Raw genomic sequence first — 115343 nt, 5'->3', positions numbered from 1 at the left:
TTGCTTTGAACCCATTCGCCTGCCTTGGAGGCCGTATTAATGGCTACAGCGGTAAAGCTTTTACTTCCAACCGAGAAGGAGTTATTTCCTTCATTAGACATTCCAATCAGCCCTTTTTCCAAAAAAGTTTTATAGTAGTGGTACAACTACTAGTTAGTATAGTGAATATACGCTTTAATTGCCACAAAGTTTCAACATACTTCTGAATTGCCACACTCCATACCGATAAGATAATCTATTAGTAGATTTCTAATGTTATCTTATGATGCTCACTCTTCAGTCGCTTGTACAAAAGAGCAATAAAAAAAGCTGTTGATTCCTCAACAGCTCTGCTGGTCTAACTATACTATTTACTTGTTATTTGAATTATACCCCTACGATATGGTATCCATTGTCTACATATATAACTTCTCCAGTTATGCCACGGGACAAATGACTCATCAAGAACATCGCGGTATCGCCCACTTCTGCAACTTCGGTTGTACGGCGCATCGGAGCCTTTTCCTCAACACTGCGAAGTATCGAATTGAAATCCTTGATGCCTTTGGCTGCCAATGTACGAATAGGACCTGCAGAAATGGCGTTAACACGTACATTAAATTGTCCAAGATCACTAGCCAAATAACGAACACTTGCTTCCAGGGCAGCCTTGGCAACACCCATAACATTGTAATTTTTCATTGCACGTTCGGCACCAAGATAAGTCATTGTCATGATACTGCCACCTTCGGTCATCAACGGATACATCCGTTGAGCTACAGCTACCAAGGAGTAGGCACTAATATCCTGAGCCAGCGCATAACCTTCACGTGAAGTATCTACAAACAACCCTTCGAGCTCTTCCGTTTTGGCAAATGCAATACTATGTACCAAACCATGCAGCACGCCAAACTGTTCCTTGACGATAGCAGCCAATGTGTCGATTTCTGCATCAACCGTTACATTACAAGGTAAAACCGTTGTATTGGGAAGCGTATTCGCAAGCTTGCGTACCCGTTCCTCCACACGTTCGTTCTCAAATGTAAAAGCAAGTGTAGCCCCTTGTGCAGATAAAGATTGGGCGATTGCCCACGCAATGCTGCGATCGTTTGCAACACCCATAACAAGTATATTTTTACCGGATAAAAGTCCACTCATACTAATAAATTCCCCTCTCAACATTAAAATACGTTCATTATCACTCCTTTCTCAAGGTACTTCATTTGGACAAAATATTCAAGCAATAACGAAGTTTTTCATATGAATAATCCAATACGGGTACAGTCTGATCTCAAAGCTTAAAGGACGCTTGATTTAAAACCTCCAGTTCAGGCTCCTCGCTGATTTCCTTCATCAGCTGGAATAAGGCATCATCTTTCTTTTTGGCCTCAATCATCACATCGACCCTTGGTGTTAACGGGGCAATTGACCTTAGAAATGTAAGCAGGGGTCCGGGATCAATAAAGTCGGCATGACTCCTCGCATCTTTTTCACTTTTTGGACTGGATACATGAATTTTGGGTGGAAGCTCCAATTGTGTTCCCTGCTCCGTTTGTCCTTTCCATGTCTGCAAAATACGCGGCCACAGTACCGCGCTATCTGCTATTTCCTCCTCATGATTTACTTCATGATGATGAATATCGAGTACCATGGGTGTATGCGTCACTTCACATACTTCCAGTGTTTCGGAGGCTGTGAAGGTTTTATCGTCATTTTCCAGTGTCATTCTATTGCGAATCCGCTCTGGCAATGCCTTGAAACGATCGATAAAACGCTGAGAAGCAATCTTTTTGTCACCGTACATGCCACCCATGTGGATATTGCATTTAGCTGACTCATCAAGACCCATCGCCTCCAGCATAGTGACGTGTGAATCCAGATCCTTAAGCGAGCTTGCGAGCACATCTGCACGTGGAGTGCTCAGGACGGTGAAATGATCGGGATGAAAGCTGAGTCTCATCGCATTTTTAATAGCATAACTTCCAAGCTCCGCAAAAGCTTCCGCCAGCACCTCCATTGGGTTCCAATCGTTCAGCATCTCATGACCACGCAGCGGGATCAGTTTGGAGGAACATCGGTATAATTCGATATCGTGTGCCCGGTTGTGCTTAAGGAGACGCAGCGTATTGTGTATATTTTCTATGGCTATACGCTCCAGCTTGCGGACCGCTGCGGCCCGATTATTCAATTTATCAAAGCTGGCGGCTGTCATTGTTTTGGATGGAGACGCATTAGATACCTGCATGGACATCGCAACATAACCAAGACGTACGATCATAGTGGCATATCAGCTCCAATTTTCAGATATGTCCATAGGATACCCTACAATCACAGGGTCTATAAAAATCATGACAACAATAAAAAGAACACCTTGCCGCCGCAGCGCAAGATGCTCGATGTTAAGCTATTAGTTGGAAGCAAGACTAAAATACATTTCATCAGCCAAAGCAGTCTGAATGCGTGCCTCTTCTTCCGTTAATCGGCGAACCAGTTCCATTTCAACCTGGGTAATCTCTTCGCCTTGGAAATTAATTTCGGCGATTGACACCAAAATTTTGACTATGGCAACCGCTTTGTTATCGAGACTGTACGCAATAACCATTTGGCCTGTCGGGTACACACGAAATCCGCTTTTAACCATTTTGCTTCGGCCGTACTCCAATAACTCGTAGAGCTCCTGCTCGGATTTGAACTTGCATACGGAATTGAACTCAGTCTGGAACCCCATACGAACTCCCCTTTCAAAATAATTATTGTAAAAGACTTGTCATCCAATTATACCTCAAATGAATACTGCAGCCGCTGCTTGTCTTGATGGCGCTTCAATGCAAGCCCAATCAGTTCATCCAACAATTGAGCGTAAGGCTTGCCGGTTTCCTTCCAGAGTAAAGGATACATGCTGAAAGGCGTAAATCCAGGCATCGTATTAATTTCATTAATGAATATCTGATTGTCTTCTTTACGTATGAAAAAGTCAATTCGGGACAATCCAGAGCCGTCTACTGCCTGATAAGCACGAATAGCAAGCTCTCTAATTCGTTCAGACAGCTCATCTGGAATTTCCGCCGGTATAATCATGGAGGAGGTCCCGTCTACATACTTGGCCTTGTAATCGTAAAACTCTCCTGTGGAAACCACCTCTCCCACCACAGATGCTTCAGGATCATCGTTCCCCAAAATTGCGACTTCCACCTCTCGGGCATTCACATTCTCTTCTATAATAACTTTACGGTCATATAGAAAGGCACTATGAATGGCTTCGATAAGCTCCTCACGATTTTTGGCTTTGCTGATTCCGACACTGGACCCGAGATTAGCAGGCTTAACAAAGCAAGGATATCCGATGGCCACTTCAATCTCCATTATGAAATAAGCATTGTCCTTCTCCCATTGTGTTCTTGTAAAGTGGCGGAATATACATTGCGGCAAGCCTTCCTGCTCAAATACTCTTTTCATCATGACCTTGTCCATACCGACGGACGAAGCCAGAACACCTGCGCCTACATATGCAATATTGGCCATTTCCAGCAAACCCTGGATCGTACCGTCTTCTCCAAATGTCCCATGCAATAAAGGTAGAACCACATCAATCTGTTGTATGGATGCAGCTCCATCGGTTGCACTTGATCCTGAGGGCTGCAGGGAATTGAAGATAGGCTGAATGGAAAAAGCTTCTTCAGAGCTTGCAGCCGGTTCAAATTGCAGCTCCGCAATATGACTGGGTGGTCCTTGCAGCTGTAAGCCTGAGCGCCATTCACCCTGTTTGGTTATGTAAAATGGTATAATTTCATATTTACTCATGTCAATGGCTGCAGTAACGGCAAGTGCAGTTTGAAGCGAAACTTCATGTTCTCCAGACTTTCCACCGTAAATTAAGCCAATGCGAATTTTGTCGTTCATAATAACCTCCGAAAATGAATTGTAAGATGTGAATAGTAACCTACTGAATCCCGTAAGCTAAGAGCATGTCTAACCATCAGTCTTGGTCGATCACATGCAAAAACCGATACCGCGTCTGTTCTGTCCAGGCATACGAATCTTTATAGCTCCAGTATCGATGCTTGCTGTTTGTCGTATGTGCATTGACCAAGGGCATCCCATTGGCATCCTTAGCAGTTACAATCGTGCTGTGGCGATAACGCCCGTCACCATTCCAATCGTAGCTAATGACATCTCCCAACTCAAGGTTTTCGGCCTTATGGACTTCTTTCGCCCGCAGTCCATGATCATTTGATGTCATATATCTTTGTAGACTCTGTGCTACAGCCCAACTGAAGCTCCACAGCTCCTGACTGTTATTGCGGCCTTTATACCACCAGCCAGAATCTCTTTTTCCAGTATAGTGCATAGGAGCTTCACCTGCAAAGAGGCATTGGGATATATAATTGCTGCAGTCGACTTCGAACTCCAGATAGGCCGGATTAGCTTGATCCCACCACCGATCAGCATATTGAACCGCTTTATGGCGATCGTAGTAATTTTTCCTAAGAGCCGGCTCCAGATAAGGAAGCACCTCATAATTTAAAAACGGCATAGAGGAAAGCTTCAGTAATCCTTGGTCAACGGTTTGGGGGACTGAGGCTGCAGAAGGGGACATAACCACCCGCTGGGTAGGCTGAAGCAGCTCATTGCCTGTGGATTGAATGTTTGTAATGACCCATTTTCCTTCTTGCTCTTCGAAGGTAAGCTGCTCACTTTCCAGCCGCTTCTCTTCATGCTCAGTCACTCCTATGATTCCGACCATGGACTGCCTGAGTCTGATGGATGCTGTCACATATGCGGGCTGCTCAATGGTTTGCGTGATAGTAAGTCTTGTCTCATTTTTTACTGGGGAATAATGTCGATCCTGATCGTTTTGCGAGGTCCTGGCCAGACGCCTGATTTGTGCCTGCAGGAATGGAACATCCGTGACGAATGGCAGTAAGGGCTCAACCGAATATTCCAGATTCATTTGATTTTTATGATGAACATATTCGTAGAGCATCATTTTCCATGACATGCGGTCTACCTCCATTGATATCAAATGACCGATTTTCATCCAATTTGTATCACAGTCAGGACAAGCTCATGCACATACCTTAATGATTCCAATATATGAAGGAATACGTCTGATAATGATTCAATTTAACCTTTACGTAGCCTTCCGCAGCATGTATACTTAACTTATAACAATTATGAAATCTTGTTTCATTCCATGAAACAGAAGTTGTTTTGGACAATGGCTCATCCTGAAATACAGACTTATCATTCAAAGGAGGACATTCACACATGGCTAGAAAAGATCATTACTCAGTACGTACACCGCTCGAAGTTAATGGTAAAACTTACCAATACTACAGTTTGCCTGGACTTCAAGACCAAGGACACGGCAATATTTCCGCGCTGCCTTTTTCCATTAAGGTGCTTCTCGAAGCAGCTGTTCGTCAGTTTGACGGCAGAGCTATCACATCAGAGCACGTAAGACAAATCGCAACCTGGACTGAAGGCAGAGAAGAGAAGGAAATTCCTTTTATTCCCGCTCGTATTGTTTTGCAGGATTTCACAGGGGTTCCGGTTGTAGTTGACTTGGCCGCTATGAGAGATACGGTAAAGCTTGCTGGTGGAAATCCTAAGCAAATTAATCCGCTTGTACCTGTTGATTTGGTTATTGACCACTCGGTTATGGTCGATGCTTTTGGTACCGCTGACGCTTTGGAAACCAATATGAATATTGAATTCGAGCGTAATGAAGAGCGTTATCGTTTCCTTCGTTGGGCTCAAACGGCATTTGACAATTTCCGTGCTGTTCCACCAGCTACAGGTATCGTGCATCAGGTTAACCTCGAGTATTTGGCTTCCGTAGCTGCCACCAAGGTAATCGACGGCGATACTGAAGTATATCCAGATTCACTGGTAGGTACGGATTCCCATACAACGATGATCAATGGTCTTGGTATCGTAGGCTGGGGAGTTGGCGGTATCGAAGCTGAGGCGGGTATGCTTGGACAGCCTTTGTATTTTGTCACACCTGAAGTTATTGGCTTCAAGCTGACTGGTAATCTTCCAGAAGGTTCAACGGCTACCGATTTGGCCCTAACTGTTACACAAATGCTTCGTAAAAAAGGTGTTGTCGGTAAATTTGTTGAATTCTATGGCCCTGGTCTTAGCAATATCAGTCTGGCTGACCGTGCAACAGTTGCCAATATGGCTCCCGAATATGGTGCTACAGTAGGATTTTTCCCTGTTGACTCCGAGTCACTTAATTATTTAAAAGGAACTGGCCGTGAGGATGATCAAATCGCTCTGGTTGAGGCTTACTATAAAGCACAAGGCATGTTCCGTACTGATGATACACCTGACCCTGTATTCAGTGACGTTATTGAGCTCGATATGTCAGCAGTCGTGCCAAGCTTGGCAGGTCCAAAACGTCCACAGGATCGTGTTGAATTAACTTCCATGAAGCAAGCCTTCCATGATATTGTTCGCACACCGATCGAAAAAGGCGGTTACGGCTTAAGTGACGCCAAAATCGAAGAAGTTATTGATGTACAGCATGCCAATGGCGATGTTAGCAAAATGGGTACAGGCGCTGTTGTTATCGCCGCTATTACCAGTTGCACCAACACTTCCAACCCAAGCGTTATGATCGGTGCCGGTTTAGTAGCCAAAAAGGCAGTTGCCCGCGGCTTAAGAAAACCTGCTTACGTAAAAAGCAGCTTGACTCCAGGATCGCTGGTTGTAACTGACTATTTAAAAAATGCAGGTTTGCTGGAATCTCTTGAAGCTTTGGGCTTCTACGTTGCAGGCTACGGCTGTGCCACCTGTATCGGAAACTCCGGTCCTTTGCCGGATGAAGTAAGTCAAGCAATCACTGATAACGACATGACCGTGGCTGCCGTACTATCCGGTAACCGTAACTTTGAAGGCCGTGTTCATGCTCAAGTCAAAGCTAACTATTTGGCATCCCCGCCGTTAGTTGTCGCTTATGCTCTGGCTGGAACGGTTAACATTGATCTGGCTAACGATCCAATCGGCTATGACCAAGCCAATCAACCTGTTTACTTGAAAGATATTTGGCCATCCAATGCAGAGATTCAAGAGGCTATTGCTACAGCCATGAGCCCAAGCATTTATCGTGAGAAGTACTCAAATGTGTTCCGTGCTAATGAGCGTTGGAATGCGATCGAGGTTCCTGAGGGTGATCTGTACGAGTGGGACGAAAAATCGACTTATATCGCAAATCCTCCTTTCTTCGAGCGCTTAGGCGATGGAGTTGCCGATATGGCTGATATCCATGGTGCAAAAACATTGGCACTGCTTGGCGATTCGGTAACAACCGACCATATCTCACCTGCTGGTAACATTAAGGCTGACAGTCCTGCTGGCAAGTTCTTGATGGAGCATGGCGTTAGAAAAGAAGATTTCAACTCCTACGGATCCCGCCGCGGTCACCATGAAGTCATGATGCGCGGAACATTCGCTAATATTCGTATTCGTAATCAGGTAGCACCAGGAACTGAAGGTGGCGTAACTACTTACCTTCCAACAGGTGAAGTCGAATCGATTTATGATGCTTCCATGAAGTATCAGGATCAAGACACGAATCTTGTCGTTATTGCAGGTAAAGAATACGGTACAGGCAGCTCCCGTGACTGGGCGGCAAAGGGTACATTCCTATTGGGTGTTAAAGCCGTTATTGCTGAAAGTTTTGAGCGTATTCACCGCTCGAACCTCGTAGGTATGGGCGTGCTTCCTCTTCAATTCAAATCAGGACATGGCTGGAGTGCACTTGGTATTACAGGTACTGAAACTTTTGATATTACAGGCTTGGATAACAATGTGCAGCCGGGTCAGGATGTAACAGTTACTGCTACTCGTCTGGACGGAACCAGCTTCAGCTTTGAAGTCGTTGTGCGTTTGGACAGCTCGGTTGACATTGATTACTATCGCAATGGCGGTATTCTCCAAACGGTCCTTCGCCAAATGATCGCTGAATAAATTGAGGCAAATAGCATAATGTATGAGAGGCTATTTCTGAGGTCCATAGACTTCAGGGATAGCCTCTTTATTTGTGAGTTATCATACCGATAGTGAAGAACACAAAGAGGAGGCTGTTCCGTAAGCACACAATCTGCTTAAGGAAACAGCCTCCTCTTCCAGTCGTTCTGTAATTAACCGTTACCCGTTGCTTATTTCAAGTGCAATGCTTTTACCTACCTACAACCTACAGGTTAGCTGGCAGAGCCTTCAAATATTTTTGCAGCAATCGTACAGCAACTTGTCCTGCTTCAGCCCTTGTCATATTGGCTAAAGGATAGAAGTTGACAAGCGGTTTGTTCTTGGAAGGAATTGGTGATACGACATTGCTGCCGACCATAATTCCTGCAGAGTTTAATGCATCAACTGCCGAGCGAGCGTAATTATTGATGGAGTCACTGTCAGCAAAAGCTTTTTCAATTTTCGCTTTGAGCTTATCATCATTAACGGCCAGCTTCACATTCAATGCGCGTGAGATCATCACCGCAGCATCTTGGCGTGTTAATTGTAAATCCGGTGCAAATACGAGATCGTTCAATCCTTGAACAATACCAGCCCTTGCAGCTGTTTCGATTTCTTCATAATTCCATGTGGCCGAACGGCTTCCTGGAATGATATCGAAGAATGTCTTTTTATCATCATAATTTAATCTCATACCTAATGAACGAACAAGTAAAGCAGCAAATTCACCACGTGTTACATAATCAGAAGCTCCAAAATCGTTGCTGCGAAGTGCAGGCATGTACCCTTTAGCCAGCAGTGTTTGCAAAATATTCCTTGCCCACTCATGATTGGATACATCCTCATAACCATATTTCAGCTTACCAACCATATAGTATCCGAAGTTATCAAATGGAACCTCAATCGTTTTTGCTTTAATATTGACTTCTCCGCCAATATTTCTCCAAATTCCATCGTCTCCCAAATAAAATACCGTTACTTCCGTAGCTGATTGATCCACTACAGCATCATTGTATTTAAGGGTTAACGTTCCACGGTCAGTTGGTGAAATTTTACGATTGGCATAATTGTTATAACGCGTGTAGGTTCCTTCTGTGGAATATGGAGCTAATCCACCTGTAACGTATTTATAATCAGAAGCTCCTACCTTGGATTGCTCACCAAGTCCTGCGGAGATCCAGAAATAATCTGATACTCTTGTAAAATGGTCACGACCCAAATCATTCGAGAACTGCGTGGATAACGAGCTGTCGATAGGGATGACAGTTTGTGATGTTTGCGGTGTCCGGTAGTCAATATCCGTTCCCAATTTTTGATTATAATCATTCACAAGATCGGTATTACCATTCTTAGGATCAGCAATCCCGAACAGAATATTACCTGTCGGCTCAATCTTTCCATCAATGACGCGGCGCAGCACGTTTGTCTTAGGGAAAGTCAATTGCAGATTTTTGTTGAATACATCATGCTTTGTGCCAAGCGGTTCCATGAACATGGCGCCTACACCATTACTCGTTACATAGCGAACAGTAATCGTTTCCTTGGCTTGGTTAGTACCATTCTGTACTACCAGATTGATTTTATTGTCAGTGTCACCTTTTAAACCTGTTAACGTGTAAACAAAACGATTCGCAACGTCTGTACGAGGCTTTGCAGAATTTCCGTTAATCTTCACATCAGAAGCTCCAACCGCTTCCACATCGAAAGTAATGAAATTCTTATTTACAATGATCGCTTCACCTGTATTAGCAATAGGCGCAAGCAACCGATATGGAACGCTTTGACTTATAACCGTAAGCGTCTGGTTTACCTTGGCACCAGCGGTATTCGTGAATTCAATCGTATACACATGGGTTCCGGCAGATAAGGGAACATCATTCATTCGAATTTTAAACCCGCTTGTTGTCCCATCATAGTTAACCGAGCTGTAATAAGCATTACCAGCAGTAGAGCCTGGTGTAGGAGTACCCGTATACATCAGATTCTGGCCTTCTCTGACAGTGACAAGATTCGCCCCTGCACCTTCAATGAAAAAGTCGAATTTAGCCAATGTTGTCGTATAAGTGTTATTACTTAAAATTAGCTCTGGTGAAGCCGGTAAATAAACAGTTGGGTCTGTACTGCTGATATCTCCGCGCGGCCCATTCGGAGGCGTTAGCGGACGAACGATATTGATGTTAGGTGTGTTCTCATCCACGACATAGAACGTAACTTCCTTCGTGTACTTACGTAAAACACCCGGCGTAGGAAGTGCGTTATCGCTATAGTCGACAATAATTTTGAGCACGTTCCGTCCTGTGAAGAGTGGTCCTGGTTGTACGCCCGGTGTGGCAAGATCGGAGTCACCAATGATTAAATCAGTTGGGTCGATATTGTATGAACCATCTGGCTGTACTGCAGAAATATTTGGAAATGGAACACTCGTATTATTAATAATTAATTGCTTGGCCAGCATGCTGTTACCAAAACCGATGATTTTACCTTTTAACGTGATGCTTTGAACCGTTGCTGCTGAAGAATTAATATTGAATACCTGGTCATTGTAGATATTATCCAGATCGACGTACAGCTTGGCTACGAAAGTAATTTTACCTGTATAGGAAACCGGAGCTGTTCCAGCGGAGAACGCCAATGTCTGGGTACCTTCAGGCAAACCAGTTATTTTATATATCTGCTTGCCTGCATTAACCGTACCAGTTGGAACAATCGCCGTTAGGGCTACTCCCAGAGTTACGGTTCCAAGAGGCTGAATGGCTACTTTTAATTCATTAGGAGTACCAGCCGCAGTCAAAGGTTGTGATGGATCAACCATAATATAAAAATCCGATCCGGTTACACTTGAACCATTGAAAGGAACCGCAGAAGTACTGTCGTCAACAGCACCACCTGTATATTCAGGCGATAGTAACTCAACACCTCTGATTACTGTTCCCGTAACATGCTTGAAGCTGAAAGCTTTACCAATAGCAATAGGAGCCGCTGCTAATGTCGGATACGTTAGAGACACGATAACCGGCTGTGTGGAGCTTGGATCATTGATTGTAGCCGGCAGATTAAATACAGTAGTCTTAAACTTGACCAATTTATAAGCAGGATCGCCATACGTATTGGTAATCACCGTTTCTACAGTATTTTTGGGAGCAGGGGCGGGAGGATCAGGAAGTATGCTTACAGCCTGCCCGTTTATAGTAATACCTACATTCGTATTATCAAAGGTTTCAGCCTGGAATGGATACAGCAATTCCATCGTAAGTGATGCTGTGCCAGCAGGGTCCGTTAAGGTCGGAATTGTACCCAGTATATCCTTTGTTTCCGCTCCTTCAGTTATACTGACTGCAGTGAAAGGTTGAGTCGGGTCATAGTAATACACCTGACGCTTTACATTAACGGAATCCGTGTTATTGGACAATGTGATATCGAATTTGTTCAGCCCGGGAGTTAATGTAATTGCAGGAGCGTAATAGAGCCCGTTGCTTAGAACTGAAGCGCTTTGCCCATTAACCGTTACTTTAGTTGCATTACTTGCATTCCCTTGAATGTAAGCTACACTATTCGTCAGAACCAAGCCTGTGCTCTCATTCAAATCATAGTTTTGGTTATTCGACGTAATTTGCAATGTATTAATTAACGGTGCCGTATCGTACAACACGTAAAACACATCAGTTTTCGTGGCACCGCCCTGTGACCCGTTAAAGGTCAGACGATTGTAACCGGGAAACAACTGAACGCCGCTAATCTGAAACCGATTATTGGTAGCACCGACCGACGTATTAAAGGTTCTGCCGGATTGCGCTGTCCAGGCTGTATTGTTGATCGAAACGATTTGATCGACAGTTAACGTCAAGGTACTGCCGGTCATTTGCTGAAATGAACCTGTAATAGAAAGAGTGCCTGCATTCGTAACTTTCGCTGTCGTCCGATTCAGGTTGGCGCGTGCAGCAGGCGTGGAGGAAATATCCATATTGCCTGTTACCGCCAGTGACGCGTCGTCAGGAATAAAAAAACTGGATGCTGCCTGAGCCGCAGGTAACGGAAGAATCGACACCAGCAATGCAAACATAAGCGTAAAGTTTATTAATTTCTTCATGTGTTTCAAGTATTTCAATGCAATCGCTCCTTATTTATAAATCGTAATTTGGCTCCAACTTTCCCCGAACTCGTCCTACCATCACCACCCTAATTCTAACCCCTCTAGCATTATTTACCTGAAAGCAGAATTTCCCCAATAGACTATGATACTTATATCGGCTTGAGAGCATATTTTTTTTAACAATCATTGAAAAAAGTTCCCCGCTCACAATCTTGCAATACAAATATCAACTTTCTTCTAAGTTTTACCGATATAATGGGAGAGATTGGAGGATTGGAACATGATAAACAAGTACGTTAAAAAGATGAAATCGGCTGCATGGCTGCTGGCCATTGCTTTAATTGTGCCCGGCCCGTCAGCCAAAGCCCAAGTTTCGTTCAGCGATATCGATATGCAGCAGAAGGCTTGGGCGGTAAGCTCCATTTATGTAATGGCGGAAAAACAGGTGCTGACAGGTTATACGGATGGAACTTTTCGGCCAGACAAGACAATTACCAAAGCAGAATGGACTCAAATGATTTACAAGCTATTTAATACGTATCGTCCTAATTTAACGGCAACAGGACAGCAAAAAATTAATGGATTTGCCGATGTAACTACACAGCATTGGGCTTATCAGCCTATTTCGGAAATTTTCAACTATTCGTTCCAGTGGGGCGTATATGGAGTTGCTTCGGATGGACAACTGACCTTCCAGCCAGATACAGAACTAAGCCGATTAGAGCTATCTAACATGCTGTATTCGTTTTTCGATACGCGTTTGATCGATCGGCGATTAAGCTCTAACGATGTGTGTTCCGTTACAGCAAGCCTCAGAGATGTGCCTGTGAAGTTTTTCAAAAATAAAGACGATTATGATGCGGCTGCGAAAGCAGACGGTCGATTGGATAACGCGAATGTCCAGATCACGACCAGCAACGGGGTTCTACCCTCTTTATTTATGGGAACAGACGCGGTCGATTGCAGTTTTGGAACCGATGGATTTTCCAATGCACAATCAAGTAGCCTGGCCAGTCTGCAGGCTTCCGGGATTATGACAGCAACAGCAGATGGATATTTTCGTCCACTGGATAAAGTTACGCGCGCAGAAGCCGTAACGATCCTAAACCGTATTTACAACTTTCTCAAGAAAAATTACTGGTTGCCGGATTATTCCAGCATTAGCCTTGAGCAAGCCAATACCGGAGACCAAGGAAACAGTGCTGGCGGAGGTGGTCTGACAGGCTCTATAGGCAACGGCTCAGGAGGTTACGGAGGAACAACTGGGGGCAGCGGCTCCAATCCCACAACAGTCAAGGTACGCGATTATTTCAAGCTGCAAGGCCCTAACAATGACATAGGCACTTTAGCCAAAAACGTCAAAAAAGACGGTGAGATCGAAACTGCCGTCATTCCTCTGGATTACAAGTATCTCACTATAAATCTGGTAAGCCAGGATAAAACGGAAATGGTCGACCTTTCAGTCAATATAGATGGTAAAGCCAATTTGTATAAACAGGAATCGTTTCCCTTGACGCTAGAGATTAGCGGTGCCCAATCCGTTGGACTACGTACACAGCAGAGGAACACATCCATCATCAATAAAAAGGGTGGAACCATTACACTGACTGTCAAGCTGGATAAGCAAAAGCCTTTGCCTGTTGATCCATAAGCTGTACAACATACAGCATAGTGCTCACGCCTCATACACCATGTTCAATGGTCTATGAGGTTTATTTGTATTTATGGTCAGACTTGATAAGCATGATGGGTTATACAGCAGATGTGTGGTCCAGCAAAAAAACACAGCTTTTCCGACAATCCGATAAGCTGTGTTGGGATTAATGATGGGATTCATTCATCTAAGCATCTTGCCCATTCGACGAGCAGCTTCGATCAATACAGGAGCATGCTCCTTCATCTTTGCCAGCGTTAATCGATTAGAAGGACCGCTGACCGCTAATGAAGCTACCAGCTGTTGTGCCTGATTATAGATAGGTACAGCTACGGCGGCGGTCCCAAGCTCTCGTTCTTCTACACTTGTTGCGTAGCCCAATTCCTTGGCCTCAGCCAGCTGCTGAAGAAATACAGTCCGTTCCAGGGCCGTTGGTAAATTGTGAGCCTTCATCAGGGCCTCCAACAGCTGCGGCTCGGCGAAGGCTACCAGAATCTTGCTCGATGCACCGACATACAATGGTAGCCTTGCCCCAATCGGAGCCACTCGTCTTATCGCTTGATTGCTTTCTACCGCCTGCACGCGAACCCGCTCCAAGCCGTCACATACATAAAGACTGATCGTCTCATCCAGCTGATCACGTAATCGTTCCATTTCCGGAAGCAGAATCATAGCGGGATCATGAGTATGCACCATGTTGGCAGAAAGCTCCCATATTCGAAAACCCAATCGATATTTATCCGTTGCAAAGTCGCGCAGTATAAAGCCCTTTCCCTCCAGTGAAGCCAGCAAGCGATGCACCGTGCTTTTATGAAGGGATACGCGGACGGCAATTTCCGTCAAGCTCAGGTCAGATTCATCCGTAAAACAAAGCAGTATATCCAAAGCGCGCTCAACCGCACGCACTGTTAATTTGCCGTCCTCCATCACGATTTCCTCCGATTTTCAGTTTCACTTGATGAAACCCTGTTACATATAGTATAACTCATGTCTGCGTATACCGCAAAGTGTTTATTAACTAAAATCCAGAATTTGGGTCCACTATTACATGTATATTACAACATGTTTACATTTCTCCCCGTTGATTGACGATACACGTTTCCGGTCTTACTATTATAAATAAGAAGCTGAATCAACTACAACCTATGAATGTTTTATAACGTATCATCGGGATCCTATTGTCTTAGTAAATAGCCGTCCGCTGTGCATTTTCAACACCATGTTATTTTAGTCAACTAGGAGGGATTTCGATGGAAACCAACCCCTTGCCATCCGTTCAATTAACTACTGCACAATTAGAAACCGCTCTCAATCGGCCGCTTCTAGTCAAGCGTAGAGTTAAACAGGTGCTTATTGCACTCATTTCGCTACTACTGCTTCTATTCAGCCTTGTGATGGCGTTCCATGCCTATATTGCCTGGTCCTTGGCAAGACCTCATATCGATCCACTGCGCTCCAATCCAAGCCTGTCGTTTGGAGCGGCGTACGAAGACATTACGTTTCCAAGCTTGAACGATAGTTCGATCTTATCTGGCTGGTATATCCCTGCGGCATCCTCCCCGAGTATCGGTAAAACCGTTATATTCTCACATGGCTACGGCGGCAACAGAGAAGAAATTTGGGTACCTTTGTACAGCTTGGCTCAAGAGCTTCATAAGCAAAATTACAACGTACTGATGTTCGACTATGGATATGTACAACCTGAAATCAGTGCAACCGGTGGAATTCGCGAATCACAGGAACTGCTGGGTGCCGTCAAATATGCCAAAGATAAGGGTGCGGAATCCGTATATATATGGGGCTTCTCCATGGGGGCAGGAACGGCTCTGCAAGCTGCGCTTCAGACTAAAGATATCGATGGGATGATTCTGGACAGCACCTTCATTCTGGAGCCGGAAACGATGTATCACAACATGAAGCAAATAGCCAATCTGCCCAAGTTCCCTTCACTGGCGCTCGTACATTTATTTTTCCCGCTTATTAACGGTGTTAGTCTGAATCAAATTCCGTATAACCAAGTGAAAGAAGCGCAGTACTCGATGCCGATCTTGTTCATTCACGGTAAACAGGACCAACGCGCTCCTTATGAAATGGTTCAGGAAATTTTCCGTAATCAATCTGCAGGCTCCAGCTCACAGCTGTGGCTTACGCCTAATGACACACACGAGCTTATATTTAAAGCACAAAAGAAAACCTATTTATCATTGACGATGGGATTTCTTAAGGGGATGAATACCAAGCCAGCTCTCTCAGCTAGCAGCGGGATATAAGACAAGTAGCTGAATCAAAGTCTGGCTTGATCGGAGATTCAAGGGTATGGACATAAAAAACAGGCTAGCATCCTTCCTTAGCTGGGGGACGTTAGCCTGTTTAGTTGTTGTTAATGCTTGAGTAGAGACAAAAATTCTGAGCGGAGGGCCGCATTGGTACGGAAAGTGCCGCGCACGGCTGAGGTTACCGTCTGACTGCCCGTTTTCTTCACGCCTCTGGAGCACATGCACAAGTGTTCCCCTTCGACAACAACCATGCAGCCATGAGGCGTCAATTCTTCCTCAAGAATATTGGCCAAATCCGATGTAATCCGCTCCTGTACCTGCAATTTACGAGTTACCGCGTCAACCAATCGGGCAAATTTACTAAGGCCGGCGATTTTACCGCTTGGAACGTATCCGATATGGATCTTTCCGAAAAAAGGTGCCATATGATGCTCACACTGGCTGTAATACACGATATCTTTGATGATTACAAGCTCTTCATGCTTCTCATCAAAGGTTACACCTAATATATCCTTATAGTCTGCCTCATAGCCTGCGAATATTTCTTCATACATCCGGGTTACTCTTGCCGGCGTTTCCAACAAGCCCTCCCGATCAATGTCTTCACCAACCAACCGCAAAATCTCGCGGACATGCCCCTCGATTAATGCACGGTTGTTTATTACACTCGTATTCTTATAATCTTTAGCTGGCATGACTTTGGTTCCACCTCTCTGGACTTAAGGACGAAATTTTCGATTTTTCATCATTTGCTGTGCTTTGCCGAGCTGCTTTTTGTCTAGATTATAACCCATTTTTTTGGCCATTTCCTGCAGCATCTCCGGATTGCTCTGCATCTTTTCAAGCTGTCTGCGCAAATAATACACACCTGCGAAAAATCCGCCGACTGCACCGACAAGCAAAGTTAGTATTGGAATAATATAGTCCCACATCGTTGCTTATTCACCTCACTACTATTGATCATTATTGTATCTTAACAAATAAGAGGGTCAGGTACAACTCACTTTTACCGCAAAGTGCTGCTCCGTTCTCACTGTAATACGCTATCAATGAACACGGTTGTATGCTTGGCCAGATCGACTTCTACGACCTCCAAATCCGTCCCTGATTCGGATTTAACCACTCTGACGACAGGACGTCCGGGAAGTCCTCTGTGCTGTCCAACCACTACACCCGTTTCTTTGGAAGACAGCCTTACCGAAGTGCCTGTAGGATAAACTGAGATCGTGCGCAAGAACTGAATCACAATCTCTCTGTCCAGCTCTTCCCCTGCCAATACCATCATGTGCTCACAAGCTTCATGCGGCATCATGCGCCGACCGAGCGACAAATCGAACAACAGATTATCGTAGGTGTTGGCAACGGCTACAATTCGTGCATACAGGTGGATTTGATCTCCCTGCATCTCTCTTGGCAGACCGCTGCCGTTCATCTTCTCATGATGCTGAAAAGCGACGTGGGCAATAAGCAGGCTTAGCTCACGTTTGTTCTTTAACAGCTCAAACCCACGCCAGGTATGATGCTTCTTTAAATCCTCGGATGTATCGTCCGTAATCAATTCAACCTTACCGATATCATGCAGCATCGCCCCAATAACAAGCTCCCGCAGTTGGTTCATAGGCATTTCCATTTGAATCCCGATCAGTGCAGACATCATGCTCACATTAAGCGCGTGCACATACATTTCATTGTCTTTGGTCCGAATATCGGACAGTTGGACCAGCACATCTTTGTTTTTCATAATTTCATCAAGCAAACTATCAATGCTTCCGTTAATATTACGTGTATTAAAATCTTTACCTGAACGGATGGAGTCAAACGTTTGTCCCATCCGCTGCATGACCGCGCGCTTCGTCTCCTCGGACACAATATCTATAATCTCGATATCCTCAAACAACGGATCTTTAATGTAAATCATCGTAACGCCTATGCGGTTCAGGGTGTTGATCATATAAACCGTAAGCTGCACCCCATCCGATAGTAATACAGCACCATTACCGGAAAAAATTGTCCTACCCAAATGCTCCCCTGGCTCTACATTATCAATGTGTACGTATCTCATCGGGTCTCCGTTCCGAACGTGTCAACAGCCCACAATAGCAGCTGAAATCGTGTGTATCACGTCCATATTTAATTTGACAGAGCCTATTCTGCCTATGCCACACCCACAGTCTGATAAAGAAATCAATTGTATCAGTGCTTACAGGACGTAGAGGCTTTATCCAGCTCCATAAGAACCGTTTGGTGTTGTTCTTTACCAAGTGCCTCTTCTATGGCCACTTCGGCCTGCTTGCCCCCGATTCTCCCTAATGCCCACGCGGCGGAGGCACGGATTTCCGGCCTCTCATCTGTGATAAGCAGTTCATGAAGAACAGGAACAGCGGATTGATCCTTAAAATGTCCTAGTGCATAAATCGCATTGCGTTGAATGGGCTTCCTGCCGCGCCACGCAGCGGAGCTTGTACCAAAACGCTCTTTAAATTCACGGTTGCTCATCTTGAGTAGCGGAAGCAGCAGCGGTTTGACCTGCTCCGCATCCGGCTGGAGCTCGGGATGATGCGTCCAGTTCTTTCCCTTGTTCTTCGGACATACGATCTGGCACGTATCGCAGCCATATAGACGATTTCCGATCTTTTCTTTCATTTCATCTTCTTCAACATGCCCCTTGGTTTGAGTCACATAGGAGATACAACGGGGCGCGTTCAATTGTCCGGGGCCAACCAATGCTCCTGTCGGACATGCGTCTATACAGAGCGTACAGTCACCGCAGCTTTCAGTTACTGGCATATCAGAAGGCAAAGGCAGATTCGTAATCATTTCGCCCAAATACACCCATGAACCGAATTCAGGTGTGATCACCAAACAGTTCTTTCCGATAAAACCAAGACCTGCCCGCTCCGCAACTGCTCGATCTACCAAAGCCCCTGTATCCACCATGCTTTCCATCCGGGCATCAGGAACGCGTTCACGAATCCAGGCCTCCAGCCGCTGCAGCCGGTTGCGCAGCACCTGATGGTAGTCCAAACCCCAGGCCGAGCGGGAAAAGATACCCCGATATGCACCAAGCTCTGATCGCGGCGCATTAACTAGCTTGGATGGATAAGCAACAGCAATGGAAATGATCGTTCTGGGTTCTGCCAAGCTGAGCGCAGGCTCGGTCCGTTTATCAAGATCCGGCTCCTCAAAGCCGGATTCATAGCCCTTGGCGCGATGCTGCAGCAGAATCGATTTTAATTCCACAAAAGGCTCAGCGCTGGAAATCCCTATTTTATCAATACCAAGCTCTGATGCGGCCTCACGCATGTCTTGCTTCAATTGATGCCAGTCCATGCGGTTACTTTGGTTCACAGCTTCCGTCATGTTCTGCATCACCTCGCTTGAAAATTAAAGAATCCTGATTTTGGACAGCGGCCACACAATTAACTCCGCCCGCCCTTCTATCTTATCCAGAGTCACAGCTCCAAAGCTCCTGCTATCATAGCTGGCGAGACGGTGGCGATTATCGCCCATCACAAACAACGATCCCTGTGGTATCGTATATGGCTCCAGACTCCCGTCTTCAATAGGTGAATCCGTGTAGCTCTCCATCGCAAACAATCCGTTAACATACAGCTTCCCCTGCTGAATCCAGACTTCATCTCCAGCTACGGCAACAACCCGTTTCACCAGAAAAATAGGCTGGGGCTCACTGGCCTCCGGCTCCTTGACGACCACAACATCGCCACGATTGGGACTCCCTATGAATTGAACGGTTTTATTAATAAATAACCACTCATTTTCTTCAAGAGTAGGCTGCATGGAAGCTCCTTTTACAGTTGAAAGGTGAAAGCCGTATTGATGGACCATCGCCACAATGAATAAGGCAATGAGAATGGATTTGGTCCAACTCCAGACCTCTGTCAAAAGCCCGGCTGAATGATCTGCTGCCAACATGTCTGTTGATAGTCGTTCTTCCGATTTTTTGGTAGTAAAGAAGCCCATTTTACGCCTCCATTCCTTACTTAACCTTTCCACTTTTCCCACTCTCGGTAATAATAATGCACCCACTCATCGCGAAAAGGCGCTTGATCAAGCTGAATGCGGCTTAATAAATCATTCAGCCCCTGCTTTACTTTTCCTTCTACAATGGCAGAGTAATGATACATCAGCTTGTGCTGCTCATATTCATCCTGATCGACAACATGTACAGCACCGCCTGGCATTCGGATCACATCCAGGTCGTAATCGATATACGTAATGACGTTCCCGCTCAAGTAGGGAGGTGAAGCAACATTACAGTAATATCGCACACCCGATTCTTCCAAAAGAGCGACTACATTAAACCACTGTTTGGGGATAAAAAAAGAGACACCTGGAATTCGGCTAACCCACTCTTTCCCGTCCGCCTCAATAATTTTCGTTTGACTATTGATAAGGATCATCATCGATTCCGCTTTGTGTGATTCATGATGCAGCGATTCCGGAACCAAAGCGTTCTCAACCCACATTCGGTGCAAGTGTCCGTCATGCTTAAAGCTTTTGATGATATGCGTGGAAAAAGTCGCCATGAGGTCCATACCCTTCTATATGTAACATAAGACCAACGAAGACTTCAGCAGGCTTTCCCCAAGGAGAATGATGGGAGTCCATCCTTCACTATCGCCTCATTCTATATCGGTTGGTTCTGACTTTACTTCGGTTATACATCATACGTTCCTGCGTAAATGATAACACATCTGGTTCATGGAAAACAGTTGTGCCAACACAAAAAAACACAGCCTCCGTTGTTAGCGAACAGACCGTGCCCGTTATAAACACTCCGTATTGTTAGGAAAACGGAGACTATCCGTTTACGATGCTCAAGCGGTGTGAGGAACGTGAGAAATCGGTGTCCTGGTAGCCAACGGATTCATACACCGGTAAAACCATCTCGTTATGAACATCTACTGTGATCATGATCTTGCGTACCTTACGCTGTACAAAACGTTGTCTCATCGATTCGATCAATGCCTTACCAAAACCGCGTCGCTGAAATTCCGTACTTACAGCGATACGATAATAATAGCCGTTGTGATTGTCGATCGTACCTACGATTACACCTACGATTTGTTCATTCTCGGCAGCTACTAATACAAGCTCGCTATCCCAAGAAAGCTGCCTTGCAAAAGCTTCCATTGTTTCATCATAACAGGCCTCGCTTAATACGTGCTTGAATAAATCAGTAACAGAAACATAGTCGGACAATTGAAAGGGACGAACAAGCATCAACGGAACTCTCCCCACAGCATGGTTTTGTTTATTTCTATCTGGTATAAAATACGACAAATAGAGCTAAATTCCTTCTTATTTATTTGAAAATACACAAAAAACTTTACAAATGATTTATAATCTCTTGAAAGCGCTGTTTTTTAAGCGTTTTCAAGAGTATTAGTGCTCATATTTTCTATATTTTGGATAATTCCTTGGTCCTGTGGATGGATAAGTTTATAGGTCTTTTGTAATAATAAGACTTAGAGTCTGAATCCGATTGAGCAGCGTAGTGGATACTTAATATACATACATGTTGCTTTTATATGGAATATAGGCGATAATAGGATTGAATTGGAATCTACATAACTATTAGGAGGTATTTACGAATGGCACATCAATTACCAGCTCTTCCTTATGCAAACAACGCTTTGGAACCACACATCGACGAGACTACGATGATGATCCACCACGATCGTCACCACAACGCATATGTAACTAACCTGAATGCGGCTTTGGAAGCTCATCCTGATCTTCAATCCAAGTCCATTGAAGAATTGATCTCCAACCTGGACAGCATTCCAGAAGGCATTCGTACTGCAGTTCGTAATAACGGCGGCGGACATGCCAACCACTCCTTGTTCTGGGAAATTATTGGACCTAACGGCGGCGGCGCACCATCCGGCGCATTAGCTGATGCTATCAATGCTGAGCTTGGCGGATTTGACAAGTTCAAAGAAGATCTTGCTAAAGCTGGCGCTACTCGTTTTGGCAGCGGCTGGGCTTGGCTTTCCGTAACTCCTGCAGGTAAATTGGTTGTAAGCAGCACGCCTAACCAAGACAGCCCAATCTCAGAAGGCAACACGCCAATCCTGGGTCTGGATGTATGGGAGCATGCATATTACTTGAAATACCAAAACAAACGCCCTGATTATATTTCAGCTTTCTGGAACGTTGTTAACTGGGATGAAGTTGGCAAACGTTACGCAGCTGCTGCTGGTAAATAATAAGACATACATTGTAAAACCGGGACTGGATACCCTCCATTCCCGGTTTTTTGCGTTATCTATAGATGCAGCTCCGTTGGTTTTCTAAACGGTTTTATAGGACTATTTGATCATTATGCGACAAAATTTGATAAACACTTGACTTTTGTAGCATTATACACAGAATTATGTCAATCTTTGTGGAATAATGTAGCACATAGACACATGACTAGAGAACCATTGTGGCCCGAATTTCATCATCGTTATAGTGTCTAAACTACTAGTAAGCAAAGGTGATTTGATACTATGAGATTACTCCCTCTTTCTATGATTCAGCCCGGTATGCGATTAGGTAAACCCATCATCTCTGAAGAAGGTCAGACTTTAATCGGCTACAACGTGGAACTCAGTCAATCTCTGATCAATAAGCTGATCCAATTTGGCTTCCAGCAAATCTACATTAAAGACAAGCGAACCGATGACATCTACATCGAGGACTCCATAAGAGAAGAAACACGTCTTGTCATTCGCGGCCAACTGACTCGCAGCTTTCAAATGTTGCTTTCCTCCAAATCGGTGACGCTTAGCGAACGGCAGCAGATATCCAAAACTGCGAATCATTGTATAGGTCTGCTCAAGGACGATCTGAAATCCCATATTCGTCCTTCAGACGACACGATTATGTTGATGGTGATGAATCGAAGTACTTTTTCCATGGTCGAGCACTTTTTCCAGAATGCACTCAATGTAGCTGTCTACGCAACTCGTATCGGAATGATAGAAGGCTATAGCACGACTGACTTGGAAGCTCTCGGTATGGGGGCGATGTTCCATGATATCGGCAATGCGATGGTACCCCATTCCCTGCTGACCAAAAAAACATCCTTGTCTCCATTGGAATTCGAAGAAATCAAGAAGCATACCGAGCATGGCTTCAAGCTTCTGCGTGAAATACCTGGTGTTCCCCTACTCTCTGCTCACTGTGCGCTGCAGCATCATGAGAAGGTGAATGGCACCGGCTACCCCTTAGGTCTCTCCGGTACAAGTGTACATCCTTTTGCTCAATGGGTAGGTTTATTGGATGCCTATGATGCGATGACAAATCCACGTCCTTATCGCGCTTCCTTGCCACCGGATCATGCATTAGAAAATCTTTTCACCGGAGCTGGAACGTTGTATGATAAGAGTAAGGTGGAATTTTTCCGAAATAAGGTGGCTATTTATCCAGTCGGCCTTAGTGTTCGCTTAAGTACCGGCCAAACCGGCATTGTATCCAAAATTAACCCGTCGTTCAAGCAGCGGCCTGTGGTAAGAATTTTGACCAATGAGCAGGGCGAGCAGCTAAGATATCCGGAAGAGATAGATTTATCCCGTCACCTACACATCATGATCTATCGTATCGGAGAGGATGCACTCGTTCATTAAGACTGGAAAAGAGATGAATTCTTTCATGAAAAGTTTAATTCCGTTGTTACAAAATGTACCCTTGTTTCAAGATTTGGCAGTGAGTGATCTGGAGATCATTTCTCCTTTATTTGTTGAGCGTGATTTTAAAAAAGGTACGATTTTATTTTTCGAGGCAGATTTGGGAGAGGAATTTTTTCTTATACAATCAGGAGTCGTCAAAATTTACCGAATTGATTATGCCAAGGAAATTATTCTAGCACTATTTCGTGATGGAGATTTTTTCGGAGAAATGTCGCTGATCCAAAAGGGCTTGACCCGTTCGGCTACAGCGGAAACGCTTGAAAACTGTAAAATCTACACATTAATGCGTTCAGAATTTTATCATTTTCTCGAACAAACGCCTAAGCTGAGTCTGAGACTTCTTGAAGTCACGATGGAGAGACTCCGTAAAGCGAATGAGCAAATTTATGATCTTACCTTCCTCGACGTACGGATGCGTATTATCAAAGTCGTATGCAGACTTGCTCAGGATCACGGCATCATTAAGCAGGGAAGATTGATGATCAATATGAAACTGACTCACCAGCAGATTGCCAATCTGGCTGGTACCGTCAGAGAATCCGTAACCAAGGTACTACAGGAGCTGCAGGAGGATCAGATCATCACCATCGAGAAAAAAATGATTTTCATTAACAAAATGGAAGCCATGAAAAGACTTCTCCCCCTGTAGCTTACAACTCTGTACAGGCTGCAAAATACGCATTCAATATTTTCAGAAACACGTTCGGGAATGCAAAATTGTCCATTGTCGCGCTATCCACCCATTGATAATGAGAAGGCAGCAGCATGCCTGCAGGGCTTGGAATGATACCAGGCTCTAGTCTGCATGCAATAACATCCATATCCCAGTGAATATGGCTGAACGTATGCTCAGCGTGCATAAACCATCTTTCCGGAATAATACCGATCGTTTCCTCTGCCAATTGGTCCGTCAGCAGCTTGAATGATTCTGGTATAAGTTCCGGCGAGGATGGACTGGCGGCCATATAGGTAAACGGAACCTCTGTATGAGGCAGCTCCCACATGCGGGCTAACAGCCCTTCCTGCGGTCTCTGACGAATTAGAACTTTACCTTGGTGATCACCACTGCCTGTAATTAATGCAGCTACCCGCTGCTCTGGACGTGGGGGCTTGGCCTTTTTCTTAATCGGCAGCTGCTCCTCCATCCCCGCTTCACGGGCTGAGCAATGCTCCATAACCGGACAAGTCAGACAGTTCGGGGAACGCGGCTTACATACCATAGCTCCAAGCTCCATCAAAGCCTGATTAAAATCCCCTGCAGCTCCTTCGGGAATCAATGCTTTTGCCAGCTTTTCCATTATTCCTCTTGTACTCGGCTTCATAATATCTTCTTCAATCAAAAAGTACCTCGATAATACCCGCATCACATTGCCGTCCACCGCAGGCTCAGGCTTGTTATAGGCGATACTCAGAATAGCCCCTGATGTATACGGACCCACGCCTCGGAGTGAGGAAATTTCTTCTTTATTATCGGGTACTATGCCTCCGTATCGTTCGTGAACCTCTCTAACGGCCCCTTGCAGATTACGTGCCCGTGAATAGTAACCAAGACCTTCCCACAGCTTGAGCACGTCTTCTTCCGGTGCTTCAGCTAATGCTTCCACTGTAGGGAACCTTTCGATAAAACGATGAAAATACGGAATGACCGTATCCACCCGCGTTTGCTGCAGCATGACCTCGGAAATCCAGATATAATAGGGATTGCGGCTGCGACGCCATGGCAAATCGCGGCGGTGACGAAGATACCACGCCAGCAGTTCATTTGAAAAGTATTGTTGTTTATGTGTCGTGTCCATGAGTTCTCCTTCTGGTGATACATATTGTGGTATAATAAATGGCAGCTTTTAGTGAAGGAGTGGGACCGATGCTGACTCCTGGTGAACTAGCCGCCAGACTGAATAAACTAGTAATTTCCCTGCTGCTTGTCGGCCATCAAAAATGCAGTCCCGAATGGCGACAGTTGCCCCGAACGATTCGTCATCATTCGATTTGGCTGATTATTAAAGGAAAAGGCAGCTTTACGATTAATGGAACCCATTACCCTGCGGACCCTGGCAAGTTCTTCTCCTTCAGTCCCGGTATGGAGGTTGAGCGGCAAACCGATCCTGAGCAGCCACTGGAATACTATTTCTTTCGTTTTCATTATACGGAAACTTTCGACGAGAAGGAACAGTGGATTTCCCGAAGCTCTGAAGAATCGCCATTTCCTCTGGAGGGTATGTACACCGTACACAACACACCCCAGCTTATTTATTTGTTCGAGCAATTGGACATATTATGGAAGCGTAGAGGGCATATGACCGCCATGCGTCGTAAAATATTACTGTTGGAGTTTTTCATGACGTTGATTCAGGATTTCCGCGCACAAAAGGTCGCCGGAAACACAACAGCAGCTATAGAACTAACCCAGGATTATATGGTAGGCCACTACCAGGAGCCTCTGACTCTAGAAGGGCTTGCGCAAATGGCTGGCTTGAGTATAAGCCATTACTCACGATTATTCAAAAAATACATAGGCTACAGCCCCATCGATTATTTGACGCATCTCCGCGTTGACCGTGCCAAGGAGCTGCTGATGCTGTCGGATTATCGTCTGAAATCGATAGCAAGCAGCGTAGGCTACACAGATGAGTTTTATTTCAGTCGTATTTTCAAAAAAGTAACCGGCGTATCTCCACGTGACTATGCCAAAAAGCATCGTTTTGTAATGTCGGCAGATCGCAATTGATGCACAGAAAAGGTGTGAAGATGATGAAATCAGTTGAAGCTATGAACCCGAAGCAGACTGTATTGCAAAACATTCAAAGCTCACGACCATATCTCGTATGGTTAATGATCTGGGGTATCCAAGCCGTGCTGGCGTCCACCTTGGAATTTATCGGGCAATGGCTGAATGTCGCTGCCTGGCAGTCGATTCCACTGTGGATTGCGCTTGCAGCTAGTGCTGTTGTGATAGGGAGGGATGTCCGTCTTGGCGTCTGGTCCAAATTAACGATACCGGCAGGTCCATCGGTATGGGCTCTTATTATGCTCATTGTAGCGGTCTGGACACTTGGGTATGTACACGCTGCGGATACGTCCTTTATACCCTTGATAAAATCCTTCATTGTGGCTGCTGCTCTCGCTCAGCTAGGTGTATGGCTTGGAAAACCTATTCTTTATATAGGCATATGGCAGTTTGTGCTGACACTTGTGGTTGCGACTCAATATTTGGGCTTGGCCTCAGTGGCGCTTGGTGGCGCTGGAGGACTAAGTATGATTGCTTTAGGATGGATGTTGTACATAGGAAATAAACAATCGGAGGAGGTTATCCAATGAACAGACAGACCCAATATATGCTAACCGCGATTCTTATTGTAGCCATTGGCGTCATATCAGGCTGTGGCAGCAATACGCAAAACAGCGGTAAGGAGCCTTTTGGAGCCGCTAAAAATGCCAATTCAAATGATGCGTTGGTGGGTGCGCCTGAGCAAGTCCAATCCGTATATAAGCAAAATTGCCTTTCCTGTCACGGAGGTGGACTTGAAGGACGTGTGGGACCCAAAACGAATCTGCAGCAGGTGGGCTCACGATTAACTAAGGAGCAGATTGACAAGCAGATTACTGGCGGCGGCAACGGAATGCCTGCCTTCGGGACCAAGCTGAAGCCAGAGGAAACGCAGGCGTTGGTAGATTGGCTGGCTACCAAGCGTTAAAGGCGACCTGCGCTTCTGCCTTCTGTGGAGGCTCGGGCTTCGTTGAACGGCCAACTGCTATGCGAGTTGCCCTCTGTTCTCAACCATCACATATGCCATTGCTGTCGAATCGGTATGGGTGATGCTGAGGTGAATGACTGTGCAAGCCGGATCAAGCTCCAGCCGCTGTAAGGCTGCATGATCGACCGTACAGATCGGCTTGCCGCGTTCATCCGGCAGCACCTCAATATGCTGCAGCGACACCTGCTTGCCGATACCACAGCCCAGCGCCTTGCTGACCGCCTCCTTGGCGGCAAAGCGGCCGGCAATAAATTCGGCAAGGCGACCCTGCCGCTTGAAGGCCAACTCCCGCTCTCCCGGCGTCAGCACGCGAACAGCAAACCGCTCCCCTGCGTCGCCCTTCATAATCTTATTCACTCTGGCGATGTCGACTAAGTCGATTCCAATGCCTATAATCATTGAAGCTTTAACCTTCTTCCATGCTTTCTATGTCGATGAGCTACAAATGTGGTGAGTGATGAGCATGCTTATCCAGTGTAATGCTATACTCCCGGAATAGTTACTCGCTTATGCTCGGTCTTTAGATATTGCTTCTCCAGCTTCTCCTTGGCTGCAGGAGAAATCTCTTTGCCCTCCAGATAATCGCTATTGTCTTCATAAGAGATGCCAAGCTCAGACTCATCCGTCTGTCCTTCCCATAAACCAGCCGTTGGCGCTTTATCCAGCACACTTTGCGGAACACCCAGCACTGCTGCTAGCTGTCGAACTTGTCGTTTGTTTAATGTACTCAATGGTGTAATATCAACGGCACCGTCTCCATACTTCGTGAAAAATCCGGTGATCGCCTCCGATGCATGATCGGTTCCAACCACAAGTAAATTCAAATCGAATGCCAATGCATATTGCAGCACCATCCGCGTTCTTGCCTTTACGTTGCCTTTGCCCGCACGACTTAGATGACGATGAATACCGATCGATTTAAGCCCATATTCGGCTTCAAGTGCGATTTCATTGACGGTTTCTTCGATATTCGTCTCGATTTTATAGGTTAATCCGAAGGCTTCCGCTACCGCATAGCTGTCTGTAATATCCGACTGCTCGCCGTAAGGCTGAAACACGCCTACCGTTTTGTACTCTCTTCCCTTTTCCGCCGTTAACTCATCGGTGGCCTGCTTGCACAATCCTGCTGCCACTGCGCTGTCAATACCTCCGCTAATCGCAATCAACAGCCCATCGACAGCGGCATTTTCTATGTATTGCTTCAAAAAGTCAACCCGTTTGCGAATGTCCTCATCCACCTGTATAGTCGGTTTCACACCCAGCTTAGCGATAATTTCCTGCTGCAAATTCATGATTCTCCACCTCTCCCTATCCATTTTTACAAAAAAACTCCCGCAGCAGCCCAGGGAATCCTGAGGCCGGGGGAGTCTTCGTATATCGGAAGCGTTTATTGGATAAACAGCTTCCTACTTACAGTAGTTTTCAAAAGCGCTTGTCAGGTCGTTAGCGATTAAATCAGCGGAACGATCCTCAATTTGATGACGTTGAATAAAATGAACAAGCTGTCCATCCTTAAACAAAGCGATTGATGGTGATGATGGTGGATAAGGAGCCAAATACTCACGTGCTTTGGCAGTTGCTTCTTTATCCTGACCGGCAAATACCGTGAACAAATGGTCCGGTTTCACCTCGTTTTGCAATGCTTTGGCTACACCTGGTCTGCATTGACCAGCAGCACATCCGCATACGGAATTAATGACAACAAGAGCTGTACCTTTTACGTCTGCGAGGTTCTCAACAACTTCCTCCGGCGTACGCAGCTCAGTAATTCCGATTCGGGTTAAATCATCTCTCATCGGTTGGACCATATCTTTCATGTACGATTCAAATGACATCGACATCTTAGCTCATCTCCTTTACTAACATAATGATATAAAAACTATTCTAACTCCCATTATACATCGGCAAGGTTGGAAAGCAAAGGTTCTTTGTACGCTCGCCATAATCTTCGGTTAGCTTTTTCCTGGTCGCAGAAATTGAAAGGTATAAGAATCCTTGCCCAGCACATCAAAATGATAACCAGAATGCTGCAGATAGGAAATAATTTCCGGTAGTGCTTCCACTGTCGTCGTCTTTACATCCATATCGTGCATAAGTACAATAATTTGTTTTTTGCCGCTGCTGTTGCTTTTAACCGATTCCACAATCGCTTCCTTGCTCTGAGTGACCGCTGCTGCGTCAGTAGAACTTACATTCCAGTCAAAATACTGATAGCCAAGAGATGACATCTCGCGGGTAATAGCACTCATGATATGACGGCCACCTGATCGCCAGCTTAAATGATTATTGGATCCTCCGGGATAACGAAGGATATTAGGCCTGACCCCTACGGTTTCTTCCAAGAATCGGTTCAGCCGATCAACATCAGCCTTAAAGGCCCCTACCGAAGCATAAATACGTTTATAATCGTGTGAATACGTGTGATTGCCGAGCGTATGCCCTTCATCTACAATTCGATGAAGCATCTGCTTACTGTAGTCCGAGGTTTTTCCTGTAACAAAAAATGTAGCCTTGATCCCATCTTTCTGTAAAATATCCAAAATGCGTGAAGTACTTTGCGAAGGTCCATCGTCAAAGGTTAAGTACGCAATCTTATCTGATGACGTTACAGCTGCAGCTGCTGAAGATGGCGGTAACAAGACTGCCGCTACGCCCTTCCCACCTATTTGTAAGGTGAAGACACAGATCATCATGAACAAAGCCGCAATTATCCCGTAAATAAGGTATTTCATAGCAGTCCTCCCCTGCAATTAGTATGGACATAGGTGGACGTCAGCAGGCTGGGCGATTATTGGTTCCCATGCTATGAATTCCCTTATTCAGCAGTGGCATAGCCAGGATTTTACCACTTTTGCTGTTCGAGGTTTTTATTGGTATATTTAGTTTGAGCCTAATGGAGAAATGGAGCTTGAGAATGACTTATGAAGCGCTGATAACGATGATTGGACAATATGGGTATGTGGCATTATTTTTTGCTTTATGGCTAGGAATTGTTGGGATGCCTGTTCCGGATGAAGGTATTGTCATGACTGGTGGAGCCGTGACCGCAAGCGGTCTACTCTTGCCGATTCCTGCCTTTCTACTGACTTATTTGGGGGTTGTGTCAGGACTGACGCTGGGTTATGTCATAGGACGATGGATTGGCACACCGGCGTTGAACCGAATGCGTCGCAAAAAAAAGCTTGCTTTATATGTAGACAAGTCAGAGCGGCTGGTGGCCCGTTACGGTTCATACGCACTGGCGATTAGCTACTTTCTGCCGGTAGTTCGCCATATCATTCCGTATCTTGTGGGCTTGAATAAAATGTCCTTTCGACGTTACGCCCTTATCTCATACTCAACCGGATTCGTATGGACACTGCTATTCTTCACATTAGGCTACGTTGCAGGAGATCATGTACCCCAACTGGCACTTTTGGTGCAGCGGTACGGGTTACAGCTGTTATGGTTGCCTGCGATCGCTCTGATCGTATATATCATTATTAGAATATGGAAAAAACAACGGAGGTTGTTAACCAAAGGGAGATTAGATTCATGAAGTTCGATGTAATTGTTATCGGCGGCGGTTCAGCCGGTCTTATGGCAAGTATTGCAGCAAGCGGTAACGGCGCGAAGGTATTATTGATTGACAAGGGTGACAAGCTAGGGCGAAAGCTCGGAATTTCGGGTGGCGGTCGATGCAACGTTACGAATAACAAGGATATTGATGAGCTGATCAAGAACATTCCTGGTAACGGGCGTTTTCTATATAGTGCATTTACCCATTTTGGCAGCAAAGACATTATCACTTTCTTTGAGGGGCTTGGAATTAAGCTGAAGGAAGAGGACCGAGGTCGAATGTTTCCTGTTACCGATAAGGCCAAAAATGTAGTCGACGCGTTGATCAATCAGGTGAAGCGCCAAGGCGTCCATATTCAGACGAATGCTCCTGTTGCAGAAGTCCTGTACAAGGAAGGACGAACAGCAGGTGTGCGGCTGCATTCGGGAGAGCTGATTCACGCAGCTTGCGTCATTGTCGCTACAGGAGGCAAGTCAGTGCCGCAAACAGGTTCAACTGGTGATGGTTATCCATGGGCCGAGCATGCGGGACATTCGATATCTGAGCTATTCCCTACCGAGGTGCCTATCACTTCCAAGGAACCTTTCATAAAGAGTAAAGAGCTGCAGGGACTATCCCTGCGTAACGTCACACTATCCGTATGGAATCCAAAGGGGAAAAAGCTCATCGAGCATGAAGGCGACCTGATCTTTACGCATTTTGGCATATCCGGTCCTATCGTGTTACGATGCAGCCAATTTGTTGTTAAGGCGCTCAAGCAATTTGGTACACCTACCATACCATTAACGATAGACCTTCTTCCCGAGCAGAGCCTGCAAGAGGTCCATGACTACACGCTCGGCTTAGCCCGGACAGACGCCAAAAAAGCGATCAAAAATGTACTAAAGGCGGCTTTGCCCGAACGGCTTATTCCTCTCTTACTGCACAAAGCGGAGCTAAAGGAAGACATTACCTATGATAATATCCCTAAGCAGCAATGGCTTGAATTGTGCAAGTTCATCAAAGCTTTTCCTATTGAAGCGAATGGGACGCTGTCCATCGAAGAAGCCTTTGTTACAGGTGGAGGTATTAATCTTAAGCAGGTAGATCCGAAAACTATGGAATCAAAACTAATGAGCGGACTGTATTTTTGCGGTGAGATTCTTGATATCCACGGCTATACGGGTGGTTACAACATATCGGCGGCTTTTGCTACAGGACATACTGCTGGAACCCACGCTTCACTTTCCTTGCAAAAGGTGTAGCGAGTAAGGTGAATTCATTTAGCTTAGCGGCCCAATATCCTTCTGATCTTCGATCACAAGTGCTTCTCCAGCATTATTGGGCTGCTTCACTCCATCTTCATCGCACTTCTAGCCCTCATTCACATGCTCAGACTTGCTTTTTTGTGAGACATAATTTTGAATCATCGCTATTATCATAAAGAGTACCCCTATATTTATTGCCAAATCAGCAATATTCATCACACCTCGGCCTGAACCAAATGCCAAAAAATCAGTGACAGTACCCAGTACAATGCGATCAATCGCATTGCCAACAGCACCCCCAACCATAAATCCAGTGCCTATGTCCATCAGCGTTCCGCGAAGCTCGCCTTTTTTGCGATAATACAAGATCCCTGCAACAAATAAGACGGCAACCAAAGCAAACAGGCGTGCATATCCTGGAAATAGGCCACGCGCCATTCCGTCATTTTCAATATAAGTGAATTGTAAAAGCCGGTGAACAGGTATCGACTCTCCAAGCTCCATGTATAAGCGAACCAAACGTTTCGAAGCTTGGTCAATAATCATTACAATAGCAGCAATGATATAAAAAAGCATGGCATTGATTCCTCTCTTGTTAAGACTTGCGCGTTTCAAATCGCCTATTTCGCGTTAATGATAAGTATCCAGTGTGCGAAGGGGAATAATAATGAAAAAAATGTGGCGAACGCTTCTGATTACCTCTTTATTATCTTTGATCATGTCAGGCCTTACTTCTGCACAAACCAACGGAGACTATGCCCCTGTAGCCAAAAGCAGCGATACCCACCCTGCTTACATTCAGGATATGTATACGGATAATGGAAAGACCTATATCGTTGTTGATGATATCGAATGGTATGAAGGTAAGGAAGCTGATGCTGTTTTTGCACAAAGAGAGCCTGAATTCGGGCAGATGGGTGCACCAAGCGGCTACTATATCGTTAATGATAACACTAAACTGCAAACTTTTGAAATTCAGCGCGATGCAACGGTTCTGATGCAAATTTATAACCGAAACGGTAGTCCTGAGGAAGCTCAGATTGTATGGAATGAACCGATAACATTGAACAATTTCAAAGCTATTTTTAGCAAAGACGCCGTTATCCATGAGTATCCATACCATTTGACCGTTAAGAACGGGAAGATCGTAAACATCGTGCAGCAATATCTTCCATAAAAATAAGAGCTTCAACCGGATCTGATTCGATCCTGCTGAAGCTCTTATTGTATTCACGGACAAGCTAGCTCATGTGTATCGCTAAAATCCCGAGAGCCAAAGCCCTCACGAGGAGCTAGCTCTCTTCTTTTAGGTTGGAGTACGGTTCTACATGTACATGCACATTATCGATACTATGCTGCTGATGCATGCGCTGCTCGATCTCGTCACTTATATGGTGACTTTGCTCTACGCTCAGTTCTGCACTTACCTCCACCACTACATCAAGCAGCACACTGCTGCCGTGGACTCTCGCCCGAATATCCTTGATACTCTTCACTCCAGGAGTTTCACGCACCGTTTCCTGAAACACCTTCAACCGCTTATCATCAAAGCCGTCAGTCAATGCATGTGTTGCCTCCGAAAATATGTCCCATGCCGTCTTGCATATGATCAGTCCTACGGCAAATGCAGCTATCGTATCCAATATCGGATAACCGAATCTAGAGCCGATAATACCAACCGTTGCGCCTATACTGACAAAAGCATCTGAACGGTTATCCATAGCCGCAGCCATTAACGAGTGATTGTTTATACGTTTGGCGAGTTTTCTATTATACATATATACGCCCCACATCACGACAGCCGAGAAGAGAGCAACCCATGCCGCGAGCATATCGGGAGCCTGGCGTTCAGCTGACATCAAGCTTTGCACAGATTGAATGATAACCTGAATACCAGCAGCAAACATAATAAAGGAAGCCACCAGCGAAGCAATCGTTTCTGCCCTCATATGACCATACGGATGATCGTGGTCAGGGGGTTTACGAGAAATACGCAGACCGATTAGCACAGCCAGAGACACAATAATATCAGTTGTATTATTAATACCATCAGCGGTCAACGCTTCAGAGCCCGTTATATAGCCCATACTGATTTTGAATATGGATAAAAGAATATACGCAGCAATACTGATCCATGCGCCCTTCTCACCCTGCTTCAGATTATCATATGCGTTCACTTCTGACACTCCTCCAGACCATGATGAAAACATGCTCGTTATCTATATGTCCATCATAACAAACGATTCTCGTGTGGGTCTAGAGAAACAGTGTTACCCTGGCAACGAAAATTAGGGAAGGTACAACTTTGTTTTCCGAGGTAAATCTTTTTCACCCAAGCTCACTTACCAACAACATGGTATCTGATTGATAACAGCTACTTGTCCTTTTTCCAATTGGGAAAATCCGTTATTAGCCATACCTACTATTATTTCCCTTGAAAAAAGAAGATATTCCAAATAAAATGAACATATGCTGTTTCAATTTTGCATACGATGGTTACAAAACATAAACAAACAGTATATAACATTTATAAGAAAGAGGTGGAAATATTGTCATCACCGTCTGAAGATCCTAATCGTTCATCTGAACAGCTTCCTGTTGATCCAGCCGATGCCGCTGAGAACAAAGTTATTGGTATTGTTGCCTACATTATTTTCTTCCTGCCCCTCATCGTTGCCAAGCAATCACGATTTGCCATGTACCATGCCAATCAGGGATTACTGCTGCTGCTGGTCTGTATTGCTTGCAACCTTGTATTAGGAGCTATTCCGTTCCTAAACTTGATTCTGGTACCCATTGCCAATCTGGGTGCACTCGTACTGACGATCTTGGGTATCATTAATGCGGCTAATGGACAAATAAAGCCATTACCTCTGATCGGTAAATATACCCTGATCAAAACCCCATAGCACTCATCATCGTTCATAAATATGCAACGAACAATCCGGCTTCGCGGTGAAGCCGGATTGTTTTTATTGACAAGATTGTTTATACTATGGCATATTAAATATAGGGAATTTACTTTACCGCTTAAAAGCCAAAAAGCGTTAAAGAAAAATGAAGCAGACCGCTGCGGTCTGACTAACGGCGCACTGACAGAAAAGGAGCAAATTCGGATGACAAAAGATCTTAACCACAAAATTTTGGACTGTACGATTCGTGACGGGGGACTCGTCAATAACTGGGATTTTAGCGTGAAAATGGTTCAGGACATGTATGCTGGCTTGAGCGAAGCTGGTGTGGAATATATGGAAGTTGGTTATAAAAATTCGGCTAAGCTGTTAAAGGGTGCCGATGCTGGTCCTTGGCGCTTTTTGAATGAGGATTTCCTTAAGGAAGTTATTAAAACAAAAACCGATACAAAACTGTCTGCATTAGTCGATATTGGCCGTGTTGATGAGAATGATATTTTACCTCGTGAGCAAAGCCATCTGGACATGATCCGTGTAGCTACTTATATCAAAGATGTGGACAAGGCGCTGGAACTGGTCAACAAGTTCAATAGCTATGGCTACGAGACGAGCATTAACATTATGGCTCTCTCTCACGTTATGGAAAATGAATTGACAGAAGCTTTTGAAGATATCGCAAAAAGTCCTGTCGATGTCGTTTATGTAGTCGATTCCTATGGCAGCATGGACAATCGTGATGTCGATTATATGGTATCCAAATTCCAGAATTTACTTCCTAATAAAAAGCTCGGTCTTCATATGCACAACAATATGCAGCTTGCATTCGCCAACACATTGGTTGGAGCTGCCAAAGGGGTTGAATTTCTGGATGCTTCCGTATTCGGTATGGGCCGCGCCGCTGGTAACTGCCCAACTGAGTTGTTGGTAAGCTATTTGAAAAATCCAAGATACGAAATTCGTCCCGTATTGGATTTAATCGAAAGACATTTGATCCCTATGCGCGAAAAAGTGGAGTGGGGCTACATTATTCCTTACATGGTCGCTGGTGTATTGAACGAGCATCCACGTGCAGGAATGGCTCTACGTTCAAGTTCTGATAAAGACAAATATGTTGAATTCTACGATAGGCTGACTTCTCCGGAAGCTATGCCTACCAATCATCATTCCGACTGAGTTATTCGTGAGCCCAGATACACACAAAGAGCAGATGCTTCGGCAGCCTGCTCTTTTGGCGTGTTCATTACCCTTTTATTGGGACAGGTCAGTTATTTTCCAGTAAGAGTTGCTCAAAGGCATCACAAGTATCTGCGTACAGCTGTTCAACCTCTGTAATCAGTCCTATGCATGCTTCTGTTACACAATTGGATCGTCCGATTGTCTCCAGCTTCTCAAAAGCTCTGGATAAGGTATTCATGCCAAGGCTTAAACTTGCTGATTTCAAATCGTGAGCGACAATTCTGAGATTAACAGCATCCTTGTCATCAACAGATTGCTTCAGCAGCTTCATTTTATCCGGTGTATCCTGACCATACAAATGAAACAAGGCTGCCAGCATCGAATTGTCTCCGTCATCGTTCAAATTCATAATTTCCTGAATAACACACAGATTCAGCAAGGTATCCTCAGCTTCTGTCTGTTCAGTCGAATCGGTCTCCAACGCCGGCAATTCCGGCAGCCACTTTAGCAGAACTTCCTTCAAGGTGGCCAGATTAACCGGCTTGGTAATATAATCGTCCATCCCAGCCCCAAGGCACTTTTCGCGGTCGCCCTGCATGGCGTTGGCTGTCGTCGCGATTATCGGCAATCTTGTACTCCTGGCATGAGAAGTCTCCCACTCCCGGATCTTCATGCTGGCATCAAACCCGTTCATCACGGGCATCTGATTATCCATCAAAATCAGGGAAAAGTCGCGTCGCTGGACCTCCTCGCAAGCCTCGGCTCCGTTGGAAACGGTAATAACGTGGGTGAGTCCCAACTTTTTAAGCTGCAGGAGGGCAACCTGTTGATTGATTTGATTATCCTCCGCAAGCATAATCGGCAAGCTCAAATCTTTATTCAGTAAAATAGACAGGTCTTGACTCGGCGTCACAACTTCTGGTGCTGGAGCACCCTGTAATTTGGCACAAGCTTCGATATCCAGCTCGAGTTCAAACCAGAAGGTTGAACCGACACCGTCTGTGCTCTCGACTCCAATACGACCCTTCATGATCTCAAGCAATTTTTTGGATATGGACAGGCCTAATCCGGTTGAACTGAATTTATGAGTTCGAGACTGATCAGCTTGAAAAAAAGGCTGGAACAGCTTGCTGCGATTTTCTTCGGATATTCCGATTCCGGTATCTTTAACTTCAAAAACCAATCTTTGCTTTTTGTCAGACGCTGACAGTAATCGCACCCTCACATCAATCTGACCCTGATCCGTAAATTTCAGAGCGTTCCCAATCAAATTCAATAAAATTTGGCGAATTCGATCCGGGTCACCTTTTAAAGTAGGAGCTATCCTCGGGTCTATATGTATGTGGAGCTTGTTGCCTCTCTTCTGTGAACGTGGAATCATTAATTGCAGAATCAGATCCAGCAGCTCGCGTAGATCAAACTCCACCTCCTGAATACGCATTTGACCCGCCTCGATTTTGGATAGATCCAGAATATCATTAATAATCGTCAGCAGCATGTTAGAAGAATCCAAAATGATCGAAATCGATTTTTTATGGGCAATCGATAAATTAGAATAGGAAAGCAGCTCGGCCATCGCAATAATGCCGTTCATTGGCGTCCGAATTTCATGGCTCATCGTCGCCAGAAAGGTGCTCTTGGTTTGATTCGCCTGCTCTGCATTTTCCTTGCCAGCTTAAGCTCAATGTTGCTTTTGGCCAGCTGTCTCTGAACGAGCACCAGTTCGTTGTTTAAGGCTGAAAACTCCTCATAGGCTCTCTGCTCCATCTTCAAGAGCATTTCCTGAGACAGCTTCTTGATCGTTTCCCGAAGGGCCACCAGCTGTTGATTGTTGATTTTCATCAGCTCATCGTAGAAATATGAATAAATAGAGTTATACTTCGAGCCCACGACCAATATACTTTCCTCAAACAAGCCGCCATTAAAATAAAACAGTTCTGTGCGATCTCCGATTTTCAGATTAATTTCCCAATTAAATAAAGCTTTGTTGATCTTGACCTCTTTAAGAAATTCGCGAAATTTGCCAGTATTCATCTCATCAAATATTGAATATACGCCACTACCGGCGTCCAAGGTTGAAGATATATCCAGATCATCGCGAATAATCGATACGATCCGTCCATCCGAGTCGCACAATAGTGAGATAACAACCTGGTTCTCTCCCATCTAAAGCCCCCCTAAGTGGTGAAAAGTTGAATACAATTCCCCCTAATCTGCTATCATTTTATTTTCATCAACTCACGTGCCTGAGATATCGCATCCTTAGCATTGTAGGCATGTCCATCTGCACCTACGTTTTTCCATAGCTCGGGATCAATATTAAACGGAAGCCCTCCGACAATGATCTTCGTATAACGCGATTGTTCATGGTTACGAATATCATCGATTAGCTCTTTGACCAGATAAACATGAAAGCTCATCGTTGCAGAGATCGCCATAATATCGGCTTGCCTGTCTACAATCGAGTCGATGACAGAACGCTTCGGAACATTGGCACCCAAATAATACGTATCCCACCCATCCATTTCAAAAAAATCACATACCATTCGCAGTCCGATTTCATGCAGTTCTTCTCCAACACAAGCTGCGACCATTTGTCTGCCATTGCGTGCTATCGAGAATATGTAAGGATACAACTGGGACATGATCATTTGGGTCGCCGCGGTACAATAATGCTCCTGTGCTACATTAATCTGGTTAGTCTGCCACAGTCGTCCAATCTCGTGTTGTGATTTTTGAAATATGTGCAGATAGATATCCTCTATCGAAATCTTTTGCTGAATGTTCATAATCATTGCACTTGCCGTATGACGATCTCCTCGAAGCAGCAGCTCCGTATATTGCCTGGCCTCGTCAACCAGATAATGATCTGTGCCCAGCAGGCTCATACTTTCTGCCAATGGTAGGGACACCTGCTTAAGCGCGTCATCCACTATGGGAACAATCAGCTCGCACAGCTCAGGCTTTATCTGTTGTTTAATTGCTTCCGTCATACATCTCAAGTTCACGGCAATCTCTTCAGTTGTAACCTTGTGTCCCGCAAGTAAGGTTCGCAGCCATGTTATATAATTGGCAAATAGCAATGGACTTTTCATCTGAACGCTTTCAGAGAGATATTTCAGATTATACAAGGTATCCTGCAGGGTTTGTTTACGTCCGTTCTCCCCAAAACGTTTCAACAATTCGGGCTGAAGCTTATACTGCATCTCCGTAATTTGACTGGCTAGCCGTTCACTCTGCTCCAAAAGGGCAAGTCCAGCAGCATGATACATCGATTCGATAAAGAATCACCTCGCTTAAAATCACCATTTAATATTATTTATTAAACACAATTTATAAACTGAAAACATTCTTTTATCGCTCAATCAGACGGAATTATCTGTAACCAACAGAAAAAAGCAGCCGGAGGTTCCCGACTGCTTAAGCTTTGTTCTACATTAGAGTTACTTCAACCGAATTACCGTTAGTACGATAACACTTGTATCAAAGATCATTCGCTTTTAACGAAAATCTGGTGGAATCCTGCGAGCAACACCCGTACGAATCGCTGCCTCGATAACAGCATGGCGAACATTGGTTACTACATGATCGTTAAATATACTTGGGATAATATAAAGCTCATTCAGCTCATCATCGCTCACGACCGAAGCAATGGCACGAGCGGCAGCCAGCTTCATATCCTCATGGATACGGCGTGCTCTGCAATCCAATGCCCCTCTGAAAAGCCCCGGGAAGCACAGCACATTGTTGATCTGATTCGGATAATCACTACGTCCTGTTGCCAGCACACGAACATGCGCTTGAGCAATTTCCGGATCGATTTCCGGCTGAGGATTGGCAAGAGCAAACACGATCGCATCATTAGCCATCGACTGAACATGCTCAACCTTCAGCAGTCCCGCACGCGACACCCCAATGAATACATCAGCCCCGTGAATAACCTTGTCCAAGCCGCCAGCAATATCTTCAACCTGAGGTTGTTCAGCAAGCCATTGCCACATCGGTTGATCATAGGTTTGACCGCGGACAATCGCACCATCACGGTCAACCGGCACAAGGCGCTTAACCCCTGCCGCGAGCAGCATTTTGCAAACCGATACACCAGCAGCCCCGATTCCATTGACTACAACACGTATGGATTCAATTGGCTTGTCCACAACCTTCAGCGCGTTAATCAGCCCAGCCATCATGACTACAGCTGTTCCATGCTGATCATCATGAAATACCGGTATATCGAGTTCCTTCTCCAATCGGGATTCAATCTCGAAGCAGCGCGGCGAACTGATATCCTCCAGATTAATACCGCCAAAGATAGGACTGATCACTTTCACAGTACGAATAATTTCCTCTGTATCCTTCGTGTCCAGGCAGATCGGGAACGCATCCACACCAGCCAGCTGCTTGAACAGCATCGCTTTCCCTTCCATTACCGGAGCAGCAGCCTGCGGTCCAATATCACCCAGCCCCAGAACAGCCGTGCCGTCCGTAATAACAGCTACCGTATTTCTTTTGATAGTTAAGGAATAAGCCTTTAGTGGATTTTCTTGAATAGCGGTGCAGACACGGGCTACCCCTGGTGTATATACACGGGACAAGTCATCCCGATTTTTGATCGGCATATTCGGTTGAACAGAAATTTTACCACCCAGATGAGCAAGAAAGGTACGATCCGACACGTTGATGAGTGTGATCCCTTTCAGGTCCTTAATGGCTTGAACGACTTCAGCCTCAATCGAATCCTGCACATCTATCGTAATATCTCTAACCGAGGATTCCTTGCCGACACGGATAACGTCAATCGAAGTTACATCTCCGCCCGCACGGCTAATAACTGCAGCCACATCACCAAAAGTTACCAAATCATGTGCTAACTCTACCCGTAAGATGATACTTGTATTTGCCATAAAATCCTCCTTCTGTTCATCATAATGAACTTTGTTCTCAATACTGTTTTTACTATCATATCATGTTGACTTTTCAGTTACAATCCTAATTCTTACTTCTGTCGACAATACCATGAAAACCATGTCAACATTTACCACTAAACTTAGCTGGTTCAAGCGACGATATAATGGGTACCCCGCCAAATCTTGGACAAGCCTCGAACCCTATGAAGCGGTGGAGTCCAATATAAAGGACTTTCGATTGGATTCTAACCCCATTGTGGCTGTCAAACGGGTTAGATGTCAAATCAACAATTTCGATAACCAACCACAGCTTTTTTTATCGATTCCCAGGCAAACCTCGTTCTCCTGCTTAAAAGCAATGAGAATGTTTATATACATAAGGTTTGAAAACATCAACTGGAGGTATTACATTTTGAAAAAACATCTTGCGACATTGCTGTTAGCCACCACTCTCACCACAGGCGTCGGTCTACTCGTCCCCAACCAAGCCGATGCTTCATCAGCCGTCATTGTCAGCAGCGTTAACTTCAGAACTGGAGCGTCCGTCGATTCGAGCAGCAAAGGATTTTTGAAAGCCGGAGAGACTGTTGAAATTTTATCAAAAATCAATGACTACTGGTACAAAATCCGTGATTCCAAAGGAGAAACCGGTTATGTATCAACTAGCAGCCAATACATAAAAGAGACCTCTTCCGGCGGCAGTGGCACCAACGATCCTTCCTCTGCCGTCATTGTTAGCAGCGTTAACTTCAGAACAGGTGCATCCACCGATTCGAGCAGCATCAGATTTTTGAAAGCCGGAGAAACCGTTAAAATTTTGTCGAAAGTTAATGACTATTGGTACAAAGTCAGTGATTCCAACGGAGTCACAGGTTATGTATCAACCAACAGCCAATACATAAAACCGTCCACATCCGGTGGTAGTAGCGGCGGAAGTGGAGGTAATAACGGCGGCAATACCAGTAACACCATTAATAGTGTTATCAAAGCGGGCAAATCCTATTTAGGTACCCCCTATGAGTATGGTTCCGACCGTTCCAACACCAATACCTTCGATTGCTCTGATTTCGTACGCCAGGCTTTTAAAGACGGTGCCAATATTACACTACCAAGCGACTCCAGACAGCAGGGTGACTACGTCCGCAAAATCGGTAAAACCACTACCAATTGGAGCAACCTCAAGGTAGGCGACCTGATGTTCTTCATGGATTACAAAGGAACAAGCAAATCCGCATATCCCAGCAATACAGCTAATCAGCGTATTACACATGTAGGCATCTATCTGGGAGACGGTAAAATCTTGCACACCTATTCCAAGGAATCCGGTGGAGTCCGCATTGATACTATTGATAATAGACACTGGGAATACCGGTTTATATTTGGAGGAAGCGCGCTTTAATCTGAATCCCGGACTCATAATCAATACGTAAAAAAAGAAGCAGATGCATCCATCTCATGGACAAGCATCTGCTTCTTTATTATTTGCCAAATATCGCATTGATCATCGGTTTGGTATCTCCACCTGGATACATCACATACAGAAGAATGAATACAGCTACACCTGTAGGTGCTGTTAGAAGCCACATTACGGCTGTCCAACGCCCTATTTTGCGGTGTCTGGCAAATCTTTGTTTATACGCAAGCAGCAGCGTGACGATTCCGAATACGCCGCCTGTCGTAGCCAAGGCAATGTGAAAAAATAAAAATAAATGGTAGGGAAGCTTTAAATGCTCGGGACCCCCAAAGCTTGTATTGCCGACGAACAACGTTCTCGATACATATATAATAAAAAAGGCAAGTGCGAACACCGCACCCCACACCATCAGCTTTTGGTGTGTTTGACGGTTACCCTTCACAATCTGGTACCATCCACAGGCGACAAAGATCGCACTGATCACTATAAAGCTGGTGCTGATCGTTGGTAAAATAGGCATACCGAGTCCCACCTAACCCATCATAAATTTAAGCTCGATTCATTTGAACAGAAGGCTGGGCTTGTGGATGCTGAATCAAAGACTCATTCATCAGATCTTCTTCCGCTTCCATTTTGCGCTCTCTCCGGTACCAGCCGAAGAAGGTGTAAGCAAGTGCCACAGCATAAACAATTTCCTGAACAATCTTCATAATGACCCCGCCAAGCTGCTGATCATTAAGCACTGACATGAACAAATACTGTTCAGGAACGTCAGCATAGGCTTGATATAAAGGTGATCCTGCAAATATGATCAATGCGCAGGCAGGTGTCAGCAAGATCCCGTTAACGAAGATATAACCCATCTTCTTCAGCTCGGACATCCGGTTATATTCAGGTAACGGACAAAATACAGGGAACCACAGCTGAAAAGCAGCCAGTAGAAAAATAGCTTTGTACAGCTCATGAAGCGGCATGTTGGCCATTAAAGTATCCATAATGATTGGAATATGATAAAAGGAGAACACCATATTAAACACGAACAAAGAGATCAATGGCGATGTAAAAGCCTGCATAAAAGCCTTCATCGCTTTCGGTTTCAATACAGGGCGCAGCAGCCATCCAGGCAGTCCCAGCAACAGCAGCGGAGGTACAACTAAATACAGAAACGACTGCTGCAGCATATGAGCGCTAAAGCTGTAGAGATGCGAATACAAGCTGAGCGGCGATCCCTCTGCTACATAGTACATCAACAACCCCAAATAAAAGTAGACTAGCTGACTCCTTTTCACAGGTGCTGTATCCGCAAAACGATGACGCCAGCGAGTTACAGCCAAACTGTACAGCCAGCCGATAATGACAACAATCAGGAGCAACCCGGGACTCCACAGGTTAGCAAAACCCGCCGACATAATATCTCCTGTTGTGTGCTCCATATGACCCATTGCTTCCATGTTCATGATGATTCTCCTTTCTCACTAACCTTAATTTCCTGCCTACTTACTTTGTGAAAAATAGTGCATGCTCAATAGAAAGAAGAGGCTTTTATTTCTAAAAGCCTCCTCTACTTACCACCAAGTCCAGTAGACGGCTGCCGCTACTGCAGTTAAAGCTACGATGAATCCAAATATAATCCCTACAATAGGAAACAGGTGACCTCTTTCCTTCATGTGCATCCAATAAGCTAATTGGAAAATCGCTTGTACGATCCCAAGACCCGTTAGGAAAAGAATGAGAAACCAACGATCCAATCCGCCATAAAGTACAGCGGCAAAGGCTATCATTGTTAAAAGAATCGATACAATATAAGACAAGTAATGGTTCTTAGGGCTTTCCGCTTTATGGCGCTTAGCCGCTGGTGTTGCATGCTGTTGGCTGCTCATTTACGGTCCCACCTTCCCCAATAAGTACACTACGGTGAAGATAAATACCCATACTACGTCGATAAAGTGCCAATAAAGTCCGGCAACGTAGTACTTAGGGGCAGTTACGACTGTAAGTCCTTTTTTGAACGAAGATATAATTAACAATGTGATCCATAGTACACCGAACGCTACGTGCGCTCCATGGAAGCCAACGAGTGTATAGAAGGAAGTAGCAAATGCACTCTTCGTAAATACATGACCTTCATGAACATATTCCATGAACTCGTAAATTTCCAGACCCAGGAATCCCAAACCCAGCAATACGGTAACAGCCATCCACAAGTTCAACTTTTTCAAATCATTACGATGCATGGCCATTGTAGCGAATACGCTGGTCAGGGAGCTCGTTAACAAAATAAATGTGGAAATTCCGACTGTTGTCAGATTAAACAATTCTTGTCCAGTTGGACCATCAGGAACCTGATTACGTAATGCGATGAACGTTGCGAACAACGTACCGAACAATACGCACTCTCCGCCAAGGAAGAGCCAGAAGCCCGTGACCTTATTCTTGCCTTCCAATGTCGCGGTTTCTGCGTGAGGTGGCAGTGCACCGCCTACTTCATGATGCGCACTCATGCCTTAGCCCCCTTATCTTCAAGTTCTTCCGGCTCAATATGAAAGCCCTTGTCATCATATACCGAACGAAGGAACATACAAGCCAGCATGATGCCTCCACCGATAATAGCGACAGAATACGTGTGATACATAAAACCGAAACCTGCAATAAAGAATCCGATTGAGAATATTAAAGGCAGGATCGATGCGGATGGCATATGAATCGAACCAATAGGTTCGGCAGGCGTCATTTCCTTGTTGCCAGCCATCTTTTCTTTCCACAATGCATCCAAACCACGAACAAGTGGAGTTTGTTTAAAGTTATATTCAGGTGCAGGAGAAGGAATCGACCACTCCAGGGTACGACCATCCCAAGGATCTGCAGGTGCATTTTTTGGTTTTCTTGCTGCTACAATTGCATTGATCAGGAATACGATAGTACCAATACCCATCAGGAAAGCACCAATCGTACTGACAAAGTTACCTTCTTCAAGCCCTACGCCTGGCTGGTATGTAAATACGCGGCGTGGCATCCCCATAAGCCCAAGGAAATGCTGCGGGAAGAATGTCAGATGGAACCCGATAAAGAATGTCCAGAAGTGAACTTTGCCAAGCGTTTCGCTAAGCATACGTCCGAACATTTTTGGCCACCAATAGTAAAGGCCTGCAAATAATCCCAGTACAAGTCCACCAACGATAACGTAATGGAAATGCGCGACAACAAAGTAAGTATCGTGATACTGGTAATCTGCCGGTGGAACTGCAAGCATAACCCCAGTCACACCACCCATAACGAAGGTTGGAATAAACGCTGTTGCAAACATATTAGCTGTCGAGAACGTAATTTGACCGCCCCACAATGTAAACAGCCAGTTAAAGATTTTAACACCTGTAGGTACGGCAATGGCCATTGTTGCAATCGCAAAAATCGCATTACCTATTGGACCAATACCTGTTGTAAACATATGGTGGACCCAAACCATGAAGCCCAAGAACCCGATCAACGCTGTTGCGAATACCATGGAGCTGTATCCGAAAAGACGCTTTTTGGAAAACGTACTGACGATTTCGGAAATGATTCCGAAAGCAGGAAGAATCAGAATGTATACTTCGGGATGCCCAAAGATCCAGAATAAATGCTCCCATAGTACAGCGTTCCCACCCTTGGAAATTTCGAAGAAAGCACCGCCAAACATACGGTCAAACATAAGCTCAACCAAACCAACCGTGATCGCCGGGAAAGCGAACAGGATCAAAGCCGAAGTAATAAAAGCCGTCCATGTAAACATTGGCATTCTCATGTAAGTCATGCCTGGTGCCCGCATGTTAATAATCGTAACAAGGAAGTTAATCCCCCCAATTAGTGTACCCAATCCTGCGATTTGCAGACCTAGTACATAAAAGTCGACCCCATGATATGCGGACGTGGTATCGACGATGGCAGATAATGGAGCATAAGCTGTCCAACCGGCCGTTGGAGCACCGCCCAAAAACCAGCTCACGTTCAGCATTACGCCACCAAAGAAGAATAACCATAAGCCAAGCGCATTAACGAAAGGGAATGCAACATCTCGCGCTCCAATCTGGAGTGGAACAATCGCATTCATAAATGCAAATATGATCGGCATTGCGGCAAAGAAAATCATCGTTGTACCATGCATTGTTGTCAAAGCATTAAACGCATCGCCAACAAAAATTTTCTGATCAGGAAACGCAAGCTGAATCCGGATCAAAATAGCTTCCAGACCGCCTATCAAGAAAAAGAAGCCGCCTGCGATTAAATACAAAATACCGATCTTTTTGTGGTCAACCGTAGTTAACCAATCCATAAGTCCACTGTAGTGCTTTACTGGATGAGAGTTTGCCAACGTATTTTACCTCCTTTTTTCCAAAATCGTCCCTATTTCAGAGCATTCAAATATTTAATAACATCGTTGATTTGTTGATCCTGCAGCGGTTTCGATCCTGTAGGACCAAAAGCAGGCATTTTATTACCCGGTTTCACGGACTGAGGATTACTAATCCATTCATGCAGCTTCGCATCACTAACATCCTTGCCATCCTTGTCTATACGAGGCAACACACCTGCAATCATTTCACGTGAAGCAAAACCGTTCAGATTCGGTCCCATCCCAAGGCCTTCGGGACTGACCGCGTGACAGGCGAGACAGTTATCTTTAAACACCTGTTCACCATTCCGCGCATCTGCAGAAATAGTCGCAGGAGCTTTCATTTTATCAACCCACTTGGTAAAATCGGCTTCGGTCTTCGATATAACCTTGAAGTCCATCAATGCATGTGACGCTCCACAGAGCTCCGCGCACTTACCCATAAAGACAGCGGCATCATCCGCCTCAAAATACATCGTGTTGGTCATGCCCGGATTGGTATCCTGCTTACCTGCAAGTGAAGGCACCCAGAAAGCATGCAATACGTCTGCTGAAGTAATTTCAAAGGCAATTTTCTTACCTTTTGGAATAACCAAATCTTGTGCTGTTGAAATTCCCAACTCCGGATATTCGAACTGCCACCAGAATTGATGCGCCGTTACTTTAACATGCACCGCGTCCTTGTTGCCAATATGATTTTCAGCAAGCTTAACGGTGTAGCTCACGGTTGGCACAGCCAGAATGAGCAGCAAAATAATAGGCACTACCGTCCAAATGATTTCCAGAACGTGACTGCCTTCCACTTGCTTCGGAATAATATCTTTATCGCCTTTTTTCTTCCGAAAGCGTACGAGCACATAAATATAAATCGCAAATACAATCACGGTTACCAATACCATGATGCCCAGACTCAGCTCCATCAAAAACAGCTGATCTCTAGCTACCGGACCTCTTGGCCTCAACGCTGAAAGCGTGTCGCTCCCACAGCCCGATAATAGCAACATTAACCCGACAAGAGGGATGTAACGCCACAGATTCTGCCATCGATTCATCTAATTAATCCCACCTCTAAAGCAAATATTTTTCGAACAAAAGGTCACATATTGTCAATGAGCCTATTTACCATATTAACTATAAATTCGTACCCCTTTTTTGTCAATCAATCTGGAGAAGTTCACAAATTGTTCTCAACCTGCGCCGCTGCTCGTTTTTTTCCAAATAAGCCTCTCTGATTTTATACCCTTGTTCAAGCTATTTTATGCATCCGCTTTGATTTGAACTTCCACGCATAATTCTGTTTCTTTGATGAATGCTACTATAATAGTGCGAGTTCAAAAAGTCGACTTTTTGAATCTATTACGTAAATAAACTCAAGGAGGACTTCATGCAAAATCTGCGTCTTGGCCTAACCTTTATATGTATCAGTTCCTTATTGGGTCTGTGTGGCTGCTTCAGCATCTATGACAAGAACAGTGCTTCGAATTATGGAAGCCGTACAGGAAATGCTCCACAGGATACAACACGCGCTTATCAGACTGAACAGCAAAATTCAATCGTTTCCCATCGCCATTCCACTCTTCAATTCAATCAGGCTCTGGGTGAAAAGGTCGCGGCTATGAATGGCGTTAACAGTTGTATTGTGATGATGGCCGATAAAACGGCTTATGTGGCAATCTTGATTGATAACACGGCTTCAGGTACAAAAAGCGGTCCGCTGGAAACCAATAATGCGGGAACGGTAAGAGGCTTGTACAATCCGTCAACTCCGTTCAATGACTATATGGACCCTAATCTGCTGACGAACGGCTCCAATAATTATGAGACCGTCCAATATCATGACCAGATCACTCATTTGTTCAAGCAAAAGATCGCTGAAAAAATCCGCAGTTTGCAGCCTAATGTGTCCGACGTGTATATTTCTGCCAACCGTGATTACGTCAACGAATTAAACCGATTAGCCCAGGAGGCTTGGAGCGGGCATGATTTGACGCCTTATTTGCCTGAATTCGATGCTATATCTGAACGTATATTTGGTACGCTACCTACGATTCCGACGCAGTCTGAGCAATAAACCTGCTCGAAGCCCCCTCAAAGTTTCTCTTCATTAATATATATGAAGAAACCGAGAGGGGTTTTTGACGTGAATCACATGACAGGCTGGTTTCTTTTTCCTACCGATTCCTGTAGAATGCAAGGTAAGCGCCTTGAAAATACCACCACATTATTGGTTTGAATAGTGAGCCTGTTTGCACGTATACCTGCAGTTGCAAGATGTGATCAAGGAATGAACCGATAGATGAAGGAGATAACTAACAATGAAATCCAATATGTTCACCGCACTCGGCATTAGTGAAGAAGTCGCGGAAGCACTGGCACAGCAAGGATATACCGAACCGACACCAATCCAGAAGGAAGCGATTCCGATCGTATTGACAGGCAAGGATATTATCGCTCAAGCACAAACCGGAACAGGTAAAACCCTCGCTTTTGTATTGCCGATTCTGGAAAATTTCGATCCTGTCAAAAACTACACACAAGCGATGATTTTGACACCTACTCGTGAACTGGCTATTCAAATTACGGCTGAGGTGCAAAAGTGGGCTCCACTCAAAGGCATGAATGTATTAGCCGCTTACGGTGGACAAGATGTCGAACGTCAGCTGAAAAAGCTTGCAGGTACGATCCATCTGATCATCGCGACGCCTGGACGACTGCTCGACCATATACGACGCGAAACCGTGCAGTTGAATAAACTGTCTACCCTGGTGCTCGATGAGGCCGATCAAATGCTGCATATGGGTTTTCTCAAGGACGTTGAGGAAATCATCATGCAAACACCGGTTAAACGACAAACCCTGCTCTTCTCCGCAACGATGCCGACACCGATTCGCAATCTCGCCAAAGGCTACATGAGGTCACCACAGGAAGTCAAGGTCAAATCCCGACAAATCACGCTCACCGAAATCGAGCAAATTGCTATTAAAACTACAGACCGTGGAAAGCAAGATGCCCTTGTCCATTTAATGGAAGAAATGCGTCCGTATTTGGCTATGATTTTTTGCCGTACCAAGCTGCGGGCTGCCGAATTGAATCAGGCCTTGCAGGAAATGGGCTATGTGTCCGATGAGCTGCATGGCGATCTGACCCAGGGCAAGCGCGAGCAGGTCATGAAAAGATTCCGCGATGCCAAAATTCAATTTTTGGTCGTGACGGACATTGCCTCACGTGGTCTTGATGTTGAAGGGATTACCCATGTATTTAACTACGATATGCCGCATGACACTGAGGCTTATATTCACCGGATCGGTCGGACCGGACGGGCTGGACAACGCGGAATGGCAGTTACACTGCTCACTCAGCGTGATATGAAGGCGCTGATCGAAATCGAGCAGGGTATCAACGCACAGCTGCCAATTCGTACGATGCATGCCGACGGCGAGCTGAGCGCAGAGCAAACCAGCGGACGCACCCGTGCTGTCCGCAGCGGTGACAAGGATCGCGTGAGCATGAGCACAGAGCGGGCGGAGCGCGATGGAGCGCGCGGACGCGGAGAGCGTGGCGGCGCACGCCGCGGAGCAGCAGGCGCAAGCGATGGGCCTCGCCGAAGCCGCAGTGGCTTTGGCGGCAATGCGCCAAGCGGGCGTGGACGCGCAGGAGCGGCTGGCGGACAGCGTGGCGCGGACGCTGGCGGCTGGCGCGATCGCAGCGGCGCAGCACCGGCAGCGCGTGGCGATGAGCGCGCCAACGCTGGTAGTACTCGCACCGTGCGGGGCGACGCACGACGCGGAGAAGCAAGCGGCGATACTGAGCGTGTGCGTGGTGGCGGCGAAGAAAGAGGCTTAAGCGGGATTTTTGGCAAGCCCGGTGCTCCCAATCGGAATCGTGATCGCGAGTATGGTACACACAATCGGTCAGGTGGCTCTTCCCGGTCAGAAAGGCCAAGCCGTGAGAACGGTGAATCCACGAATAGCCGTGCCGGGGCATCTGCTTCCAGATATGGAACTGGGACAGGGGCCGGTCGGGCTAGTAGTGGTGGTGCTGCGGGATCAGCTCGTGACGGTGGAGAATGGACCAGCAAGCGTGACGCTCAGCAGCGAGCCAAGGCAAGTACAGGCCGTGGAGCTTCAGCCGCCCGTGGCGGTGATCGTACCGGTGCAGTAGGCAGCGGACGGCAGGATCGGAATCCACAATCCGCTCCTACCCCAAGAGGCTCTGCACCTGCTAGCCGAGGTGCCCGTCCTGGCAGCAAGGGCAGTGGACCTCGTGGACGCAGCGGACGCTAAAACCTTGATTTACACAACATAAATACAGAATGAAGCCTTTACCCTGAGAGTAAAACCATGTAAAATAAAGGGTACGCAACAACTCTCAACTCAAGGAGGGGCTTCTATGTACGAATTAAAGGACCATGACATTATTTTCATTTTCACCGGCCCTAATGGTGCTGGTCGGAAAACCGTAGCACAAATGTTGGGTGATACGCTTGGCATGAAACAAGTTCTTTCGCACACTACAAGAGCACCCCGATCTGGAGAAGAGGATGGACTGGATTATCATTTTGTAACCCCTGAGGCTTTTACACAAGCGCAGCAGAACAACGAATTTATTGAGGTCATTGAATTAGACGGCAATCGTTATGGCGTTCTGGAGCAAGATTTGGCAAATTCCCTGCAAGCGCATGGCGTGATTTATCTGGTTCTGAATCGGCAAGGTGCCGATACCGTGAAACAGCTCTATGGACGAAAAGCAATTCGTATCTTCATCTATACTGATCGGCAAACCATTATCAAACGTGAGGAGCTGCGCGGCTATTCAGCTGACAGCATTGTGAAATCCACAGCCCATTATGATGAAGAAATGGCATACAAAGAACAGTGTGAACATATTTTTGAAAATCTTGATCTGGCTCATACCGTGTTTGATCTGACCAAGACTTTGGACGACAACTACTTACATCGTAATCTCGTTGATAAGGACTAGGCTCAACAGCACATACTAAAAGACCGGTACTTGCGCGGACGTGCGTGAACGGTCTTTTTTTATATGATGCTCGCGTTCCATTATCACTTGACGGTACAGCCGTTAATTCATGCATAGAAAGGTGGCAATACCTTGCATATCGTATCCATCGAACCAACACCAAGTCCTAATTCCATGAAAATCCAGTTAGACGAGCGTATTCCCGACGGTGTGCGGTCGACTTATACCAAAGCGAACATCGATCAGGCTCCAGCTTTTATCGCCAAACTATTTGCCATCCATGGAGTCAAAAGTGTGTATCACGCTGCTGACTTTCTAGCTGTCGATCGGATTGGCAGCAACGATTGGCAGCCGATTTTGGCGCAAATTCACGAAATACTGGGCGGCAGCCCATCCACCATGGATCAGTTCCAGCCTGCTGCAGATGCAGCTGATTCGAGCAATATCTCTTCTTTCGGCGAGGTTCAGGTACTGCTGCAGCACTTTCGGGGTATTCCGCTTCAGGTTCGTGTAACAAGCGGTATGGAACAACAGCGTGCTGGACTGCCGCAGCGCTTTAGTGATGCAGCTATCCGTGCAGCGTCCGCAGCACCCAATCTGATCAAGGAGCGCTCACTTGAGGATTGGGGTATCCGGTACGGCGAGCTTAAGGAAGTATTAGAAGAAATCACCCAGGAAATAGACGCGGCTTATGATGAACCCCGCCTACAGTCTCTAATTGAGCAGTCACTGCAGTTGGGTGGCGCATCGGTAGAAGGCACTGCTGCTGTAAGCTCGGCAGGCCGGGCTATCTTATCCAAAGAAGAGCTGCTGCTGCAATTGGCAGCCCCTGATTGGAAGCAGCGCTATGCAGCTTTACAGCAAATTAAACCCTCTATCGAAACACTGCCGCTGTTGACACATGCCCTAAAGGATGAGAAATCGTCAATTCGCCGTCTCGCGACCGTATATTTGGGTGATTTGAAGGATACGTTGGATGTGCTGCCTTACTTGCAGCCTGCACTAGAGGATTCAACAGCTTCGGTACGCCGTACGGCGGGCGACACGCTGTCCGATATCGGCGATCCAGGAGCTGTCCCCATGATGATGAAAGCACTGAAGGATCCCAATAAGCTGGTTCGCTGGCGTGCAGCACGTTTCCTCTATGAGGTCGGTGATGAGCAAGCCCTAACAGCACTGCGGCCAGCAGAGGATGATCCTGAATTTGAAGTCCGTATGCAGATCAAGATGGCAATCGAACGGATTGAAGGCGGTCATGCAGCAGAAGGTTCGGTCTGGCAGCAAATGACGCGAAGATCTGAATAGCAGAGGATTGAAGACTATTGGAATCTAACTGATATATTTTTCAAATATGGTATCGATTTAATTTACCAAGATGATGATAACCCTCCAAAACTCACTTTAGGAGTGATTCCGGGGGGTTATTCATTTTATATTATTTGAATAGTTATGACTTGATCAACGTTTCACCATGCTTCAATACCCGCAGCTTATCTATGGGCAGCTCCCGCCTGCTCCATTCCGCATACAAACGATCCAACGCTTCGCGCGGAGTATCGTCTGCCAGTCGGAAAGCTCCATAGTGCATCGGGATAAATTCCTCCGCCTGGACATCGATGAAAGCTTGTATCGCTTGCTCAGGCGAAACATGCTGCAAGGACATAAACCATTCCGGCTCATAAGCACCGATCGGCATCAAAGCATAGCGGATCGCAAACCTTTCGCCAATCCGCTGGAAGCCGGGGAAGTAGCCACTATCCCCGACAAAATACACCGCCTCACGCTCCACGTCCGTACGGGTCGCAGGCTGAATGACCCAACCGCCCCAATGCGAGCGGTTAATATCAAACGGCGTCCGGCGTGTCCAATGCTGCGCTGGCACAAAGTGCAGCTCAATGCCTCCAAGCTGCACATGACCCCACCAGCTCAGCTCCGTTACATGAGCATAGCCTCTGGCTCGCAGCTTGCCGCTAAGTCCTTCGGGTACATATAAAGGTGTATCTTTGAACGCTCGTAAGGTGCGCATATCCATATGATCATAATGACTGTGCGAAATAAGCACGGCATCGATACGAGGCAGTTCCTGCATACGTAAGCCTGGAGGCGCCAGACGCCGCTCCAGTCCCATTCGTTCCGACCAGACCGGATCAGTCAGCAGGTTGAAGCCGCCCATTTGAATCAGAAAGGTGGAGTGACCGATCCAGGTGATCGTCGTTTTCTCCCGATTACTGCGAAGAAAATCAATTTCCTTCTGCTCACAGGTCGGTACCACATAGGATAAGTCCTTGATTTTTTCCTTACGCTCTTTGCGCCATTGACGTAAATCCTTAAGAACCTTGCCATGTCGGACGCCATTCATATTTTCAAAACGTTTCCCCTTCATCTTCTTCCCTCCCTCTTGAGTATCTTTTCTTTACTATAGCCTTTTCATTACCTGACGCAAAACGACAGATTTCCCCATTAAAGCCAGCTCCCTAACGATACAGTACCTTTGCAACTTGGTGAAGCCGAGGATCTGTTGTTTAAATAGGTGCTGAGATGATCGTCCTAAAAAAGCATGCCGCAAACGGTTAGGTCGTTCCGTTGCTCATGCTTTTTCAATATTACTACGAATATTCGATTTGTAAGGTTGCAGACGATCCAGAATGTCTCATTCTTTAATACCCGTTGTATAGGGCTGCTAATCTCTGATACCTGCTCTTATTCATGGGTCCAAGGTTGTGTTTATGAAGTTGTAGAAGTTGGCTGGTTGTGAGCTGTCTCATGTTTGTTATTGTCCCCGCCCTTTTGCAGCTGATACATCCTGTAGTAGCGTCCCTGCAGCTCCATCAACTGCTCATGATTGCCGCGCTCAACAATCTCGCCATGATTCAAAACGAGAATCAGATCAGCATCACGAATCGTCGACAGCCGGTGGGCGATCACAAACGTCGTTCGGCCTTCACTGACGACTTGCAGCGCCTGTTGAATCAAGCCTTCAGTTTCACTGTCGATACTGGCAGTCGCTTCATCTAATATCAGAATCGAGGGATCAAAGGCAAGCGCTCTTGCAAAGGAAATGAGCTGTCTTTGACCAGCTGACAATGTGCTTCCCCGCTCGACTACCGGCTCATCATAGCCCTTGGGGAGTTTTTCAATGAACCCGGCAGCTCCCACATCAGCCAGCGCCTGTTTGACTTTGCGCTCGTCAATCGCTTCATTATACAAGCCTACATTGAATTTAATATCGCCAGCGAACAGAAACGGATCCTGTAGAACAATCCCCATATGCTTGCGCAGCGCCTGCTTCGATATTCCCGCAATACTGCGCCCATCAATACGGATTTCGCCTCCGGAGGGCTCGTAAAAACCGAGCAGCAGGTTCATAATTGAGCTTTTGCCTGATCCTGTATGGCCAACAAGCGCAACCGTCTCGCCTTTTTTGGCCTCGAACGTGATGTTCCTCAGCACCGGCTCACCTTCTTTGTAGGCAAAGGTAACATTATCAAAGGCAACATGGCCCTCCGGTCTGGCTAAGCCAATTGCGTTCTCCAGCTCAACACCTTCCAGATCGAGAATATAAAATACTTTCTCTGCCGACACAACAGCCCGCTGGGCGTTCGTTAACTGGTCAAAAATCCCGATAATCGGCTGAAAAAACCGTCCCAAATAGTCAATAAAGGCATAAAATACACCAAACGAAATGGCCGTCTGCAGCGATTGCCCGCCAAAATACCAGATTGTTCCGGCTGTGAACAACGATCCGACCAGACCGGTAAAATTACGGGAGGATAGTGAAAATACACGCAATTGCTTTTGATTGCTGCGGTAACGGTCCTCATTCAAAACTTCAAATTCTTTCAATCGGGCCTTCTCTTGACGAAAAGCTTGTATGATCGGCATCACAGCAATCGATTCACTGATCATTGCGTTCATATCACTCAATCGGGCACGCATGATAGCAATATAACCTTTGGAAAACTTCAGATGCACCCACATCACAGCGATAAATAACGGTATCAAAATCAATGTAACCAGGGCCAATTGGACATTCAGTAAAAACAAAGCTACATAAATACCAACAACATTAATTGTACTGACCACGAAGGTAGCCATAAAGCTCATAAAAAGGTCGCGGATCGCTTCCGTATCATTGGCAACGCGGGAGACAACCTGACCAATCGGCGTGTTATCAAAAAACCGCAGTGGAATCTTTTGAATATGTCGCATCAGGTCCATCCGCATCCTCTGAATGATTCGCAGCGCCGTCGATTGCAGTGTGTATGCCTGGATATAATGCAGGGTACTGGCAATGACCAGCAAAGCAATGAATACCCCAAGCCAGCCCAATACAGGACCTACCTCGTATTGATAAAGCGAAGCTACCTCCGATGAGGATAGCTTGCGGGCCGGGTACAGTTCAGCTGCGGCCCCTTTGCGTATGACCTGCACGGTTACTTGTGAAGATTCCGGAGCCGCTCCACTCAGCTCAGCTGCCGTAGCGGGCTGAACTGACCAATTACCATCAAAATCCTGAGCTGTATTGATCAGGTACATTCCGCTCTCCAGCTGCATGAAGCGTACTTCCTTCCATCCTGAACGGATCGCTTGCTGTCTGGCTTCTGACGAATCGGCATGCAGCCAATCGCTGCGGTAATAAATAAGGCCGTTTAACTCGACAGCCTTCATGGTTTGCGCTAAAGCCGGATATTCCTTGGCTTCGTACCAAGGCAGCTGTACGCTGCTGATGTGTTTATCAATAATCGTTTTCGCGATATAAGGACCGCCCAGCTCCGCTCCTACCGCACAGCACAGTACAAGCAGCGCGGCCATAATACGCACTTTGTAAATTAATGCGTAAGAAGCCAGCCTTCGAACTACCGTTTGTTGGGATGCCATGGTTCCATTCCTTTCACGCTTCGCGCTGCTTTTTTGTTGATCTTCTATTTGCTGATCTTCTTATTTGCGTGTTATCTCAACCTGCCAGGGTTGCCTCCATCTGTTGACGGTCAAACTGCTCCTTGTACCACCCGCCGTGCAGCATCAGCTGCTCATGTGTTCCTTCTTCGACGGTTCGTCCATCATCAAGAACGATAATCCAATCGGCATGCATCACTGCAGAAAGCCGATGTGTCGCGATCAGCGTTGTTTTGCCTGAGCGTTCCTTACGGAGATTGTTCAGAATCATGCTTTCGGTTCGTGCATCGACAGCTGATAGCGAATCATCCAAAATTAATATCTCCGGATTGACCAGCAAGGCGCGCGCAATGCTCACCCTCTGCTTTTGACCGCCTGAGAGCATCACTCCGTTCTCGCCAACAATCGTATCCAAGCCTTCCGGCAGCTGCTCCAGATCCTGAGTAAAGGAAGCCATTTCAATCGCTTTGCGAATATCCTCTTCCGTCGCTTCCTGATTGCCAAGGGCAATATTATCGCGAATCGGTTTGGATAGGAGCAGGTGCTCCTGCGGCACGTAGCCCATCCAGCCGCGAACCTGCGAAAGTGCAATCTGTTCTATAGGAATGCCCGAAATTAACAGCTTCTGCGGCTCTATCGGATACTGCCTTAGCATCTGCTTCAGCAACGTACTTTTCCCACTGCCGGTCCGACCGACGATCCCAAGCGTCTGTCCGCGCTCAAGCTGCAATGAAATTCCATTTAAGCTGTCGTGTTCGGCTCCCGGGTAACGAAAGCTTAATTGCTGCAGCTCAATCCGTCCCGGCTGAGCTACAGCTACTACGGGGTCATGATCCTGAACGTCTGCGGTTTGAGCAAAGCTTGCTGATAACCGATCCACGGATGCCGTCCCACGCTGTAATATATTAATAAATTCACCGAATGCAATCATCGGCCAAATCAGCATACCGAGATAAATATTGAAGGAAACCAGCTGCCCAAGCGATATTTGATTATGAAATACCATGTAAGAGCCGTAACCGATCCCAATCGCATAGCTTAACCCGACAATCGTCGATATCGATGGATGGAACAGCGAGTTGATCGCGGCAACCTTCATATTTTTGGTCATAACGTCCTTCGTAACCTCGTCGAACTTGGCGATATCGTGCTCCTCCTGTACATAGGACCGAATGACACGCATTCCCGATATCGATTCGAGCGCACGATCATTCATCTGTCCGAAAGAGGCCTGTGCGGCCACAAACCGCTTACGCATACGTTTCCCCAGCATACTGATGACAATCGTCAGGAACGGCAGCGGAATCAATGCAGCCAGCATCAGCTTATAGCTGATGAGTGATACCATCGTGATGAGTACAACAGCAGTACCGACCAACGTATTGACCAGCGTCATCACCCCGTAACCAGCCGTTTGGCCGATAGCCAGCACATCATTGGTCGCCAGCGCCATCAGCTCACCGGTTGTATTTCGTTGGAAGAAGGACGGCGACATCTTGGTCATATGCTGCAGCAGTCTGCCTCTGAGCAGCTTCTCCAACAAAATAGAATTACCGAACAAGGTTGTAATCCATATATACACGATGACATAAATCATCACTGCCAAGCCCACCAGCAGCATGACATTTCGATAAAGCTCTGCTTCGGTCAATCCTCCTGTACGGATTTGGTCAATGACGTTACCGATCATTTTGGGTGGTATAATGCTTAAAAGGTTTACCGTTGCCATGAGGATAATCGCCATACCATATCTAGCCCACTGTTGTCGAAAAAACCATGAGAGCTTTTTTACAAACGTCACGCCAAACTCCTCCTTACTTGTGAATTCATCCTTCTACCATACCATAAATTGGTGATTCAAACATCGGATTTTATCATTAAAAGAAAATGTTCCCCATACATGGAGTATCGCCAAACATACAAAACAAAACCACCTCCAAAGCCACTTTAAAAGTAGTTTTGGAGGTGGTCATTTTACCTAATATTACTTATCGATAAGTTGGAGCTATAACGCCAGGGTCAGACACACTTGTAAACTCCCCAAGATCAAACTGCTGTATTTCATTCCCTTTGATTGTGATCGAATAAACCTTGCCCTCATACCGAAGCTCACCCTCGACTGTGCGGACCGACATCCCGACAATCGATTCCAAGCAGCCCTGACGGTCGGTTACAACCCTAATGCCACTCGGAAATTGCAAATACTTCTCCCCGTTTCGATAAACAACCACCTGCTCGCGTGTATTCACAAGCTCGAACTCGTTGCCTTCAATCGTGCGGCTGTACGCCGTTTCATTGGCAACCTCTTCACCGTGGTCCATCGTATAAGGAACCAATCCGGTGAACCACAGCTGTCCCTCCGGCGTTGGCAGTATACCGCTCAACCGTTCTACATAATCGAGCAAACACAAAATCGCCGGGGAATACGTCTCTGTGTACCCTTCCTTCCCTGTCCAAGGGCTTAAGCATTGAGCAAAACGCTCCACACTCAAAAATGCCGATAAAATCGGAAAGATCACCCAGGTCAGCTCCACATAACGTCCATGATGCTCAAACGCATGCGGGGTACGGATCAAGCTTAAGAAATTGGAGGCTCCGCCCCAGCTATTATAGCTGGAGAAGGGATCGAATCGCGGATCATCCATGGACATGGAGGTAAACGGATATTTGGCAAAAAACTTGCTAGTATTCAATAAATAGCGGCGCAGCGTCTTATCGAAAAAATCACGGTCACCGACCTCACACGCCATCACTCTCAGCAGCACATCGGATTGCACTTTTACCCATTCGTCATTACGATCCAGATCATAAAAAAATCCATCCTGCTCATCATAGCAGTAGTTGAATAAGCTGTTCAGGCTTTCCTCTGCTTTGGCCTTCCAATCTATACCGGTTTCGCCCAGTTCTTCAGCCATCCGGTGTAAATAAAGACGCTGGCAGTATACATTAGCCGTCAGGTCTGGTGCGAGAAAAGGAAGAATCGGCGAATCGGGATTACAGTACCGTGCATCATCCCCATGTGGTGTGTCAGGAACATGCCAGAATCGGGGCGATAAATCATGTCCGGTATCAAATGTGCAAAAAGCTTCCACACAGCCGCTTCCCCGCGTATTGCGATAAGCAACCAGCCATTCGTCAAAGCGCTTCATGGCGGAATACATTTTTCGTAAAAATTGTTGATTGCGTCCATTCAGCAAATAGTGATTCCAGACGCTTCTGGCGAGCGGCGTTACCATCTGAATTTGTCGATAGGCAGCGCCATGCTCCGTTATTTTATAAGGCAGCTGACCGTCTTCGCGTTGAAAATCAGCAAAGCTTTCAAAGGAAGCCTCAGATACAGAAGGAATGAAGCGCGACAACAATTCCGCGTTAATGGAACCGGTGCTCTCCAGCCAGCAGCCGAGATAGATGCCTCCTTCGTGAAGAATCGGCTTCCTTGCGGTGCCGCTTATATCGCTACCCTTACCCGTAACGGCTTGAGAGACTTGCTCGCTGCCTCCGACACCGCCGGTTGGCACGATACAATCGAGCAGCTTGCGCACAGCGCTGTCATACACGCCCTCAAAACGTGCGGAGGATGCAGCAAAACGGACTCCTGATCGCTTCCACTCAGCCAGCACATCCGCATCGGACGGTTTCTTCAATATGCCCACCTTGTCATCTATATTGATTTGCCTTAGCCGTTCTAATAGGGCTTCACTCATCATACTCGCCTCTTCTCATTCGTATTTACTTGTGCGACAAGAACAGGCAGCACCCGAATGTATTCGAGTAGCTGCCCATTCCTTGCTAATTGGATTATTTATTGTTATTGAAGATTTTCACAACACCATTATAAAAGTCGTCGACTGCTTTTTTAACATCCTTTTTGCCAAATCCGATTTCCTGAACGGTCGTTTCCGCAAGCTTGGAATATTCCGTAAAGCCTGGAGGGTTGTAGCTGACTTTGACCGGTTCTTTCTTGGCCGCATCCGACACCTTGCTCGTGTAATCGTAGATGATCTGGTCAACCGGTGTAGCTTCCTTCTTCAGCAACTCGCGCATTGGAGCGGTTACCGGAACACCACGGTCATTACCGAGAATTTTGGCTGCGTCCGGATCATTGATCCAGTAGCTCATCAGCTGTGCAACCTCTTTTGGATATTTCGTTTTGTTATAGCCAGACATCCCTTGGCTCGATTCAAAAATAACAGCAGTGCCTTTAGGACCACGCGGCAGTGGAACCAGTGTCAGGCTGTCCTTGATCAGATTCTGATGCGCACCGAGTGCATTGGAGGCAATCAGGCTCATCGCGACTTTACCGGTTACAATAAGCGACTTGCTCGTATCTCCTGGAGGGTTGGACACCTGCAGCTCAGGTGTCACACCTCCTCCTTCCTTGCGCAGCTTATCCCAGTAGGCGAACCATGGCTCTACATCCTTTTGCTCGAAGCCAAGCTTGCCGCCGTCCATATCGTACAGCTGCTTGCCGTTCTGTTTCAAATAAATGTCCATGCCGTCCACTGTATAGTCATAGGTACCGTAGTAATCCTTGCCCAGCTTCTGGGACAGCTCCTTGGCAATTCGGCTGAAATCATCCCAGGTCCAGCCTTCTTTCGGCAGCTCGACACCAGCCTTCTTGAACAGCTCCGTATTCACAAGAACACCTCGGGCATTCGCGCCAGCTGATACGTGCAGCAGCTTGCCTTTGATCGTCCCGTATTCAATCATCGACTTGTCCATATCAGTCAGATTCAGCTCTTTGCCGACATAAGAACCGACATCCAGCAATACGCCCTTATTCGCATAATCGACGACATTGCCTCCGAGGAAAAATACATCCGGCGCCGTGCCTGAAGCCAGCTGTGTGTTTAATTTATCGAAATAGCCTGAGCTTGGCGCGAATTCACCAACAATTTTAATATTCGGGTTCTTCTTCTCGAAATTACGCAAAGCCTCATTCGTCCGGTCCGCACGCTTCTGGTCGCCCCACCACATTATACGAAGCTCAACCGGCTCTTTTTTGGCGGCATCCTTAGCAGTGCTGTCTGCAGCACCCGTTGGTGTACCACCTGTACTGCCTCCGCAAGCGGAAGTAACGGCCATCAATGCTGCTATGGCAGCAAATGAAACACTTTTTTTCATTTTTGTAATCCCCCTTAACTGATTATGGAAGCTTGTGTTCTGATCATAATGGATAACGCTTTCTGGATGAATCGGTTTCCTTCGGCACTTCATTATTAATTTTTTCGGATTACTTAATACCCGTGGTGGCTATACCATCCAGAAAGTACCTTTGGAACGTAAGGAAAATCGTCATAATCGGAATCAGCGACAGTACCGACATCGCCAGCAGCGCACCCCAGTCCGACTCTCCGGCAGGGTCAAACAGTGAGCGAATACCCAACTGTACCGTAAACAGCTTGACGTTATTCAAATAAATCATTTGACTGAAAAAGTCGTCCCAAGTCCAGATGAACGTAAAGATTGCCGTCGTAATCAATGCAGGCACCAGCAGTGGAAGAATGATTTTCCAATATATCTGACCTTCTCCGCAGCCATCTATCGTCGCACTCTCATCAAGCTCCTTCGGAATACCGCGGATGAACTGCACCATCAACAGAATGAAGAACGAGTCGTGAGCCAGCCATTTGGGAACGATCAAGGGCAGATACGTGTTGATCCACTCAAAGTTTTTGTACAAAATATATTGCGGCACCAGTGTAACATGATACGGAAGCATAATCGTCACGAGCATCATACTGAACCACAGCTTCTTGTATTTGAAATCGAGCCGGGCAAAAGCAAAAGCCGCCAACGAGCAAGTAATCACATTACCCAATACGGACATGACGGAAATCTGCGCCGAGTTGGTGAAGAAGCGAAGAAACGATATCCCCTGCAGCCCTTTCCAGCCGTTTATGTAATTAGTTAAAGTAAATTCCTTAGGCCACAAGGTCGTATCGGAAAAAATCAGATTGTTCGGCTTAAATGAGCTGCTGAGCAGCCATAATACGGGATACATCATCACAAGTCCAATCGCAATAATGATGAGATGCTTGACTCCGTTAGCATATGTGGATTTGGTTATCATATCGTCACCCCTTCTCTTCCTTGCCGTCTCCATAAAAAACCCAATACTTCGAGGTTGCAAAAACGATAGCCGTTAAGCCTCCGATCATGACGAGCATGATCCAGGCCAGTGCGGAAGCATAGCCCATATCGAAAAAGGAGAAGCCTTTTAAATATAAATACAGGGTATAGAACATTGTCGAGTCCATCGGCCCTCCGCGTCCATCTCCAATCACAAAGCCCGGTGTAAACACCTGAAACGAATTGATGATCGTCATGACGAGGTTAAAAAACAAGACCGGTGACAGCAGCGGCAGTGTGATTTGAAAAAACTGACGGGTTTTGCCGGCACCATCCACCTGGGAGGCTTCGTACAGATCGGCAGGAATTTGCTTCAAGCCAGCCAAAAAAATGACCATAGCCGAACCGAACTGCCAAACGGACAACGTGACTATCGTATACAGCACAAAGTTCGGATTAGCGATCCAGGACGGTCCTTCTATACCGAACCAGCTGAGAAAATGATTAAAAAGCCCGTTGCCATCGAATATTTTGCGCCAAACAATCGCAATTGCCACACTGCCGCCAAGCAATGAGGGAATATAATAGACGGTCCGGTAAATCCCAAGCGCTCGAATCCCTTTATTCAAAGCCATCGCCACCAATAAAGCGAAGATGAGCCGCAGCGGAACGGAGAACAATACATACTGAAACGTTAATTTCAAGGAATGGTAGAACATACTGTCATCTGTAAAAATCTGCACATAATTGTCGAATCCCAGCCACCGTGGCGAAGACAGCAGGTTGAACTTGGTCAAGGACAAATATAGCGAGCCGAGCATCGGGCCCAGCGTCAGACAGAAAAAACCGATCAGCCACGGCAGCAAAAACAAATATGCTGTACGATTCTGTCGGTATCGGGTTGGTTTGCGCGAAGATTGCATGGTGGCCTCCTAATCCTGATCTTATGGAAATGATCCGTGTGTAGTTACGAACGATAACCTTATCATACAGATCAGAGGACTTGTTATGAATTCTATTTCTTCGGCAGTTCATTATTAAATTTTTCAGGTGGACTGTGGCGACAATCGGATGGGGTGACCCCATACATGCGTTTAAATTTGGAGGAGAAGTAGCTGGCATTGGAAAAACCGGTCAATTCAGCGATATCCCACAAGCTGAGCGGGGTATCCACCAGCAGCCGCATCGCCTGGGCCATACGCACCTCGGTCACATATTGGATAAATGTTTTGCCTACCTTGGACTTAAACAGCTCCGAGAAATAGGAGGAATTGTAGCTAAAGCGTTCGGCAAGCATCGTCAAATTCAATTCATACATATAATTGCCGTCAATAAACTGCAAGGCTGCCTGGATCATCGATTGCTCCGGGTCCTCCGTGTCAGCCTTTGTTTTAAGATCGATTTTCTGACCCAAATGGACCAGAAAGCCTTGTGCTTTATCTATCGTATCCAAGGCCAGTACCATATCCGGCCTTACCCACAACTGTTCCCCGGCATCCAACTGCACACCGGCTGCATAAGCCATGGAGTCCAGCAGCAAATAGAGCTGGAGAACCAGCTTGACAAACTGCACCTGTGAATCGATAAAGGCATCTGTCAGCTCCTTACGAACCGTCTGGGTGAACAGCTCCAATTCGCCGCGCGACAGCTGTCTTTGAATGATTTTAGCTACATCCTCGGTTAATGCAGGTCTGTTGTCTGCGAATTCCTTAGCTGTACTACCTACATCGCTCTCAAGCAAATTCCAGGCTATCAGGGACGACATATACCCTTCCTTCCACTTGCTAAAGCCACTTATCGGCTGCCCGATGCTGATAGCAGGCTCGAAGGATAAATATTCGATTATACTCGTACGCAGCTCTTCGACGAACGATGCAGCCGCCTCATTATCATGGTCAACGATGAAATGCATCAGCCCTGGGTAATTCGGGTCACGAAACACCTGCGGCTGACCGGTGTGAAGCTGGGCAAACTCCCGGCAAATCATTTCGAAAGGCAGACGGAGCTTGTCGGGTGTGCGTGTATCAGCGGGATCAGATCGATCGGCTGCTATACAATTTGTGGAGGCCGATGAGCTGTTGTCCTTAATGTCTAAGGATGTAGATGCAGCAGTGCTGGTTAGCGTCTTACCTGACTTACGCTCCTTAAATCCGATGGTCAGGAAGCTGACCATCCGCTCATTCCAATCACGCAGCAAGAACAGCTCTGCGCGCTCCTGCTCGGCCTGCCCTGGTTTAAGCTCCTCCTTGACCAAATGAACAATAAAATGCTCCTTCATCTCGACATAATATTGGGAAAGCCGCCAACGTACCTCTGCCTGCTCGTTTTTGAGGTTTCTCTCCTCATTCAGCTCCTGTGTTACCTTGCGCAGAGCAGCCATCAGCTCATCCTGAGCTACAGGCTTGAGCAAATAATCACGTGCCTGATTGCGTACCGCCGCTCTGGCATAATGGAAATCCTCGTATCCGGTAATCACGATGATCCTAAGTCCTGGGTGCTGCTCGTGACAGCTTTCCAGAAAAGAAACCCCGTTCATCACCGGCATATTCATATCGGTTATAACCAGGTCGATGGCGTCAGATGCCAACCGTTCCAACGCTTCAATACCATTCGAGGCTTCGGCAACGACCATCAATCGCAGGCTGTCCCAGTCGGCCTTCAGCTTTAACCCGAGTCTAATTTCCGGCTCGTCATCCACAATCATGACTCGATACATATGGGGCACCTCCTACTTTGGTATGGATAAGACTCATTCATTTCGTCAGCATCTGCTGTACAGGCAGGATCAGCTCGATCCGGGTTCCGTGATCCTGCGGCGATTCGATAGTGAAGCTGAAGCGTGCTCCGTAATACAGCTGACAGCGCGCCAGCACATTACGCAATCCGATCTGTCTGGATCCCGTATTCAAGATGTGATCGAACTGGGAGGATAGCGATTCTGCATACAACCGCTGTATCAATTCCTCGGCTATGCCAGGACCATTATCCTCAACGATTAAGCGCACCTGCTCCGGCTCGCTGTATATTCGAATGACCACCTTCGCTATCGTTTGATGAAGGAAGCTGTATTTGACCGCATTTTCCACCAATGGCTGCAAAATAAATTTCACCATTTGCCTGCTGTCCATGTCCCCCTCTTCCTGGGTCGAAATATCCAGTCTTTCCCCGAAGCGTATTTGCAGGATCGAGACGTAATGCTTCAGGTAAGTTAATTCCTCCTGCAGCGGTACCAGATCCTCGCTGATTCGAAGCGAAAACCGCATCATTTTGCCTAACGACTCGATCACTTTAACCGTATCTCCGGTGCGCTGCTGCATCGACAGGCTGCTCATCAGCTCCAATGTGTTGAACAAAAAATGCGGGTTGATTTGCAGAAGCAGCGCTTTATATTCAGCCTGCTGGCGAAGCAGCTTCAGCTCAAACTCGGTTTTGATATGATGCCTCAGCTGCTCCACCATATTGCGAAATGTCGAGGTCACATAACCAACCTCATTGCGAACGATCTGATCGGCAGGAATACGGCTTTCCGCATGGGCGAAGTCGCCTTTTTGCACGGAACGCATTGCAGAGGCCAGTCGCGACAAAGGCTTCGTAATTCCATGTGAAAGCCATGTCGCCACAAGAATTGCGCACAGCAGCAGTAAAGTAGTAAACAGAATGATGCTATTGCGAAGCGTGTACAGCTTGGCGTACAGATCCTGCTCAGATACGATGCCGACCAGCAGCCACTGATTCAGCTTTTTGTAAACCACAATATCGTTCATACCCCGGTCATTCGGTACATACAGGACACCTTGACGCGCACGTACAGTCTTGACAGCCTCTACATTTCTGATCGTTTCGGGATCGGATGCATATTCATGTTGCGAAAGAATCGGAAGACCGTTTTGATCCAGCAAAAAGATCGTGCCGCTGTCTCCGAGATGTATCCGTTTGAGCGGCTCCAGAAAAAAATCGACACTCACATTAACCTTCATCACACTTTTGTAAAGAGAAGGTTCGAAGGTACCGATCGGCAGCAGCAAGCTCACCACCTGATAAGGCTTCGATTGTCTGGATTCGACCTGATCATTGTGAGCAGATACCCAATGGTTCCCATTCTGCATAAAATCCTTGTACCACGGCTCCTCGAGAAATTCCTTATCCGCAACCACCTGATTGCCAATGCTGATCCACAAGCCCTCTGGTCGATAAATCGACACCGAGGAAACGCCTGAATAATTGTTGGTCGTCTGGGTCAAAAACCGGCTTAGCTCTATGTTGGACAGCATCTTTTCCCCTGAGGACAAAGAAGGATCAGACAAGGCGATATCCCAGCTTTTGGTCACATCGCTATTATACACAAGAGACGATAAATCATAGATTTGATTAAGCGCCATGTTGATGTAGGAGCCGTATTCGTCCATTTTCTCCAGAGCCGACGATTCAATATAGGATCTGACAATAGAACGGGATTCATTAAACAGCAGAAAGGAAACGGTTCCAAAAGAAAGCACAAGCAGCACAACAAACGAGGCAATCAAGCGATTTTTTAAGGAATAAAACACAGTCTTATTCTCCTTTCAGCTGTGGTATGTCCGGCATCAGCATCGCCAGCTTGTCGAACTCTATCTCAAAAAGCACCGACAACAATTGTCAGTGCTTATCTCTACATTTACCAGGTCGATATCCAATGAACGAAAGGAACCGCAAGTGCCGCTACGAGCACAGAGGGCAGCAGATTGGCGACGTTAATTTTGCGCAGCTCCAACAAATTAATGCCGATGCCCATAATCAAAACACCACCAACCGCCGTAATTTGCATAATGATCTCATCGAGTGCAGCCTTGTCCACCAAGGAGGCGATGCCTGAAGCGGCAAGTGCTATAGCTCCCTGATAAAGAAACACCGAGAATGCCGAGAATAGAACCCCAACACCCATCGTAGAGGCAAATATAACCGTTAAAAAGCCATCCATCATAGCCTTTACATATAAAATATCATGTTGTCCACGCAGTCCGCTGTCGAGTGATCCCAGAATCGCCATCGCACCAACGCAGTAAATCAATGTTGTGTTCACAAACCCAGCGGCAATCCTGCCTTGAACTTGGGCTTCTGACTGTAAATCAGCCAACTCGCTATGTTTCCCGCCTCTAGAGCGCCTGCGGATGAAACGGCTTAACGCATTAACCATCCGCTCCAACTGTCGGCCCAGAGCCTCTAGATTTCGTTCCACACGCAGCAGCTCGCCCAGCAGTCCGCCAAGCACCAGACTTGCCACTATGAGCAAAAAATTCGTCGACTTCAACGTCATCGACAAACCCAGTGCTACCAGAGCCAGTCCTATCCCCTGCATCACCGTGCTGCGGATGCCCTGACTCAAGCGATTCAGCATCAATCCCAGCAAACCGCCGACAATGATGGCTACCGCATTAATGATTGTACCCCATAACGCCATATCGTGTATGCCCTCTCGTTCATCATGCCTGATCATGCAGCAGGGCTGCATGATCCAGTTGTTACCTCATTATAACCGATTAAGCTGAGCGTCGGCGCGTTAAATGGATAAATGTGATTGCAAGCGCCAGTACGAGAACAAGCCCTTTAATAATATCGAACGCATAATACGGCAAATTCAGCATCGTTAATCCGTTCAGCAGCACTCCGATAAGAACAGCTCCAAAGAACGTACCAATAACGTTGGGCTTCCCGGCACCCAGCACCGAATAACCGACAAATACGGCAGCTACCGATTCCATCAGCACGGGAGCACCCGCATCAATTTGACCCGATCCGACACGGGCTGCAAACAGCAGACCGCCCATAGCAGCAAAAACTCCTGACAGCACATAAGCCATCGTACGCACCCGATTGACCTGAATACCTGACAGACGCGCGGCTTCCTGATTGCCTCCGGTTACATACAATTGACGTCCCCAGCGAGTATAGGTCAAAAATATGTGCACAAGCACAACCGCAATGATCATCAGCAGCACAGGGACAGGCAGACCGAACAGCTTGCCTTGACCGATCCAGAGAAAGGACTCCGTGAATTTGCCTGGTGCCTTCGATCCGTCCGGTAATTGCATGTTGTTATAAATGGAAAATCCTTTGGTGTACGTCTTGTGTACCCCACCGATAATGTACATGACCGCTAATGTCGCCAATAGATCGGGGATGCGAACCTTAACGATCAGCAGCGCATTTAACAAACCGATCAATACGCCGATCAGTAACGGAACCGTTAATACCAAGATGAGCGGCAGCTGATAAAATACCATCATGGAAGCCACTACAACAGTCGTAAGTGAAACCGTCGAGCCTACCGAAAGATCGAAGCCATCTACAATTTGCGAGAAGGTCACGCCTATCGCTACAAAAGTAACGATCGATATCGAACGTAATATATCGGCCAAATTGTCGTAGGACAAAAAGTTTTCATTGCTGAGAGAAAACAACACGATGACCAGGGCAATGATCACTAATGCCCCATACTTATATGAGTAATCCAGAAATTTATCTTTCACTGAAACGTAGCCTCCCCAGCGCTCGCGTAGTACAAAATTTGTTCCTGCGTGGCTTCATCCCGACGCAGCTCTTTCACGATTTGGCCGTAGCTCATAACGAGTATCCGATCCGCTATCCCCAAAATCTCGGCGATTTCGCAGGAGCAATAAATAATCCCTTTGCCTTCCCCGGCAAGTCGGCCAATTAAACGGAATATATCACTTTTGGCTCCGATATCGACGCCCTTGGTCGGCTCATCGAAAATATAGATTTGCGCGTCTGTAGGCAGCCACTTTCCGACAGCAACCTTCTGCTGGTTGCCTCCGCTCAAATATTTCACCAACTGCTCCATATTCGGAGGATGAACGCCCAATTGCTGGATCATGGCCTTGGCATTGGCAGCTTCCTGCGACTGCTGAACAAAACCAAATCGGCTGAACAGCTTAAGCAGCGGCAGAGACAGGTTGTGCTTGACCGACTGTTCAACAAGAATACCCTGCTTGCGACGCTCCTCTGGAATCAGCGCAATGCCTTCACGCACCGCATCGCTTGGATTGCTGAGCTTCAACCGCTTCCCTTGCAGCTCAATCTCTCCTCGCTCCAGCGGATCGGCTCCGAACAGCAGACGGGACAACTCGGTTTTACCAGCTCCCACCAAGCCTACGATGCCGACAATTTCCCCGCTATGCACGGATAAGTTCACTCCGCGAACCTTGGTCCCCAGCGTCAAATCTCTCGCCACCAATAACGGTCCGCCGATCGGCACCTCTACTTTGGGGAACTCTTCTTCAAAGGTTCTGCCAAGCATCTGCTCGATGACGACTTTTACACTAGTATCCGCCGCAGCCTGGGTAGCAATAATCCGACCATCACGCATCACTGTTACCTTGTCACTGATCCGGAACACTTCATTCAAGCGGTGAGAAATAAATATACAGCCTACACCATCAGCCTTGAGCCGTTCCATAATTCGAAATAGCTGGTCCGCTTCCTCATTGCTGAGTGGCGCTGTAGGCTCATCGAAGATAATAAACTTGGCCTTTTGCGCTAATGCACGGGCAATGAGCACCATTTGCTTTTGCGCGATGCTCAGTTCCCCAGCCTGCCTTCTCACATCAACCGTAAGTCCAATGTCGGTTAATATACGGGCGGCTTCCCGCTCGATTTGACTCCAACTTAACCAGCCGCTGCCGTTCGTCATCCGATCCAGCATAATATTTTCCGCAACTGTAAGCTTAGGTACAAGAGCTGTATCCACTTCCTGATAAACGCATTGAATACCACTCTGAATGGCGTCGCTTGGACCGCTGATCGCAAGCGGCTTGCCATCAATCGCGATCTCGCCCTCATCAGGCAAATAGGCACCGGACATCACTTTGATTAATGTGCTTTTGCCTGCCCCATTAGCTCCAAGCAGTGCATGAATTTCGCCTCCGCTAACCGCAAAATCAACCTGCTGCAGTGCCTTTACTCCGGGAAATGACTTGGAGATGTGACTCATTTGCAATAAGGTGATGGAACTCGTCATCCTGGCATCACGCTCCTCATTTCAATGGAAAATCCCATCGATCCAGATCGATGGGATACTAAATATCTAAAAACTCGATTATTTCTTCTCAGCTTGCTTCAACCAATCGGTGTAGCCTTGCTCGCTCTTGCCCCAGCCTTTAACGTGCTCGCTCAATTGCGTTGTGGAAATTTGCGTAGCCGGCAGTTGGTCTCTCGATACGAAAACCGGGTCTAACACGATTTTATCCGGTGTTTGGTCGCCATGCAGCTTTTGGTATAAGAAACGTACTTGAATGCGTCCGATATCCTTAGGATCTACAGCAGCAGAAGCAACCCATGGGTTCTTCGTGTCCTGAATCATCTGTAAATCCTCGTCGCTCATATCGATACCGTAAATTTTGATTTCACTGCGTCCTGCTTGTTGAATCGCACGGGCAGCGCCCTTAGCGAACTCATCCCATGCAGCCCATACAGCTGTAATGTCGCCTTTGTTCGGGTATTTCTTAAGAATAGCTTCCATTTGCGCTTGGGTATCCAACGCCGTGTTGGCCGAAGCCGCTCCGAATGCCGCTACTTCCTTGATTCCTGTGTTTTTATCCATGAATGCTTTGTAAGCCACTTGTCTACGTTCCATTGGCGCGAAGCCTGCTACCCAGATCTTCACGATATTGCCTTTGCCTTCCATGTCCTTGCCCATTTTGTCGAGCGTAAGCTCAGCCATCTTTTGATCGCCTTGCTCTAATACCGTTACGCCTGGAAGCTTGATGTCCGCATCAAAGGCAATAACCGGAATCTTTTTCTCCAATGCTTTTTTCACTCCAGCTTCTAAAGCTTCTGCTGTACCGTGGTCGATCAGGATACCGTCCATCTTTTGATTAATGGCCGCATCCAGATTGGAGGACATTTTGGCCAAATCGCCTTCAGCTGTAAATACCGTTACTTTACCACCCAGCTTTTCGACCTGCTCTTTAACGCCTTCTATATATTGAGCCGAGAACGTGCCCAGGTTGATTTGCATAATCAATGCAATTTTTTTGTTCTCCAACGATACGGCACCTGTACTCGCTGCACCACTCGCAGCTTCCGGTGCTTTGGCTTCCGGTTTGGCTCCACAAGCTGCCAAGCTCACTGCCAGAATCAGCACGAGCAATAAGGCTATACTTTGTTTAATTTTATTCATGATTACGATTCCCCCTACATCTTTTGCAAATCCTACTCTTTTACTAGGTCTTAACTCTACCACCACTATTTATAGGCTGTCAATGGTATAAACAGGATGTTCATAATATCTCTATATTTCGATACGCTTCCATCAATTGGCGGCTCTGCGGGTCGAGTCCGGTGATTGTAATTTTTTTCCCCAAAGCCCTGTATTTTTCCGTAACCTTGGTGATGGCCGTGACTGCGGAATGATCCCAAATGTGAGATCCTTTAAGGTCAATCATGATATGATCGGGGTCTGTATGCGGCTCGAATAGCTCAATAAAATGGGTCATCGTACCAAAAAATAACGGCCCCGTTATCACATACTGCTTAAGAGCTTCCTCATATTTGAATAGATTCGACTCCTCGCGAATAATTATCTGACAGTTCAGCTTCGCCATTCTCCAGCCAAAGTTGAGCGCACTGAGTACGACTCCCGAAACGACGCCAATTGCCAGATTCGATGTAGCCACGACAATAGCCACCGTCAGCACCATCACCACTGCATCACTGCGAGGGATTTTGCCCAGAGTCCGAACCGCTCCCCAATCAAAAGTTCCGATCGACACCATGAACATCACACCAACCAGCGCTGCCATCGGAATTTGCTTCACGATATCGCCAAGCACAAGAATCAAGAATAGAAGAAACACCCCTGAAACGAGCGTTGACAGCCGCGTCCTGCCACCAGACTTGATGTTAATGACCGTTTGTCCGATCATCGCACAGCCAGCCATGCCACCAAACAATCCATTGATCATATTGGCAATCCCTTGCCCGCGAACCTCGCGGTTTTTGTCACTGCCAGTTTCCGTCATTTCATCGACAATGGTTGCGGTCAGCAAGGATTCCGTCATGCCAACAATCGCCAACGCCAGAGAATAAGGCAGCAGGATCAGCAATGTATGCCAAGACCACGAAATTTGCGGAATATGCAGTAAAGGCAGCGCCTGTCGAATCTCGCCCATATCGCCTACGGTGCGAATATCAAGCTTCAATGCAATCGCAACAACCGTCATCACGATAATCGCCACCAACGCGGAGGGCACTACTTTAGTTAGAAGCGGAAGCAAATAAATGATCGCGAGCGTCCCTGCTACCATCGCATACATCGGCCAGGATTCACCGACAAAATTGGGCAGCTGCGCCATGAAAATAATAATAGCCAACGCATTCACAAACCCGATAATAACCGAATGCGGAACGAAGGTAATAAACCTTCCTACCTTAAATACGCCAAGAATAAGCTGGAGCAATCCGGTCAGTACCGTTGCCGCGAATAAATAGTCCAAGCCGTACTTCACGATTATCGGCCCCATTAATGAAGCCATAGCTCCAGTTGCCGCCGAAATCATGCCGGGTCTACCGCCCACAATCGAAATGGTGACTGCAATCGTGAAGGACGCGTACAGCCCTACCATCGGGTCTACACCCGCCATAATCGAAAAAGCAATTGCCTCGGGAATCAAGGCGAGTGCTACCGTAATACCGGATAATACATCATTGCGGACATTGCCAAAGAAACCTTGTCTAAGCCACTGCACAAACAAAACGAACCCTCTCCCTATTTAATTGTTGTAGCTCTCCACTCTCAGGATTGCCGGGTCCGATGCTCACTGTTTTCGATTATATACGTTTTGTCGGAATATGCATAGAGTGATTAGGCTGCAGGAAACGCGCGCATACTAACGAACGAAATCACTATTATTTAGGAGGGGAAGGGTACACATGGCTGAGGACAAGAGCATGGAGCCAGTTTCAGGGCATGAAGTGGAGACAGACGGCATTTATGAAAACGAATGGGGACGCGAAGAAACGTTGAAACGCGGAGATGAATTTCCTTATGATCCGGTAATGGGACAAACAGAATGGAAGCTCGTCAGCCTGCCGCTTGAAAGCCAGGAGCGGGAAATGTATAAGGATACAACCGGCAATACGAAGCCCCGACTTCATGTAGACCGCGGTGACAAATAACAATACTCTTTCGGGGAGTTAAGCCAGCATGTTATAAGACAGTTCCGTGAAGGGACTGTCTTTTTTGAGGATTGGAGCTGAATTGTTTGCGCAAGGGGGCTGCTATCAGCTTCGTCATGGCTGTGGCTCCTCCTTGCTTTGTGTGCCATACAGCTCCTTCATCAGCCTCTTGCCTGTTGGCGTCTGGGCCAGTCCGCCCTTGGCCGTTTCTCTGTGCTTCTCAGGCATGGCCGCACCAACCTCCAGCATCACCTGGATGACCTCATCCGATGGGATCACGCTGCGTACACCGGCTAAAGCCATATCTGCTGCGGCCAGTGCCGTTGTCGCACCGAAGCCATTGCGTACGATGCAGGGAATTTCAACGAGTCCGCCGACAGGATCACAGATCAGACCGAGCGAGTTTTTGAGCGCCAGTCCCACGGCGTGGATCGCTTGAGCGGAGGTTCCACCTCTCAGCTCGACCAACGCACCAGCCGCCATGCCGATGGCTGAGCCGATCTCTGCCTGACAGCCGCCCTCGGCGCCAGACACGAATGAATTATTGGCGATCACATAACCGATCGCGCCTGCACTGAACAGCCCGGCGACCATGTGCTCGTCGCTCCAGCCGAATCGTTCCTGGGTGCTGACAAATACACCAGGGATAATTCCGCAGGAGCCTGCGGTCGGCGTCGCTACAATGCGTCCCATCGACGCATTGACCTCTGACACCGCAAGCGCGTATGCCATCGCTGTCGCAGCGGCTGGGCCAAGCAGCGGCTCGTCCTTGGCCATATAAGCCGTAACACGCTGCGCATCGAAGCCGGTTAATCCGCTTCGGGAAGGCGTCGGCTCGAAGAGGCCTTTATGAACGGCCTGTTTCATGATGCTGTAGTAATCCGCCATCTTCGCGAATTCCTCCTCGGGCGGACGGCCCGACTCCTTGGCTTGATCATGCAGCATAACAGCGGAAATCGGCTGCCCTTCTGCCTGACAGATTGACGATAGCTGATCCAAGGTTTGAAACCTCATGAATTCCCCTCCCCCCAGTCGATGATTCGTACATCCTGCACATCCGCTAATTGGCCCAATCGCTCCTGTAATCCAGCTGGAAATGAACCATCGGTTTCCACGACCGTCAAGGCGTCCCCTTTGCGTTCCTTACGATCAACATCCATGTACCCGATATTGATATCCAATTCACGGAGCACACCGGAAATATCCGAGATCATCCCTGTACGGTCCGTATGAAAAACAAGCAGTGTCGGATAAACCCCGCTGAATCTGACGTCGAAGCCATTGACCTGCTCCAGCTCGATATTGCCGCCTCCAATCGATGCGCCGCGGATGGCCATTTGCTGGTTACCGCAGCCCAAGAGGATCAAAGCCGTATTCGGATGCTGGGCTAAGCCGCTGCTGGGTGTTATCGTAACCCGTATACCTAGGCGCTCCGCATTCTCCAACGAATCCCGGACACGGGGATCGTCAGGCTCGTAATCCAACAGGCCAGCAATCAACGCCAAATCCGTCCCATGACCCTTATACGTATCAGCAAAAGAACCGTAGAGCTGAATATCTACCCATTCCGGCTGAATAGCCAGCAAGCGGCGGGCCACTCTGCCGAGCCGGACCGCCCCTGCGGTATGTGAGCTTGAGGGTCCAACCATGGCGGGGCCAATGATAGAAAATACATCCTTAAATCGCATCATGCTGTCCCTCTCTTCCACTCTAGTCCAACCACTCCGCCAAATGGTTTTTCACAAACTCATCATCGTTTAAATGAGGGTAATCGCGGTACATCCGCTCAATTTCCTCCGCCTGCCCAGGCGACAGCGTTTCATGTGGATTCAGACACCATGTTCCTTCCAACAGACCCTGCCTTCTTAACACCTCATGGATGCCTGGAATGCAGCCTGCAAAAGCATGTGCGGGATCAAAGAAGGCCGCATTGGATTCCGTTACTTCAATATTTCGCGTCAACCAGGCCGAATCGATAGATTGCGATTGACGGGCTGCCTTGATTTCCTCCAACAGCTCTACCGCTTTCTGCGTCCACACCGCCCAATGACCCAACAATCCGCCAACTATTGTTTTTTCCACGGATACACCATTAACGTTGAAGCGATAAGTCGTCAACAAATCATTGATGATGTTGTCGTCATTTCCCGTGTACAGCGCGATTTCATCGCGGCGGCTTGAGTAACATACGGCGCGCACGACATCAATCGTCTGATACCGGTTGAAAGGAGCCATTTTGATCGCGACAATTCCGGGAATTTCGGCAAAGCGCCGCCAAAAATCGAAGCTGAATATGCGCCCCCCGACAGATGGCTGCAGGTAAAAACCAATGACAGGCATTACCTCCGCTATGGCTTCGGTTCTGCGCAGTATTTCCTCCTCTGACCAGCCCTGCAGACCGCCCATACTGAGCAATCCAGCGTCATAGCCGAGTCTGGCAGCAAGCTCAGCCTCTGCCAAGGCCTGATCGGTGAAGCCGCAAATTCCGGCAATCTTCAGAAACGGTCGGGTCAACCGAGCATTGTCCACTTCCTCCGCAGCCAGACGCAGCACCGGCTCCAGCAGATTGTAGCGTTCTTCCCTGATTTCAAATTGCGTGGAATGGACAGCAACAGCAATACCTCCGGCTCCTGATGCCATATAATATCGGGTCAGCGCGCGCTGCCGCTGCTCATCCAATTGGCGCGCGCTGTTCAAAGCAAGCGGGTGCGCAGGGATCACCAATCCGCTGTGGAGCGCACGAAGCTGTTCGGCTGACAAGTTTTTATGAGCTGCCATCATTAGTATTTACCGTCTCTTTCCTGAAAATGTGTGGGCTTATTCCAGGTGGACCTGCCTTCTTTCACCCATTGTGCTATCCAATCGATCATCTGCAGCAGTGACACACGGGGATATCCGAACAGCTGATGGGATTTGGAGGCATTATTCAGAAGCGCCATATCCGATTCCTCACCAATAAAAACCGGCTCCTTATCCAGACGTTTGCCGAACTGTTCAGCTATCCAGCGCATCGACATGGTTTCGGGTCCGGTGACGTTGATAAAATTGGGCGGACTGGTACACACATTCAGACTGCGCAGTGCGATTTCATTGGCATCTCCCTGCCATATACAGTTAGCATGACCCATGGTCACATCAATCGGTTTGCCTGATTGTACAGATCTGGCTACTTCCAGCAAAACCCCATACCGCAAATCAATTGCGTAATTCAAGCGATAGATAACCATTGGAATTGCGTATTGATGGGAAAAATGCTCGAAAACTCGTTCCCGTCCAAGCGTTGACTGCCCATACTCACCGAGCGGCGCCGGAGAAGTCTCCTCTGTTGCACCACCTTGGAATACCGGGGTAAACGGATAAATATTGCCGGATGAAAATACGACGATACGGGAGTTGCGGAACTTCTCCGCGACACGGCCAGGCAGATAGGCGTTCATCGCCCATGTAAAATGCTCGCGTCCGGTCGTGCCGAATTTATTGCCAGCCATGTAAATGATATTTTTCACGTCAGGTAGCTGCTGCAGCTGCTCGTCATCCAGCAGATCGCAGGCTATTGTGCGAACACCTTCTTGTTCCAGCTCGTCCTTTAGCGCTTTATCAGAAAAGCGTGATACACCCCAGATTGTTTTTACGACACCCGCGCGTTTTAAAGCGTTCATGGCGAGACGGGCCAAACTCGGACCCATTTTGCCACCAATGCCAAGCAGCATAATATCACCGTCAACTTGTGCTAAATCGTGCACCAAAGCGTCAGACGGCTCGGCAAGCTTTTGTTCCAATTGTTCGATGGTCTCTATAGCTGGTTGTGCCTGATTAATCATCGTTTAACTCTCCTTTAGGATTATTCCTATGTGAATTCCTGCAATTGGTCGGCTAAGGAGGGGAAGGGGAAGAGGCAGTCTCAGAATCCCATCTTGACTATAGACCCCGCCGTTTATACCGGTCGGGTCACTTCCTGCTCCGTACCCGTTTCTGCAGAACGGTACACCTGCTCTATAGCAGCAATGACGCTGCGGCCGTAGTCTCCTGAGCATTCTGGGTCGCGTGCTTCACGAATCGCGTCGCGAAGCTCCCTGTACTGCAGCTCGAACGGAGTTGCTATCGCAGTCACTTCGACTGGTTCATAGGTGCCTCCCCGGCTGATCCAGAGGTCTTGGCCCGTGTTCAGCTTCAGCATACCGCCAGTGAATATAAGCTCCGTCTCATTGCGCGAAGCCCCTGGGTAACCGGACTGAACAATCGTAGCAGGGATACCGTTATCCAGCTCCAACCAAATGATGCCGCTGCCCTCCACGTCGCCTCGCTTGCCGTGATGACTGACCGATGCCCGCACCCGACGGACATAGCTGTCGGTTAACCATTGAATCTTGTCGATGGAATGTGCGCCCAGATTCGCCAGGATACCACCGCCAGACTTCGCTTTTTCAAGAAACCACTGTGGTCTGCTATCTTTATAATAATGAATATGCCGGGTATCATTGATCATCACCAGCTCGCCAAGCTCGCCACTATTCAGAATCGCTTTAGCCGCCAGATTTTCAGCCATATAGTGCTGCGTATGCCCGACCAGAATTCGAATATTCCCTCTACGTGCGGCTGCAATGATCTCATCACACTCCGTAGTGGTAAGCGCCATCGGCTTTTCCAGCATCAGATGGCACCCGCGTTCGGCCGCGTACAAGGCCGTTTCTTTATGCAAAAAATGCGGCAGGGCAATCGCTGCCACATTCGGTTGTTCGGTTTCCATCATTTCGTGGTAATCCGTATAAGCTCGAACGCCATAACGTTTGGCTGCCTGTTCAGCTTTATCCTTGTTGATATCCACGACCGCGCAGGGCGTGTAGCCTTCCGTTCTCTGCATTGCTTCAAAATGCTGGTCCGAAATAATCCCGGCGCCGATTACGGCAGCTTTTAAATCCATCGCTTTCATCCTCCGTCAGTGCTCCTTCCAGCAGGGCTCACAATTCTCACTGATACTAAATCAACGATCAAGCAGCCCATTTTACTCCATGCCATAAGAGGCCTTGTCAACATACAGCATGCAGTTCGTATGCCGACGCAGGATGCTTGCAGGACACGCCGTCGAGATCGGACCGTTCAACGTTTGCTGCACCGCTTCCCGTTTGGTCGGACCCGGTACCACGCAGAACAGCTGCTTGCCGGCTACCAGCGCTGGAATGGTCAACGTTAAGGCATGCTTCGGCACATCCTCAAGCACTGCAAAGCAGCCATCGTTCACCTGCTGCTGCCGACATTCCAAATCGAGCTCAACGGATTTAACCAGCAGTGGATCTGTAAAATCTGCAACCGGTGGATCGTTGAACGCGATGTGCCCGTTCTCCCCGATACCCAGACATACGATATCAATCGGAGCTTCAGCCAACAGGCCACTGTACCGCTGCGCCTCCACAGCAATATCCGCCGAGCTGTCGATAATATGAACCTTGCCCGGACGCACGATATTAAACAGCCGATCCTTCAAAAATTGACCAAACGCCTGCGGGGCATCGGCCGGAAGTCCAATATATTCGTCCATATGAAAAGCGGTGACGCGGTTCCAATCGATATCCTTGTCTGCGGCCAACGCCTGCAGCATCTCGTTTTGTGATGGCGCTGCAGCGAAAATCATTCGTACTTCAGATTGCGAGCCCAGCAAGCTTTTTATCCTGTCAGCTACATCAGCAGCAGCCCGCTGCCCCATAGCGGCTCTTGTTTCGAATACTTTTACCTTTAACTGATCCGCATCGGTTTCAACAATCGTTCCCAGTCTGCTCATCATTAATCTCCTCTCGTACTGCGATAATAACGCGGAATTCCAACTCCGCTTGGCTTAGCTAGCTTAGCTTAAGGCCATTGTATTCCCTATCCAAGGCTAAATAAACGGACATCTTTTTAAAAAGCACACCATTTCCTTCTGACCTGAAAAAAAGAGCATTTCCTGAAAAATGAATATAGCGCAAAAGAGGATATCGATTTAAAGTATGTAATAATGTAAGAACACAAAAACCGCCTGCATGGAGCAGCCCACAAGGAGGACAACAGCATGAGCACTTTACTGGATATCAAAGAAAAGTCACGTTCTCTGTTTAATAAATTGTTATTCAGTTTCTTGGTCATTATCCTCTTGTTCACCACTTTTAATTTCGTCTCCTATGCTTTTTTTCGCAACAATTTATATGACGAGATCATTCGTTACAATACACTCAACCTGAATCATACCGTCGATAATTATGAGAATCACCTTCATCTGCTCCAGACAACTTTGCTGAGCGAGCTATTCAGCACTTCAGCCATCGCATTGGAAAGCAGCCGGGATCAGCCCAGCTACTCGACTGTCGTAGATCTCAACAACGAGCTTCGCGTCATGATGGGGAACGAACCTTTATTTCTGGATAATGTCATTGTGCAGTTCCAGAACCTGAAGATTGCCGTTGACAAGAACGGTTCCCACCAGTCCGCGGATTTGTTTGATAAATATTATGAATCCCAGCTCTACACCAAAGAATTCTGGAGAGCTGAGGCTTTAAAGCCGTTCAGCTTTCAGCTGTATCCAGCTGCCGAATTTTCGCAAAAGAAGGTATTCGATCCGTCACCGGGCCAACAGCAGCTTCTGCCGATTATGGTCAAAAAGTCAGGCAGCTCGAATACGACGATTTTAGCCTTTCTCGATGCCAGTAAAGCTTTGAAAAAGTTCCATCAATCGATCAACAGTAATTTTCTGATTCTGGACAGCAGCGGGAAAGTGATCTACAACGTAGGGGATACGTCATTACTGGACAATCTTCCGGATTTCAGCAAATCGGATAGTCTGTTCATCAAGCACGAGAAAAATTTATACTTTTATAAGGCTTCTCCAGAGTCAGGGCTGATTTATGTCAATATCGTACCGGAGCAAAGCATCTCCCAGCAAACGACGCAGATGAACGTCATATTGATTTCCCTACTGGTGATCGCGATTATTATAAGCGTCGGTACTTCCATTTTTTTCAGTATGAAATTCAACAATCCGTTGAAGCGTATCGTTCAATCGGTTACCGAGCTTAATGCCAGCGCGCCACCTACCTTTCAAATTCGGGAATTCAATATTATAAGTCAACGGCTGGCCCAACTCGCCCAGTCCGATCGTAATGCCAAGGCTGACCTGTCGCATAAAGACTCCCTGCTGCAATACTATTCATTCATTAATAAAATCAAAAATATCCAGACCCATTCCGACGTTCCACAAGAGGAAAAACCCGACATGCTGGAAAAACCGTTCGTTATGACGGCGTTCCAATTAACCTACAAGGAGGACTTTGAGGGAGTCACGGAGTTCGGCAAGGACAAGGCCTCTTATTATGTAAAAGAATTTATTCAGATGACGATGCTCAAGGAGTATGAAAATTCGCTAACGTTCCAAATGGAGCAGGATATGATCTTGACGCTGATATTTGCCGATCCTGTCTTGGACGAACGGATTCAGCAAACACTGCTCCATATTAAGCAGGTACTTGATCTTGATAATCAATATATATTTCTGACAATTGCCGTCAGCGATGTTTACCCCGAATCCGCTAATTTTACCGCTGCTTACGAGCAGTCACTGGAACGGCTTCAAAAAAGGAAGCTTAATGAGGAAACGCAGATTATCGCACCGTCCACTACAGCAGAAACTCCCATTCACCACTGGGGCTTTACTTCCCTCGAGGATCAGGATTTCATGGTTCATCTCCATGCCGGAAATGCTGCACAGACGATAACACTCGTGCATCGTGCTCTGGACCGGATGCAAAAAAACGAAGCGACCGCGCACGCATGTATAGATTTTGCCCAGGAGATTGTAAGCAAGGTGAACAAAACGCTGATCACCCTGCAGCTCGATATGCAGCCGGCTGCTGATTCTCCCTCCCCCGGCGAGCAAATCCGCAGCTGCTATACGCACGAACAGTTTAAAGAGTTCCTGAGCGGTTATCTTTCCTTAAGCGCAGAGCTGATTCAGAAGAAAAAGGAAGGCTACGACCCTATCACGAAGTTTATGACTGAATATATGGAATCCCATATCGGGGAGGACTTGTCGCTAGATATTCTCGCCGATAAATTAAAGGTATCCGCCGCCTATTTGTCCGCTTATTTCAAGGACAAGACCGGAATCAACTTCATCGACTATCTGAACGATCTGCGCATCCGCAAAGCGAAGGAGATGCTGCTTGGCAGCGACGCCAAGATTCAGGATATTGCCGTTAGCGTCGGTTACCAGAGCGTCAACTCCTTTATCCGCATGTTCAAGAGATCGACGGGAATGTCGCCGGGTGAATTTCGTAAATCCTCGCTAACCGGGTCTTGAATCTAAAGCCTTACGCTGGACTGTCAGTAGTGCGACAGTTGACGGTTTCTATAGCAAATTTTAAAATGTACATTTTATCGAAAAAGGTACATTTGCGATTGTATGAAATTGAAGCAGATTCGAAGAAACGGACTATAGCCGAAGGTTTCAGAATTTCGTATAGTGGTCTTACAGCAGCATTCAGCCATGCTAAGCCGCTACGAAAGGATGAACACAAGATGAACATTCTGCATTCAAGAACAGAGCCTGTACAGCACCTTGCGATGCCCATCATCGTAGATAAAGGAGCATTTGCTACAATTCGTGAGGCCGCATTTGCGGAGCAGGAAATCGATTGGTGGGACGAGTCCAATCCACAAGCGCTTCACTGCACGCAATGCTTTGCTGCGGTCGAGCTGCGCAGCCATCTTTGCCTGTTAACCGGAGTGGATGAACAGGATGAACGTTATTTCCCGCTGCGCGACACCGGTGAGCTTGAGGATATGGAGCCGCTTCAATGCGACGGCATCCTCGTCGGAACACCGGCAAGCAGCCGATTGGCCCAGCAGCTTTGGGACCATCACGAGCTGGCGCGGCGCTACGAATGGGACAGCCTTTCCGCTGAAGGCTTCTGTGCGGTAACGGTCAACAACCAAGGCGGCAAGCTGCTTCTGCTAGCCGGTCGGGACCGCGTCGGCACCTTGTATGCGGTGTATGCGTTTCTGGAAACGCTCGGCTTCCGCTGGTTCGGACTCGGCGAGCAGGGCATGGTGGTACCTGCCTCGGTGAATTTCACCCTGCCGGACACAGATATATGCGAGGCTCCGCGCTTTCGGACAAGGGGCTGCTACAGCGAGCATATCGATGACTCCTCGGCGGACCTGACCAACTGGATGGCGCGCAACCGCGTCAATTTTGTATTTCTCGATCGCATACACAATCCTCACGCATTGAAAAAACGGGGTATTCGCCTTTGCGCCGGAGGCCATAACATCCTGTCAAGATTTTTGAACCCGCATGCCCCCTATCCATACCCTCCAGATCGTGGGCTCGGTCATGCCGTTGCCGCAATCGACGGCCGACCGACCTATTTTGAAGCCCATCCCGAGTGGTTCGGGCTGGTCAACGGCGAACGCAGCGCCAATGTCGGCGCAGGCGACCGTGAAGGCTATGGGGACAACTATTGTACCACTAATGCCGATGCCACCAACGAGCTGTGCAGCAATGTAGTAGAGGATCTCATATCCGGTGACTGGAAACAGGTTGATTACTTAAACTTCTGGATGCTGGATAACGGACAATGGTGCTCCTGTGAGCAGTGCGAAGCGACAGGCAACTATGCTTACAAAATGATTCTCGTCACCCATCGACTGCGCCAGTTTATCCGTCAGGCCATCATGGACGGGCGGTTGAAGCGCGATGTGAAGATTTTGTTCCCCGTCTACCACGAGACGCTGCCAGCACCGGACCGACCATTGCCGGAAGATTACGATTATGCCAGCTGTTACCCAACTTATTTTCCAATTGAGCGCTGTTATGTCCACCATCTGGACGATGCAGCATGCACCGAAACCAATGCGGATTTAATGAGCACGTACCGTCCCTGGACGACCGATCCGAACCGGCATTACCGCGGTGAGCTGTATATCGGTGAATATTACAATGTGGGAGCCTTCGCCACGATTCCAGTTCCGTTCATGACGATCATGAAGCAGGACATCCCCTTTTATTACCAGACCGGTATCCGACACTTTCATTATATGCACATGTCCGACCAAAAATGGGGTACCCTGACTCTCACCAACTACCAGCTGTACCGAATGCTGTGGAATCCAGAGCTGAATGTAGAAACATTGCTTGATGATTACTTCACTCAGTATTATGGGGAAGTCTCAGGAAAGATGCGCCATTTCTATGAATCATTGGAGACCGCGATGCGCAATGCCAAGTTCCTGAAGCATTATCAATACCTCGGAGACCGGCGTCTATCGCTCGCAGCTCTGTTGAATCAGGATGCGGAAATCCTGTTTCCGCTCAAACACATGCAGTACGAGCAGCAGTCAGATGATCCCAACGCAGGCATCAGCCTTGTGCAAACGATGGATCTGCTGGACTACTGCCGCAAGCTGATAGACGATGCACTGCTTCATGTTAAGAAGGATGAGGTTATGGAGCGGCTTCTGGAGGACGAGATGCGATTCACCTATCTTGAGGACATGACCCATTACCTCTACTATATGGTGCGGACGAACAGGTTCAAATGGTCCGGACGCCACAAGCTGGCGAAGCGCAGCTTCACGCATGCGCGGCACTATGCCCAGAAATTGGAGCACAACACGGAAGCGACCAAGCCTACTGGCCGATTCAAGCTGTATGATAATGCGTTGAAGGCTAGCTGGTGCGAGGACGCTTACCGTAATTACATGCAACTGTTCGGTGATGGTACGGAGGATTAAATGCGAATGCGACTGACCAGCAAGATAAGACAAGTGAATGCGTCAGTCCTCACATAAGAATGAATAAAGCTCCAAAACCACTATGAAGGTGGATTTGGAGCTTTATTTGACTATTTCAAAGTAATCTTGTCCGTACGCTCATAAGCCGTCTTGTAAATAGCTTTGATTTTATCCAGACCCAGCTTATTTTGCTCGGCAACAAATTGATCCCATTCCGCCATTTTTCTTTCACCCAGAATGAATTTGGATAAATTCTCGTCCCTGCTTTTTTCCAGCGCTTTGCCGGTTGTCGAAATAATTTCAAGCTCGTTTTCATTGAAAGATGGCTTCGGTCTATATTCGGAATCATATTTGCGCGCTTCCGGGTAAGCCGCTTGCAGCTCCTTGGAGGAGAGGGACAGATGCGCGTCATAATCAATCCATTGGTAGGTGCCATAAGTAGCCAATCCGGTTTTCTTACGCAGATCGGTTACATCGACAAAGTCGGCTTTCATTTTCTTTGTGCCGTTTTCTAACGTGTACGATTCACCCTCTTTGCCCCAACTCGCCAACGTTTTGCCTTCCTCGGAGTAGAAGAAATCCATGAATTTCATAATATCCTTAACATCCTTGGCCTTCGAGGCAATAACGAAGCCTCCGGTGACCGTGTGCGTATAAGCGTTCTGCTGCTTGCCGTTCGCTCCCCCAGCAGGCGGCGCCATCAAGGCTACCGTAAACTGCGGATTCTCTTTACGCATCGCCAGATTGAAGAAGTCGATCCGTCCGATATAATCCACAGTGATAAAGGACTTGGAACCCGCCATCATATCCTGCCACTGCTTCGTTTCAAGCGTAAGAAAATCCGGTGGAATCAGCCCATCCTTGTAAAATTTGTTCATATACTCGATCATCGTCTTGAATTCATTCTCCGTCGGGCCGTAGCGAACATCCTTTTTCGCCTTGTCGTAGAAGAAATCATCATGCGTGCCAAAGCCAGGGGCCATATATTTCAGAATTTGCAGACGGTTTCCGCCGATCCTGAAGGAGAGCGGGTAGCTGTCCGGGTACTTCGCTTTTAATTGCTTCAATACCTCATACAGCTCATCGTAAGTCGCCGGAGCTTTAAGCCCCTCCTTTTTGAAAATATCATCGCGATCCATCCAGATCGTCCGGTTCGTCTCCCCAAAACCCTCGTTCGGGAACTGATACATCTTGCCATCCGCCGCAATCGCTTCCTTCGTAATATCCGGATATTTCTCCATCCACTTTTTGAAATTCGGCATCTGGTCCTTGTAGTCCAGAATATTGACGAACGCACCCTGCTGGCCGAATTTATTCGCCTGCTGCAGATCCTTAACGATCATCAGATCGGGAATTTGACCGGAAGCAACGGCCAGATTAACAGCTTCATCCGTTTTACCGGGAGGCGTGCGCACATCCAGAGTTACACCCGTTTTCTCCTCGATCCATTTCCAGGCCGGCCAGTCCTTGCTATAAGGCCAGCTTGGATTGGACTCCGTGAGCATGGTGAACGTTTTTTTGACAGGAGGGCTGTTAGGAACCGCGGCTTGTGGAGTTTCTTTCGTTTCTCCACCGGAAGCACATCCGGTAACCAGCGATAATCCTACAACCGACGACAACAAGATTGAACCCTTTTTACTCATGCGTCTCACCTCATTCATATGATTATACTCTTTAAGAGCGTGTCTCCAAAGTTCATACAGATTTGATACATATGGCCTTGTCCTGCTGCTCAGCCCTTCACAGCACCAATCAAAGCCCCTTTGACAAAATACTTTTGCAGGAACGGGTAAATCATCAGAATCGGTAAAGTTGCCACCATAATAACGGTATACTTCAGGGATTCCTCGACAATCACGTTATCACCGCCAATTCCGGTAGACTCCCCGTAGCCGCTGGCGCCTGCCAGCACGATACTTCGCAGCACGACCTGAAGCGGGAACAGTTTCTCATCGGTCAGATACAGAAAAGGTAGGGTAAAGTTATTCCACAGCGCTACCGCATAATACAACCCGATTGTCGCAAACGCCGCTTGGGATAAAGGAATGACAATTCTAATAAAAATTCCAAAGTCGGTCAGTCCGTCCATCGTCCCGGATTCCTCAAGCTCAACAGGAACATTCTGGAAGAAAGTGCGCATAACTAGCAGATTAAACGAGTTGACGGCTCCCGGCAGCACCATTGCCCATAACGTGTCCATCAAACCAAAGCTTTTGACAACGAGAAACGTCGGGATCATTCCCCCGCTGAAAAACATCGTAAAAATGATGATCAAGGTGAATCCCTTATGAAAAACCATCCTCTTCTTGGATAAAGAGTAAGCCCCCATTGCAGTAATAACCAGTGAAATCAAGGTACCCAAACCTACATAGAGGATCGTATTGCCGTAGGCGCGCATAATCCTCGGATCACTCAGCACCATTGTATACATATCAAAGTTCAGCCCCTTGGGGAATAGCGTGACCTCGCCGCGGAGCACGAAAATATCCTTACTGAGTGAAATCGACAGCATGTACAAGAACGGATAGATGGTGACAACAGCTACAAACAGCAGGACCACCACGTTAACAGCGGAAAACAAACTCCATTTTTTCTTCAACTCATCTCACCTACCATAGGCTGTTTTCTGAAAGCTTGCGGCTCACATAATTGGCCGAAATGATGAATACCAAACTTACCAAACCGGTGAATAAATCGATTGCGGCGGCGTAGCTGAAATTGGAATTGGTCAAACCGACTCTGTACACATAGGTACTGATAATATCGGCGGTTTCATAGGTAGCCGGATTGGACAGCAGGAATACTTTCTCAAACCCGATTTCCAGCACCTTACCCACATTCAATATAAACACAATCGTAATCGCCGGCATAATGCCAGGCAGCGTTACATGAATCAATTTATGAAACCGATTCGCTCCATCGATATCCGAAGCTTCATACAATTGCGGGTCTATGGCCGTTAATGCCGCTAAATAAATAATAGTTTCCCACCCAAAATGCTGCCACACATCCGAGGACACGTAGATTGTACGAAACCAGCCCGGATTCACGAGGAAGTTAATCATGTCGAAGCCGGAAGCCTTGATCAACTGATTAACCAGGCCTGAGGTCGGAGACAGGAACAAAACCACCATACTGGCGACAACGACATTGGATATAAAATGGGGCAGGTAGCTGGCCGTCTGCACAAATCTTTTGAAGGCTGCATGTTTCATTTCGTTCAACAGAAGCGCAAGCGTAATCGGAACGGCAAATCCGAACAGGAGCTTATACACGCCAAGTAAAATCGTGTTCCTCATGAGAATGAAAAAATCGGGATTTTCAAAAAACATCAAATAATATTTGAAGCCCACCCAGCTGCTTTCCCATATGCCCCGGTACAAATTGTAGTTTTTGAATGAAATCACAATTCCAAATATCGGCAGGTACTTAAATAAGAGGTAATACAATAGACAGGGTAAAAACATCCAGATCAAATATTTGCTGCTGCGCCACTTTCTTTTGAGAGCCGTTAACCGGCTTGTGCGCTTCTTGACAAACTGCGAACCCACATCGCCAGCAACAAAACGGGATTGCATAAGCGTAACCTCCTTCTAAAAGCGATTGTCCATGTACACGATCTTCATGATGCTTGTGTGACCTAAGCTCGCGACGTCTGGTATTGATCTCATCATATCGAGAGTCCCGATGCCGGGCTACCTCCACGTTTTTATGTCTTGTTCCTTTTTTGGACCCGCTGAAAAATGGTGATTACCTTGAAAAAGGAATACAACTGGAGTGAACCGTACGACTGCGCTTTAGCTTATAGACAGCAGCAAACAAGGGAAGGCATCTTGGTGGAGAGTAAACTATTCATTTAGAAATGTCCCTATCTCTGTTATGATAGAATCGAATTTGAGCTTAGAGGAGTGAAAATCCACCTTGAAAACGGCTTCATTCATTCGATCCTTCATTTCCGGTAAAGCCAATAAAGGACACTTTTATCGAAAAAGCTTATTGTTTGTCGTGTTTGTAGCCTGCATTCCTACCGCTGTCATCGGAATCAGCTCTTATTTCGTGGGCAGCAAAAATATCGAGCATGAGGTCAATCGAACCCATCAATTGCAATTAAAAAAGGAAATCCAGCGGATCGATGAAAGCTTCTCCCAACTGGAATTAAGTTTGACACAATGGTCGCAAAATCCAGCCTATGGCTCAAAGCTCCGCAACCTCGATACCGTACAGCAGTATGCCGATATTCAGGATTTGTACAAATCCATCTTGACGTTGAAGGCTTCCAACCCGCTAATTGATAAGGTCGCTTTGTATGTGGAAGGGCCCTCCCTGATCATTACAGATGAAATGACGGAGCGACTCACCGAAGCCAAGGAAAAAAATGATTTTGCCTCGCTCCTGCAGACAAAAGCCTCCGTTTTCTGGACGCTGCCGTCTATGAATCTGCAACTGAAGCAAAACGGCAGCTCGCTTGTGTTGGTGCATACGCTCTCAGGCCAGGGGATTAAGCCGTTCGGGGCGCTTTTACTTTATGTCAATCCGCGTAAACTCGAATCTCTTGTCAAAAATGCCAGCTCCGAAGAAAAAGGCACATCATTTATCGTCAGCGGGGATTACCGCTCGATTACTCCCTCCCCATCCGACAATCGAGCCTCCCAGGAGCTGCAAACCACTCTGAGCGGTCAATTAGCCTCCAGAAACAACAATGAAAGCACCTTTATTTATGATTTCCAGGGTGAGGCTTATTCGATATCAACGGGCGTTTCCAACCGACTCGGTTATCCATGGATCTATGTCTCCGCCACCCCCATGTCGAATTTGACGGCTCCGGTTGTACTGATCTCACGGCTAATGATCGGTATCTCGCTCATTGTGCTGCTTCTGGCACTGCTGCTGTCCTGGTTCGCTTCCAATAAGCTGTACAAACCGATCCAAAGAATTGTCCGGCTGATTCAATCAGACAACGTCACCACAGCAGCAGCAGATAGGGGTTCCGGCGATGAAATCGAGCTTATAGAGAAAAGGTGGCAGTACGTAACACGTGAAAGCCAGGTGCTTCACGAACGGCTTGACCGGGCTTTGCCTGCACTGAAAGAAGGGTTCATGCTGCAGCTCGTCCAGGGACATCTTCAAGGCTTATCGGAAAATGAAGTGTTGGATCAGATGAACCAATACGGCTGGGATGTGGAGGGAAAGGTTTTCCGAATGATGCTGATTCAGCTTCATGGGCTCTCCAATCTGGACGGGAGGTTTGTGGATGGCGATGAGCAGTTGGTCACTTTTGCAGCAGCCAACATTATTGAGGAAATTGTAGGTAAACGGGTGGAAGCAACCGGATTTAGTGTAATTAATTTCCGTGACCTGACAGTGGGGCTGCTTGTTTTCTTCCCCGATACCGTATCAGGCGAGTCGATGAAAAGAGACTTGTATCATCTTTCTAATGAGATGTTACAGTCTTTAAAGCAGCTGTTGAAGGTAAGCGTCACGATCAGCCTCAGCAAAGCGGCACGTTCGCTGGTTCATATCTCCCATACCTTGAATGAATCCCGCCAAGCCCTTCGCTACCGAAGCATCGAAGCTGAACATGCGATCATCGATACCGAGGAGCTGCTGCCAGAGGGACAGGGTATCGTGTATCCATTTGATCTGGAAAATGAAATATTGCAAACCCTGCGTCTGGGTATGCTGACAGAGTCGGATGAAAACATTCAAAAGTTTCTAGTTGAGCTGCAAAAGCAGGCAGTGAAGGAAGGCAGTGTGAAGCAGGGGATGCAGCAGCTGCTCGGAAGCATGCTCCATGTCATGCTCCAAACCGGCTTTAACCCCGAGAACATATTTCCGGGGGTCAATTTATACGAGCAATTTGGCAAGCTGCGCGAGCCTAAGGAAATGCATCAGTGGTTTAAAGACAAAGTGGTCACCCCCTATGTTACAGAGCTTGTACAGGTGCAGGATTTTTACATCAAGCAGTTGATTACGAAAGTAGCCGATACGATTCACCGGGAGTATATGAACGATCTATCCCTCGAATATTTCGCAGACTTGTACGGGACCAGTACCGTCAAGCTGAGCAGTAGCTTCAAGCAGATCATGAGTGTCAACTTTATCGATTATTTAACGAAGATCAGGATCGGTCATATTAAGGAGCTGTTGGTCACAACCGACATGAAGATTAACGATATTGCGCTTGCCTGCGGCTACCAGCCTACATACTTCAACCGAATCTTCAAAAAACATGAGGGCGTCACCGCCAGTGAATATCGGGATACACATAAAAATGCAGTAAATGCTTCTTCTTGAACAAAGGCTTAAGGTAGCGTATAAACCGCTGCTTTACAGCCTTTTTTTGCTGCTTAAAAAAAGTATTATTCGCTGTAAAAAGTGTTATAGCCATCAAGAAGGGTGTTTAAAAAATTGTTATTGTTTGTTTATCTGGCTCCTTTTATATTCAGTTCTGGGAACGGCGCTAAACTTTTGTCAGAAATGGAGTGAGTTCAATCATGTATGCACAGCAGACGGCTTCCACGTCGCCTACAGGAAAACAACAGGCTGCGCATCGGGTATGGAAAAGAATAATGAAGAGCAAATCCTTGTACCTGCTCGGTCTGCCCGGGATCTTGTTCTTTATCGTATTCAAATATCTTCCGATGTGGGGCATCATCATTGCTTTTCAGGATTATTCACCGTTTCAGGGTCTACTTCAAAGCCCTTGGGTTGGATTTAAGCATTTTGAGCGGCTATTCGCTCATCCTGATTTTTTTATGCTGCTGCGTAATACGATGGCGATTAATGTGTTAAATCTTGTTTTTTTCTTCCCGCTGCCTATCCTTCTTTCTATGCTGTTAAATGAGGTGAGCCATCAATTTTTTAAACGTGTCGTGCAATCGATTATTTATTTGCCCCACTTTTTATCCTGGGTGATTATCGCCGGTATTTGTTTTCTGATGCTTTCCAAAGGTGAGGGCATTGTAAACAAGCTGCTGGAGGCAGTGGGCATTGGGAAGATCGATTTCCTTACCAATCCTGATCTGTTCTGGGGACTGCTCACGGTTCAATCCATTTGGAAGGAGGCCGGTTGGGGGACTGTTATTTTCCTTGCTGCTATTGCAGGCATTGATCCCCAGCTGTACGAAGCAGCCAAAATGGACGGCGCCAGCCGACTGAGACAAGCATGGCATGTAACTCTGCCTGCGATCCGCAGTGTCATTATCATTTTGTTGATTTTACGTATCGGTCATATCATGGATGTAGGCTTCGAACAGGTTTTCCTGATGATGAACGGTGCCGTGTCTGAAGTAGCCGAAGTCTTTGATACCTATGTGTACCGACTGGGTATTCGCCAAGGGCAGTTCAGCTTTACGACTGCAGTCGGCCTGTTCAAATCTGTAATCGGATTGATATTGGTTATTCTGTCCAACCGATTAGCTAAGCGTTTCGGCGAAGAAGGCGTTTATTAATGTATTTTGTGAAAAGGAGGTTCCTAAGATGATCCTTAGCTCCAGTGACCGTTGGATCAACATGATCATTACCGTTCTGTTGGTTATTATAGCGATATCAGCGTTATTCCCGCTCTATTACGTATTCGTTATTTCTTTCACGGACCCGTCCGAATATTTGCGGGGAGGCATTATCCTGTTCCCTGAAAAGTGGACACTTAGCTCCTACCAATACATATTGTCCACTCCCACTTTTGTCCGCGCCATCGGGGTGAGCAGCTTTCTTGCAGTTGTCGGTACGGCATGCAGTCTACTGGTTACTTCAGCCCTGGCCTATACAGTATCACGTAAACAGCTCTATGGGAGAAGGCTGCTCATGCTTGGTATTTTGCTAACGACCCTGTTTCAGCCCGGTATAATACCGCCGTTTATCTTAGTCAAAGAGCTTGGCCTGATGAATAATATATGGGCTTTAATATTACCGGCGTTAACGAGCGGCTGGTATGTGCTGCTAATGAAAGGTTTTTTTGACGGCATCCCTGTCAGTCTGGAGGAGGCGGCTACTATCGACGGCGCCGGAGATCTGGGTGTCTGGTTTCGGATTATTTTGCCCTTGTCCCTGCCGGCTATGGCCGCATTTGGCTTATTTTATGCTGTGGCTTATTGGAACACCTTTTTTACAGCGGTTCTTTACATGAACGATCATACCAAATGGCCTCTGCAGGTGCTGCTGCAAAATATGCTGATCGATTCTTCTACGGCAATGGGTGGGGATGCAGCTGCTGAAATGATGGCAGAACAACGGATTCCACCGGAAACCTTGAAGATGGCAGCTGTAGTGGTAGCTACAGTCCCGATCCTGATGGTCTATCCATTCTTGCAAAAGCATTTCTCCAAAGGGGCTATGGTTGGCTCCGTGAAGGAATGAGTTCTATATATATATCCATAAAGGGAGGTTTATTTTTATGAAATCAATCAAGAAAACAACGGTTGTCTGCACCGCCAGTTTACTCACCTTATCGTTATTAAGCGCTTGTGCAGGAAAGACGGATTCCGGTACGGGAGCCGCTGCCGACCCTGCGTCAGCCAAGCCGACGGAAATCAACATCATGACCACATTCTTCTCACCTGAACCACCAGATGCGAACAATTCAATCCTCAAAGAAATTGAGAAAAAAACAAATACAAGTCTTAAGGTGAGTTGGCTTTCCCCCAACAATTATGAAGAAAAAATGAATGTAACCTTATCCTCTGGCGATCTTCCTGACCTTATGCTTGTACTCGATCCGTTCGTTCCGGTCATCCGTAAATCTGCCCAACAGGGGGCTTTCTGGGATGTCACTGATGTGTACAAGAAATATCCGAAGCTGGCCGACTTTCCCAAGGATTCCTGGGAATTCACCAAGATGGAGGATGGGAAAAACTATGGGGTTCCAAGGGTTCGTCCCACTGAGGGCGGAGGTTTTCCCTACGTCCGCAAAGACTGGCTTGACAAGCTTGGTTTAACGGTTCCCCAAACGACAGATGAGCTGTACAAGGTGTGGAAAGCTTTCGCCCAGCAGGATCCAGACGGTAATGGTAAAGCCGATACACAAGCATATGCAGCCTATGTGGCTCAGGATAGTATGGGTTCCTTGGGATGGATTGAATCGGCTTTTAACCAAACGAACGGTTCCTGGAAGCTCGTTAACGGCAAGCTGGTCAATATCAATACGCTTCCGGAAACAAAGGAAGCTTTGGTATTTCTGAACAAGGCTTATCAGGAAAAGCTGATTCCCGAGGATTTTGCGATTCTCAAAGCCACTCAGGCGAAGGATATGATGAAAGCTGGTAAAGCGGGAATGGGATCGGATACGCCAGAGGCTGCGTGGGAGCCTACCCAAGAGCTGCGCAAGACGAATCCGCAAGCCGACTTACAGCCTATGGTCAGCGTCAACGGTTTCACCAGCAAGGATACCGGCTTTTACGGAATGTATGTCATCAATAAAAAGGTCCCCGAAGCCAAATTGAAAAAAATTATGGAACTGCTCGATTACGGAGCCTCCGATGAAGCTTGGGATCTCGTAAGCTACGGAATGAAGGATACGCACTACACGGAAAAGGACGGCAATAAGGTTTTCACCGAGTTAGGACAGAAGGAATTGGTAACGCAAGGCGCCTTTAAACAGATTTTATACAAAAATGATAAGTACCAACGCGCTTTCCGCAATGGTATGCCTAATGATTATTTGGAACGAAATAAAAAGGTAATCGACGAGCGCTCCAAAATCAGCGTGCCTAGTTTAGCCGTCGGCTTGTATTCGGAAACCTCGCTTACCGTAGGACCGGAATTGAACAAGAAGATTCAGGATATCAAGACCAAGGTCATTTACGGTAAAGAGCCGCTAACGGCCTGGGACGATTTTGTGAAAAAGCTCCAAACCGATGCGGATTTCCAGAAGATGAGCAAAGAACTGAATGATTCTTATCAGAAACGCGTTGGCGGAGCGAAATAAACAAGTAAAGCGGAAAGCACTTAGGAGGGAACAGCATGCTGCACGATATGTTAGGGTGGGTCAGAAACCAGCCGATTCCGCCCACTTTTACAAACACTGGATTATCAAAGAGCATTTATCTCGATATTATGGAACAAACGTTGAACGCATACAGCAAAGAAGAGCTTGAGGCAAGACTTCCCTCAAACCCGGATGAACACATCGATGATTTACAGGCATATGCCCGGATCACCAGCATCATGGGCATCCTGATCGCGCAAGGGCGCATAGCGGATTATGCCCCATTATGGGAACGAATGATGGAGGCCTGCTGCATAGAGCTGCATCAGAGCGAAGGCAATCAGATGGCTGACTTTTCCGTGAAGGAGATCATGCTTGCTTTTCTCGCTATAGAAGAACAATTAGATGAAAGCGTGAGGGATCGCTTACTTGCTTTATTGTCCCTGATCGAGCCAGAGCGAAATTATGTGCACCGACTTGGCGAGGATGGACACGACCAACTCCACAACATCAATATTTACAATATGGTGGGTGAATATTTACGAGAGATCGTCGGCCTGACCGATACCAGGACGTATTTTGACATCCACTGGCCAAAGCAGCTGGAGCTGTTTGACAGTAACGGTATGTATATGGACCCTAACTGCCCGATTTTGTACGATCTGACGACACGCTGTCAAATCCAGCTTTTATTGGGCTACGGCTACAAAGGTGCTTTCAGTGGACAGCTGGACGATATGCTAAAAAAAGCAGGGCTCAGCACGTTATTCATGCAATCCGCATCCGGCGAATTCCCCTATGGAGGACGCAGCAACCAGTTTTTGTTCAATGAGGCGCTGATTGCGGCCAGTGCGGAGTACGAGGCGTGCCGTTATAAGGAACTGGGTGATCTAAAAACTGCCGGAGCGTTTAAGCGCAGCGCTCACCTGGCCGTTCAATCGATTATGCGCTGGCTTCAGCAGGACCCTCCACGTCATCTTAAAAACCTGTATCCGATTGATTCAAAAATCGGCACAGAGTTTTACGGCTACTATGATAAATATATGGCTACATTAGGCTCTTTCATATACATTGCGTTTTTGTTCGCAGATGACGAGATCGATGAGCAGCCGTGTCCAGCTGAAACCGGCGGATACATCTGGGAAACATCACCCGCCTTTCACAAGGTTTTTGCCAATGTGTCAGGCTATTCCCTGCAAATCGATACGAATGCCGATCACCATTACGACAGTACCGGGCTTGGCCGGATTCATCGAGCAGGAGTGCCCAGCGAACTTGGACTTTCCACTCCGTGTACTGCTACACCGAGCTACCAGCTTCCCGACGGGGTGCAGGCAATGAATTTGGCTATCGGTCCAGGATGGAAGGATGAGCATGGACATCCCGTGTTTTTAAGTGACTTGTCTGTTGGACTGGAACATCGGCTTCATATACAGGAAATGTCCTCAAACAGGCTGGTTTTCGAGCTCCAATATTTCGGATCTGCCATTCATGGCTGCAAATCGGTAACAGAGCGTTACACGGTAAGTGAGGCCGGTTTGAGCATTAACGTTCGACTGGAGGCCCCGGAAACAGCCCCAATTATTTATCAGATTCCGCTGCTGCAAACCACTGGCGGAGTTTACACTGAGATCGATGAAAGCCCGGGCCGGATTGAGGTGCGTTTGGACGGCTGTGCTTTTATAATCCAAAGCGATGTTCCGTTGACAAGGCTGGATTTAACGACTGCCAACAGGAATGGGCAATACGGGATTGTGCAAATCGAGGGACGACAGCAGATCTCCGTTCATGTGCAGTTGGTACCAATGACCTGATCCATGCATGTTTTCAAGATCAACAGGTTACAGTAACAAGTGATTGTACAATAGAGGAGGTTTACTCATGGATGATACGCATGATTTTGTAGAGAAAGTACACGACACACAGAAAAAAGCCGAGGCTAATAAAAAACATCAAGGTAAAGGAACCCCAGGAGACAAGCTGCCCAATAAGCAGCACAGTACCAATAAGTAATTACAGCCAAAGAGGCAGTTCCTTTAGCAGCCAACACCGCTATGGAAACTGCCTCTTTGTATGTATATGCAGCAAGCTGCAAGTTTCACCTTCGACATCCGCCCGCGGAACAGTCTTCATAATAATTCGCTTCCCTTGCCCTTGCTAGTCTACTTGCGACCGTAATCGGCTTTGATCTCTCCCCACGCCTTCGTATCCCATTTGAGAATCGGATTGCTGTAGGTGTTTGATTGCAGCCAATTGAGAGCACGGTCGACAAGCGTCCAAATTTCCTCGGTTGAGGCGTCGCGCGGCAATGTCGTAGCAACAGCCTTTTTACGAATCCAGCTCATCGCTGTCATCGAATCACTGTACACCGTCATCGAGCTGTCCTTCTGCTTGAGATAGGCCAATGCATGGACAATTGCCAAAAACTCACCCAGATTATTCGTACCCTTGGCAATCGGCGGGTGCTCGAAGATGACCTCACCGGTTCTTGTGCTTACCCCTTTGTACTCAACAATACCCGGATTGCCCTTACTGCCCACATCTACAGATATACTGTCGAGCACGACCTGTTGAGGCAGTTTCCCTCCGGCTGCCTTATCTCCGCTGGGTGAGCCTGCGCCGCCTGAGGCTCCTGACTTGCCCTTCCAGCTTGTCGAACCCGTACTGGTACCGACCGCTGCTTTGGCCGCCGCAAAGGACGACTTCCAGCCTCGGGCTAACGCAGCCTGAGCCTCAGCCGAGCTCTCATAGGCTTTAAACTTGGCTTGCGGATAGCCATTCGTTTGCTGCTGGCACTCTGCCCAGGTCTCGTAAATACCCGGTACTTTTCCTTCCCATACTACATAATATTTTTGCTTGGCCACAGAATTGCTCACCTTCTAACAAGGATAATATAAAGACCGCCTGTATTTCAATTTCCTGCTAATCTTGATAATTTTTGAAAAAATCGATGAAATAGGCCCCATATTTGAAAAATTTAGCTTCCCCGACACCTTTGATTTTCAGCATAGCCGCCGGATTCGTCGGTTTGATTCCACACATTTCCCGAAGCGTGCTGTCGGGAAATACGATATAAGGTGGAATGCCCTCCCGCTTCGCAATCGTCATGCGCAGCTGCCGCAGCTCGTCGAACAGGTCAGCCTCGACCTCACGGGCCACAGGCGCCTGCCGAATGCGCATTTTCTGCTCGACCCGCTCCTCGCCCGCCAGGACAGATTGTGCTCTGGCATGCAGCCGCAGTACAGGGAATTTGCCATCGGTAATGAGTAAATAGCCCTCAGCCACAAGCAACTGGATCAGATCAACAATTTCTTTTTCCGTGCGTTCCTTCAGCAGTCCGTAGGTGGTCAGGCTATCGAAGCCCATCTCCAGCACCTTCTTATTACGCGAGCCTTTCAGCACCGATGCCACCGTTGTCGCACCGAAGCGTTCCTTCATCCGCCGTACACAGGAAAATATTTTTTGCGCTTCGATCGTGATATCCGTCATCTGCCGCTCGGTACTGCAGGAGCTGCACCGACCGCAATCCTCGCCATCATCACCGAAGTAACGCACAATGTAGCGCTGCAGGCATTGCGAGGTATGACAGTAATCCGCCATCTGCTGCAGCCGACGATACTCCTGTGCCTGCCGCTCCGGGTCCCCAATCGACTGCTCAATCAAAAATTTCTGAATGTGGATGTCCTGCGGGCTAAAGAGCAGCATGCACTCACTCGGCTCACCGTCCCGTCCGGCACGTCCAGCTTCCTGGTAATAAGCCTCCATATTTTTCGGCATATTATAATGGATGACATAACGTACGTTTGATTTATCAATACCCATCCCGAATGCGTTACTGGCTACCATCACACGTATTTCATCATACAGGAACTGCTCCTGGGCCTCGGCGCGTTCTTTATCTGTCATCCCTGCATGGTATTTGCCAACCGGAATGTGCTGCTTGCGCAGCAGCTCGTACAAATTGTCGACTTCCTTGCGTGTAGCCGCATAAATAATGCCGACTTCATCCTCATGCTCACGTATATAGCTGAGCATCACATCCCGCTTGTTCTCACCCTTGATAACCGACAAAGCCAAATTTTCCCGCGCAAATCCGGTCACGAACACTTCCGGCGCACGCAGCTGCAAATGCTTGACGATGTCTTCACGAACCTGATCTGTAGCCGTAGCTGTAAAAGCAGCTACGATAGGTCGCTTCGGCAGCAGTGTAACCAGTCGGCTGATCGCCATATAGCTCGGTCGGAAATCATGCCCCCATTGCGAGACACAGTGCGCCTCATCAATGGCGACCATCGGTACCTCCAGATTGGCCAGCAGCTCGATGAAACGCTCCGACTCCAGCCGCTCCGGCGCCACATACAGCAGCTTGTACTCACCAAGCCGTGCCTTGCGAATACGCAGCTCCACCTGGGCATATGAAAGCGAGCTGTTGATGTAAGCTGCGGATACCCCGATGCTATCCAGCCCGTCCACCTGATCCTTCATCAATGATATCAACGGTGACACGACAATCGTTGTCCCCTCAAGGAGCATAGCCGGAACCTGATAGCAGATTGACTTCCCGCCACCTGTGGGCATAATACCAAGCGTATCCTGTCTGTTTAAAATACTTGAAATCACTTGTTTTTGTCCGTCACGGAAGGATCCGTAGCCGTAATAAGTCTTCAGCAGCGTTTCCGCCTGCTCCATCGTGCCTATCACATCATGCTCCCCCTTGCTAAATAAGCGCTTGAATCGTTCCCTGCTCACCCACAGGTATCCGATTCCTGAAACTACCAGAAGCTATCCAGATTCGCTTTGCTTCGGCATATGCTGTTCGAATTCGTTCTACTCCGTCCACACGCATCTGTTATATAGAATGAGCTCCGTCTAATGGGCTTGTCCTGAATTGCAGCGCACGTCTGGATACGATGGGCTCTCCATCCCATAGCACTTCGGTCTTGGCCTTGCGGCTCAACACCTCCGGCTCCTCCAGCAGAACGAGAAAATTTTTGGTTGGCAGCTCACCCAACCCGTGCTTTGCTGACAGCTTATCCAGGTAAGGCCGCATGTCCTCGTGCTGACCCGACATATTGCCGCCTATTTCCGAGAACGCGTACAAGGCGCTGGCTAGCGGCACTCTTTTGACACGATAATGCTCGACCGCCCGTAAAAAGAAATCCCAATCCCAATAATGATACATCTCCACGTCGAACATACCCAACCGCTCATGCAGTTCCGCGCGATACAGACAGCCTGACGAAACAAACGTTGAAAATCTGCGCATTGCCGCTACATCGTGCTCATAGGCAAACACGAATCGCTCTGTCGCCCGCCTTGTGTGCCCCTCCACTCTATAATCGAAAATTTCCACATCCGAATAGACCATATCAGAGCCTTCAATTTCCTTCATCATCCGCTCAATATGCGTCGGCAGCAGCAGGTCGTCATCGTCACACAGCATAATATATTCACCACGCACTAGCGTAAGACCGCGGTTACGGGCATGGACATGCTTGGAATTGCGCTCCATATTGACGATATTCAGTTCCAGCTCCGGGTAAAGCGTTCGCAGAAAATCAACCGGCTCCCCGGCATCGTTCACGATAATAATTTGCAAATGATGATACGTCTGTCTCCACAAGGACTCTATCAGCTCACTCACGAAATCCGCTCGATTATACGTCGGAATAATGACAGAAACGAGAGGCGATCCTCCTGTAAGTTGCTGCCTGTCCATCTCTTCCATCCTACCTGTCTCCTCCCCAAATGTTACAATTCCATACAAAGCCGCTACTCCCAAGATACCAAAAAATCAGCCAAAAGGGAAACCATTCACACTCTCATCCGTATTATGACTATTTAAACCAAAAGGATTTGTGTCACTTGTGTCGAATTGTGTTTAGATGTATAAATAGGTGTACGGGAGGATTTATAGGATGACATGGAAACCGATTTACGATAGTGAACAGTTGTCTCTGATTGTGGACGATGTCAAGCAAGTAGCTATGCTCGAGGTGAACAGCGGCGGATACGTCCCGCATTATATAACATTTCACTGGAACGAGCAGGAGCTGGCCGAGATCATCCAGGCTCTTCAGAACGCCCATCAGGAACTCAAGGACAATCATGCATAAATCCGAACCGTACAGCGGCAGCTAGAAAATGAACTTAAAGATTCAGTCAGGAGGTTTACCGTGATGCTTAGATTGAAAAATGTACAATGGATATCAATAGGCCTATGTCTGTGCATGTTGCTGATCACTCCCTTGTCGGCTAGTGCTCAGGACAACCCTCAGATCCCCATCTATATATCGCAGGAAAAACAGCAGTGGGAACAACAACCTTTTATTATACAAGGCAATACCATGGTGCCGATGCGCGTCTTGTTTGAAAAGCTTGGCTTTACTGTATCGTGGGATAATGACAAACAAATGGCAACAGCAACCAAGGGTGGACTCACCATTATATTGACTATTAATAAAGCAACGGCAGTCGTCAATAAAACGACTTATTTCCTTGAGGTGTCACCGGTTATTCGTGATGGCAGCACCTTCATGCCCTTGCGATTTGTAAGTGAAGCCGCAGGAGCTGATGTGGCCTGGGATGAAACCGAACGCTCCGTGCAAATCAGCTTTGATAACGTCCCGCAAAAGAGGATACGCAAGCTGATCGATAATGTCACGCAAAGCAGCAGCTTCGTTCAAAGCGTCGTCACCCTTACCGGCGGTGATGGAATCAAAAAGAACGACATGGTCATTAAGGATATCGTCATGAACGGAGATAATACCTCCGCCAAAATCAAGTTCGAGGCCGGGTTCACCGTATCCAAAGCGATCAAATCGACAAGCGGCATTACCATCTCTCCTGCCGAATCTGTCGTCTATGAGTTCACCTGTGATGTATTCAAAGACGCCTATGATCAATGGATTCTGCAGACCCAACCCGATGCCATGCCTTATGAGCTAAAAGAAAAGAAGCCCTTTATGCAATAAGCGGCTTATCTCAGCATAAACAAGGCACCTCAGATGATTAACGTCTGGGGTGCCTTGTTGCATGCTCGGCTTATTAGCTGCGGCGCAGCTTCATGTCCTGATACGATTCCCAGGCTACCGCGATCAGTCTATACAGGAGATAACTTCCCAGATAAGCGCCGCAGGCCAAAAAGCGCACATCGGCAAACAGTTTATGGATCGTCGTCATCATGACCTCCTGATCCCGATTAATTTCATAAATCTTCACAGCGGCCATAATCCCGAACACCCAACTGCTAACGATAGCCAGCCAATCGAAGCCAAGCCCGACTCCGTTACCGCGATTCCATTTGGCTGCCGAGAACATAAATATCGGGATCACAATGACTGCTGCTCCTATTGCAAACGTCATAATCAATCCACCTCCACCTGTTCAGTATCGGATTATACGGTACAATTATACGAACACAGCCACACTTATAAGAATGAGGTTCACGCACGTTGTGGTGAAAAAAAGCGAGCCAAGAGGCCCGCTTTCATTGCTGATAAATATGAGTATGAGTTCTATAAAGCCTATGGAGCCAGCAAACGAATAACTTTACCCTCTTCAGCAAGGTCCACTGTCCAGCCTATCACCTCTGCGAAGATCTGAACAGGAACAACAAGTCTGTCACCTTGCAGTGTTAATGGAGCGCTCGCAACTTTCTTGGTGCTGTTGTGAATTACAAAGTCGGAGCCCAAAGAAAACGTTGCGCTATTGCCATTCCAGGCCACCGTTGCGGAACGATCAGCCTCATTCCAGATTAATGTGGCACCTACTGCATCAACAGCATACCGAAGTGGAATGTACGTATAGTTTTCTTTTCTTAGAGGAGTTACATCCATCATCAGCTTGTGTCCATTTACATCCAGCTCGGTGCTGTTGATGGTAAAGGTTACTACGCTATTGGTAACGATCGGTGGCTGCACCTGCGGAAACATAGCCGGTAATTGAGCAGCAATGCCGATTGCCAGAGCATCAGCTGTTTTGAACATATGTGTATAAGCCATGTCTACATTCGGATAAGTAAAGGAATAATCATTTTTGGCATACGTATCAAAGACCGTCAACAAAAAATTAATATGCTCTTTCAAGCTTTTGCTAATGTCAGCTTCAAGAAAAAAGTCCGGGTTCGCTTTTGCAAAAAATTGCGCTTGAGATTCACGATATACATCCAGGTTATCCATTGCTTTCTTCGCACTCAGATAATCCTTGGCTGCTGTCGCTTTTACGTAATCAAGGAGGTAACCAATATGCGAAGCCCAGAGCGGTTTGAATGCATCTGCTGCACCTTGACCGTATACGACAGCGATCGTGGCAGCCAAATCGTCCGTATTTTGTCCAAGTGCAGCAACAGCCTGATCAAAATCCGGTTTTCCATCAATTCCTTTTTGCATCGCCACAATCGCCAGCAGCGCATGCTCGCCTAACACTTGGCCCAATGTGCCTCGAAGATCAACTGTAGTTGATTGAATAGAAGAATTTGAAAACCTATCGGGGTACTGGGTAGCGATACCAATCGCAAGCATATCTGCTGTGTCATACATATGACTATAAGCCATACGTGCCTTGGTGTACGAATCCGTATAATCCTTGTTCACGTAAGCATTAAATGAATCAATCAGGTGACCGATGTGCATGTTCAAGCCTTCCTCAATGGCTGCCGCTTTGAAGTTGTCCGGGTTGGCCACTGCGAAGAAAGCTGCTTGCTTGACACGATAGTCATCAAGCTTCACCACAGCTGCTGCACGAGCAGCTTCATCTTTAATGGCTGCAGCGTTTACATACTCAATCAGATAGCCGATATGGGAGCTCCAAATCGATTTAAACGTCACTCCGGCATCTGGACCGTATACCGATGCAATAGCTGCAGCCAACTGATCCGTATTTTTGCTCAAAAGATTAGCTGTATCGCTGAAATCGACTGCTTTGTCATAATTTTTTTGCATGGCAAGTACAGCTAGCAAGGCATGCTCACCAAGCAGCTGTCCAAGTCCTACACGCAGATCAGAAGCAGCTGTAATGGAGTTACTGGCAGGTGCTGCTCCAGCTACCAAGGTTGGGAGCATAAGGGCCATACAGAGTAAGAGCAAAGCTAATTTGGTTTTCAAAAGCTTCATCAATATCACATCTCCTTTAATTCTCTTTATAGTTGTAATTTCTTCGTACGCACCGTATTTTACATGGATCCACCCTATAATGAGGCCCGAGACATCAGGTTGAACAGAGTTATGCCTAGTTCATCAGACGGCAGCGGAAAGCTTGCATCACTCCAAAAGAGCGCTGCTCCACCAACCCCCTCCACTTTTGTATGCCTTTGCTTATGTATCTATACCAACTGCCATATAGCCAATTAGCAATGATTACCCATTCCATTCAGGTTTGAAGCAGCCACCCTTAATGATCTCCTCGAATCGGTAAATATAAAGTAAAGGCGCTACCTTCACTTTCCCTACTGTCCACAGTTAAATTACCACCAAGCAGCTCTGTCATCGCACGGCTGATCGACAGCCCTAACCCTGTGCCTCCATACTTACGGCTGATCGAACCATCTGCCTGCTGGAACGCTTCGAAGATTGCCGCCTGCATGCTTTCCTTAATCCCAATCCCCGTATCGCAAACGGTAAAAGCGATCCATTCCCCTGCTGTATCATCATTCGTGCATACTGCCTTGCGAATATCCAGCAGCACACGCCCTTCCGATGTGAATTTAAAAGCATTGGACAGCAGGTTACGCAATATTTGCTGTAAACGCATTGCATCCGTTCGAATGACTGCCGGGACATCAGGTGCCATATAGATAATAAAATCAAGCCCCTTTTGCTCAGCAATATGGCGAAAATGGAACTGCAGCACATGCGCAATCTCGCTGACGATCACATCCTCTGACACAATCTCCATTCGACCCGCCTCGACCCTTGATAAGTCCAGAATGTCATCAATCAGCTGCAGCAGCTCCTGACCGGAACCATAAATGATATCAGCGTAATCGGCGTTTTCATGCTCCTCTTTACGCTTTTCCTCATCACGGATCATCTGGGATAAAGAAATAATACTATTCAGCGGTGTTCTCAGCTCGTGGGACATGTTAACCAGAAACTCCGATTTGTATTGAGACGCCAGCAGCAGCTGCTTGGCCTTTTGCTCGACGTCTTTACGTGTTTCCAGTAATTCGTCTGTCTGCCTTTGAAGCGCCGAATGTGCGACCTGAATGTCTACCACTCTGCGCCTTTCAACCTGAAAATCATACAGCATAAACGCAAAAAAGAAACTTAATAGCAAGCTGATCGGAAACGTAACTGGAAATGTAACCGAGAAGTATTGAAAGGCCGGTATGACACCCAATATCCCAATGTTGATGCAATACACCAAATTAACGGTAACAATCACGATCATCATCTTCGTTATGTAGCTCCAGCGTACCCGCTTCAATACGATATTGAGCAGCATGCACAGCAGACCCAGAATGAGAATGTTCCAGAAACCAGCACAAGCCGCGTCACTGATCCCGAAGGATAGTCTAGCAACCCCAATTCCGGCACCAATGATCAACAGTGTTACAGGCTGAGAATACGCCAGCGTGCATATGATAAGAGGTATAAATCGTAAATCAAATATGATCTCTTGTCCGATATTAAGCCCAAACATCATCGTTGCCCAGCCGGCTCCGATAGCGGCAAGCACAGACAAGCCATACTTTAGAGGTCCCGATGCTTCAACTAGTACATATTTATGAACAAGCATCGCCATATAAGCAAGCGTCGTGAGTATACAAATGTTAATAAAAAATACCTTGGTAAATTCCATTCTTTCCTGTAACCTCCATCATTTACGAATATACCATTATCCAGTATACCATATAGACGCTCGGATGCCCCTACCAGCTACTTCGTTTAACATAGCCACTCGTACTTGCTTTCCCGGATGCTGTCTGTTAGGATAAACAAGAACATATATTCCCATTTATTGAGGTGATTGACTATAATGTCTACAACCAAACCTCCCAAAGTACACTACGAGCCGATGCAGTCCAAAACCATACTCAACCCGGTTAAAGCTCCGTCCATGCCTTTTGACTGGTCCATTAATCCGTATCGCGGCTGCCAGCATGGGTGCAGCTTTTGCTATGCGCGCTCAACCCATTCCTTTCTCGGAATTGCGGCAGATGATTCGTTTCAGAACCATATTTTCATGAAATCGGATGCCCCCTCCGTGCTCAGAGAACAAATAAAAAAACGCCTGCGAGGCAGCAAGCGTGTTGTCAATTGGGAGCCGATTGCAATTGGCACAGCTACAGATCCTTATCAGCAGATCGAAAGCAAGGCTATGCTGACTCGCGGCTGTCTGGAGGTATTGGCCGAGTTTCAAATTCCTGTCTCGATCACTACACGCTCTCCATTAATTCTAAGGGATCTGGATCTCCTGCGTAATCTCCCCATCATCTCCATTAATATCAGTATCAGCACGTTGAATAACACGGTCTGGAGGCAATTTGAACCGTCCACGCCTTCTCCCGCCAAGCGTCTGGAGACGGTCGAGAGGCTCACTGCGGAGGGGATACCGACAGGCGTATTCGTCGCACCAATCCTGCCCTATATAACCGATAGCGAAGCCGATTTGCAAGAGCTAATTGCTGCAGCAGCACAAGCAGGAGCCCAGTTCATCATGCCATCCTATTTACGCTTAAGCACTGCGCCAGTCAAGGTATGGTTCTTCCAAACTCTCCGGCAGCATTATCCGCAGCTGACCGAGCGCTACGCCCAGCTGTATCATAGCACCGCTTATGCACCTCCCTCTTACCGGGAACCGATAATGAGGAAGATCGATGCCTGGCTGCTGGAGCACAAAATGACCAATCACAAATACATGGCGACCCCAACCCAAGCTCCGAGCGTTCCTAATGAAACTAATACAAGTACAGAACCTGTTCAATTGACTTTATTTTGAATGCAAAAAGAGATGGTGGCTTAATCTCCCGAACGATTAAATTTCGGCTTTACGCTTTGAATTCGTTTGTAAAATTTGTTCAGAGAACACACCTTTATAAATTTCATCATCCAAAAATTTTAAAATATTTTTCAGCTCTTTTTTATCATTGGGGAAATGGATTTTGTTTTTAACGGCGGTGATGGTCAAACCGAATGCCTGCGCCTTATGTTTAATTTCCGTCACCTTATATTTATCAAGAATGCGCGATTCATCAATGATGGCAATTTTTCTCCGTACCCAGGAATCCGCGTTTATTTTAAAAATGCTGGCATCCTCAATGTTGATTTTTGAATGATTCATAAAGCTCTCCACATCCGTATCTGTCGCTTCACGGAAATATTCAGAAAGGTCGAACACCTGGCGGGCGAAAAAGAACGACGAAAAGCGCAGCTCATCATTGACCACAACACAATCTACGGAATCCGTAATACAAATACCAAATCGATCATCCATCGTAAACGTTTCTTTACTGTGAAACAGGCTGATTCCTTTTCTCGTTGTGATGTACTGCTCCTTGCGAAATTTTTGAAAAGCGACCACAAGCTGCTCTTTTCCGTTTACGACTGTGTGTCTGCCAGTAAAAATAGCTTTGATCACCGGCTGCTGCTTCAGATCGGGAATGAATGCGGCCACACCGATCGGGTCCTTCAAGGCCTGAACAATTTGCGAACTCAGCTTAAATCCGGGAATCACGAGCATTTCATCATATTCAGGTTTGTAACCGCCATCGAAAGCAATTGGCTGCTTATGGTTAACAAACACAGCAGCGGCTTCGCCTAATAAAATACCAACCTCTGTTTGCGCCTGTTGCGTAGTCTCGATGCGATAAACCTGAATGGCCTCTTCCTCCTGCTGGAGCATAACAAATAGAGACTGACCTTCGAACATTCATCTTCCCCCCGATCGATCGAGCAACAAGTATTCCGTAATCCGAATGACATTTGTCAGCTCGTCCTTATTGCGAATAGCCCTTCTGGACATTACCGTATAGCTGCCAATACCATTCTCCGTCTCAATCTCATAAAAATGATAGCCTATAAAAAACAACAGCGGGTTGGCGGTTGGCGAATGGGCCAGCAGCAGAACAACTAACACGACAACAGAAATAACAAGCGACATAAAAGGATTGATTTTATCCCAGACGATACTGGTGAACGGTAATACATAGGAAAGTGCATATTGGATCATGATTTTATCATTAGGTGTGACCTTCTTAACTCTGACTGCTATGACAGCCAATCTGCTTTTCATACTATGAAAAGAAACCGATGCCAGTACAATGAGCCCTACCGCAACAAATACAAAGATGACAGGCAGCGTATACGTTGATTTGCCCAATACCCAGGCAGCGGAAAAAGCAATAAGAATGGGCGCACCGCTAGAGCAAACCCATAATGCTTTATGTACATTGCCAATCATGCGACTCCCCCTCTATGGATATGCAGCAGGAATGCTGAGACACGCTGATCCCACTTATATATTACCATTTATTACTAGAAGGAAACACCCCTGCTTACTTGCAGGATGACCCTCTCAAACCCGTGAACCATCCACCGGATTCGTAATTGAAGCGGAAGATACCGTATAATCAATTATATGCATAGGGCAGGTTCAAAAGGAGGTTGATCGAGAATGCGAGATTTTGCCGCACAGCTGGAAAAGTACGCTGAATTGGCTTTAAAGGTAGGCTTGAATATTCACGAGGGGCAGACACTCGTTGTGTTCGCACCGATTGCGGCGGTTGATTTTGTAAGGACGATTGCCCAAAAGGCTTATCAGGCAGGAGTATGGCAGGTATTGGTGGAATGGGACGATGAGTCGCTGCGGCGCATTCGCTTTTTACATGCAAGGGATGAGTCATTTAAGCAATTTCCAACCTGGAAGGCGGAGGGCTTTGCCGAAATGGCCCGGCAGGACGCAGCTTTCTTAACGATCTATGCCCCGAATCCAGAGCTGCTCAAGGACATTGATCCGGGTAAGATTGCCTTGGCCAGTAAAACGCAGATGAACGAAATGAAGGAATATCGTACGTTCCTGCAAGCGGGTAAAGTCAGTTGGTCGATCGTTTCGGTTCCAACCCCATCCTGGGCTACCAAAGTATTTCCCGAGCTGTCGCCAGATGAAGCTATCGATAAATTGTGGGGATATATTTTTCAAGCTACACGTCTCGACCGCGAGGACCCGATTAGCGCTTGGGAGGAGCATATTCGACAGCTTCAGGAGCGTATGGCTTTTTTAAATGATAAAAATTACAGAAAGCTCTATTATAAAGCTCCTGGCACCGATCTGACTATCGAGCTTCCCGAAGCGCATCAATGGGTTGCCGGCGGCATTCACAACGAGCAGGGTGCCTTCTTCGTTCCAAATTTGCCAACCGAGGAAGTATTCACACTCCCGTTAAAAGAAGGGGTTCATGGCAAGGTAAGCAGCACGATGCCACTGAATGTTAACGGCAATCTGATTGACCGCTTTTCGCTAACCTTCGAAAAAGGCAGAATTGTCAGCTTCACCGCAGAAGAGGGCTACGAAACGCTGAAGCAATTAATCGAAACCGACGAAGGCTCGCATTTCCTTGGGGAAATAGCTCTGGTGCCACATGGATCGCCGATTTCCGCGATGAACGTCATTTTCTATAATACGGCATTTGACGAAAATGCCTCCTCCCACTTGGCTATCGGCAGTGCGTACCCGCTCTGTATCAAGGAAGGTACGGTGATGAGCAAGGAAGAACTCGCCCTTCATGGAGTGAACACCAGCTTGACCCACGTCGATTTTATGATTGGCTCGGAGGAGCTTGATATTGACGGTGAAACTGCCGATGGAATTCGAGAGCCTCTATTCCGCCGCGGGGCATGGGTATAGCGAATAGAGCCGCTTTATTGGTACATGGCAGCAAAAATAGCAGCAACCACGGATTATTGGTTCTAAGAGGCCTTCCGTGGTTATTTGATGTTCCATAGGGTATCTAATGCTTGCATGGTCATTGTCAATACGGCTATTACACCTGACGCGCTTCCAACCGGCGAGCCAGCAGGGATAGTGCAAAATTCACTATAAAATACATGACAGCGGCCAATAGTAAAATCGGCACTACAAAATTGACATCCTGTCCATTAATAATCTGGGCATTATGCATCAGCTCTCCAAGCGAAATCACGACGGCCAGCGAAGTGTCCTTTAACAATGAGATAAATTGACTGACCATCGGAGGCACCATCCGCCGCAAAGCCTGAGGTAATACAATGTGCTGCAGCGTCTGTAAGTAGGTAAGACCTGATGAACGGGCCGCCTCAATTTGACCCTTATCAATCGAATTCAAACCACTGCGCACGATCTCCGCGATCATGGCAGCCTCGAACACCGTTAACGCAACTATCGCCGCATTCATCACACTTAGCTTAATTCCGATCTCCGGTAAAGCAAAAAAGGTGAAAAATATGATGAGCAGCAGCGGCAAATTACGAATGATTTCTACCACCGCTGCGGTCAGCTGAGAAATCACAGGGAGCTTCGTGTAACGAATTATGCCTAAGAAACAGCCTATAATAAAACTGAATACAATTGCGATAAGCGCCACCTGTAAAGTGATTCCAAGCCCTGTAAGCATAAAGCGAATATGCTCCCAGGTGTAAGCACCAATAAAGTTCATTCACGTTCACCTCCAACGCATATTTATCAGCTTATTGGGACCTGGCCATTCTGCGCTCCAGGTAAGCGAGACCCAGGCTCAAAGGGATCGTAATGATCAAATAAAACAAAGCAACAAATATGTAAACACTGAAGACAACAAACGTTTTGGTGGAAATCAGGTCGGCATAATACATCAAATCCAGTCCAGCGACGACGCTAAGTACCGATGAATTTTTGACCAGATTCAAAAACTGGTTGCCGATTGGAGGAATAACAATTTTCAAGGCTTGCGGCAGCACGATAAACCGCATCGTTTGTGCATAAGTCAGGCCCGAGGCACGCGCCGCCTCCGTTTGCCCTTTCGGAACCGCCTGGATCCCAGCACGGACGGCCTCAGCAATAAAGACTGCGGTATATATCGTAAGGCCCAACGTTCCGGCAACAAAACCGCTCATCGGTACTCCCAGTGAGGACGGGCCCAGAAAAAATAAAAATACAATAAGAATGAGTGGAATATTCCGGATAAATTCAACAAAGGCCGTACTGATCCAGTTGAGCGGCTTCACGGGGGATATCCGCATAACGGCCAGCACAGTACCGAGAATAAAGCTGCCCGCCAAGGCAATCAGACTTACCTGAAGCGTATTCAAAAAACCTTCCAGATACATGTCCCAGTATTTGATCAAAATGCTGAAGCTAAGGAATTTGTCCATCGTCCAACCCCCTTCCTTAATGCAAAATGGAATAGGATGAACAGCCATCCATGTAGGCCGCTCATCCTATCGCCAAACAACCTTTATTTACTTGGCTTTTCACCTATCCACTGCTCATACAGCTTATCGTAGTCTCCGCTTGACTTCATTGCCTTCAAAAAGTCATTCACATAAGTAACGTAGCCCGTATCGCCTTTGCGAATGGCCATCCCATATGGTTCATCTGTGAACGTTCCACCGACTACCTGATAATTGGGATCCTGCTTCACCATGCCATACAAAATCGCATTATCGGTAGTCAGCGTGTCTCCCTGTCCGGCTTTTAAGGCAGTGAAAGCATCCTGATAATTTTCAAATTCCAATACAGTTGCCTCAGGGGACTTGGCTCTAATATTATCTGTAGATGTAGAGCCCTTAACCGCCAACACCTTCACACCTTTTTTCACATCTGCCACACTTTGAATCGTGCTGCCCTTTTTGACCAACAGTGATTGTCCCGCTTTAAAGTACACATCAGAAAATTCAACCTCCTGCTTACGCTCCTCGGTAATCGTCATCGTGGCGATGATCATATCGATATCCCCGTTTTTCAACAGCGGAATACGCGTCTTGGAGGTCACTTCCTTGAGCTCCAGCTTCGTTTCGTCTCCGAGAATTTTTTTAGCTAGCGCCTTGGCGATATCAATATCAAAGCCCTCTACTTTACCGCTTCCTGGGTCCTTCAAACCAAACAGCTTCGTATCATATTTGACACCCACAACCAGCTTCCCACGCTTTTGAATATCGTCGAGTGTTTTGCTGCCTGTGGATTTTGGAGCATCACCAGCCGGAGCAGCAGGTGCAGTCGGAGTCGTTGTACCCGCACCTGGATTCGTTGGCGTATCTGTTTTCGTTCCACAGCCTGTCATTACCATTCCTGCCAAACCAAGCATTAACGTAAACGTCATCCAGCTCTTTTTCATCATTATCCATAATCCCCCTCATTCCGGTTAGTTGTGTTGGAGTAATCGACTTAGAAATAGCTGCGCTCGTTCTTCTTGTGGATTGGAGAAAAATGCATCCGGCGGCGCTTCCTCCAGAATCTGTCCTTGGTCCATGAATACGACCCGGTCTGCCACTTCACGGGCAAATCCCATCTCATGGGTAACCACAACCATCGTCATCCCTTCATGAACCAAACTTTTCATAACATCCAATACTTCTCCGATCATCTCAGGGTCCAATGCTGAGGTGGGTTCGTCAAACAGCATAATTTGCGGCTTCATCGCAAGTCCTCTGGCTATCGCTACTCGCTGCTGCTGTCCACCGGACAGCTGGGATGGAAAAGAATTAGCCTTCTCGGGAATCCCCACTTTGTCCAAGTAATGCATAGCCGTTTGAAGCGCTTCTTGCTTGCTAACTCCTGCCACTTTGATCGGTGCCAAAGTAATATTATCAATGACTGTCATATGGGGGTACAAATTAAAATGCTGAAATACCATGCCGATATGACGACGCAGCTTATTAACATCTGCATGTTTGTCATGGAGTTGGGTGCCATTTACGATTAATTGCCCGTCAGTGATCGTTTCCAGACGATTGATACAGCGGAGCAGCGTGCTTTTACCTGAACCTGACGGTCCGATAACCACGACTACTTCACCTGCTTCAATCGTTAAATCAATCTGCGTCAGAACCTGAAACTTCCCATAATGCTTGTTAACCCCACGAAATTCAATCATTTTACACCCCCCAACCTTTTCTTTATGGAGCCGCTGTGTAAACCGTTTCGATACGTTCTGCCTGCTTGTGATATTTACGTTGTTTTTACTATAGCTAACAACTTATTACCACTCCATGCGATTTATGACTCACTATCCAGTTAAATTGATGCTTTCGACATCATACGCTTCCTATATTCCAGCCTAATTCATTGATGTGATTTCATTATCGCCTTGAACATTCAAATATGCAATAATTTTATGTTATTTTTACTAACTTTAATTGTCATATTAGTTAACTTTAATATGCCATCACATTTTGGACACTGTTTCCCTGTTGATCGTCCACGCCTCCCCTCTATGATTTACATAATTTATAGAGAAAGGAGTGATAGCCATGAATTATACAACAAGACGTACTGGAACAACCAGAAGTAGAAGATGCGATAACTTCTGTGCGAATGTATGCAACCAATTTAGCAGTGGTCGGAGCCGCTGTGTAAGAGATTGTCTGGCTTGTCGGCGACGTGCAGTGAAAAAACGCCATCCCCGTGTTTCACCTATCAGACAAGCTCCATGCGGCTGTAGATAACTAGAAACCAGCCCGCAGCCTTGGTAAGAGTAGCAGCAGATTATTTGAGCTAAATATAGTAATAAGAAAACCTCTATCGAGGCCTTTCAAAGATGAGCGACCGCGGTTCAGAGGTAGGTTTTCTTGAAACATAAGAATCCTTCAGCTCCGCTGAAAACTTATAAATTCTTATGTTATAAGCAAAGGAGCCTATCCGTAATTCGGATAAGCTCCTTTTATTCATGAATATATCTTAACTTAGAAACTTTCTTGAATGACTTGATGTTCAATCGGCAGGCGACCGCTAGCGCGTCCAGGAGATGCGGCTTTTCCAATGGATATAATCATGACCGGAATGTAGCGCTCAGGAATGTTGAATTCCTTAATTAACGCTTGCGGATTATATCCGCCCATCGGGACACTGTCATACCCTTTGGCTTTCGCGGCCAGCATCAGCTGCATTGCGGCAAGGGAAGCGTTGCGGATGGCTTCGTCTTTGCCAAGGGATGGATTGTTAGCATAAGCACCATTAATTTGTCCGAGCATCATCTCACGAATTTCCGGGGTTGCATTTTCGAACACGACAGGCGCAACCAGATTAGCCTCCAAATCGCCTAATACAACCACGTTTACTGACGCATCCGATACTTGCTGCTGGTTATAAGCGATGGGCAGCAAACGATCCTTATTAGCTTGCTCCTGAATCGTCAAAAAACGCCAATGCTGCAAATTCCATGACGATGGAGCATTGAGAGCCAGCTCAAGAATTTCATTCCATTCTGCTTCTGGAATAACAACATCACGTTGATATTTACGCACCGAGTGGCGCGAACGAATAACTTCTTCACTAGATAGTTGTTGATCTGTTGTACTCATGTTGTAATCACTCCTATATTTATTTATTTGAGTATAGCACTCCAACTTACATAATGTAAGTATATTTTTAAAAGTTAACTACTCCATATTTATGCATATGAACAATCTTAGGATGCTCAGGTTGTATAAAGTACATCCTTTTATCACAACCTATTAGAGCAAATTGGAAAAAGAAGCAAAATCAGGCTTGCAAACAATAAACCATTACAAGGAGGTTGCCATTCATGGCTCCAATGAATCCATCTTATCAGCAATTTCTGCAAGATCAGCAAATGCAGCAGATGCAGCAGGCTCAGCAAGCTCAGCAAGCTTTAACCTCATCAGGTCTGAGTAACTTTACTCAACAAATCAGGCAAACCCAACAGCAGCTGATGCAAGTTCAGGACGATCTACAAAAGGCTCAATCCCAAATCGATATCCAGCTTGATGCTCAAAAAAGACGCCTGTTTGAAACCCAGCAGCGAATTGAACAAACGATTCAGCAAATGAATGGATTAATTCAAGCTTCGCAAACGAATACACAAGCACAATCGTCGTCGATGAATTCGTTTCCTCAGCAATAGAGTTAACCCCTAAAACCACGTTAAACCGCAAATCAAAAGGCGCTTTGGAGCTAACGGCTGTCGTTAACTCCAAAGCGCCTTTTATACATCAATCAACCTGCTTAATTTTCAATCTTCATGCTCTCGTCCGTTACGATCTGGAGCCACCTGTTTGCTGAACGACATGGGTCAGCTCGTGGGCTAACAATTCCTGTCCGCCTTGACTGCCGGGATCGTACTTCCCGTTGCCAAAAAATACGTCCTTACCCTGTGTAAAAGCCTGAGCCCCAATCGATCTGCTAATGTCTCCCGCTTCTGAGTCATGATGGATCGAAACATCTCCAAAGTCAGCCCCGAAAGCCTGTTCCATCCCCGATAAAGTATTCCCATCCATCTTGGAGCCACTGCCGCTTTTCGTTTGAATTCGTTGCTCAATGGAAGGCGTCACATCGAAGCCTTCACCTGCCGACTTCATTTGCAGCTCCTCTTCCAGCTCGCCGCCTTCTGATTC

General features: G+C 46.9%; 102 protein-coding genes (1 of these 102 running past the window's edge). 33 read left to right on the top strand and 69 right to left on the bottom strand.

Features of this window, described 5'->3' with window-relative positions:
* The 6 genes from OB236_RS28760 to OB236_RS28735 form a co-directional block, all read right to left on the bottom strand.
* On the bottom strand, positions 1-101 hold the start of the coding sequence (locus OB236_RS28760; RefSeq protein WP_262686986.1) for an inositol monophosphatase family protein. The gene continues 766 nt to the left of window position 1, outside the view; the window shows 101 of its 867 coding nt (coding positions 1-101); it begins with the start codon at positions 99-101; the stop codon falls past the left edge of the window.
* Between the two features lie 265 nt (positions 102-366).
* Positions 367-1137 (bottom strand): enoyl-ACP reductase FabI, encoded by a 771-nt coding sequence (gene fabI, locus OB236_RS28755; RefSeq protein WP_240417911.1) that lies wholly within the window; start codon positions 1135-1137, stop codon positions 367-369.
* A gap of 133 nt (positions 1138-1270) precedes the next feature.
* Positions 1271-2257, bottom strand: a complete 987-nt coding sequence (uvsE, locus tag OB236_RS28750; protein WP_262686985.1) for a UV DNA damage repair endonuclease UvsE — start codon at positions 2255-2257, stop codon at positions 1271-1273.
* A gap of 129 nt (positions 2258-2386) precedes the next feature.
* A complete protein-coding gene (locus OB236_RS28745; RefSeq protein ID WP_076230306.1) occupies positions 2387-2707 on the bottom strand; it encodes a hypothetical protein in 321 nt (106 codons plus the stop codon).
* A gap of 47 nt (positions 2708-2754) precedes the next feature.
* The gene (locus OB236_RS28740) at positions 2755-3879 is read right to left on the bottom strand and encodes a D-alanine--D-alanine ligase (RefSeq protein WP_262686984.1); all 1125 of its coding nucleotides are present in this window, start codon (positions 3877-3879) and stop codon (positions 2755-2757) included.
* Positions 3880-3955: 76 nt separating this feature from the next.
* A complete protein-coding gene (locus OB236_RS28735; protein WP_262686983.1) occupies positions 3956-4978 on the bottom strand; it encodes an amidase domain-containing protein in 1023 nt (340 codons plus the stop codon).
* A 269-nt stretch (positions 4979-5247) separates the two neighbouring features.
* Between OB236_RS28735 and acnA the strand changes: the two genes are divergently transcribed.
* The gene (gene acnA, locus OB236_RS28730) at positions 5248-7956 is read left to right on the top strand and encodes an aconitate hydratase AcnA (RefSeq protein WP_262686982.1); all 2709 of its coding nucleotides are present in this window, start codon (positions 5248-5250) and stop codon (positions 7954-7956) included.
* Between the two features lie 226 nt (positions 7957-8182).
* On the opposite strand, the gene OB236_RS28725 is transcribed toward acnA, so the two are convergent.
* The gene (locus OB236_RS28725) at positions 8183-12061 is read right to left on the bottom strand and encodes an S-layer homology domain-containing protein (RefSeq protein WP_262686981.1); all 3879 of its coding nucleotides are present in this window, start codon (positions 12059-12061) and stop codon (positions 8183-8185) included.
* Between the two features lie 265 nt (positions 12062-12326).
* On the opposite strand from OB236_RS28725, the gene OB236_RS28720 reads away from it, so the two are divergent.
* Entirely contained in the window at positions 12327-13697 is a 1371-nt protein-coding gene (locus OB236_RS28720; RefSeq protein WP_262686980.1) for an S-layer homology domain-containing protein, read from the top strand.
* 186 nt (positions 13698-13883) lie between these two features.
* On the opposite strand, the gene OB236_RS28715 is transcribed toward OB236_RS28720, so the two are convergent.
* Complete coding sequence (locus OB236_RS28715) at positions 13884-14627, bottom strand: IclR family transcriptional regulator (protein ID WP_076230312.1); 744 nt, start codon at positions 14625-14627, stop codon at positions 13884-13886.
* Between the two features lie 323 nt (positions 14628-14950).
* On the opposite strand from OB236_RS28715, the gene OB236_RS28710 reads away from it, so the two are divergent.
* Positions 14951-15970, top strand: coding sequence for an alpha/beta hydrolase (locus tag OB236_RS28710; RefSeq protein ID WP_262686979.1), 1020 nt, complete (start codon positions 14951-14953; stop codon positions 15968-15970).
* Positions 15971-16080: 110 nt separating this feature from the next.
* Here OB236_RS28710 and folE read toward each other — a convergent pair whose 3' ends face one another.
* The 7 genes from folE to OB236_RS28675 form a co-directional block, all read right to left on the bottom strand.
* Complete coding sequence (gene folE / locus OB236_RS28705) at positions 16081-16671, bottom strand: GTP cyclohydrolase I FolE (protein WP_076230314.1); 591 nt, start codon at positions 16669-16671, stop codon at positions 16081-16083.
* Between the two features lie 24 nt (positions 16672-16695).
* The gene (locus OB236_RS28700; RefSeq protein ID WP_076230315.1) at positions 16696-16908 is read right to left on the bottom strand and encodes a YneF family protein; all 213 of its coding nucleotides are present in this window, start codon (positions 16906-16908) and stop codon (positions 16696-16698) included.
* 98 nt (positions 16909-17006) lie between these two features.
* The gene (locus OB236_RS28695) at positions 17007-18038 is read right to left on the bottom strand and encodes an HD-GYP domain-containing protein (RefSeq protein ID WP_262686978.1); all 1032 of its coding nucleotides are present in this window, start codon (positions 18036-18038) and stop codon (positions 17007-17009) included.
* A 131-nt stretch (positions 18039-18169) separates the two neighbouring features.
* The gene (queG, locus tag OB236_RS28690) at positions 18170-19336 is read right to left on the bottom strand and encodes a tRNA epoxyqueuosine(34) reductase QueG (protein WP_262686977.1); all 1167 of its coding nucleotides are present in this window, start codon (positions 19334-19336) and stop codon (positions 18170-18172) included.
* Between the two features lie 24 nt (positions 19337-19360).
* Positions 19361-19957, bottom strand: a complete 597-nt coding sequence (gene lepB, locus OB236_RS28685) for a signal peptidase I (RefSeq protein ID WP_076230318.1) — start codon at positions 19955-19957, stop codon at positions 19361-19363.
* Between the two features lie 20 nt (positions 19958-19977).
* Positions 19978-20523 (bottom strand): DUF402 domain-containing protein, encoded by a 546-nt coding sequence (locus OB236_RS28680; protein WP_076230319.1) that lies wholly within the window; start codon positions 20521-20523, stop codon positions 19978-19980.
* 274 nt (positions 20524-20797) lie between these two features.
* Positions 20798-21220 (bottom strand): GNAT family N-acetyltransferase, encoded by a 423-nt coding sequence (locus OB236_RS28675; protein WP_076230320.1) that lies wholly within the window; start codon positions 21218-21220, stop codon positions 20798-20800.
* 371 nt (positions 21221-21591) lie between these two features.
* Here OB236_RS28675 and OB236_RS28670 point away from each other — a divergent pair, with 371 nt between their 5' ends.
* From OB236_RS28670 to OB236_RS28660, 3 genes are all read left to right on the top strand, one after another.
* Positions 21592-22209, top strand: a complete 618-nt coding sequence (locus OB236_RS28670) for a superoxide dismutase (protein ID WP_076230321.1) — start codon at positions 21592-21594, stop codon at positions 22207-22209.
* A 285-nt stretch (positions 22210-22494) separates the two neighbouring features.
* On the top strand, positions 22495-23613 hold the full coding sequence (locus tag OB236_RS28665; protein WP_262686976.1) for an HD-GYP domain-containing protein: 1119 nt from the start codon (positions 22495-22497) through the stop codon (positions 23611-23613).
* 25 nt (positions 23614-23638) lie between these two features.
* On the top strand, positions 23639-24325 hold the full coding sequence (locus tag OB236_RS28660; protein ID WP_076230323.1) for a Crp/Fnr family transcriptional regulator: 687 nt from the start codon (positions 23639-23641) through the stop codon (positions 24323-24325).
* Between the two features lies 1 nt (position 24326).
* On the opposite strand, the gene mutY is transcribed toward OB236_RS28660, so the two are convergent.
* On the bottom strand, positions 24327-25472 hold the full coding sequence (gene mutY / locus OB236_RS28655; protein WP_262686975.1) for an A/G-specific adenine glycosylase: 1146 nt from the start codon (positions 25470-25472) through the stop codon (positions 24327-24329).
* A gap of 68 nt (positions 25473-25540) precedes the next feature.
* Here mutY and OB236_RS28650 point away from each other — a divergent pair, with 68 nt between their 5' ends.
* The 3 genes from OB236_RS28650 to OB236_RS28640 are packed head-to-tail and all read left to right on the top strand — an operon-like array spanning position 25541 to position 27371.
* Positions 25541-26404, top strand: coding sequence for an AraC family transcriptional regulator (locus OB236_RS28650; RefSeq protein WP_262686974.1), 864 nt, complete (start codon positions 25541-25543; stop codon positions 26402-26404).
* Positions 26405-26427: 23 nt separating this feature from the next.
* The gene (locus OB236_RS28645; protein ID WP_262686973.1) at positions 26428-26994 is read left to right on the top strand and encodes a hypothetical protein; all 567 of its coding nucleotides are present in this window, start codon (positions 26428-26430) and stop codon (positions 26992-26994) included.
* Positions 26991-27371: a c-type cytochrome gene (locus tag OB236_RS28640; protein ID WP_262686972.1), complete on the top strand. Its 381-nt coding sequence runs from the start codon at positions 26991-26993 to the stop codon at positions 27369-27371. The genes OB236_RS28645 and OB236_RS28640 overlap by 4 nt, the downstream gene beginning before the upstream one ends.
* A 57-nt stretch (positions 27372-27428) precedes the next feature.
* On the opposite strand, the gene acpS is transcribed toward OB236_RS28640, so the two are convergent.
* The 4 genes from acpS to OB236_RS28620 all read right to left on the bottom strand — a co-directional run bounded on the left by acpS (position 27429) and on the right by OB236_RS28620 (position 30163).
* Positions 27429-27830 carry a holo-ACP synthase gene (acpS, locus tag OB236_RS28635; RefSeq protein ID WP_262686971.1) on the bottom strand — a complete coding sequence of 134 codons (402 nt, stop codon included), beginning with the start codon at positions 27828-27830 and terminating at the stop codon, positions 27429-27431.
* An 83-nt stretch (positions 27831-27913) separates the two neighbouring features.
* Complete coding sequence (gene nadE / locus OB236_RS28630) at positions 27914-28723, bottom strand: ammonia-dependent NAD(+) synthetase (RefSeq protein WP_262686970.1); 810 nt, start codon at positions 28721-28723, stop codon at positions 27914-27916.
* Positions 28724-28837: 114 nt separating this feature from the next.
* A complete protein-coding gene (locus tag OB236_RS28625) occupies positions 28838-29272 on the bottom strand; it encodes a BrxA/BrxB family bacilliredoxin (protein WP_076230329.1) in 435 nt (144 codons plus the stop codon).
* A gap of 111 nt (positions 29273-29383) precedes the next feature.
* A complete protein-coding gene (locus tag OB236_RS28620; protein ID WP_262686969.1) occupies positions 29384-30163 on the bottom strand; it encodes a polysaccharide deacetylase family protein in 780 nt (259 codons plus the stop codon).
* Positions 30164-30345: 182 nt separating this feature from the next.
* On the opposite strand from OB236_RS28620, the gene OB236_RS28615 reads away from it, so the two are divergent.
* Together OB236_RS28615 and OB236_RS28610 are read left to right on the top strand one after the other, a co-directional pair.
* Positions 30346-30969: a DedA family protein gene (locus OB236_RS28615; protein ID WP_262686992.1), complete on the top strand. Its 624-nt coding sequence runs from the start codon at positions 30346-30348 to the stop codon at positions 30967-30969.
* On the top strand, positions 30966-32234 hold the full coding sequence (locus tag OB236_RS28610; protein ID WP_262686968.1) for a BaiN/RdsA family NAD(P)/FAD-dependent oxidoreductase: 1269 nt from the start codon (positions 30966-30968) through the stop codon (positions 32232-32234). Before OB236_RS28615 ends, OB236_RS28610 begins: the two co-directional genes overlap by 4 nt.
* A 108-nt stretch (positions 32235-32342) precedes the next feature.
* On the opposite strand, the gene lspA is transcribed toward OB236_RS28610, so the two are convergent.
* Positions 32343-32813 (bottom strand): signal peptidase II, encoded by a 471-nt coding sequence (gene lspA, locus OB236_RS28605; protein WP_262686967.1) that lies wholly within the window; start codon positions 32811-32813, stop codon positions 32343-32345.
* Between the two features lie 91 nt (positions 32814-32904).
* On the opposite strand from lspA, the gene OB236_RS28600 reads away from it, so the two are divergent.
* The gene (locus OB236_RS28600) at positions 32905-33414 is read left to right on the top strand and encodes a hypothetical protein (protein ID WP_262686966.1); all 510 of its coding nucleotides are present in this window, start codon (positions 32905-32907) and stop codon (positions 33412-33414) included.
* Positions 33415-33529: 115 nt separating this feature from the next.
* On the opposite strand, the gene OB236_RS28595 is transcribed toward OB236_RS28600, so the two are convergent.
* The gene (locus tag OB236_RS28595) at positions 33530-34414 is read right to left on the bottom strand and encodes a cation diffusion facilitator family transporter (protein WP_262686965.1); all 885 of its coding nucleotides are present in this window, start codon (positions 34412-34414) and stop codon (positions 33530-33532) included.
* 372 nt (positions 34415-34786) lie between these two features.
* On the opposite strand from OB236_RS28595, the gene OB236_RS28590 reads away from it, so the two are divergent.
* Together OB236_RS28590 and OB236_RS28585 are read left to right on the top strand one after the other, a co-directional pair.
* Positions 34787-35146, top strand: coding sequence for a DUF4870 domain-containing protein (locus OB236_RS28590; RefSeq protein WP_317259393.1), 360 nt, complete (start codon positions 34787-34789; stop codon positions 35144-35146).
* Positions 35147-35353: 207 nt separating this feature from the next.
* On the top strand, positions 35354-36322 hold the full coding sequence (locus OB236_RS28585) for an aldolase catalytic domain-containing protein (protein ID WP_240417944.1): 969 nt from the start codon (positions 35354-35356) through the stop codon (positions 36320-36322).
* A gap of 88 nt (positions 36323-36410) precedes the next feature.
* Here OB236_RS28585 and OB236_RS28580 read toward each other — a convergent pair whose 3' ends face one another.
* From OB236_RS28580 to OB236_RS28565, 4 genes are all read right to left on the bottom strand, one after another.
* A complete protein-coding gene (locus OB236_RS28580) occupies positions 36411-37943 on the bottom strand; it encodes an ATP-binding protein (protein ID WP_262686964.1) in 1533 nt (510 codons plus the stop codon).
* Entirely contained in the window at positions 37940-38491 is a 552-nt protein-coding gene (locus OB236_RS28575; RefSeq protein WP_262686963.1) for a hypothetical protein, read from the bottom strand. Before OB236_RS28575 ends, OB236_RS28580 begins: the two co-directional genes overlap by 4 nt.
* 53 nt (positions 38492-38544) lie before the next feature.
* On the bottom strand, positions 38545-39570 hold the full coding sequence (locus OB236_RS28570; RefSeq protein ID WP_262686962.1) for a cobalamin-dependent protein: 1026 nt from the start codon (positions 39568-39570) through the stop codon (positions 38545-38547).
* Between the two features lie 255 nt (positions 39571-39825).
* Positions 39826-41229: an NAD-dependent malic enzyme gene (locus tag OB236_RS28565; protein ID WP_262686961.1), complete on the bottom strand. Its 1404-nt coding sequence runs from the start codon at positions 41227-41229 to the stop codon at positions 39826-39828.
* Positions 41230-41644: 415 nt separating this feature from the next.
* Between OB236_RS28565 and OB236_RS28560 the strand changes: the two genes are divergently transcribed.
* Positions 41645-42631, top strand: coding sequence for a C40 family peptidase (locus OB236_RS28560; RefSeq protein ID WP_262686960.1), 987 nt, complete (start codon positions 41645-41647; stop codon positions 42629-42631).
* Between the two features lie 79 nt (positions 42632-42710).
* On the opposite strand, the gene OB236_RS28555 is transcribed toward OB236_RS28560, so the two are convergent.
* The 6 genes from OB236_RS28555 to coxB all read right to left on the bottom strand — a co-directional run bounded on the left by OB236_RS28555 (position 42711) and on the right by coxB (position 48067).
* Complete coding sequence (locus tag OB236_RS28555) at positions 42711-43166, bottom strand: DUF420 domain-containing protein (RefSeq protein ID WP_262686959.1); 456 nt, start codon at positions 43164-43166, stop codon at positions 42711-42713.
* A gap of 28 nt (positions 43167-43194) precedes the next feature.
* Positions 43195-44103 carry a cytochrome c oxidase assembly protein gene (locus OB236_RS28550; RefSeq protein ID WP_256711280.1) on the bottom strand — a complete coding sequence of 303 codons (909 nt, stop codon included), beginning with the start codon at positions 44101-44103 and terminating at the stop codon, positions 43195-43197.
* A 108-nt stretch (positions 44104-44211) separates the two neighbouring features.
* Complete coding sequence (locus OB236_RS28545) at positions 44212-44526, bottom strand: cytochrome C oxidase subunit IV family protein (protein WP_076230340.1); 315 nt, start codon at positions 44524-44526, stop codon at positions 44212-44214.
* Positions 44527-45147, bottom strand: coding sequence for a cytochrome (ubi)quinol oxidase subunit III (locus tag OB236_RS28540; RefSeq protein ID WP_076230341.1), 621 nt, complete (start codon positions 45145-45147; stop codon positions 44527-44529).
* A complete protein-coding gene (gene ctaD, locus OB236_RS28535; RefSeq protein ID WP_076230637.1) occupies positions 45144-46955 on the bottom strand; it encodes a cytochrome c oxidase subunit I in 1812 nt (603 codons plus the stop codon). The genes OB236_RS28540 and ctaD overlap by 4 nt, the downstream gene beginning before the upstream one ends.
* A gap of 71 nt (positions 46956-47026) precedes the next feature.
* Positions 47027-48067: a cytochrome c oxidase subunit II gene (coxB, locus tag OB236_RS28530; RefSeq protein ID WP_262686958.1), complete on the bottom strand. Its 1041-nt coding sequence runs from the start codon at positions 48065-48067 to the stop codon at positions 47027-47029.
* A 332-nt stretch (positions 48068-48399) separates the two neighbouring features.
* Here coxB and OB236_RS28525 point away from each other — a divergent pair, with 332 nt between their 5' ends.
* From OB236_RS28525 to OB236_RS28510, 4 genes are all read left to right on the top strand, one after another.
* A complete protein-coding gene (locus OB236_RS28525) occupies positions 48400-49086 on the top strand; it encodes a hypothetical protein (RefSeq protein WP_076230343.1) in 687 nt (228 codons plus the stop codon).
* A gap of 244 nt (positions 49087-49330) precedes the next feature.
* Positions 49331-51298 (top strand): DEAD/DEAH box helicase, encoded by a 1968-nt coding sequence (locus OB236_RS28520; protein WP_262686957.1) that lies wholly within the window; start codon positions 49331-49333, stop codon positions 51296-51298.
* A 106-nt stretch (positions 51299-51404) separates the two neighbouring features.
* Positions 51405-51995, top strand: a complete 591-nt coding sequence (locus OB236_RS28515) for a guanylate kinase (protein ID WP_076230345.1) — start codon at positions 51405-51407, stop codon at positions 51993-51995.
* A 132-nt stretch (positions 51996-52127) separates the two neighbouring features.
* Positions 52128-53300 carry a conserved virulence factor C family protein gene (locus OB236_RS28510; RefSeq protein WP_262686956.1) on the top strand — a complete coding sequence of 391 codons (1173 nt, stop codon included), beginning with the start codon at positions 52128-52130 and terminating at the stop codon, positions 53298-53300.
* Positions 53301-53442: 142 nt separating this feature from the next.
* Here the strand turns inward: OB236_RS28510 and OB236_RS28505 are convergent, their stop codons facing one another.
* The 14 genes from OB236_RS28505 to OB236_RS28440 all read right to left on the bottom strand — a co-directional run bounded on the left by OB236_RS28505 (position 53443) and on the right by OB236_RS28440 (position 73711).
* Positions 53443-54378, bottom strand: a complete 936-nt coding sequence (locus OB236_RS28505) for an MBL fold metallo-hydrolase (protein ID WP_262686955.1) — start codon at positions 54376-54378, stop codon at positions 53443-53445.
* Between the two features lie 341 nt (positions 54379-54719).
* Positions 54720-56873, bottom strand: a complete 2154-nt coding sequence (locus OB236_RS28500; protein ID WP_262686954.1) for an ABC transporter ATP-binding protein — start codon at positions 56871-56873, stop codon at positions 54720-54722.
* A gap of 76 nt (positions 56874-56949) precedes the next feature.
* Positions 56950-58692, bottom strand: a complete 1743-nt coding sequence (locus OB236_RS28495; protein ID WP_317259392.1) for an ABC transporter ATP-binding protein — start codon at positions 58690-58692, stop codon at positions 56950-56952.
* Between the two features lie 187 nt (positions 58693-58879).
* The gene (locus OB236_RS28490) at positions 58880-60595 is read right to left on the bottom strand and encodes an MGH1-like glycoside hydrolase domain-containing protein (protein WP_262686953.1); all 1716 of its coding nucleotides are present in this window, start codon (positions 60593-60595) and stop codon (positions 58880-58882) included.
* Between the two features lie 94 nt (positions 60596-60689).
* Positions 60690-62015: an ABC transporter substrate-binding protein gene (locus OB236_RS28485; protein ID WP_262686952.1), complete on the bottom strand. Its 1326-nt coding sequence runs from the start codon at positions 62013-62015 to the stop codon at positions 60690-60692.
* Positions 62016-62124: 109 nt separating this feature from the next.
* Positions 62125-62964 (bottom strand): carbohydrate ABC transporter permease, encoded by an 840-nt coding sequence (locus OB236_RS28480; protein WP_262686951.1) that lies wholly within the window; start codon positions 62962-62964, stop codon positions 62125-62127.
* A 4-nt stretch (positions 62965-62968) separates the two neighbouring features.
* Positions 62969-63886 (bottom strand): carbohydrate ABC transporter permease, encoded by a 918-nt coding sequence (locus tag OB236_RS28475; RefSeq protein ID WP_262686950.1) that lies wholly within the window; start codon positions 63884-63886, stop codon positions 62969-62971.
* Positions 63887-63978: 92 nt separating this feature from the next.
* Positions 63979-65679, bottom strand: coding sequence for a response regulator transcription factor (locus tag OB236_RS28470; protein WP_262686949.1), 1701 nt, complete (start codon positions 65677-65679; stop codon positions 63979-63981).
* A gap of 37 nt (positions 65680-65716) precedes the next feature.
* Positions 65717-67510, bottom strand: a complete 1794-nt coding sequence (locus OB236_RS28465; protein WP_262686948.1) for a cache domain-containing sensor histidine kinase — start codon at positions 67508-67510, stop codon at positions 65717-65719.
* A 107-nt stretch (positions 67511-67617) separates the two neighbouring features.
* A complete protein-coding gene (locus OB236_RS28460; protein ID WP_262686990.1) occupies positions 67618-68400 on the bottom strand; it encodes a DUF554 domain-containing protein in 783 nt (260 codons plus the stop codon).
* A gap of 79 nt (positions 68401-68479) precedes the next feature.
* The gene (locus OB236_RS28455; protein ID WP_262686947.1) at positions 68480-69469 is read right to left on the bottom strand and encodes an ABC transporter permease; all 990 of its coding nucleotides are present in this window, start codon (positions 69467-69469) and stop codon (positions 68480-68482) included.
* Positions 69466-70977 carry a sugar ABC transporter ATP-binding protein gene (locus OB236_RS28450; RefSeq protein ID WP_262686946.1) on the bottom strand — a complete coding sequence of 504 codons (1512 nt, stop codon included), beginning with the start codon at positions 70975-70977 and terminating at the stop codon, positions 69466-69468. Before OB236_RS28450 ends, OB236_RS28455 begins: the two co-directional genes overlap by 4 nt.
* Positions 70978-71055: 78 nt before the next feature.
* Positions 71056-72138, bottom strand: a complete 1083-nt coding sequence (locus OB236_RS28445) for a sugar ABC transporter substrate-binding protein (RefSeq protein WP_076230359.1) — start codon at positions 72136-72138, stop codon at positions 71056-71058.
* A 100-nt stretch (positions 72139-72238) separates the two neighbouring features.
* Entirely contained in the window at positions 72239-73711 is a 1473-nt protein-coding gene (locus tag OB236_RS28440) for a SulP family inorganic anion transporter (protein ID WP_262686945.1), read from the bottom strand.
* Positions 73712-73889: 178 nt separating this feature from the next.
* Here OB236_RS28440 and OB236_RS28435 point away from each other — a divergent pair, with 178 nt between their 5' ends.
* On the top strand, positions 73890-74135 hold the full coding sequence (locus OB236_RS28435; protein WP_076230361.1) for a hypothetical protein: 246 nt from the start codon (positions 73890-73892) through the stop codon (positions 74133-74135).
* 114 nt (positions 74136-74249) lie between these two features.
* Here OB236_RS28435 and sdaAA read toward each other — a convergent pair whose 3' ends face one another.
* From sdaAA to OB236_RS28405, 6 genes are all read right to left on the bottom strand, one after another.
* Positions 74250-75149 (bottom strand): L-serine ammonia-lyase, iron-sulfur-dependent, subunit alpha, encoded by a 900-nt coding sequence (gene sdaAA, locus OB236_RS28430; RefSeq protein WP_262686944.1) that lies wholly within the window; start codon positions 75147-75149, stop codon positions 74250-74252.
* A complete protein-coding gene (sdaAB, locus tag OB236_RS28425; RefSeq protein WP_076230640.1) occupies positions 75146-75823 on the bottom strand; it encodes an L-serine ammonia-lyase, iron-sulfur-dependent subunit beta in 678 nt (225 codons plus the stop codon). Before sdaAB ends, sdaAA begins: the two co-directional genes overlap by 4 nt.
* 22 nt (positions 75824-75845) lie before the next feature.
* Positions 75846-76913, bottom strand: a complete 1068-nt coding sequence (locus OB236_RS28420) for a dihydrodipicolinate synthase family protein (protein WP_262686989.1) — start codon at positions 76911-76913, stop codon at positions 75846-75848.
* A gap of 2 nt (positions 76914-76915) precedes the next feature.
* The gene (locus OB236_RS28415) at positions 76916-77956 is read right to left on the bottom strand and encodes an NAD-dependent epimerase/dehydratase family protein (protein WP_408638527.1); all 1041 of its coding nucleotides are present in this window, start codon (positions 77954-77956) and stop codon (positions 76916-76918) included.
* A 113-nt stretch (positions 77957-78069) separates the two neighbouring features.
* Positions 78070-79065 (bottom strand): Gfo/Idh/MocA family protein, encoded by a 996-nt coding sequence (locus OB236_RS28410; protein WP_262686943.1) that lies wholly within the window; start codon positions 79063-79065, stop codon positions 78070-78072.
* Positions 79066-79137: 72 nt separating this feature from the next.
* Positions 79138-79914, bottom strand: a complete 777-nt coding sequence (locus OB236_RS28405) for a glucosamine-6-phosphate deaminase (RefSeq protein WP_408638526.1) — start codon at positions 79912-79914, stop codon at positions 79138-79140.
* A 264-nt stretch (positions 79915-80178) separates the two neighbouring features.
* Between OB236_RS28405 and OB236_RS28400 the strand changes: the two genes are divergently transcribed.
* Positions 80179-82458, top strand: coding sequence for a helix-turn-helix domain-containing protein (locus OB236_RS28400; RefSeq protein WP_262686940.1), 2280 nt, complete (start codon positions 80179-80181; stop codon positions 82456-82458).
* A gap of 218 nt (positions 82459-82676) precedes the next feature.
* Positions 82677-84893: a DUF4838 domain-containing protein gene (locus tag OB236_RS28395; protein ID WP_262686939.1), complete on the top strand. Its 2217-nt coding sequence runs from the start codon at positions 82677-82679 to the stop codon at positions 84891-84893.
* Between the two features lie 110 nt (positions 84894-85003).
* Here OB236_RS28395 and OB236_RS28390 read toward each other — a convergent pair whose 3' ends face one another.
* From OB236_RS28390 to OB236_RS28380, 3 genes are all read right to left on the bottom strand, one after another.
* Positions 85004-86536, bottom strand: coding sequence for a type 2 periplasmic-binding domain-containing protein (locus tag OB236_RS28390; protein WP_262686938.1), 1533 nt, complete (start codon positions 86534-86536; stop codon positions 85004-85006).
* An 89-nt stretch (positions 86537-86625) separates the two neighbouring features.
* Entirely contained in the window at positions 86626-87492 is an 867-nt protein-coding gene (locus OB236_RS28385; protein ID WP_262686937.1) for a carbohydrate ABC transporter permease, read from the bottom strand.
* A gap of 10 nt (positions 87493-87502) precedes the next feature.
* Positions 87503-88360: an ABC transporter permease gene (locus OB236_RS28380; protein ID WP_076230649.1), complete on the bottom strand. Its 858-nt coding sequence runs from the start codon at positions 88358-88360 to the stop codon at positions 87503-87505.
* Between the two features lie 454 nt (positions 88361-88814).
* Between OB236_RS28380 and OB236_RS28375 the strand changes: the two genes are divergently transcribed.
* From OB236_RS28375 to OB236_RS28350, 6 genes are all read left to right on the top strand, one after another.
* Entirely contained in the window at positions 88815-91187 is a 2373-nt protein-coding gene (locus OB236_RS28375; protein ID WP_262686936.1) for an AraC family transcriptional regulator, read from the top strand.
* Between the two features lie 275 nt (positions 91188-91462).
* Complete coding sequence (locus tag OB236_RS28370; protein WP_408638528.1) at positions 91463-92344, top strand: ABC transporter permease; 882 nt, start codon at positions 91463-91465, stop codon at positions 92342-92344.
* A 28-nt stretch (positions 92345-92372) separates the two neighbouring features.
* The gene (locus OB236_RS28365) at positions 92373-93251 is read left to right on the top strand and encodes a carbohydrate ABC transporter permease (RefSeq protein WP_262686934.1); all 879 of its coding nucleotides are present in this window, start codon (positions 92373-92375) and stop codon (positions 93249-93251) included.
* Between the two features lie 37 nt (positions 93252-93288).
* A complete protein-coding gene (locus tag OB236_RS28360; protein WP_262686933.1) occupies positions 93289-94818 on the top strand; it encodes an extracellular solute-binding protein in 1530 nt (509 codons plus the stop codon).
* 35 nt (positions 94819-94853) lie between these two features.
* Entirely contained in the window at positions 94854-96632 is a 1779-nt protein-coding gene (locus OB236_RS28355; RefSeq protein WP_262686932.1) for a hypothetical protein, read from the top strand.
* Between the two features lie 67 nt (positions 96633-96699).
* A complete protein-coding gene (locus OB236_RS28350; protein ID WP_262686931.1) occupies positions 96700-96831 on the top strand; it encodes a DUF4023 domain-containing protein in 132 nt (43 codons plus the stop codon).
* A 149-nt stretch (positions 96832-96980) separates the two neighbouring features.
* Here OB236_RS28350 and rnhA read toward each other — a convergent pair whose 3' ends face one another.
* From rnhA to OB236_RS28335, 3 genes are all read right to left on the bottom strand, one after another.
* Positions 96981-97682, bottom strand: a complete 702-nt coding sequence (rnhA, locus tag OB236_RS28345; RefSeq protein ID WP_262686930.1) for a ribonuclease H — start codon at positions 97680-97682, stop codon at positions 96981-96983.
* A gap of 58 nt (positions 97683-97740) precedes the next feature.
* Positions 97741-99507 (bottom strand): DNA helicase RecQ, encoded by a 1767-nt coding sequence (recQ, locus tag OB236_RS28340; protein WP_262686987.1) that lies wholly within the window; start codon positions 99505-99507, stop codon positions 97741-97743.
* Between the two features lie 160 nt (positions 99508-99667).
* Positions 99668-100546, bottom strand: coding sequence for a glycosyltransferase family 2 protein (locus OB236_RS28335; RefSeq protein WP_262686929.1), 879 nt, complete (start codon positions 100544-100546; stop codon positions 99668-99670).
* Positions 100547-100736: 190 nt separating this feature from the next.
* On the opposite strand from OB236_RS28335, the gene OB236_RS28330 reads away from it, so the two are divergent.
* Positions 100737-100934: a hypothetical protein gene (locus OB236_RS28330; RefSeq protein WP_262686928.1), complete on the top strand. Its 198-nt coding sequence runs from the start codon at positions 100737-100739 to the stop codon at positions 100932-100934.
* Between the two features lie 63 nt (positions 100935-100997).
* Entirely contained in the window at positions 100998-101792 is a 795-nt protein-coding gene (locus OB236_RS28325; protein ID WP_076230371.1) for a copper amine oxidase N-terminal domain-containing protein, read from the top strand.
* Between the two features lie 73 nt (positions 101793-101865).
* Here the strand turns inward: OB236_RS28325 and OB236_RS28320 are convergent, their stop codons facing one another.
* The 3 genes from OB236_RS28320 to OB236_RS28310 form a co-directional block, all read right to left on the bottom strand.
* Positions 101866-102183: a hypothetical protein gene (locus tag OB236_RS28320; protein WP_076230372.1), complete on the bottom strand. Its 318-nt coding sequence runs from the start codon at positions 102181-102183 to the stop codon at positions 101866-101868.
* Between the two features lie 161 nt (positions 102184-102344).
* Entirely contained in the window at positions 102345-103931 is a 1587-nt protein-coding gene (locus OB236_RS28315) for a copper amine oxidase N-terminal domain-containing protein (RefSeq protein ID WP_262686927.1), read from the bottom strand.
* A gap of 277 nt (positions 103932-104208) precedes the next feature.
* Positions 104209-105618, bottom strand: coding sequence for a sensor histidine kinase (locus OB236_RS28310; protein WP_262686926.1), 1410 nt, complete (start codon positions 105616-105618; stop codon positions 104209-104211).
* 177 nt (positions 105619-105795) lie between these two features.
* Between OB236_RS28310 and OB236_RS28305 the strand changes: the two genes are divergently transcribed.
* Positions 105796-106758 carry an SPL family radical SAM protein gene (locus tag OB236_RS28305; protein WP_262686925.1) on the top strand — a complete coding sequence of 321 codons (963 nt, stop codon included), beginning with the start codon at positions 105796-105798 and terminating at the stop codon, positions 106756-106758.
* Positions 106759-106794: 36 nt separating this feature from the next.
* Here OB236_RS28305 and OB236_RS28300 read toward each other — a convergent pair whose 3' ends face one another.
* Together OB236_RS28300 and OB236_RS28295 are read right to left on the bottom strand one after the other, a co-directional pair.
* Positions 106795-107688 carry a DUF4868 domain-containing protein gene (locus OB236_RS28300; protein WP_262686924.1) on the bottom strand — a complete coding sequence of 298 codons (894 nt, stop codon included), beginning with the start codon at positions 107686-107688 and terminating at the stop codon, positions 106795-106797.
* Positions 107689-108219 carry a hypothetical protein gene (locus OB236_RS28295; RefSeq protein WP_262686923.1) on the bottom strand — a complete coding sequence of 177 codons (531 nt, stop codon included), beginning with the start codon at positions 108217-108219 and terminating at the stop codon, positions 107689-107691. It abuts the gene before it with no gap.
* A gap of 213 nt (positions 108220-108432) precedes the next feature.
* Here OB236_RS28295 and OB236_RS28290 point away from each other — a divergent pair, with 213 nt between their 5' ends.
* A complete protein-coding gene (locus OB236_RS28290; RefSeq protein WP_262686922.1) occupies positions 108433-109662 on the top strand; it encodes an aminopeptidase in 1230 nt (409 codons plus the stop codon).
* Positions 109663-109798: 136 nt separating this feature from the next.
* On the opposite strand, the gene OB236_RS28285 is transcribed toward OB236_RS28290, so the two are convergent.
* The 5 genes from OB236_RS28285 to OB236_RS28265 form a co-directional block, all read right to left on the bottom strand.
* On the bottom strand, positions 109799-110449 hold the full coding sequence (locus OB236_RS28285; protein ID WP_262686921.1) for an amino acid ABC transporter permease: 651 nt from the start codon (positions 110447-110449) through the stop codon (positions 109799-109801).
* Positions 110450-110480: 31 nt separating this feature from the next.
* Positions 110481-111143: an amino acid ABC transporter permease gene (locus OB236_RS28280; RefSeq protein ID WP_262686920.1), complete on the bottom strand. Its 663-nt coding sequence runs from the start codon at positions 111141-111143 to the stop codon at positions 110481-110483.
* Positions 111144-111226: 83 nt separating this feature from the next.
* The gene (locus OB236_RS28275) at positions 111227-112108 is read right to left on the bottom strand and encodes a glutamate ABC transporter substrate-binding protein (RefSeq protein WP_262686919.1); all 882 of its coding nucleotides are present in this window, start codon (positions 112106-112108) and stop codon (positions 111227-111229) included.
* A gap of 24 nt (positions 112109-112132) precedes the next feature.
* Positions 112133-112864 carry an amino acid ABC transporter ATP-binding protein gene (locus OB236_RS28270; RefSeq protein ID WP_262686918.1) on the bottom strand — a complete coding sequence of 244 codons (732 nt, stop codon included), beginning with the start codon at positions 112862-112864 and terminating at the stop codon, positions 112133-112135.
* A gap of 808 nt (positions 112865-113672) precedes the next feature.
* Positions 113673-114290 (bottom strand): nitroreductase family protein, encoded by a 618-nt coding sequence (locus OB236_RS28265; protein ID WP_262686917.1) that lies wholly within the window; start codon positions 114288-114290, stop codon positions 113673-113675.
* A 224-nt stretch (positions 114291-114514) separates the two neighbouring features.
* Here OB236_RS28265 and OB236_RS28260 point away from each other — a divergent pair, with 224 nt between their 5' ends.
* Positions 114515-114853: a hypothetical protein gene (locus OB236_RS28260; RefSeq protein WP_262686916.1), complete on the top strand. Its 339-nt coding sequence runs from the start codon at positions 114515-114517 to the stop codon at positions 114851-114853.
* Between the two features lie 130 nt (positions 114854-114983).
* On the opposite strand, the gene OB236_RS28255 is transcribed toward OB236_RS28260, so the two are convergent.
* Positions 114984-115343 (bottom strand): eCIS core domain-containing protein (locus OB236_RS28255; protein ID WP_262686915.1); only part of this gene is annotated, 360 nt, incomplete at its 5' end.

The organism is Paenibacillus baimaensis (assembly GCF_025567575.1).
The sequence above is the reverse complement of the archived record's forward strand: the minus strand, read 5'-3'. Positions and strand labels throughout refer to the sequence as shown.

Coding starts and splice junctions, on each gene's coding strand:
- fabI (WP_240417911.1), bottom strand. CDS start 1,137: ATGAGTGGACTTTTATCCGGTAAAAATATACTTGTTATGGGTGTTGCA.
- uvsE (WP_262686985.1), bottom strand. CDS start 2,257: ATGATCGTACGTCTTGGTTATGTTGCGATGTCCATGCAGGTATCTAAT.
- OB236_RS28745 (WP_076230306.1), bottom strand. CDS start 2,707: ATGGGGTTCCAGACTGAGTTCAATTCCGTATGCAAGTTCAAATCCGAG.
- OB236_RS28740 (WP_262686984.1), bottom strand. CDS start 3,879: ATGAACGACAAAATTCGCATTGGCTTAATTTACGGTGGAAAGTCTGGA.
- OB236_RS28735 (WP_262686983.1), bottom strand. CDS start 4,978: ATGTCATGGAAAATGATGCTCTACGAATATGTTCATCATAAAAATCAA.
- acnA (WP_262686982.1), top strand. CDS start 5,248: ATGGCTAGAAAAGATCATTACTCAGTACGTACACCGCTCGAAGTTAAT.
- OB236_RS28720 (WP_262686980.1), top strand. CDS start 12,327: ATGATAAACAAGTACGTTAAAAAGATGAAATCGGCTGCATGGCTGCTG.
- OB236_RS28715 (WP_076230312.1), bottom strand. CDS start 14,627: ATGGAGGACGGCAAATTAACAGTGCGTGCGGTTGAGCGCGCTTTGGAT.
- OB236_RS28710 (WP_262686979.1), top strand. CDS start 14,951: ATGGAAACCAACCCCTTGCCATCCGTTCAATTAACTACTGCACAATTA.
- folE (WP_076230314.1), bottom strand. CDS start 16,671: ATGCCAGCTAAAGATTATAAGAATACGAGTGTAATAAACAACCGTGCA.
- OB236_RS28700 (WP_076230315.1), bottom strand. CDS start 16,908: ATGTGGGACTATATTATTCCAATACTAACTTTGCTTGTCGGTGCAGTC.
- OB236_RS28695 (WP_262686978.1), bottom strand. CDS start 18,038: ATGAGATACGTACACATTGATAATGTAGAGCCAGGGGAGCATTTGGGT.
- queG (WP_262686977.1), bottom strand. CDS start 19,336: ATGACGGAAGCTGTGAACCAAAGTAACCGCATGGACTGGCATCAATTG.
- lepB (WP_076230318.1), bottom strand. CDS start 19,957: ATGGGCTTCTTTACTACCAAAAAATCGGAAGAACGACTATCAACAGAC.
- OB236_RS28680 (WP_076230319.1), bottom strand. CDS start 20,523: ATGGCGACTTTTTCCACGCATATCATCAAAAGCTTTAAGCATGACGGA.
- OB236_RS28675 (WP_076230320.1), bottom strand. CDS start 21,220: ATGCTTGTTCGTCCCTTTCAATTGTCCGACTATGTTTCTGTTACTGAT.
- OB236_RS28670 (WP_076230321.1), top strand. CDS start 21,592: ATGGCACATCAATTACCAGCTCTTCCTTATGCAAACAACGCTTTGGAA.
- OB236_RS28665 (WP_262686976.1), top strand. CDS start 22,495: ATGAGATTACTCCCTCTTTCTATGATTCAGCCCGGTATGCGATTAGGT.
- OB236_RS28660 (WP_076230323.1), top strand. CDS start 23,639: ATGAAAAGTTTAATTCCGTTGTTACAAAATGTACCCTTGTTTCAAGAT.
- mutY (WP_262686975.1), bottom strand. CDS start 25,472: ATGGACACGACACATAAACAACAATACTTTTCAAATGAACTGCTGGCG.
- OB236_RS28650 (WP_262686974.1), top strand. CDS start 25,541: ATGCTGACTCCTGGTGAACTAGCCGCCAGACTGAATAAACTAGTAATT.
- OB236_RS28645 (WP_262686973.1), top strand. CDS start 26,428: ATGAAATCAGTTGAAGCTATGAACCCGAAGCAGACTGTATTGCAAAAC.
- OB236_RS28640 (WP_262686972.1), top strand. CDS start 26,991: ATGAACAGACAGACCCAATATATGCTAACCGCGATTCTTATTGTAGCC.
- acpS (WP_262686971.1), bottom strand. CDS start 27,830: ATGATTATAGGCATTGGAATCGACTTAGTCGACATCGCCAGAGTGAAT.
- nadE (WP_262686970.1), bottom strand. CDS start 28,723: ATGAATTTGCAGCAGGAAATTATCGCTAAGCTGGGTGTGAAACCGACT.
- OB236_RS28625 (WP_076230329.1), bottom strand. CDS start 29,272: ATGTCGATGTCATTTGAATCGTACATGAAAGATATGGTCCAACCGATG.
- OB236_RS28620 (WP_262686969.1), bottom strand. CDS start 30,163: ATGAAATACCTTATTTACGGGATAATTGCGGCTTTGTTCATGATGATC.
- OB236_RS28615 (WP_262686992.1), top strand. CDS start 30,346: ATGACTTATGAAGCGCTGATAACGATGATTGGACAATATGGGTATGTG.
- OB236_RS28610 (WP_262686968.1), top strand. CDS start 30,966: ATGAAGTTCGATGTAATTGTTATCGGCGGCGGTTCAGCCGGTCTTATG.
- lspA (WP_262686967.1), bottom strand. CDS start 32,813: ATGCTTTTTTATATCATTGCTGCTATTGTAATGATTATTGACCAAGCT.
- OB236_RS28600 (WP_262686966.1), top strand. CDS start 32,905: ATGAAAAAAATGTGGCGAACGCTTCTGATTACCTCTTTATTATCTTTG.
- OB236_RS28585 (WP_240417944.1), top strand. CDS start 35,354: ATGACAAAAGATCTTAACCACAAAATTTTGGACTGTACGATTCGTGAC.
- OB236_RS28580 (WP_262686964.1), bottom strand. CDS start 37,943: ATGAGCCATGAAATTCGGACGCCAATGAACGGCATTATTGCGATGGCC.
- OB236_RS28575 (WP_262686963.1), bottom strand. CDS start 38,491: ATGGGAGAGAACCAGGTTGTTATCTCACTATTGTGCGACTCGGATGGA.
- OB236_RS28565 (WP_262686961.1), bottom strand. CDS start 41,229: ATGGCAAATACAAGTATCATCTTACGGGTAGAGTTAGCACATGATTTG.
- OB236_RS28555 (WP_262686959.1), bottom strand. CDS start 43,166: ATGCCTATTTTACCAACGATCAGCACCAGCTTTATAGTGATCAGTGCG.
- OB236_RS28550 (WP_256711280.1), bottom strand. CDS start 44,103: ATGAACATGGAAGCAATGGGTCATATGGAGCACACAACAGGAGATATT.
- OB236_RS28545 (WP_076230340.1), bottom strand. CDS start 44,526: ATGAGCAGCCAACAGCATGCAACACCAGCGGCTAAGCGCCATAAAGCG.
- OB236_RS28540 (WP_076230341.1), bottom strand. CDS start 45,147: ATGAGTGCGCATCATGAAGTAGGCGGTGCACTGCCACCTCACGCAGAA.
- ctaD (WP_076230637.1), bottom strand. CDS start 46,955: ATGGATTGGTTAACTACGGTTGACCACAAAAAGATCGGTATTTTGTAT.
- coxB (WP_262686958.1), bottom strand. CDS start 48,067: ATGAATCGATGGCAGAATCTGTGGCGTTACATCCCTCTTGTCGGGTTA.
- OB236_RS28525 (WP_076230343.1), top strand. CDS start 48,400: ATGCAAAATCTGCGTCTTGGCCTAACCTTTATATGTATCAGTTCCTTA.
- OB236_RS28520 (WP_262686957.1), top strand. CDS start 49,331: ATGAAATCCAATATGTTCACCGCACTCGGCATTAGTGAAGAAGTCGCG.
- OB236_RS28515 (WP_076230345.1), top strand. CDS start 51,405: ATGTACGAATTAAAGGACCATGACATTATTTTCATTTTCACCGGCCCT.
- OB236_RS28505 (WP_262686955.1), bottom strand. CDS start 54,378: ATGAAGGGGAAACGTTTTGAAAATATGAATGGCGTCCGACATGGCAAG.
- OB236_RS28500 (WP_262686954.1), bottom strand. CDS start 56,873: ATGGCATCCCAACAAACGGTAGTTCGAAGGCTGGCTTCTTACGCATTA.
- OB236_RS28490 (WP_262686953.1), bottom strand. CDS start 60,595: ATGAGTGAAGCCCTATTAGAACGGCTAAGGCAAATCAATATAGATGAC.
- OB236_RS28485 (WP_262686952.1), bottom strand. CDS start 62,015: ATGAAAAAAAGTGTTTCATTTGCTGCCATAGCAGCATTGATGGCCGTT.
- OB236_RS28480 (WP_262686951.1), bottom strand. CDS start 62,964: ATGATAACCAAATCCACATATGCTAACGGAGTCAAGCATCTCATCATT.
- OB236_RS28475 (WP_262686950.1), bottom strand. CDS start 63,886: ATGCAATCTTCGCGCAAACCAACCCGATACCGACAGAATCGTACAGCA.
- OB236_RS28470 (WP_262686949.1), bottom strand. CDS start 65,679: ATGTATCGAGTCATGATTGTGGATGACGAGCCGGAAATTAGACTCGGG.
- OB236_RS28460 (WP_262686990.1), bottom strand. CDS start 68,400: ATGGCGTTATGGGGTACAATCATTAATGCGGTAGCCATCATTGTCGGC.
- OB236_RS28450 (WP_262686946.1), bottom strand. CDS start 70,977: ATGACGAGTTCCATCACCTTATTGCAAATGAGTCACATCTCCAAGTCA.
- OB236_RS28445 (WP_076230359.1), bottom strand. CDS start 72,138: ATGAATAAAATTAAACAAAGTATAGCCTTATTGCTCGTGCTGATTCTG.
- OB236_RS28435 (WP_076230361.1), top strand. CDS start 73,890: ATGGCTGAGGACAAGAGCATGGAGCCAGTTTCAGGGCATGAAGTGGAG.
- sdaAA (WP_262686944.1), bottom strand. CDS start 75,149: ATGAGGTTTCAAACCTTGGATCAGCTATCGTCAATCTGTCAGGCAGAA.
- sdaAB (WP_076230640.1), bottom strand. CDS start 75,823: ATGCGATTTAAGGATGTATTTTCTATCATTGGCCCCGCCATGGTTGGA.
- OB236_RS28420 (WP_262686989.1), bottom strand. CDS start 76,913: ATGGCAGCTCATAAAAACTTGTCAGCCGAACAGCTTCGTGCGCTCCAC.
- OB236_RS28415 (WP_408638527.1), bottom strand. CDS start 77,956: ATGATTAATCAGGCACAACCAGCTATAGAGACCATCGAACAATTGGAA.
- OB236_RS28410 (WP_262686943.1), bottom strand. CDS start 79,065: ATGAAAGCGATGGATTTAAAAGCTGCCGTAATCGGCGCCGGGATTATT.
- OB236_RS28405 (WP_408638526.1), bottom strand. CDS start 79,914: ATGATGAGCAGACTGGGAACGATTGTTGAAACCGATGCGGATCAGTTA.
- OB236_RS28400 (WP_262686940.1), top strand. CDS start 80,179: ATGAGCACTTTACTGGATATCAAAGAAAAGTCACGTTCTCTGTTTAAT.
- OB236_RS28395 (WP_262686939.1), top strand. CDS start 82,677: ATGAACATTCTGCATTCAAGAACAGAGCCTGTACAGCACCTTGCGATG.
- OB236_RS28390 (WP_262686938.1), bottom strand. CDS start 86,536: ATGAGTAAAAAGGGTTCAATCTTGTTGTCGTCGGTTGTAGGATTATCG.
- OB236_RS28380 (WP_076230649.1), bottom strand. CDS start 88,360: ATGTTTTTACCCTGTCTATTGTATTACCTCTTATTTAAGTACCTGCCG.
- OB236_RS28370 (WP_408638528.1), top strand. CDS start 91,463: ATGAAGAGCAAATCCTTGTACCTGCTCGGTCTGCCCGGGATCTTGTTC.
- OB236_RS28365 (WP_262686934.1), top strand. CDS start 92,373: ATGATCCTTAGCTCCAGTGACCGTTGGATCAACATGATCATTACCGTT.
- OB236_RS28360 (WP_262686933.1), top strand. CDS start 93,289: ATGAAATCAATCAAGAAAACAACGGTTGTCTGCACCGCCAGTTTACTC.
- OB236_RS28355 (WP_262686932.1), top strand. CDS start 94,854: ATGCTGCACGATATGTTAGGGTGGGTCAGAAACCAGCCGATTCCGCCC.
- OB236_RS28350 (WP_262686931.1), top strand. CDS start 96,700: ATGGATGATACGCATGATTTTGTAGAGAAAGTACACGACACACAGAAA.
- recQ (WP_262686987.1), bottom strand. CDS start 99,507: ATGGAGCAGGCGGAAACGCTGCTGAAGACTTATTACGGCTACGGATCC.
- OB236_RS28335 (WP_262686929.1), bottom strand. CDS start 100,546: ATGGAAGAGATGGACAGGCAGCAACTTACAGGAGGATCGCCTCTCGTT.
- OB236_RS28330 (WP_262686928.1), top strand. CDS start 100,737: ATGACATGGAAACCGATTTACGATAGTGAACAGTTGTCTCTGATTGTG.
- OB236_RS28325 (WP_076230371.1), top strand. CDS start 100,998: ATGCTTAGATTGAAAAATGTACAATGGATATCAATAGGCCTATGTCTG.
- OB236_RS28320 (WP_076230372.1), bottom strand. CDS start 102,183: ATGACGTTTGCAATAGGAGCAGCAGTCATTGTGATCCCGATATTTATG.
- OB236_RS28315 (WP_262686927.1), bottom strand. CDS start 103,931: ATGAAGCTTTTGAAAACCAAATTAGCTTTGCTCTTACTCTGTATGGCC.
- OB236_RS28310 (WP_262686926.1), bottom strand. CDS start 105,618: ATGGAATTTACCAAGGTATTTTTTATTAACATTTGTATACTCACGACG.
- OB236_RS28305 (WP_262686925.1), top strand. CDS start 105,796: ATGTCTACAACCAAACCTCCCAAAGTACACTACGAGCCGATGCAGTCC.
- OB236_RS28300 (WP_262686924.1), bottom strand. CDS start 107,688: ATGTTCGAAGGTCAGTCTCTATTTGTTATGCTCCAGCAGGAGGAAGAG.
- OB236_RS28295 (WP_262686923.1), bottom strand. CDS start 108,219: ATGATTGGCAATGTACATAAAGCATTATGGGTTTGCTCTAGCGGTGCG.
- OB236_RS28290 (WP_262686922.1), top strand. CDS start 108,433: ATGCGAGATTTTGCCGCACAGCTGGAAAAGTACGCTGAATTGGCTTTA.
- OB236_RS28285 (WP_262686921.1), bottom strand. CDS start 110,449: ATGAACTTTATTGGTGCTTACACCTGGGAGCATATTCGCTTTATGCTT.
- OB236_RS28280 (WP_262686920.1), bottom strand. CDS start 111,143: ATGGACAAATTCCTTAGCTTCAGCATTTTGATCAAATACTGGGACATG.
- OB236_RS28275 (WP_262686919.1), bottom strand. CDS start 112,108: ATGATGAAAAAGAGCTGGATGACGTTTACGTTAATGCTTGGTTTGGCA.
- OB236_RS28270 (WP_262686918.1), bottom strand. CDS start 112,864: ATGATTGAATTTCGTGGGGTTAACAAGCATTATGGGAAGTTTCAGGTT.
- OB236_RS28265 (WP_262686917.1), bottom strand. CDS start 114,290: ATGAGTACAACAGATCAACAACTATCTAGTGAAGAAGTTATTCGTTCG.
- OB236_RS28260 (WP_262686916.1), top strand. CDS start 114,515: ATGGCTCCAATGAATCCATCTTATCAGCAATTTCTGCAAGATCAGCAA.